Genomic DNA, 112,392 nt, shown 5'->3' on the forward strand with positions numbered 1-112,392 from the left:
GGCCAGCAGCCAGCGCTGCGCTTTCTCGTCGGGGCGCAGCGTGACGCGGGGTGCCACCGGAAAACTCTTGACCCGCCGCGAGACCCGCTTGCGTGCGGGTTCTGGCAACGGACCACCGGCCTCGATCACACGGACCAGATCGCTTTCGACCATGTGCGTCAGCTCCCGGTAGTGCCCGGGCTGGGAGGACGCCACCACCTGGAAAGTGTCGAGCGCGTAGCCGTTGTTCGCGGTGTGCACGCGCGCGTCCAGGATGGAGAAGCCCGCACGGTCGAAATAGCCGCAGATGCGTGCGAACAGGTCGGCCTGGTCGGCCGCATACACCATGACCTGCAAGCCGTCGCCCGCGAGCGACTGGCGCGCACGCACCACAGGTTTTGTCGTGCCGACATGGCGCGAAAGGTGGCGCGTGTGCCAGGCGATGTCGGCCGCTTCATGGCGCATGAAGTAGCTCACATCCAGCGTGGCCCACAGCGCCTTGTGCGCCTCGAAGGGCAGGGCGCTCAGGGCCAGCAGCACCAGCGCCTCGCGCTTGCGCGCCTCGATCTCGGCGGCAGCGTCGGGCGCGCGGCCGCCCAGGGTGCGTAAGGTGGCACGGTACAGGTCTTCGAGCAGCTTGCCCTTCCAGGCGTTCCAGACCTTGGGGCTGGTGCCGCGGATGTCGGCCACCGTGAGCAGGTACAACGCGGTGAGGTAACGCTCGTTGCCCACGCGCTGTGCAAAGGCGGCAATCACATCGGGGTCGCTCAGGTCTTCCTTCTGGGCGATGCGGCTCATCGAGAGGTGTTCGCTGACCAGGAACTCAATGAGCTTGGCGTCCTCGCGGTCCACGCCGTGCTGGCGGCAGAAGTGCCGCACCTCCACGGCGCCGATCTGCGAGTGGTCGCCTCCACGGCCTTTGCCGATGTCATGAAAGAGTGCGGCGATGTACAGAATCCACGGCTTGTCCCACCCGGCGGCCAGCTGTGAGCAGAAGGGGTATTCGTGCGCATGCTCGGCCATGAAGAACCGCCGCACGTTGCGCAGCACCATCAGGATGTGCTGGTCCACCGTGTAGACGTGGAACAGGTCGTGCTGCATCTGCCCCACGATGCCGCGAAACGCCCACAGGTAGCGCCCCAGCACCGAGGTCTGGTTCATCAACCGCATGGCATGCGTGATGCCCGACGGTTGCTGGAGGATGCGCATGAAGGCCGCACGGTTGGCCGGGTCGCGGCGAAAGGCCCCGTCCATCACGCCACGCGCGTTGTACAGCGCGCGCAGGGTGCGGGCCGACAGGTCCTTGAGGCCCACCGTGGTCTGGTAGAGCAAAAAGGTTTCGAGGATGGCGTGTGGGTCACGCGTGTAGAGGTCGTCGCTGGCCACCTCGATGAGCCCGGCCTTTTCGAAAAACCGCTCGTTGATGGGGCGTGGCTCGTGCGTGGAGGGGTTCAGCCGCTCCTCGATGTTGAGCAACAGGATCTGGCTGAGCTGCGACACGGCCTTGGCCGCCCAGTAGTAGCGCCGCATCAGGCTCTCGCTCGCCCGCATGGGCAGGCGTGATCCGTCGGGCGCCTGCGAGCGGTAGCCGAACGACTCGGCCACGGCGGTCTGCAGGTCGAACACCAGACGATCCTCGTGCCGCCCAGCGGCTGCATGCAGGCGCGCGCGGATGAGGCACAGCACCGCCTCGTTGCGTTCGATCTGGCGCACTTCGAAGGCCGTGGCCATGCCGCTGGCGGCCAGTTCCTTCCAGTTGCGGCCCAGGCCCGCAGCCTGGGACACCCACAGGATCATCTGCAGGTCGCGCAGCCCGCCGGGCGACTCCTTGCAGTTGGGCTCCAGCGAGTAGGGTGTGTTCTCGTACTTGTTGTGGCGCTGGCGCATCTCCAGCGTCTTGGCCACCAGGAAGGCCTGCGGGTCCATCTGCGCGCGGTACTGCCGCTGGAACTCCTCGAACAACGCTGCATTGCCGCACACCAGGCGCGATTCGAGCAAGGAGGTCTGCACGGTGACATCGCCTGCACTTTCGGCCAGGCATTCGGCCACCGTGCGCACGCTGGAGCCAATCTCCAGCCCCGCATCCCAGCAACTGCCGATGAAGCCTTCGAGCTGGGTGCGCAGGGCGCTGCCCGCGTCGGGCGCTGCACCGTCGGGCATCAGCAGCAGCACATCGACATCCGAATAGGGAAAGAGCTGGTCGCGCCCGAACCCCCCCACCGCCACCAGCGCCATGTCGGCTGGCAGCTCGGCGCGCTGCCACAGGGTTTGCAGCAGGTGGCCGGCCAGTGTGGAGAGCTTGCGCAGCAATACACGGATGCCGCGCGTGGAGGCTCCCGTGGCCTTCATGGCAGCCAGCAGGGCGGCTTTGTCGTTGCGGTAGGCGTCCCGCAGGGCATGCACTTCAGGCAGGGCATGGATTTTGGTCATGGTCGTTGAGGGTCGCGCTGAAAAAGGGCCATGCAAAAAACCATGCAAGAGTTGTACGCGCCGGCTGGCGATGGGCCATCCGGCGCGCGGGTCAGGTCTTGGTCGCGGTCACAAACGCCGGCAGCGGGGGGGAGCCTGCCGACAGCGTCATCACTTCATAGCCCGTCTCGGTGACCAGCACCGTGTGCTCCCACTGGGCCGACAGGCTGTGGTCCTTGGTCACGATGGTCCAGCCATCGTTGCTGAATTCCTTGACCTCGCGGCGGCCGGCGTTGATCATGGGCTCAATGGTGAAGACCATGCCGGGCACCAGCTCTTCGAGTGTGCCGGGGCGGCCGTAGTGCAGCACCTGGGGTTCTTCGTGGAATTTCTTGCCAATGCCGTGGCCGCAGAACTCGCGCACGATGGAAAAGCCCTGCCCTTCGGAAAACTTCTGGATCGCGTGGCCGATGTCGCCCAGGTGGGCACCTGGCTTGACCTGCACGATGCCATGCCACATGGCATCGAACGTGATGGCCGACAGCCGCTTGGCGGCGATCGAGCATTCGCCAATCAGGTACATGCGGCTGTTGTCGCCATACCAGCCGTCCTTGGTGATGACCGTCACATCCACGTTGACGATGTCGCCCTTCTTGAGCGGCTTGTCGTTGGGGATGCCGTGGCACACCACATGGTTGACCGAGGTGCACAGCGAGGCCGGATAGGGCGGATAACCCGGCGGTTGGTAGCCCACGGTGGCCGAGATGGTTCCCTGCTGGGCCATGCATTCGGCGCCCAAGCGGTCGATTTCCTTGGTGGTGATACCGGGCTTGATGTGGGGGGCGATGTAGTCCAGCACTTCGGAGGCCAGGCGGCACGCAATGCGCATGCCGGCGATGTCCTCTGCGCTTTTGATGGTGATGCTCATGCCTTGATTATCCCATTGGCCCCCGCGCCGTGCAGGCGGCACGGCCTGGGCCGGTAAAATGGCGGGCTCCGGTCCTGGCTGCAAGCTGCTGGGCCGGGTCTCTGTCTACCCCTCACACCCCCAACAGGCCGCTACCGTGACCTTGCACATGACCACGCTGGCGGGCGGCAACGCCCTCAGCACCTTCCGCGCCCAGCAACTTCAACCTGCCCTGGAGGCGATTCACCCCAAGATCAGTGGCATTGCGGCACGTTTTGTGCACTTGGTGGTGACCGACGCAGCCCCCACGGCGGCGGAACAAGAACGCCTGGCCGCGCTGCTGACCTATGGCGACTCGTACGCAGGCCCCGAGGACGGCGCCGTCCTCATCGTCACGCCCCGCCTGGGCACGCTGTCGCCCTGGGCCTCCAAGGCCACCGACATTGCGCGCAACTGTGGCATCGCCATCCGCCGCGTGGAGCGCATCACTGAATACCGCGTCAGCCTCAAATCGGGCCTGCTGGGCAAGACGCCCGAGCTGACCGCCGAGCAACTGGGCCAGGTCGCCGCCTTGCTGCACGACCGCATGACCGAATCGGTGGTGGCTGACCGCAGCGCTGCTGCCGCCCTGTTCACCGAACTGCAGCCCGCGCCCATGGAGCATGTGGACGTGCTGGCCGGTGGCCGCGCTGCCCTGGAGGCCGCCAACACCCGCTTTGGCCTGGCCTTGGCCGATGACGAAATCGACTACCTCGTGACCGCTTTCACGGGCCTCAAGCGCAACCCCACCGATGTGGAACTGATGATGTTCGCGCAGGCCAACAGCGAACACTGCCGCCACAAAATCTTCAACGCCGAGTTCACCATCGACGGCGTGGCGCAGGACAAGAGCCTGTTCGGCATGATCCGCAACACCCACCAGCTGGCGCCCCAGCACACGGTGATCGCGTATTCGGACAACGCCTCGGTCATGGAGGGGCATCAGGTCGAGCGATTTGTGGCAAAAATGGCATCTAGCGCTTATCCATCAAGCGCCAATAGCTATCAAAAAAGTAGCGTCACCCAGCATGTGCTGATGAAGGTGGAAACGCACAACCACCCCACGGCCATCTCGCCCTTCCCGGGTGCGTCCACCGGTGCAGGCGGCGAGATCCGCGACGAAGGCGCCACCGGCCGGGGCTCCAAGCCCAAGGCGGGCCTCACGGGCTTTACGGTGTCCAAGCTCTGGGGTAGCACGGTCGGCAAGCCCGAGCACATCGCCAGCCCGCTGCAGATCATGGTCGAGGGTCCCTTGGGCGGCGCGGCGTTCAACAACGAATTTGGCCGCCCCAACCTGAATGGCTACTTCCGCGAATACGAGCAGGAAGTCGCTGGTGTGCAGCGCGGCTACCACAAGCCCATCATGATCGCGGGCGGCGTGGGCGTGATCGATGCCGAGCTGACGAAGAAGATCGAATTTCCTGCGGGCTCGTTGCTGATCCAGTTGGGCGGCCCGGGCATGCGCATCGGCATGGGCGGCAGCGCCGCCAGTTCCATGGCCACGGGTACCAACGCGGCCGAGCTGGACTTTGACTCGGTGCAGCGTGGCAACCCCGAGATCGAGCGCCGTGCGCAAGAGGTCATCAACCATTGCTGGGCGCAGGGTACCGACAACCCCATCCTGGCCATCCACGACGTGGGCGCGGGCGGCCTCTCGAACGCCTTCCCAGAGCTGACCAACGATGCAGGCCGTGGCGCACGCTTCGATCTGCGTGCCGTGCAGCTCGAAGAATCGGGCATGGCGCCCAAGGAAATCTGGAGCAACGAGTCGCAAGAGCGTTACGTGCTGGCCATCGCGCCCGAGTCGTTGCCCCTGTTCCAGGCCTTCTGCGAGCGCGAACGCTGCCCGTTTGCCGTGATCGGCACGGCCACGGAAGAGCGCCAGCTGGTGCTGCACGACCCGGCCGCGACGGCCGACGACCAGAAGCTGCCCGTGGACATGCCGATGAACGTGCTGCTGGGCAAGCCGCCCAAGATGCACCGCGACGTGAAGACCGTGGTGCGCGAATTCGCACCGATGGACCTGACCGGCGTGCCGCTGCAAAAGGCCGTGATCGACGTGCTGGCCCACCCCACGGTGGCGTCCAAGCGCTTTCTCATCACCATTGGCGACCGCACGGTGGGCGGCCTGAGCCACCGCGACCAGATGGTGGGCCCCTGGCAAGTGCCCGTGGCCGATTGCGCCGTGACTTTGGCCGATTACAAAGGCTTTGCCGGTGAGGCGATGAGCATGGGCGAGCGCACCCCGCTGGCCGCCATCAACGCCCCCGCCTCGGGCCGCATGGCCGTGGCCGAGGCGCTGACCAACTTGTTGGCCGCCCCGATTGAACTGCCCCGCGTGAAGCTCAGCGCCAACTGGATGGCCGCCTGTGGCGAGCCCGGCGAAGACGCCGCGCTGTACGAAACCGTGAAGGCCGTGGGCATGGAGCTGTGCCCGGCCCTTGGCATCAGCATCCCCGTGGGCAAGGACAGCCTGTCCATGCGCACGCAGTGGAACGAAGGTTCGGACAAGAAAAAGGTCACATCACCCGTCAGCCTGATCGTGAGCGCGTTTGCCTCGCTGTCCGACGTGCGTGGCACGCTCACCCCCCAGCTCAATGCCACCGAGGCAGACACCACGCTGGTGTTGATCGACCTGGGCAAGGGCCAGAACCGCATGGGTGGCAGCATCCTGGGCCAGACGCTGGAGCAAAGCGGCGACGTGGTGCCCGATGTGGACGACCCGAAAGATCTGGTCAATCTCGTCAACGCCGTGAACGCGCTGCGCGCCAAGGGCCAGATCCTGGCTTACCACGACCGCAGCGATGGCGGCCTGTTGGCTGCAGCGGCAGAAATGGCGTTTGCAGGCCACGTGGGCGTGGCGCTCAACGTGGACATGCTGGTGACCGAGGGCGACGGCATCAGCGACAGCCGCATGGAAACCGGCGACGCCAAGAACTGGGCGCAGCAGGTCAGCGCGCGCCGTGAAGAACTGACGCTCAAGGCACTGTTCAACGAAGAGCTGGGCGTGGTGCTGCAGGTGCGTACGGCCGAGCGCAACGATGTGATGCAGACTCTGCGCGAGCACGGCCTGTCCAAGTTCAGCCACTTTGTGGGCAAGACGCGCCCTGCGTCGTCCGAGATCGATGCTGGCAAGGGCGAGCTGCAGGTCTGGCGCGATGCCAAGTCCGTGTTCAGCGCCCCGTTGGCCGATCTGCACCAGGTGTGGGATGCGGTGAGCTGGAAGATCTGCCGGCAGCGCGACAACCCCGCCAATGCCGATGCCGAGCACGCCGCAGCGGGCGAGCCCACCGACCCCGGCCTGCATGTGCACCTCACGTTCGACGCCACCGACAACGTGGCAGCGCCGTACTTGAATCTGTCCCGTCCCAAGGTTGCCATCCTGCGCGAGCAGGGCGTGAACTCGCACATTGAGATGGCCTACACGTTCACGGAAGCAGGCTTTGAGGCCTACGACGTGCACATGACCGACCTGCAGACTGGCCGCGTGAAGCTTGAAGACTTCAAGGGCGTGGTCGCCTGTGGTGGCTTCAGCTATGGCGACACGCTGGGTGCGGGCATTGGCTGGGCGCGTTCCATCACCTTCAACCCGGTGCTGGCCGCTCAGTTCCAGGGCTTCTTCGGCCGTTCCGACACCTTCGGCCTGGGCGTGTGCAACGGCTGCCAGATGTTTGCCGAGCTGGCTGACATCATCCCCGGCGCGCAAGACTGGCCACGTTTCACCACCAACCAGAGCGAGCGCTTTGAGGCCCGCCTGTCGCTGGTGGAAGTGCTCGAATCACCCAGCCTGTTCCTGCAAGGCATGGCCGGCAGCCGCCTGCCGATTGCCGTGGCGCACGGCGAGGGGTATGCCAACTTCAAGTACCGGGGCAATGCCGATAAGGCGATTGCCGCCATGCGCTATGTGGACAACCACGGCCGCGCCACCGAGCAGTACCCGTTCAACCCCAACGGCAGCACGGGTGGCCTCACGGCCGTGACCACGGCCGACGGCCGCTTTACCGCCATGATGCCGCACCCCGAGCGCGTTTTCCGCAATGTGCAGATGAGCTGGACCAGCGAAGACGCATCGCAATACAGCGCCTGGATGCGCATCTGGCGCAATGCGCGCAAGTGGGTGGGGTGATGTGGCCTGAGGCACCCTGCGGCGCAGGTTGCCCACTGCCAGCCTACCTGCGATGAATGCTTCTTTCAGGTGGATGAAATGCCCACCTGAAGGAACACACGGCCCCCATCAATGCGCACAGGGTAGCACGTCAGCGGGGCCGTGACCGGAGCACAGGTGGGCTGGCCATCGCGGACATCAAACTTCCCCTGGTGCAGGGGGCACTCGATTTCATGGCCGTCCAGAAAGCCATCGCAAAGACGCGCATGCCCGTGCGTGCAGATGTTGTCGGTCGCAAAAACACTTCCGGCAACCTTGTACAGGGCAATGCTGCGCTCACCCACCTGCAATCCGATGACATCGTCTTCGGGTACTTCGGCCTCGCTGGCGGCGTCAATCCAGGATGATTCGTTCATGGCGGTTCAGATGGGATAGATGATGGAGTTCGGGATCATTTCGCTGTCGTACACGCAAATGCGCGTTGCAAACTTGAGCCCTGCAGGGGTGCGTTCGATCACGTCGAGATACCGCCCCACGTTGAACACTGTCGATTCGCGCGAGAGCTTGGTGCGAAACACTGCGTAGTTCGCCTCTGCCTCGAAGCGGTTTTCACTGGCTACGAGGACCACAGGCGCGCCCACCACATGGCGTTGGTAGTAGGGGTCATGGAACAGGGTTTCCCGGATGCCGTACACACGGTCCTTGAGCATCCCCTTGCTTTCAAACAGGAGCGTTGCCAATGGAAATCCGCGCTCGTGGTTCTCGCGGGGCACCAGCTTGTAGATGCAGTCGTCCGTGAAAAACTCGGGCCACAAATCCCAGTCGCCAGAGTCCACAGCCAGTGCGTACTCTGCATACAGGCGCGATATGGCCAGGTAGTCATCAAAGTGAATGTGGGGGGCGGCGCTCATGGTCAGGCCTCCATCACTTCACGCCAGTACGCATACATTCCGCGAATCAGCGTTTCGGTCACCATGTGGTCGGTGTTTTCCACGGTCTTTCCCCCCAACTCCGCCAAGGTGCGGTGGTACGGCTTGCTTTCAAAGCCTTGCTGGGAAAATTCGATCACTTCCCCGTCGTCTGCGGAGACGAACCCGGCAGGGCCGAACAAGTTGGCCTGTCGCAGACGGCGCTGCGTCATCTCGTCGGTGTCATCCTCAAAGCCGAAGTGCGTCCACACAAAGTCGAAGGCGCCGTGGCCATCCGGCTGGATGTGCCGGGTGGAGACGCTGTTGACCTGCTGCTGAAGGATGACGCTGGGAAACACCGTCATCATGACGGCGGTGGGGCCACCCCACCAGGGCTCTGGCACGATGTCGAGAAACCGGGGATCGTGCAGCTGCATGCTTTCCTTGAAGCTGGACACCTGAGTGACCTGGTCGGCTTTTCCGGCCTGCCCCCGCGTCGAGATCATGGCGGCATGCCGATGGCGCGCATCCATCTTCAGCTCACTTTTGTTGTCCGCCCGCCAGAGGCCAAAGGTCACAAACCAGGTGTGCAGCAAACCAGGGTGGTAGGGGTCCTTGATGTTCTCCTGCATGAGCTTCCAGTTGCCTGGAATGCGCTGGCGGTTGTAGCCGAGAATTTTCAATTGCCGGCCGTTGAAGAGCCGGTCGAAGTACGAGAGGATCTCCGGCCCCAGGAAGTCTTCGAGCGACTCGATGTTGTGGTCGAAGCTGGCAAACACGACGCCACCACGGGTTGCCACTTTCAGCTTGTTCAGGCCGTGGTCCGCTGTCTGGAAATCAGCGGGCATGCCGCCGTTGACCTTTCCATCCTGCTTGACACCACGGCGAAACGGGACCCCCTGAAGATCCCCTTGCAGGGTATAGCTCCACTGGTGGTACGGGCACACAAAATCTTTCTTGTTGCCATGGCGCTCGCGGCAAAACTGCATTCCGCGATGGGCGCATACGTTCTCGACGACGTGGATGCCATCCGCGTCGCGCACCATGAGGACCGAACGTTCACCCACCACCGTGCGCTTGAAGTCACCAACCTTCGGAACCTCGGCTTCCAAACCGACGTAGTTCCAATGCCGCTGGTAGAAAAAGCGTTCAAGCTCCTTCTTGTGCAGGTCGTCGTCGGTGTAGGCCATGAAGGGAATTCGGCTGCTTCCCTCGGTTTCCCATCGCATCTGGGCGGGGAAGACTTCATTTTCCGGTGTGCTCATCGCTATCTCCTTCGCTGCTTTTTCTCAGGCTTCGACAGTGACGGTGATGGCCGACAGGCCATCGATTTCGCCATGCATCACGTCTCCCCGCACCACGGCGTTCACGCCCTCGGGAGTGCCCGTCATGATCAAGTCCCCGGGCTCCAGGGCTTCGTACTGGGACAGATAGGCGATGCACTCCTCGACAGACCAGATCAAGAGACCGACATCCGAGGACTGCCGTACCGCACCATTGACGCTGACGCGGATGGCACCGTGAGGGACCTGTCCGTGGGATGTGGCTGGAGTGATAGCGCCGATCGGTGCAGACTGGGAAAACGACTTGCCAAACTCCCATGGACGCCCTTTGTCACGGGCTTCCAGTTGGAGGTCGCGGCGCGTCATGTCCAGACCCACGGCGTACCCAAAGACGTGTTCGTATGCCCGGTCTTGTGCAATGTCACGCCCGCCCTTGCCGATCGCCACGACGAGTTCAATCTCATGGTGAAAGTTAGTCGTCTTGGGTGGATAGGGGATGGTTGCAGGCATCGAGGCATCGACCGCGGCATTGGCAGGCTTCATGAAGAAGAACGGGGGGTCGCGGTCAGGGTCCTTGCCCATCTCACGGGCATGCGCTGCGTAGTTGCGGCCCACGCAGAAAATCCGGTGGACCGGAAATCGCTCAGGCTGCCCTTGAATGGACAACGAAGGAACAGCGGCGGGAGCTATGGCGAAGGACATGGGGTGAGTCTTTCAAGGCAAAGTGGGAAATGGCAGGACTTCAGGATCGCTGCTCGCGCCACAGGCCAAGTGCCTGTTGCACGGGACGGTCGGAGTAGCTGAACAGCACCGCCTCAGTGAGTGCGCGGAACTGCTGGGAGTGCCACGAGGGGACCACCAGCACGTCGTTTTCCTCCAGACGAAAGGTCTGTCCCTCGATGTGGGCTTCTGCCGAACCGGAGAGGCAGACGTACACCGTTCCATCCGTGCAGCGATACGGCTGGGTCTCGAAGCCTGCGGGAATCAGCTGTGCGAACGCGGCCATCGTTGGCATGGGCGAACGTCCTGTAGCCGGGTTCACGTAGCGCTGCTTGTGGCCGAAATGAGGGTCTGGACGGCCAGCCTTCAGGGCATGCAGCGTGGACAGGGTGCGCTCCCAGGGGTACACAAAGACCTTGGTCGGGTCGGATGGTTGCTGCTGGAAGTCCACCGGGAGCATGTTGGAGCCATACCGGGCCAATGCGTCCCCCTCCGGCCGGGTGACCGCTTGGTACTCGCTATCGCTTTTCTCTGCAAAACCTGCGTCCAGAAATCGGACGATCGGGATATCCAGCCCGTCAAGCCACACCACGGGTTCGTTGCCCGGATTGCCGTGGTCATGCCATGTCCAGGCAGGCGTGATGATGAAGTCACCGCGCCTCATGGTTGTGCGCTCTCCATCCACAGCGGTGTAGGCGCCAGCACCGTCCAGCACCAGGCGCAGGGCGGACTGGGTGTGGCGATGGGCCGGTGCAACCTCGCCAGGCAGGATGAGTTGAAGACCTGCATACAGTGCCTGCGTGATGCTGGACTGGCCTCGCAATGCGGGGTTCTCCAGAATCAGCACGCGGCGTTCCGCCTCTGCTGCGCTGATCAACGAACCAGCCTCCAGCACCTTGGCGCGGACCTGGGCATAGGACCAGGCGTGCGCCACCGCAGGAGATCGGGGCTGTTGCGGCACCAGTGCTCCCAGCACTTCCCACAAAGGGGTCATGCTTTCTTCGGCGATGCGGTCGTAATAGCTTTTGCGCTGCTGGCTTGTTGCAACATCGGCAGACAGGGTGGTGTTCATGGGTTGCTCCTGAAATCAGTGCGAGGAACCTGGTTTACGTGCCGCTGGCATAGAAAGCATCCGCGTAGACCTGTCCGGGCAAAACACCCATTTGCCGCACCAGCAGGGACGTGGCTTCGACCATGGGCGGTGCGCCGCAGAGATACGCGCGAAAGCCCGCCAGGCTGGGCCAGTCCTTGGCGATGGCGTCGGTCACCAAGCCTGTGCGGCAACCCTGTGCCTGGCCAGACGCGACCACAATCTGCACCTTGAGATTCGGGTGCTGACGTTGCAGCGCTTCCAGCCATTCACGGCCATAGATGTCGCGCTCAGATCGGACCCCGAAGTACAGATGGATGGGATTGCCCATGCCTGCGGCAACGGCACCGCGAACAACGGACAGGATCGGTGCCAGCCCCGTGCCGCCCGCTACACACAACATCGGCCCGGTGTGTTTGCGCCGAAGGTACGCAGAGCCCAGTGGGCCGCTCACTCGAACCGAGTCCCCCACGCGAAGTTCGTTCGCGACATAGGCGGTGACACGGCCTTGCGGAATCAGCCTCAGATGGAACTCCAGCGTTTCGTCGCTGGTCGTGCCGGCCATGGAATAGGGTCGCGCGTGGGTCGGTGTGAATTGCAATTGCGCATACTGGCCCGGCGAAAAATCCAAGGCCTTCGCTGGCTTGAGAATCAGTCGCTTGATGTCATGGGTGGTGTCTTCAATGGCCACAACGGTGGCCTTGATGATCCGCGCCGCATGCACGACCACTTCATCAGGCTCGGCAATCTCCACGGTGCAGGCCTCCGTCAAGAAGGTCTGGCACGCCAGGACGTACGAATCTTGCGCGGCCAGAGGTTGCTGCACCTCGCGCTCCGACTCCAGCACGTTCCCCGTGACGATCTTGCAACGGCAAGTTCCGCACCTTCCCGCCATGCAGCTGTACGAAACCGGCACGTCGTTTTCGCGCAAGGCGTCCAGCAGATTGGCGCCGGCTGCGACATTGAAAGTGCGCTCTAGTGGGCGTACGTGGATTTCCATCGTGCGTTGTCTCTGATGTTTTTTTCGGCATCGTTTCCTGTAGCAGGAATCGCAGGGGCCGATGATCAGACTCGCGAGAAAATCAGTCAACGCGATGGTGTGAATGTTTAATATCATTGAAATCAATATTCAAGGAGGCCCCGATGGAGCTCAAAGACATTGACCTGAATCTGTTGGTGGTCTTCAACCAGCTCCTCACCGAACGCAAGGTCTCCAAGGTGGCGGAGAACCTGGGTCTTGGGCAGCCAGCCGTGAGCAATGCCCTTTCGCGGCTGCGCAAGCTGTTTGACGACGAGCTGTTCACCCGCACCGCGAGCGGGATGCAGCCCACCCCGTTTGCGGACCAGCTGGCGGAATCGGTGGGGTATGCACTTGGCATGATTCACGGGGCTGTGAACGCCAGAAATTCATTTGATCCAGGCACCAGCAAACGCAGTTTCACTGTGGGGATGACGGATATCGGGGAGATCTACTTTCTGCCGCAACTGATGCAGCGAATTCAGGAGGTCGCGCCGTTCGTAGCCATCAGCACCGTGCGCAATGCCGCCACCAACCTGAAGGACGCCATGGAGGCCGGCCATGTGGATCTGGCGATGGGCCTGCTGCCGCAGTTGAAGGCGGGGTTTTTTCAACGCCGGCTTTTCGAGCAGAACTACGTCTGCATGTTTCGCAAAGGCCACCGGCTGGATCAGAAAAAAATCCGGTTGCAGGACTTCTTCAGCGCGGACCATGTGGCCATCGTGTCTGCGGGCACCGGCCATGGGCAGGTGGACGAGATACTGGACAACCATGCACCCCAGAGGCAGGTGAAACTCAAAGTACCCCACTTTGTCGCAGTGGGGCATATCTTGCAGTCCACCGATCTCATCGCCACCGTACCGGAAAGGCTGGCCGAGCGCATGGCGGGACCTTTCCAGCTCCAGTACCTTCCTCACCCGGTCAAGCTGCCAAAAATAGCCATCAACATGTTCTGGCACGGGAAATTTCACAAGGACCCTGCGAACCAATGGCTGCGCGCGCTGGTCTTTGATCTCCACGCGGATGCTTCGAGCCTCAGGGCGTAGATGCCGCCGTGGGGCAGCGGTGCCCTGCAAGAAAATACCGCTTGAATCTTGATGGCGGGAGCTCTTCCCTGTGTCTCCATCGCTCAGGCCAGCACGGGTCTTTCGTACACCAGCAGACGCCCCTTGTAGGCCGGAACGCTGCCGAGCGCAGGGTGATCCAGGCGCTCTTCCACCACCTCAAAACGGTGCGCCGCCATCTGCTTGTGAAAGGTGGAGCGGTTGCCCCGGTTCGGGTCCACGATCCAGATCTGTGCGCCTTGGCTGGCGTGGCGGTCCAGAAAACTGGCCAGCGAGGCGCGGGCGTCGCGTTCATACAGCACATCGCTGCCCATGATGAGGTCGAACTCGCCGTGCACGGCACCGGCAGGTGCCGAGGTGTCTGCCCCCCAGTGGCCGGTGCGGTACTTGAGGGGCGGCAGACTGTTGAGTCGGGTGTTTTCCTGCAGGAACTGCTGCGCCAACGGATGGCAGTCGCTGGCAGTGACATTGATGCCGCGCCGGTGGCACACCAGACTGGCCAGGCCCAGTCCACAGCCGATCTCCAGTACACGCTCGCCAGTCTGCAAAGGGCGGCTGGCCATGCGTTGCGCCAACTGCGCGCCTGAAGGCCAGAGCAGGCCGAACAGGGGCCATGCGGCGGACGAAATGCCAAGGGCCTCGGCGGTGCCCAGCGGGTCGGAGAACTGTTGCTTGTCGAGCAGTGATCGAATGATCAGGTCGGCGGCGCCGACGATGGAGATGTCTTCTTGCTTGGTGAGATAGCCGGGCATGGCTCGGGCGTGAAGCCCGGATATGAGCACGTGCTCGAGGACCCCAGAGGTGGTGGGTGAGGGCGCGAGTATGCGCTTCTCGCTTGGAAGGGCCGTGCAGGCTGTCGTTGGCAAAGGAAAACGGCGGCCCGCCGGGGGGTGAATACGGAGGAATGGCCGCCCACGCCGAGGGGACTTTGGTGGGTGATGCAGCAGCCTTGCGCGTTGCTATAGTGCAGCGCACACAGGCGGCATGCCCGCCGCTTTTCACAGACCCATTTCAAGGACTCCCCATGGCCGCTGGCAGCCTGCTTGCCCTGTTGGACGATATCGCCACCATCCTCGACGATGTGGCCCTCATGACCAAGGTGGCGGCCAAGAAGAGTGCCGCCATGGCCGATGACGTATCGGTCATGACCAAGGTCGCAGCCCAGAAGACAGCGGGTGTGCTGGGGGACGACCTGGCGCTCAATGCCCAGCAAGTCACCGGTGTGCGCGCTGAGCGCGAAATACCCGTGGTGTGGGCCGTGGCCAAAGGGTCGTTCATCAACAAGGTCATCCTCGTGCCGACGGCGCTGCTGATCAGTGCCTTTGCGCCTTGGGCCGTGACGCCCTTGTTGATGGTGGGCGGCGCCTTCTTGTGTTTTGAGGGTTTCGAAAAGGTGGCGCACAAATTGCTGCATGCGCAGCATGAGGATGACGCCGAGCACGAAAGCCACGCCAAGGCCAATGCCAACCCGGCGGTGGATCTGGTGGCCTTCGAGAAAGACAAGATCAAGGGCGCTGTACGCACCGACTTCATCCTGTCGGCGGAAATCATCGCAATCACCCTCGGCACCGTGGCAGCGGCACCTTTCACGCAACAAGTGGCCGTGCTGTCGGGCATTGCGGTGATCATGACCATTGGTGTGTATGGTCTGGTGGCGGGCATCGTCAAGCTTGATGACCTGGGCCTGTGGCTGAATGGCAAGGCCAGCAGCGCGGCCCGGGCCGTGGGTTCGGGCATCCTGCGCGCTGCGCCCTGGCTCATGAAGGGCCTGTCCATCGCGGGCACGGCGGCGATGTTCCTGGTGGGTGGTGGCATCCTGGTGCACGGGGTTCCGATGCTGCACCACGCGGTGGACGCCTCCGGTGCGGTGGCCGCGCAATGGCCCGTGGGCGGGCTGTGGGCGGTGCTGGTGCCCAATTTGCTCAACGCCGTGGTGGGGATTGTTGCCGGTGGGCTGGTGCTGGTCGGCGTGAAGCTGGTGCAGCGCCTGCGCGGCAAGTCCACTGTGTGAGAGTGGGTATGTCTTGATGTAGGTCTAAGGGTTAGTACGGAGGTCTTGAGATAGGGCAAGGCCGGTGGGTGGGTGCAGCGGTTCAATAGATGCACGGGGGTCGTCCCCGTCCAACCGATGCGAAATCACCATGAAAAAAAACCTGCTGGCTGTCGCCGTTCTTTGTGCCCTGTCTTCTGGCGCCGCCTTGGCGCAACAGGCTGAAGGCCCCTGGATGGTCCGTGCACGCGTGGTGCACCTGGACAGCGCCAACAAGGACAGCACGCCCCTGGGCCTGTCGATCAACGACAAGACGATTCCCGAAGTGGACGTCACCTACTTCTTCAACAAGAACGTTGCGGCCGAGCTGATCCTGACCGTTCCCCAAAAGCACACACTCAGCGCTGGCGGCGCTGCCATCGGCACGCTCAAGCACCTGCCACCCACGCTGTTGGTGCAGTACCACTTTGATGCCGCTGGCTTCAAGCCCTATGTGGGCGCAGGCCTGAACTACACGCGGTTTTCCAGTGTGAACCTGCCCGCAGGCGTGGACATTGACCGCAACAGCTTCGGCCCCGCGCTGCAAGTGGGTGTGGACATCCCCCTTGCCAAGAATCTGTACCTCAACTTCGATGTGAAGAAGGTTTTCATCAAGACCGACGTGAGCGCCGGCGGTGTCAAGCTGGGCACCTTCAAGGTGGACCCCGTTCTGGTGGGGGTGGGTCTGGGCTGGCGGTTTTGATTACCCCTCTGAGCTGTCTTTGGCCCCTCAGCCCCTGAAGGGGCGTCGCCGGTGGCCCGGCGAAGTCGGTTGCGCGGTGGCGCTGGCTGGGGTTGCGCCAGTTTCATAGTGCTGCGATGGCAAGACGTCGTGGGCTGACTACGTCCGCTTGTAAATGGCCAGTGAGCCCGCCAAGGCCAGCAGTGCGCCGCCGCAGCAGCGGTCCAGCCACAGCACCGCGCGACGGCGCAGCAGCTTGACGGCGCGCGCGCCGATCAGCGCGTAGGCCAGCATCACGGCAAAGTCGAGGCTGGCGAAAACGGCTGCAATGGCGGCGTACTGCGGCCATTGCGGTGCACCGGAGTCGATGAATTGCGGCAGCAGTGCCGAACAGAAAAGATAGCCCTTGGGGTTGGTGACCGCCACCAGGAACGAACGCGCGAAGATGCTGCGCGGCGTGGCCAATGGGCCGGAGGCTGCTCCGCCCGCGGCCGCAATGTCCAGCCCGCCTTGCGAGCGCAGCAGTCGCAATCCCAGCCAGGCTAGGTAGGCCGCGCCCAGCCACTTCACCACCGAAAACCAGAACTCGGACGCTGCCAGCAGCGCCCCCAGGCCCAGCGCCACTGCACCGACCAGCACAAGGTCCGACGCCACGGCGCCCAGCATGCCCGGCAGCGAGCGGCGCATGCCGTAGCGCGAACCATTGGCCAGCGCCAGCAGCACCGTGGGCCCCGGCGTGGCGATAGCCACCAGGGCCACCAGCGCGAAGACAAGCAGTGTGGCGATGGTCATGCCAGCATCCCACAGCCCTGGGGCTTGAGCACGCGTTCGGTGGAGGCCGGGTACTGGGACAGCTTGGAGGCTGGCCTGCGGGGGCGCTGCACCAGGTCGCCTCCGCAGTTGGGGCAAACGTGGCCCAGCCGCTTGCCGGTGCAGTCACTGCAAAAGGTGCATTCGAAGGTGCAGATGCGTGCGTCGGTGGAGTTGGGCGGCAGGTCCTTGTTGCAGCATTCGCAGTTGGGTCGCATCTGGAGCATGGGGTGTCCTTTGGGAGAGAAGTGGGGGCCGGTTGCGGCAAGCGTATGGCAGGCGGTGCGGCGGGGCAAGGTACAGATGCCGCGATTCCAGGCAGTACACCCGCGCTGCGTATCTGCCCTGCTGGGGCTGGCGAAGGGTTGGGTGGTGGCACTCTGCGCGGGGCCGTCTTTCGGACCGCAGCAGCAGGGGAAGCTTCGCAGCGTCAGGCCTGCACCACGAGCGCGAACTGGGCACGCACGCCATCGGGCGACGGCGCAAAGGGCACGGTGAGCGCTGCGCGCTCGGCATCACCCAGGCGGCTCCAGAGGTAGTCGCGTGTGTTGCCGGGATCTCCTGCCACGTACATCTGCGTGGTCAGCAGCTCGCGCCCCGGCAGCCGCACCTTGAAGTGGATGTGCGGCGTGCGCCCGGTGTACGGCGCTGGCCGGATGGTGCGAAAGCGGTAGTGTCCGTCGCGCCCCAGCACCACACGGCCGAAGCCCTGGAACGCCGGGGCCGCCTTGCCGCCGTCGCCCGGGTGGTGGTAGTGGCCGTCGGCATCGCACTGCCAGATCTCGACCGTGCCGCCTGACAGCGGCACGCCCTGTGTGTCTGTGACCCGGCCTTCCACCCAGACAGCCTCGCCCTGGGTGTAGCGCCGCATGCCGTTGCGCAGCAGGTCGCTGTCGCTGTCCGCCGGGATGTCCACGGGGTAGTAGGGCCCCTCGGTCTGGCGTGGTGTGGGCATGGCGCGGGCCTGGGCTGCTGCGGGCTGCACCAGCGCCGGTGCGGCCACCAGGGCAGCACCCCGCAGGCCCTGCTGCAGCCACTGGCGGCGTGTGGGGGCGGTGGGGGCAGGGTGCAGTGGCGAAAAACTCGGGGTGGCAATGTCGGGCATGGTGGGCTCCTGCCTGGGGCGGCTGCGGGTGGTGATCGGCTCCGTGCGGGTCGCACGGCGGTAGGAGCCACCCGACGCGCAAAAAGTGCCGCAGTGTCGTGCCGGGCGGCGAGGGCGGCCTTTGCGCCGCAGGTAACGGGGAAATGACCTACACGCAGCATCATCCCGCCGTCGCAGAATGTCCCGATGGCCGTGGGGTTATATTGCCTTTCACGGTCCAGCCTGCGGGCGGGATGGTCGTCTCGGAGCCTGTGGGCTCCACGGCGGTTCCGCTCTTTCACCAGCAGTGGCAAGCCATGCCGCGCGAGACGCTTCAAGATCCATGCCTTTGTCCAGCCCCACCGATGACATCACGCGCGGCCTGAACCAGCGCCCCGCCAGCATCTCCCCCAAATACTTCTACGACCAGCACGGCTCACAGCTGTTCGAAGAGATCACCCGCCTGCCAGAGTACTACCCCACCCGCACCGAGACCGCGCTCATGCAGCAGCACGCAGACGGCATCGCCCGGGCTGTGGGCCCGGGCCGTACGCTGATCGAGCTGGGTGCGGGCAACTGCCAGAAGGCGCGCACGCTGTGCCGCCTGGTGCAGCCCGCCTGCTTCGTGGGGGTCGATATTTCGGCCGACTTTCTGCAGGCTGCGGTGCAGGGCTTGCGTGATGACTTTCCGGGGCTGGATGCGCGCGCGGTAGGTGGCGACATGACCCAGGGCGTGGTGCTGCCCACAGACATTCCGCGCAAGGGGCGGCTGGTGTTCTATCCGGGCTCGTCCATCGGCAACTTCGACCCGCCGCATGCGCTGCAGCTGCTGGCCCACATGCGCGAGCTCATCGACGACGACGGGGGCCTCCTGATCGGCATCGACCTGCCCAAGGACGTGCAGGTGCTGGAAGCCGCGTACGACGACGCGGCAGGCGTCACGGCCGCGTTCAACCGCAACGTGCTCACGCATGTGAACCGGTTGATCGGCAGCGACTTCGACGTGCAGCAGTGGCAGCACCGCGCGTTCTTCAACCAGGACGAGTCGCGCATCGAGATGCACCTGGAGGCCCTGGCCGACGCCGAAGTGCGCTGGCCTGGTGGCGCCCGCCGGTTTGACCAGGGCGAGCGCATCCACACCGAAAACAGCTACAAATACCCCCTGCCCGTGTTCACCGACATGCTGGCGCGCGCTGGGTTCTCGCAGGCCCAGGCGTGGACGGATGACCGCAGCTGGTTTGCCGTGCTGCATGCGCGCCCCTGAGAATGGATTGACTATGACCAACATGGATGTGTGCCCCCCGCTGACCGCGCTGCTCTCGTGCTATGCCGCTGTGCGGGACCACAGCGTGGCACTGGTTTCGCCCCTGTCGGCCGAAGACTGCGGCGCGCAGTCCATGCCCGACGCCAGCCCCGCCAAGTGGCACCTGGCGCACACCACCTGGTTCTTCGAAACCTTCGTGCTGGAGCCGAACGAGCCGGGCTTTGCACCGTTCAATCCCGTGTTTCGCGTGCTGTTCAACTCCTACTACAACGGCGTGGGTGCCAAACACCCGCGGCCGCAGCGGGGGCTGCTGACCCGGCCGCCGCTGGATGAAGTACGCGCCTACCGCGCCAATGTGGACCAACGCATGGCGCGCCTGTTGCCCACCGTGTTGAACGACGCTGCGCTGTGCGCGCTCATCGAGCTGGGGCTGCAGCACGAGCAGCAGCACCAGGAGCTGCTGGTGACGGACGTCAAGCACCTGCTGTCGTGCAATTCCACGCATCCTGCGTATAGGGCGGCCGACGATGGTGCGGCCACCAGTGCGGCGGGCGACCTGGCTCTGGTGCCGGCCACCGAACCCTTCGGGTGGTTGACGCTGGACGGCGGGCTGGTGGACATGGGCCACCGGGGCGATGGTTTTGCCTTCGACAACGAAAGCCCACGCCACCACACCTACCTTGCGCCGTATGCGCTGGCCTCGCGGCTGGTGACCAACGCGGAATGGCTGGCCTTTGTGGAAGGCGGCGGCTACGACAACCCCGCCCACTGGCTGGCCGAAGGCTGGGACTGGCGCGTGGCCCAGGGGCTTGACCACCCCCTGTATTGGCAGCGGATGGACAGCGGTGTCTGGCATGCGTTCACCCTGGCTGGCCTGCAGCCGCTGCGTGGCGATCTGCCCGTGGTGCACCTGTCGTACTACGAGGCCGATGCCTACGCCCGCTGGGTGGGTGCACGCCTGCCCACCGAGGCCGAGTGGGAGCATGCTGCGCAAGCCGTAGCGGCTGACGGGCACGATGATGGAGGCCACGATGGCCAAGCCCTGGAACAACTGTTCGGCAGCGCCTGGCAATGGACGCAATCGAGCTACGCCGCGTACCCGGGCTTTCGCACCGCCGAAGGCGCGGTGGGCGAATACAACGGCAAGTTCATGGTCAACCAGTACGTGCTGCGCGGCAGCTCGTGCGCCACGCCTGCGGGGCATGCACGCAGCACCTACCGCAACTTCTTCCCGGCGACGGCGCGCTGGCAGTACACGGGGCTGCGGTTGGCGCGGGATGCATGAGGCGACTTACAGCGGTATCTGGCGCGCTCAGGGCTCCATGCGGAAGGTGTGCTGCAGCACCAGGCGGGCGGGCTCGCCATTGCGCAGCAGCGGCGCAAACTTCCAGCGGCGCACCGCGTCAGTCGCGGGTTTGTGCAGGGCATCTTCGCCCGTTCCAGACACTACGCGCGTGGTGCCGACCAGCCCGCTGGGCATGACCTCGAACGACACCGTCACATCGCCGCGCGCCTTGGGCGACGGGTCATTCAGCAGAAACGACGGGTAGCGCGGCAGCGGTGCCTCCAGCAGCGTCAAGGGCGTGTCGAGCGGTGGCGACACCTGCTGCCGCAGCAATTGTTCGTCCTCGCGCTGGCGGAAACTGGTGACTTGGGATTCGGTCACATCCACGCCGCGTGGCGGCGTGAACAGTGAGGAACTGCAGCCGGCCAGGGTCAGCAGGCCGAGGGTAAGCGGTGCAAGAGTAGATAGGCGGAACATGGCGATGGAGGGTCAGGGCGCCCCGCGACTGCGGGGCAATCCCACCAGTATCCCGCAACTGGCGTCGGCTGCGGGCGAATGGTCAGACGGCGTCGAGCGCCTGCACCAGGTCTGCCTGCAGGTCGTCAATGTGCTCGATGCCCACCGACAGCCGCACCATGCTCTCGCTCACGCCCGCCTTGGCCAGCTCTTCGGGGTTGAGCTGGCGGTGCGTGGTCGATGCGGGGTGCGTGGCCAGCGATTTCGCGTCGCCGATGTTCACCAGGCGGGTGAAGAGCTGCAGCGCGTCCAGGAAGCGCGCACCGGCCGCCCGCGGGTCGGCGTCGGTGCTCTTGAGCCCGAAACTCAGGATGCCGGACGCCTTGCCGCCCGACTGCCGCTGCACCAGCGCGTGGTCCGGGTGGTCGGGCAGGCCGGCGTAGCGCACCCATTCCACCTTGGGGTGGCTTTGCAGGTACTTTGCCAGCGCCAGCGTGTTGTCGCAGATGCGGTCCATGCGCAGGGCCAGGGTCTCGATGCCTTGCAGAATCAAGAAGGCATTGAGCGGTGCCAGCGCCGCGCCGGTATTGCGCAGCGGCACCACGCGCGCGCGGCCGATGAAGGCGGCGGGGCCCAGAGCTTCGGTGTAGACCACGCCGTGGTAGCTCACGTCGGGCTCGTTCAGGCGCGGAAAGCGGGCCTTGTGCTCGGCCCATGGGAACTTGCCGCTGTCCACGATGGCGCCGCCCACACTGTTGCCGTGGCCGCCCAGGTACTTGGTGAGCGAGTGCACCACGATGTCGGCGCCGTGCTCGATGGGGCGCAGCAGGTAGGGGCTGGGCACCGTGTTGTCCACGATCAGCGGAATGCCGTGCGCATGGGCCACATCGGCCAGTGCGCGGATGTCGGTCACGTTGCCCAGCGGGTTGCCGATGGACTCGATGAAGATCGCCTTGGTGCGTGCGTCGATGTGCTGCGCAAAGCTGGCCGGGTCGCGCGGGTCGGCAAAGCGCGTGGTGATGCCCTGCTGGGGCAGCGTGTGCGCAAACAGGTTGTAGGTGCCGCCATACAGCGTGCTCGCCGACACGATGTTGTCGCCCGCCTCGGCAATCGTCTGGATGGCGTAGGTGATGGCCGCCATGCCCGAGGCCACGGCCAGCGCCGCGATGCCGCCTTCGAGCGCCGCGACGCGCTTTTCCAGCACGTCGGTCGTCGGGTTCATGATGCGGGTGTAGATGTTGCCCGGCACCTTCAAATCGAACAGGTCCGCGCCGTGCTGCGCGCTGTCGAAGGCGTAGGCCACCGTCTGGTAGATGGGCACGGCCACGGCCTTGGTGGTGGGGTCGGGGCTGTAGCCAGCGTGCACGGCCAGGGTTTCGATCTTCATGGTACGAGGTCCTTGTCAGCGGTTGAATGGGGCGAGGCGGCAGTGCCGCCGCAGGGCCATTCTTGCATCGCCGCGCGCCGCTTCGTTCGAATCGTTGGTGATGAGCTTATGGGGCGCCCGGCCTGTTTCAGGCGGGCAGGGCCACGGCGGCCTGGGCTGACATGCACCGGCGTGAGCAGGGCTCGGGCCAATTGTGCGCGGCCAGGCGCGCTGCGTCGGGGATGTGAATGTCGCGCCTGGCCATGCGGATGAGGCCTGCGTCTTCCAGTTCGTGCAGCACGCGGGAGAAATACTCGGGCGTGAGGGACAGGCGCGAGGCGATGGTGGCCTTGCTCACCGGAAGGGTCACGTTCAAGCCACCAGGCCCCTGCGGCTGGCCATGGCCGGCACAGGCCAGCGCGAGGCCGGCGGCGTCGTTCGAATCTTCGGGCAGTTCGCGCAGCAAGTAGCTGATCACGCGCTGCATGCCGCTGTGCAGCGTATAGGTCTGCACGTCATGCACCAGTCCATGCAGCCGCCGCGAAATGCCGGCAAGCATGCGCATGGCAAAGCGCGGGTCCGCTTCGATTTCGCGCTCGACCGTGCTTTTGTCGACGCTCAGCAACAGCGTGTCGCTCAGCGCCTGGGCGTTGATGATGTAGGGCTTGCCCGTGAACATGAGCGCCTCGGCAAAGGTGCTTCCGGGGCCCACCAGTTCAATGACTTTTTCCTGCCCTGAGGGCGAGAGCGCAAAGAGTTTGACCTGACCGAGCACCGTCACGTGAAACTCCTCGCACGGTGTGCCCACCCGGAAGATGGTGTCGCCGCGTGCAAAGCGGCGCAGCCGGCAGCCGGTCGCCAGGCGCGCCAGATCGGACGGAGTGGCTTCCTGAAACAGCGGCAGCGCCGACAGGTAGCGTGGGATATCAAATTGCCGGATGTCCATGGCGGGGCACTGGAGAGCGGGGATGCGCCCATTACACCGGCGTCTGCGGGATTCGTTCATGTCCGATGTCAAGGAAATGCTGCGGCGCGTCAAATTCCGTGGTAGGTGATCTGGCTGTACACAGCGGCCAGGCGCAGGGCCAGGTCGCGCGGACGGTGTACGAGCGCATAGCCCTGCTGGCCAAAAAGAAAGGGCAGGTAGTCGTGACCTGCGTTGTCGATGGTGATGGCAAAGGGCGTGAGGCCCTGCGCGCGCGCCTCGTGCACCGCGTGGCGCGTGTCCTCCAGCCCGTAGCGGCCCTCGTACACGTCCAGGTCATTGGGTTTTCCGTCGGTGAGCAGCAGCAGCAAGCGCTGGCGCTCGGGCCGTGCCGCCAGGCGCGCCGTGGCGTGGCGGATGGCAGCGCCCATGCGCGTGTAGTAGCCCGGCTTGATGGCGCCTACCCGCGAACGGGCCGCGCCTGTCCAGGCTTCGTCAAACCCCTTGAGGTGCTGGATGCGCACGTTCTGGCGCCGCACCGAGCTGAAGCCCAGCATCTCGAAAGTGTCTCCTCCGGCCGACAGGGCCTCGCCAAAGACATAGAGCGCGTCGCGGATTACGTCCACCACGCGCATAGGCCGACCGGCACCGGCCACGTGCGCGTCGGTGGAGAGTGACAGGTCGGCCAGCAGCAGTGTGGCCAGGCTGCGCTCGGCGCGCACGCGCCGCTGCCAGACGGCCGGGGACTCGCTGCGCCAGGCGGCTGCGTTTGCGGCGTGGCGTACCCAGGCATCCACGTCCAGCTCATCGCCGTCGGCCTGGGCGTGCGCGCGCGCGGGTGCCGCGCGCAGTACCTCCAGGCGCCTGCGCACTTGCCGCACGGTGGTGCGCAGCTGTGCATCGGGCGTGAACGGGGCGGTATCGCGGGCCACCCTGCATTGCACAGCGCAGTGCGCGGGGCGCAGTGCACCGGCCTTCCAGTCCCACTCGGGCAGGTGCTCGCCGGGGCCCAGGGCCATATCGTCTGCCGCGGCGCTGGGCAGGTCCAGGTCGAAGCGCACACGCGCAGCCAGGCGGCTGGCATTGCCCGGGTCTTCGGCGATGGAGAGCACGTCCATGTCGCGCGCGGCTTCCAGCGCGTTGCCGTCGTCGCTATCGTCATCGGCCCGCTGCACCTTGGTGAATTCGCCCCACGAGAAGATGGATTCGGCGCGAAAGAACAGCATCAGCGGGGCGGCATGGCGCTCGTCGCGCACCCGCTCGGCCTTGCGACGCGTGCTGTCTTCTGGCGCGGGTGTGGCGGTACTCCCGGTTGATTGGGGGCCAGGGGGCTGCGCCGGGCGGCGCGGCGCGTCGGCGTCGCTGGTGCCGCAGCTCTCCAGCCAGAGCCAGACTGGGGCCACCTCGGTGGGCGTGAGGCTGGGTGGCAACAGGGCGCCGGGCGCAAGGCCCTGGTCAAATTCGCCCCGCAGGGCGCGCTGCACCCACGCCTCGGCCTCGGCGGCCGGGCCGCGCAAGCGGCCGGGCGCCGGGCGCAGCGCCAGCTGGGCCTGCCGCAGTTGCGCGTACACGGATGCCAGGCCCGGGAAGGTTGCCAGCGTGGCTCGCACTGCGGCGAGGTTGTGGCCCATCCAGCCGCAGCCGTGCAGGGGGGCTGCGCTGTTCCATTGCGAGGCCAGGGCCGCCAGCCAGAGATAGAGAGATCGATTCAGCGCTTTATCTGGAAATACCGCCACGCTGGGCGGCAGGGCCAGCAGGTCGTGGTGGAACTCCGGCAGGGCGGCGCGCGTGCCGCTGCCGGCCACGCGTTGCACCCATCCACGCGGCCCGCCGTGGCCGCGCACGGCGGCGGGGCCAATGCGCATGCCGGCCGGCCCGCCGCCGCAGCGTAGCAGCAAGCCCAGCGGCTTGCGCATCTCGTCCAGAGACACGGCAACCGTGGCGTGGCCAGGCTCGGCCCAGCGGGTGATGAGGCGGTGCCATTGCTGGCCGATCCACTCTTCCATGTCAGTGCTCCGCGGCGTGTGCCGCATGGGATGCCGCGGGGGCGGCGTTGGGCAGCACGGCGGTGTGCTTTTCGCCCCCGGGGGCGGGATGTTTGGGGTGTGCGGGATACGGCGCCGCAGCCGGTGCGTCCACGGCCTCGGTGCGCCGCGGCCGCAGCGACTCGCGCAGCGCATCGACGCCAATGCTCCACTGCAGCAAGGGCTCGCGCTGCTGCGCGGCCTGTGACGCCTCACAGGATTGCACGCACAGCCCGCACTGCACGCACGAGAACTTGCGCCGCTTGAACTGGCGCGGCGGCAGGTGCATGGGGCAGGCGCGGTCGCAGGCATTGCCGTGCGGTGCGTCGCAACTGCGGCAGTGGGCGGGGGTGGCGGGCGCGAGGCCACTGGGCGCGCTGGGATGGGCGAGCACGCCCTGGCGCCCCACATCCCGGGCAAAACCGACCACCCGGCCGCGCGGATTGGCCATCCACACCAGGCTCTGGAACAGGCCCACGGCGCAGCCAAAGCGGCAAAACAGGTGACGGGCCAGCAGAAATTCGGCGCTGAAGACCGCGGTACCGGCAATCAGGAAGCGCAATTGTCCCGGGGTCGAGGTGCCGCTGACCAGCCGGCCCCAGACATCGGCGGGCGGCAGCAGGTAGGTGAGCAAAGTGATGGCCCACACAAAACCCATCAGCACGGACAGCAGCACGAACACCGGCCACCAGCGGCGGTGGGGCGTGAGGCCCTGGCGCGGCGTGGCTTTGCGGTCCCACAGCGACAGGCGCCCGCAGGCCTTTTGCAGCACATGGTTGAGCAGCTCCACCAGAGAGAAATGCGGGCACAGCCAGCCGCAGTACAGACGCCCGTAGCGCCACGCCATGGCCAGAAAGCCGCCCACCAGCATGATGGCCGGGAGCAGCGCACGCACAAAGAGCCGCCAGGTCATTTCGCCCGGCCCGATCAGCCCTTGGCGGAAGTCGTCGATCCCCAGGCTCCAACGCTGGCCCAGCGCCCACAGCTGGACCTCGGTGATATCAAGGCGCAGCAGGTTCAGCGCGGGTGCGAGCAGAAACAGCGCGAAGAAGGCGATCTGGAACGTGCGTCGCTGGCGTTGCATGGGGCGCAGACATGGACCGGCGGCCCTAGCCCAGCAGGGCCTGGACGACCTCGCCCAGGGCCGCAGCCGTGTCGGCATCGTCCGTGAGGGCATCCACGATGGCCGCGCGGCACGCGGCCGCCAGCGGCACGCCCGAGACGGCCAGGCGTGCAGCCATCACCAGCAGCCGGGTGCTGGCGGTTTCTTCCAGGTCCTGGTCGGTCAACTGGCGCAGGGCGGTGCCCAGGCGCACCAGCGTGGCCGCCAGGTGGGGGCTTGCGCCCGCCTCGGTGCGCAGGATGGCTTCTTCGACCGCTGGAGCGGGGTAGCCCAGGTTGAGCGCCACGAAGCGCTGGCGGGTGCTGGGCTTGAGGCTCTTGAGCAGGCTCTGGTAGCCGGGGTTGTACGAGATCACCAGCATGAACTCGGGCGGCGCGGCCAGCTGTTCGCCGGTGCGCTCGATGGGCAGCACGCGCCGGTCGTCTGCCAGCGGGTGCAGCACCACGGTGGTGTCCTTGCGCGCTTCCACCACCTCGTCCAGGTAGCAGATCGCGCCCTGGCGCACCGCGCGTGCCAGGGGGCCGTCGGCCCAGACTGTGCCCTCTGCGCTCAGCAGGTGGCGGCCTACCAGGTCGGCGGCGGCCAGGTCGTCGTGGCAGCTCACCGTGATGAGGGGCCGCCCCAGGCGGGCGGCCATGTGCTTCACAAAGCGCGTCTTGCCACAGCCCGTGGGGCCCTTGATGAGCAGCGGAAGGCGCTGCCGCCAGGCATGTTCGAACAGTGCGGCCTCATTGCCCTGCTCTGCGTAGAAGGGCAGGGCCGCGGAGGCGATGCGGTGCAGTTCGCTGTGGTCCATGGGGTTTTCCTTGCGCGGCTCAGGCGGTGCCCAGGGCCGTGCGGCCGGGGGTGCCCGCGCGGCCTTCCTCGGTGACGGGATCGCCGCCGATGAAGAAGCTGTAGAAGAACAGCAGCTGGCCCAGCAGGAAGACCACGCCGCCCCCCACGCGCACCCAGTAGAAGATGGACAGCTGCTCCTGCGTAGCCATGAATCCCATGGCGTTGGTCTCGGGGATGCGCTGCAGCCACACTTGCAGGATGCCTGCGCCCGTGAGTGCCAGCACCATCACGGCCATGCCGATGCTCATGATCCAGAAGCTCCACATCTCCGCCGCCTGGGCCCGCGGGCTGTTGGCAATGCGCCCGCGCAGCGTGGGCATGGCGTAGCTGATGAGCGTGATGACCACGAGCACATACGCGCCATAGAAGGCCAGGTGGCCGTGGGCCGCGGTGATCTGCGAGCCATGGGTGTAGTAGTTGACGGCCGACAGCGTGTGGATAAAGCCCCACAGGCCGGCGCCCAGGAAGCCCAGCACGGCGGTGCCCACGGCCCACAGCACGGCGGCTTGATTGGGGTGGTCGCGGCGGCGGCGTTGCACCATGTTGAAGGCGAACACCGTCATCATGAAGAAAGGCACGGGTTCCAGGGCGCTGAAGATGCTGCCGATCCAGTGCCAGTAGCCGGGCAGGCCGATGAAGTAGAAGTGGTGGCCCGTGCCCAGTATGCCGGTCATCAGCGCGAAGGCGATGATCACGTACAGCCACTTATCGATCACCTCACGGTCCACGCCCGTGGTTTTGACGAGCACGTAGGCCAGCAGCGAGCCCAGGATCAGCTCCCACACGCCCTCCACCCACAGGTGGACCACAAACCACCAGTACATCTTGTCGCGCACCAGGTTGTGCGGGTTCACGAAGCTGAACAGGAACATCAGCGCCAGGCCCCACAGGCCCATCAGCAGCACCAGCGAGATGGCGGTCTTGCGGCCCTTGAGCACCGTCATGCTGATGTTGTAGAGAAAGCCCAGCGCCACGACCACGATGCCCACCTTGGTGGGCAGCGGCTGCTCCAGGAACTCGCGGCCCATGGTCTGCAGCAGGTCGTTGCCCGTCAGTTCGGCGAGCTTGGCGTAGGGCACCGTGAGGTAGCCCACGATGGTGAGCGCGCCCGCTGTGAGAAAGACCCAGAACAGCACCTTGGCCAGCAGGACGGAGTGCAGCTCGGTCTCCGACTCCTCGGGCACCATGTAGTAGGCCGCGCCCATGAAGCCAAACAGCAGCCACACGATGAGCAGGTTGGTGTGCACCATCCGCGCCACATTGAACGGGACGTAGGGGAAGAACAGATCACCCACCACGTATTGCAGGCCCAGCGTGATGCCGAAGATGATCTGCCCGGCGAAGAGCGCCATGGCTGCGATGAAGTAGAGCTTCGAGACCGATTGGCTCTGGTATTTGAGTGTTGGAATGTGCATGGTGTCGGTCCCTCTTCAGCCTTCGATGTTGGGTGGCCACTTCTCGGTGTTGATCTCGCCCGTCCACTTGAGGAACTCGACGAGCTCATCGAGCTGCTGGTCAGTGAGGTTGAATTGCGGCATCTGGCGGCGGTGTGCCACGCCGGTGGGCTGGACCTTCATCCACACCTTGATGAAGTCGCCGCCCCGGCGCTTGTAGACGTTGCCTAGCTCGGGTGCGAAGTACGCGCCCTCGCCCAGCAGGGTGTGGCAGCCGATGCAATTGCGGGTCTCCCAGATCTTCTTGCCTGCCACCACAGCCGGGGTGATGGCCTGGGCGTTGGAGCGCTCGGGGATGCGGCGCTCGCTGTCGAACACAATGGCGGCAAACAGCAGGGCGAAGAACACAGTGCCCCCGTAGAACATGTTGCGGGCCATCTGTTTGGTGAACCCGCTGTGTGATTGGCTCATTCGAAGCCCTCCTTGAAATGGACGGCTATATCCTCCCAATTTGCTCGGCTTTTTTCCTTGAACCGGTTCAAGGAATGCGCAGCTGCCCCCGGGTTTTTTGCGCGGAGTTTTTGAGCAAAAATGGCCCCGCACGCTTGTGCGGAAAGCGCAAGCAGCTATTGATTTGATAGTGGATGGCGAAGGCGGTGGCAGGCTACCGCGGCCAGAGCGTCACCACTAGCACCAGCAGCACCACGGCGGCCAGCCAGCCCAGCAGCAGGCGGCGCCACAGCGCCGGGGCACGGCGCAGTTCCATGTAGTCCAGGATGATGAGGCAGCCCTTGGCAGCGGCCAGGGCCAGCACCAGCACGGCCGCGCCGGTGCCCAGGCCTTGCGCACCCGCGTGCTCGCCCAGCCAGGCGGTGATGGCCGTGGCGGCCAGCAGGGCGATCCAGATGGCGTTGATGCGGTGGTGCGGGTGTTTCATGCAGACCTTTATCGCAGCACGTAGACCAGCGGGAACAGCACCATCCACAGCAGGTCCACCATGTGCCAGAAAACCGCACCCGTCTCCAGCGCATGGCAACCGTGCGGCCCGTAGGCGCCGCGCCGCGTGGGCCCCCACAGCACCGCAAAGATGATGCAGCCCACGGCCGCGTGCAGAAAGTGAAAGCCCGTGAGCATCACGTACAGCAGGTAGAACGTGTTCTCGGCCACGTCGATGCCCTCGCGCCACTTGTGCGCGTACTCCAGACTCTTGAGCAGCAGAAAGCCGCAGCCGCAGGCCAGCGCGCCCAGCAGCCAGCGCGCGCCCTGGGCAGAGCAGCCGTTGCGCGCGGTGTGCACGCTGCGCGCCGCACACCAGCTGGCGGACACCAGCAGCACGGTGTTGGCCGCGCCGGTGGAAAGGTCCAGCGTGGCCTGGCCGGCCGCGAACAGACCCGGTTCGCGCAGCCGCGCAAAGGCAAACGCGGCGAAAAGGATACCGAAGGTGAGCAGCTCGGCCAGCACCAGCAGCCACACCACCAGGTCGCCCACCAGGCGAGGCGATGTCGGCGGGTGGGCCGCCTGGGCCGGGGGCATCGCAGTGCTGCTCAATGCGAAGTCCCTTCCGATCGCGTGATCTTGTTCCACACGTTGTACTTGCCCACGGGCTTGCTCATGGGCAGGCGCTTGACCTCCCTGAACGTGGCGGCGTCGTACACGATGAGGGCGCCCTGCATCTCCCACAGGCTGGCCAGCGCCAGGCGGCCGTCGCGGGTGAACTCGATGTGCGCCAGGGTCTTGCCGGGCTCGCGCACCGTGGCCACGGGCTGCAGCGTGGCCTTGTCGATGATGGTGAGGGTGTCCCTGGCGGTGGCGCTCATCATCGAGTCCGTCCAGGCATAGGGCGTGTTCTCGTGGCTGCGCATGAAGAAGCCCGGCCCCGGTGTGGGGATGCTGGCCACGGGCTTCCAGGTCTTCATGTCGATCACGTCGATGCTGCCGCCCTGCAGGTTGGGCGAGGCCAGCACCGTGGTGCCCTGCCAGGCGAAGGTGATGCCCGAGCCCAGGTGCGGCATGCCTGCAATCGGCAGGTCGGCGATCTTGCGGCGCACGTCCAGGTTCACCACCTGGGCGGTGGCGGGGTCGGTGCCGGCCTTGCCGTCCGGGGCAGCCGTCTTGGGGCGCGTGGCGCCCAGCACGTGGCGGTAGCTCTGGTCGAAGAAGAAGTCGTCCAGCGGTTCATCCAGCGGCGTGCGGCGTACGCCCAGGTAGCCGGGCTTCGCAATGGCCTCGCCCATCTTGTAGTCGTGCACCAGGCCGTCGTGGATGGGCGGTGCCTCTGGGTCGTACGAAATCTCCCAGATCTCCGGGATGTCCTTGAGCGCCACGACAAAGCTCTTGCGCGGCGCGGCGTCGTACACGGCCGAGACGCGCGAGCTGCTTTTACCGTCCAGCGTGCGCGCGTCGTAGGTGCGCACCAACTGCAGGTCGCTGTCGAACAGGGCCAGCGTGTGCGGCAGGTAGTTGGCGGCCATCACCCAGCGGCCGTCGCCGCTCACCGCCACGTTGCGCATGTTCAGCCCGGCACGCACTTCGTCCACCACGCGCAGGCGGTACAGGTCGTACTTGGTGATCCAGCCGTCGCGCGAGCCGAAGTACACGTAGCGGCCGTCCGGCGAGAATTTGGGGCCGCCGTGCAGCGCAAAGCGGCTGGCAAAGCGGGTGATGACTTCCAGGCGGTCGCCGTCGAGCAGGCTCACATGGTGGTCGCCACCTTCCACCACCACGAAGAGGTTCATCGGGTCCGCCTGCCACGTTGGCGTAGCGGGCTCGCCCGCTGGCGCGGGATGGAATTCGCGCGATGCGCGGATGTTGTCCTCCGTCCAGCGCGGTGCGGGCACCACGGGGGTACGGATGAACGCGCTCAGCGCCTGGATTTCGGCAGGCGAGAGCGTGCCGGCAAAACCGGGCATCTGCGTGGCCGTGCGACCGCTGGTGATGACCCGCAGGGCTTCTGCGGTCGGCAGGCGGGCCAGGCTCTCGGGCAGCAGGGCTGGGCCCATGGCGCCAGTGCGCTGGGTTCCGTGGCAGCTAGCGCAGTGGGTGGCGAAGAGGCTGGCGGCGCTGGGGCTCGTGCTGGCGGTGGCGCTCGTGCTGGTGCTGTTTTGCTGGGCCATAGCCAGGTCCCAGCCCATCCAGAAAAGGCCAGCTACCAGGGTGGCACGGGCGGCATCGGCCAGCCACGCGCGCCAACGGTGCGGTGTAAGGACAGGGATGTCAGGCATGGGCTTGCTCCCGGATGGGAATGGTGATGCGTTGGCGCGGGCCGTGCGGCGCGCTGCCTGCTGCGGCCACTGCACCGATCTCTTCGTCTTCCAGATAGCAGCCCGGGTCCTCGGCCCAGGCGTTGCCGGTGAGCTGTTGGGCGCGCACCCGGGTGTTGCCGCCGCACAGTAGCAGGTAGTGGCACTGCGCGCAGCGGCCCTGCACGGGGCGCGGTTGCTGCTTGAGCCCGGCCATCAGCGGGTCGGAGGTATCGCTCCAGATGGCCGAAAAGGGCCGCTCGCGCACATTGCCCAGCGTGTGGTGCCACCACATGGTGTCGGGGTGCACCTGGCCCAGGTTGTCGATGTTGGCCACGTTCAGGCCGCTGGCGTTGCCGCCCCAGGCGGCCAGGCGCTGCGCGAGCAGCGGTGCCCAGCGCGGCAGGTGCATTTGCGCCCATTGCAGCAGGAAGGGGCCATCGGCATCGTTGTTGCCGGTCACGTACTCCTCGGCCAGGCCTGTTTGTGCTGCGTGCCAGGCTCGGTCGAACAGCAGCGTGAGCGCATCGCGTGTGGCCTGGAACTGGGCGTCCTTGCCCCGGTGGATGTTGCCGCGCCCGGCGTAGTTCAGGTGCGAGAAATAGAACTTGTCGACCTGCTCTGCGCGCATCAGGGCCAGCAGCGCGGGCAGATCATGTGCGTTCATCGCGGTCATGGTGAAGCGCATGCCTACCTTCACACCCCGCTCGCGCAGCAGCTTCAGCGCGTTCAGGCTCAGGTCGAACGCGCCCTGCATGCGCCGGAAGCGGTCATGGGTGTCGCGCAGTCCGTCGAGGCTGATGCCCACATAGTCAAAGCCCTGGGCGGCGATGCGGTCGGCCATGGGTGCGTCGATCAGCGTGCCGTTGGTGGACAGGCCGGTGTAGAACCCCAGGTCCCGCGCGCGGGCGGCAATGTCGAACAGGTCCGGGCGCATCAGCGGCTCGCCACCGGAGAGGATGAGCACGGGCACGCCATAGGCGCGCAGGTCGTCCATCACACCGAACACCTCGTCGCGCGAGAGTTCACCCGCGTAGTCGTGGTCGGCCGACAGCGCGTAGCAGTGCTTGCAGGTGAGGTTGCAGCGGCGAATCAGGTTCCAGATCACGACGGGCCCCTGCGGGCCTTTCTGCGGGCGGCTGCGCACGGCCGGGTAGGCGCCCGCCGCCTCGGCGGCGGCGAGCTCACGCATGTATTGGCTAATCCTGAACATCGTTGGTGCCTTTCAAGCGCAGGCCGGCTTTTTTGAGAATGGCCGTGGAGTACAGGATGTCGTGTGCACGGCACGCTGGGCCCAGCAGCGCGGCCACCACATCGGCCTGGCGCTCGACCTCATCGCGCGTGCGGCCGTGCAGCATGGCGAACAGGTTGTAGGGCCAGTCGGGCAGGTGGCGGGTGCGGCGGTAGCAGTGGCTCACGCCATTGAGCCGGGCGATCTGGGTGGCCAGTGCATCCACCTGGCGGTCGTCCACGTCCCACACGCTCATGCCGTTGGCGGTAAAGCCCAGGCGGTAGTGGTTGGGCACGGCGCCGATGCGGCGCACCAGGCCCTCGTCCAGCATGGAGGCAAGGCGCTCTCGCACCTGTTCGCCGCTCACGCCCAGCAGGGCACCCACGGCCTCGTAGGGGCGGGCCACCAGCGGCAGGCCACCCTGCACAGCGGCGATGAGGGTGCGGTCGAAGGCATCAAGGGCCATGGCGGGCTCCTTTCGGCGGGATGAGGGGCAGGCGCAGCTCGACGCGGTATTCGTGCTCCTTGGGGAACTGGAACACCGGCAGGCCGGTCATGTGCTCGATGCGGCGGGCAGCATCGGCCACGGCGCCTGCAGACTCCCCGGCCAGCACGAACCACATGTTGAGCGACGGGTGGTCGCGCCGGTAGTTGTGGGCCACTTCGGGCAGCGCGTTCACCAGCGCCGTGACTTCGTCAAAGCGCTCTTCGGGCACGGCCAGCGCTGCCAGCATGAACTGCCCGCCCGCGCGCTCGATCTGGAACAGGGGGCCAAAGCGCGTGAGCACGCCGCTGGCCAGCAACTTGCGCAGGCATTCGATGACATGGTCCTCGCTCCAGCCCAGGGCTGCGCCTACGTCGGCGAAGGGGCGGTCCACCACAGGAAAGCCGCCGTGCAGGTAGTCCACGAGGCGAAGTTGGTCCGGCCTAAGCATGGGGTGCCTCCTGGAGGGCCGCAAACCGGCGCGGGCCGCGCTGGGTGAAGCGCCGCAGGGAGAAAAGGGTTTCGCGCCGCAGGTGGGCAATGCCGGCCTGCTGCGCGGCCTGCTCTATCAATGCCAGCACCTCGGTGCGCTCTTGCCCGTGAACCATGCAATACAGGTTGTAGGGCCAGTGTTCCGAGCGCTCGCGCTGGTAGGCAAGGGTGATGCCGGGCTGCCGGGCGAGCAGGGCACCACAGGCATCCACCTGCTGGTCGGCCACATCAAACACCGTCATCGCGTTGGCGGTGTAGCCCACCTCATGGTGGCGCACGACCATGCCAAAGCGGCTCAAGATGCCTTGTGCCAGCCAGCGGTGCAGGGTCTCCAGCACGGTGGCGGGGCTCCATCCCAGGTGCTCCGCCCAGGCGTCGTAGGGCCGCTCGACCAGCGGCAGGCCCTGCTCGGCCAATGCCGCCAGTCCTGCTTCATGGGCGGGCACGGGCGTGGAGGCTGCATGCGTAGCGCCCCCCGCTGCGACGGTGGTGGCGCAGAGGTCGAAGCCCAGGTCGATGCGGTAGGGGCGCACCATGGGCAGCCGCAGCACGCGAAGCCCGGTGTCCTGTTCAATGCGGCAGAGCACCTGCTCCAGGGCTGCCGGGTCTGTGGCGGTAGCAACAAACCACAGGTTGAGCGGGTTTTCGCGTTCGTAGTTGTGGTTGACGCCCGGGTGGCTGGATACCAGGGCCGCGACGGCCTCCAGCCGCGCATGGGGCACGGCCATGGCGGCCAGCAGGCCCGCGCCGCCTGCGCCCGGCGCAAACACGGCGCCTATGCGGCCCAGAACCCCCGCGTCCTGCAGGCGCCGGCAATGGGCGATCACGGCGTTGGCGGGGCGGCCCAGGGCGTGCCCCAGCACATCGAACGGTGCCAGGCAGAGCGGGAAATCGCGTTGCCAGGTGTTGAGCAGCGGCAGGTCGCTGGTGTGTGCACACATGCTAAAAACCCATGCGCTGGGCGCGCGCCGTGAAAAATATGCCGCTGGGCGCCTGGGCGGCCAGCGATGCCTGGGTGGCCAGCGTGGCGGTGTCCACCACCTGCATCTTGTCGTCGTCGCGGCAGCTGATCCACACCGACTCGCCGCGTGGCGTGAACTCCATGTGCATCACGGCCTTGCCGGGCTGCAGCGTGGCGGCCACGCGCTGGACCAGGGTGTCGATGACCTGCACACGGTGGTAGTCGGGCACGGCGAAGTTCACCCATACCTGGCGGCCATCGGGCCGCGCCATCACGAACACGGGCTGGCCCGCTACCGGGATGCGGCAGACTTCTTCCCACGTGGTGGTATCCACCACCAGCACCTCGTGGCGACCGATGGCGGGCAGATAGGCATGGCGCCCGGCTACGGCCCAGCCGCGCAGGTGGGGCATCTTGAACACGGGCAGGGGCTGCTGGCCGCGGCCATAGCCGCCCAGGATGCGCCGGGCGACGGGCTGATCGGCCCAGGTGTCCACCAGGGCCAGGCCGTCTTCGCCAAACAGGCCTGCAATGTAGTGGCGGCCGTTGGGCGTGACCAGCGCGTCATACGGCTGGCGGCCAATGCCGTCGATGCGCGTCATGCGCGGCCGCGCGGTGTCGGTGCAGTCGGCAATGCAGATCGCGTCGGCGTCGAACAGGCTGTAGATGAAGCGCTGGCCGGGCAGGTCGGCCAGGCCCACCACGCGCGAGCGCTGGCCGTTGGCAGTGAGCGCGGGGATGTCCGCCCGCAATGCCAGCGTCTCGGCGTCGAACACCTTCACGCCGCCGGGCGTGTAGTTCTGCGCGGCTACCAGCGTGCCGTCGGCGCTGATGGCGCCGCCGATGGAGTTGCCGGCCTGCTGCTCGCGCGCGGTGATGCGCCGGGTCAGCAGGTCGATGCGCGTGAGTGCGCCGTCGCGGCCAAACACATAGGCGTGGCGGCCATCGCGCGAGAACACGAGCGAGGCATGGGAAAGGTCCCCCAGACCGGTGATGCGGGCCAGGACGGAGCGGTGTGTGGTGTTCACCAGCAACACCGAGCCGGTGGCGCGCTCGATGACCAGGCCCAGGTCGCCGGTGCCCATGAGCGGGGGCGCGGGCTGCTGCAGCGTTGCGCAGCCGCTGGTCAGCAGCGGGAGGGCCGCCAGGCCCAGGAGGAGGGGGCGTCGTTTCATGGCTGGGGGCGCGGGGGCCAAGGAGGGAAGCCACTCGCCAATTGCTCGGCGATCCACAGGGCTTCGGCTTCGGTGACAAAAGTACGCCAGGGCGGCATGGGGGTGCCCGGGCGGCCGTGAAAAATGGTGGCGGCCATGGACGGGACAGGCTTTTCCGCCAGGGCCGCGGTGGTGAGCGGCGGGCCTAGCCCGCCGGTAAGGTGCATGCCGTGACACGAGCCGCAGTCCTGCCGCACCATGCGCACTAGCTCGCGCTGGCGCTCTGGTGGTGTGCCAGTGGCCTGTGCCATGGCCCCGGCACAGGCCAGGACGCACAGCACTGCCAGGGCGGCACGCAGTGGCATGGCGTTGCGCTCAGGACCCGAGGATGAACTCGACGGCCGCCTTGAGGTCGGCGTCACCGATCTTGTCCGGCCCGTTCGGGGACATAGGGACCGGCCCGAATGCGCCTGAGCCGCCCTTGCGCACCTTGTCGACCAGCTGCGCGGTCGCGTCCTTGCCCTTGTACTTGGCCGCAATGTCCTTGAACGACGGCCCGACGAGCTTCTTGTCCTTGGAATGGCAGGCCATGCAGCCGGCCTTGTTCATGGTTTCCTCGGGCGAGGCTGCGCTGGCCGCACCGGCGCAAAGTGCCAGGGCTGCAGCAATGGCCAGAGGCCCGGTCAGATGGTGTCTCATCGTTTGCTCCTGTTATGTGGATGAATTGCCTCGACGCTTGGCATCGCCCCCGGCATGCGCATCCGCGCGGCCTGGGGCCCGCAGCCGCCGGGGAACTGGCTTCGCCAGGCCCCTGGCGGCGTCCCCCTGGGGGGAAGGCGCCGCAGGCGACTCAGGGGGGTCAATAAATGTCGTGCTGAGTGTTGTAGACGTTGAAGTGGCCCGTGGGCGTGATCAGGCGCGGGTCCTTGATCACGGCCTTGAGCTTGAGCGTCTTGTCGTCCACGATCACGAGCGCGCTTTCCTTGTTCTTGGCGCTCCACACCGCAAACCACACCTCATTGCCGGCCTTGTTGAACTCGGGCTGCACAACACGTTTGGCGCCGTCATCCTTCAGGTCCGCCCACTCCGCGACCGGCAAGGTCACAAAACCCTTGTCGAGGTTCTTGATGTCGTAGACCACGATGGACTGCGAGATCTTGGGATCAGGGTTCAGTGGTGCGTCCGAGTACAGGTGCGTGCTCTTGGGGTGGCTCTTGATGAACAGCGCGCCGCCGCCCGGGCCGGTGAGCTTGGCCACTTCCTTGAAGGCGTATTGCTTGTGCTTTTTGGGGTCTGTGCCGATGAGCGAGATCGTTTCGTCGCCCAGATGGCCGGTGGCCCAGACGGGGCCGAACTTCGGATGCAGCAGGTTGGCGCCTCGGCCGGGGTGGGGAATCTTGCCCACGTCCGTGATGGCGGCCAGCTTGCCTTCCTTGGCATCGATGGCCGCGATCTTGTTGCTGTTGTTGGCCGCCACCATGAAGTAGCGTTTGCTTGAATCCCAGCCGCCATCGTGCAGGAAGGGCGCGGAGCCGATCTCGGTGACCTTGAGCGCGTCGATGTTGGAATAGTCCACCATCAGCGTCTTGCCGGTCTCCTTCACGTTGACCACAAACTCGGGCTTGAAGTGCGAGGCCACGATGGAGGCGACGCGTGGCTCAGGGTGGTATTCCTGCGTGCCCACCACCATGCCCCGGGTGCTCACGATCTTCTTGGGCTCCAGCGTGTCGCCGTCCATGATGGTGAACTGCGGCGGCCAGTAGCTGCCCGCGATGGCGAGCTTGTCCTCATAGCCCTTGAACTTGGAGGTATCCACCGAGCGGGCTTCCAGGCCCACGCGCACTTCGGCGACGTTGTCGGGCTTTTCCATCCATAGGTCGATCATGTTGATCTTGCCATCGCGGCCGATCACGAACAGGTAGCGGCCCGAGGCCGACGTGCGCGAGATGTGCACGGCGTAGCCGGTCTTGACGATGTTGATGATCTGCTTGGTGTCGCCGTCGATCAGCGCCACTTCGCCGGTGTCGCGCAGCGTGGTCGAGAAGATGTTCTCGATGTTGTAGTTGTTGAGCTTTTTCTTCGGCCGGTCCTTGGGCTCGACGATGACCCTCCAGGTCTTTTTCATGTCGGCCATGCCGTACTCGGGTGGGGTTGGCGGCTCGTGCTGAATGTAGCGGGCCATCAGGTCCACTTCCTTCTCGTTCATCTCGCCGGAAGTCAGCCAGTTGGGCATGCCCGCTGGCGAGCCATACGAGATGAACACCTTTAGGTAGTCCGTGCCCTTGGCCGTGGTGAGGTCCGGGGTCAGTGGCTTGCCGGTGGCTCCCTTGCGCAGCACGCCGTGGCAGCCCGCGCAGCGCTCAAAGTAGGTCTGGCGGGCCTTCTCGAACTCTGCGGCCGTCATCGGCGGCGCCTTGGGATTGGTGCTCTGGTGCATGGGCTCGTTCACCAGGGGGGAGCCGCCAGCCTGGTAATTCATTTCGGGTTGCGAGACTCCCTTGCCTGCCTGTGCCATCGCCGTGGCCGCAGCCATAGCGAGGGCTGCCAGGGCCAGGTGCTGGACGGTCTTGATTGCTTTCATCATCGGTCCTCTGCGTCATGGGCAGCGAATGGTTGGCGGGGGATGCGGCTGCTGCGCCCTCCGACCCGCACCACGGCTGCCCTACGTTGCTTGCGGGTGAGGCAATGGTCCTGCGGTCAGCGTGCGTTGTCCTTGAACTGGTTCAAGGACGCGGCATCCGGCCTGTTCCACCATGGCCGCACCCACAAAACACCAGCGAGCCGTACACATGAGCTTCATGGATGACCCCCAATGGCTGAAGAAACCCGCACGCGGCGGGGCAGAGAACAACAACCCAGTGCCTACAGGCCATGTGACGCTGGTGGGTGCGGGCCCGGGCGACCCCGACCTGCTCACGGTGAAGGCCGCACGCGTGCTGCGCGCGGCGAGCCTGGTGCTGTACGACCACCTGGTGGGTGAGGACGTGCTCGCCCTGGTGCCCGCTGGCGCGGAGTGCATCTACGTGGGCAAAGAGTCGTCGCGCCACGCGCTGCCGCAGGAGGACATCATCGAACTGATGTGCCGCCTGGCGCGCAGCGGCCGGGCCCTGGTGCGTCTCAAGGGTGGCGACTGCTACATCTTTGGCCGCGGTGGCGAAGAAGCGCTGGGCCTGGCCCGCGCGGGCATTTCCTTCGATGTGGTGCCGGGCATTACGGCCGCGCAGGCCGCGGGAGCTTGCGCAGGCATCCCGCTCACGCACCGTGACCATGCGGGTACCCTGGTGCTGGCCACCGGGCACCTGCGCGGCGACAACGACACAGCGCTGGACTGGCCCCTGCTGGCGCGCCCACGTCAGACCGTGGTGTTCTATATGGGAGTGGCCACGCTGCCCACCATCTGCGCGCAACTCGCCGCGCACGGTTTGCCGCCGACCACGCCCGCAGCCATCGTCGAGCGTGCGTCCCTGCCGGATCAACGCTGCCTCACCGGCACCCTTGCTTCGTTGCCAAGCCTTGCGGCCAGCCAGGGCGTAAAGGCACCTGCACTGATCATCGTGGGCGAGGTGGTAGCGCTGCAGCCTGCGCTGGTTCAGGGCCTGGCGCAGGCTTCAGCGCATCATTGAGCCAAGGCGCCGTGGTGAACGGGCATCGGTGCAAGGCCTACTGAACAGGTTCTCAGGCGTCCAGCGCGGCGTCAGAGGCCGCTGACTGCGGGCGCTGGCGTCGCCAGGCCTTTTCAATCTCCACGACCACCAGCACCACCAGCGCGGCGCCAACGCACAGCGCCAGCTCGCCCAGGCTCAGCGGCTCGGTGCGGAAGATGGGGTTGAGCCAGGGCACATAGATGGTGGCCATCTGCAGCGCGAAGGTGAGCAGCACGGCACCCAGCAGCGGGCGGTTGCTGAGCAGGCCCAGGCGCCAGATGGGTTCGGATTCGGAGCGGATGGCGATGACATGCGCCATCTGCGCCAGCGTGAGCACCGTAAACACCATGGTCTGCCAGTGCGCGTGGCCGGTGTGCAGGGCCCAGGCCTGCACCGCCAGGCACAGTCCTCCAATGAGCAGGCCCACGCCCAGGATGTGCTGCCACATGCCGTGGGCAAACAGGCTCTCGCGCGGCGCGCGGGGCGGGCGCTGCATGATGCCGCGCTCGGCCGGTTCGGCCGCCAGCGCCAGGCCCGGCAGGCCGTCGGTCACCAGGTTGACCCACAGGATGTGGATGGGCAGCAGCGGAATGGGCAGCAGCAAAAGCGGTGCGAGGAAGATGGTCCAGATCTCGCCCGAGTTGCCCGTCATCGCGTAGCGCACAAACTTGCGGATGTTGTCGTAGATGCGGCGGCCTTCGCGCACGGCGGCGACGATGGTGGCGAAGTTGTCGTCCAGCAGCACCAAGCTGGATGCCTCGCGCGCCACGTCGGTGCCGCCCTGGCCCATGGCCACGCCGATGTCGGCGCGCTTGAGCGCCGGGGCATCGTTCACGCCGTCGCCCGTCATGGCCACGAAGTGGCCCTGGGCCTGCAGCGCTTCGACGATGCGGATCTTCTGCGCCGGGTCCACGCGGGCGTAGACCTGCACCTGTTCCACGCGGGCGCGCAGGGCGGCATCGTCCAGTGTTGCGAGGTCTGCGCCGGTGAGCACAGGGGCATCCGCACTGCGCACAATGCCCAGCCGGTGCGCGATGGCGCGCGCGGTGGCGGGGTGGTCGCCCGTGATCATCACCGGGGTGATGCCCGCGCTGAGGCAGTCGCGCACTGCGGCCTGAGCCTCGGCGCGGGGTGGGTCGATGAGGGCGATCAGGCCCAGCAGCTCCAGCTGGCTTTCTACCGCGTCGATGTCGTTGGTGTCCGGCAGGCGGGCGTGGCTGCGGCGGGCGAGGGCCAGCACCCGCAGGCCCTGGGCGGCGAGTTGCTGGGCAGTGGCGAGGACCTTGGCGGTGTCGAGTGCGGCAGTGCCATCGGGCGTCCAGTGGGCGGTGCAGCGGGGCAAGAGCGATTCCGGCGCGCCCTTGGTATAGGCCACAAAGCCATCGGCAGCGCGGTGGAAGGTGGTCATGCGCTTGCGGTCGGAGTCAAACGGCTGCTCCTGCACGCGCGGCCAGGTGGTGTCGAGCTGGGCCTTGTCCAGCCCGCCTGCGTGGGCGGCCAGCACCAACGCGGTTTCGGTGGGGTCGCCCTGCCAGTGGGTGGCGGACTGGCCCTCTTCGTTCTGTGCCTGGAGCGTGGCGTCGTTGCACAGCGCGGCGGCGCGCAGGGCCTCCGCGTGCGTCGGGTCGGGCAGGGGGTCGCCGGGCACCCAGCGCACACCGTGGGCCAGCAGCAGCTCGGCATGCATGCGGTTTTGCGTCAGGGTCCCGGTCTTGTCCGAGCAGATGGTGGTGACTGAGCCCAGGGTTTCGACCGACGGCAGGCGCCGCACCAGCGCATGCACGGCCACCATGCGGCGTGCGCCCAGGGCCAGCAGCACGGTGACCACGGCGGGCAGGGCCTCGGGGATGGCGGCCACGGCCAGGCTGATGGCGGTGAGCGCCATGAGCAGCGGTGCCTCGCCGCGCAGCACGCCCACCCCAAAGATCACGAGGCAGATGCCCAGCACCGCCAGCGCCAGCCGCTTGCCAAAGGCTGCCAGGCGCAATTGCAGCGGCGTGCTGCGGTCGCCGGTGTCGAGCAGCGTGGCCACCTTGCCCAGCTCGGTGTGCATGCCGGTGGCCACCACCAGGCCCCGCGCCCGGCCGTGGGTGGCGGTGGTGCCCTTGAACGCCATGTTGGTGCGGTCGCCCAGTGCGCCCACATCCTCGGCGGCCAGGGCTTCGGTCTGCTTGGCCACCGTGACGGATTCGCCCGTGAGGGCCGATTCATCCACCTGCAGCTGCGCAATCTCGATCAGCCGCAGGTCGGCCGGGATCTGGTTGCCGGCCTCCAGCAGCACGATGTCGCCGGGCACCAGTGCGGTGGCAGGCACCACCTGCACGGCTCCGCTGCGCAGCACGGTGGCATGGGCTGCTGCCAGCTGGCGCAGGGCCGCCATGGCCTGGTCGGCGCGCCAGGCCTGCACAAAGCCGATGACCGCGTTGAGCACCACGATGACGAGGATGACCAGGGTGTCGGTGACCTCGCCCACCAGCCCCGAGATGACGGCGGCGCCCAGCAGCACCAGCACCATGAAGTCCTTGAACTGGTCGGCCAGCAGGTGCCACCAGGGACGGTTTTGTCCGGTTGCCAGCTCATTGGCGCCGTGCGTGGCGCTGCGGCGCTGGGCCTCGTCGGCATGCAGGCCCGCATCGGGGTTGACGCCATGTGCCTGGGCGACGGCCTCGGCGGTGTGCAGGTGAGGGGCTTGAGAAGGGGGCATGCGGCAATCTGGAAAGAGGCCGCACGCCAGTGCGTCAGTGCGCGTTCTGCGGCCGGGCTTTGTAGAAGGTCAGGGGGATCTCATTGGCCTGGTTCAGCACCTGGCGCTTGATTTTGCCCACCACGTGCATTTCACAGGGCTTGCAGTCAAAGCGCAAGGTCAGCTTCTCCTTGCCATTGATCAACATCAAGGGTTCGGCCTTGATCGTGCCCTGCACACCCGTGACGCCCTTGGCCTGCTTGGGGCACAGGCTCATCGAGAAGCGCACGCAGTGTTTGGTGATCATGAGGCTGACTTCGCCTTCTTCCTCGTGCGCCTCGTAGGCTGCGTCGATCACTTTGACGCCGTGGCGCACATAGAAGTCGTGTGCCTTGTGGTTGAACACATTGCCCAGGAAGGAGAGCGTGTCCTCGGGGTAGGGCGCGGGCGGCTCGATGGGCGTGGCGCGCTGCAGGCGCTCGAAGTTGCGCGCGCGGTTTGCTTCCAGGTCGGCCAGCGCGTCGCGGCGCAGCGCGTTGAGCACCGAGGCGGGCACGAACCAGGGCTCAGTCAGTTGCAGGGCAATGTCGTGCACCGCAAAGATGGTGGCGCCGAAGCGGCCGAGCTGCTCGCGCAGGCTGGCTTCGGCCTTGGCGGCGTCGGTGGCGCTCTGGTGGGCGTGCAACACGTCGGCGCAGCCCACGTTGCCGTCTTCATCGGTCAGCATCAGGCTAAAGCCGGTGGGCGTTTCGCTCAGGTGCGCCCACAGGCCGATGCGGCGGTCGCTGGACTTTTTCTCCAGCGTGCGCACCCAGTCCATGTCGCGGTTGCGGTTGACCTCGGTGCCCTTGCGCAGGTCCTTGAAGCCGTCCATCGGGTCTTTGGGGTACACCCGCCACTGGCCCACGCTGCGGGCCAACACGGGCTCGGCCACGTTGATGGCCATGCCCACCAGCTCCTTGTGCAGGTCGTAGTAGCACAAGCCGTCGCCGTTGTGCAGCACGGTGGCGGGGTCGCTCACCTCCAGCTCGACAAAGTCGGGCCCCACCTTGGTCACCCAGCCGATGGCCTGGCCGGGGTTCTTGGGGGTGTCGAATGCGCCGATGTCTTCCTTGCGGCCGGTCACGAAGTAGTCGGTGAACTCGCGGTTGAAGTTCTGCAGCGGGTCGGGCGTGAAGGTGAAGGTGGTGGCGCCGCTGGACGAGCGCGACAGCGGCCGGCCCGCACTCTCACGCTCTTGCAGGATCTCGTCGATGAGCGTGCGGTAGTGGGCGGTGATGTTCTTCACGTAGCCCATGTCCTTGTAGCGGCCTTCGATCTTGAAGCTGCGCACGCCCGCATCGATGAGGGCGCGCAGGTTGTCGCTCTGGTTGTTGTCCTTCATGGAGAGCACATGCTTGTCGTGCGCGATGAAGCGGCCCTTCGCGTCCGTCACCTGGTAGGGCAGCCGGCAGGCCTGGCTGCAGTCGCCCCGGTTGGCGCTGCGGCCGGTCTGCGCATGGCTGATGTTGCACTGGCCGCTGTAGGCCACGCACAGCGCGCCGTGGATGAAGAACTCGATGTTGGCGCGCCCTGGCGCATCCACGGGCCCCAGCGCCTTGTGCACGGCGGCGATCTGCTGCACCGTCAGTTCGCGCGCCAGCACGATCTGCGAAAGGCCGGCGTCCTGCAAGAAGCGTGCTTTTTCGGGCGTGCGGATGTCGGTCTGGGTGCTGGCGTGCAGCTGGATGGGCGGCAGGTCGATCTCCAAGAGGCCCATGTCCTGGATGATGAGGGCGTCGGCACCGGCTTCGTACACCTGCCAGGCCATCTGGCGCGCGGCCTCCAGCTCGTCGTCACGCAGGATGGTGTTGAGCGTGATGAAGATGCGGCTGTTGAAGCGGTGCGCGTGTTTCACCAGGCGCTCGATGTCCCGGATGTCGTTGCCCGCGCTGGCGCGTGCGCCGAAGGCGGGGCCGCCGATGTAGACGGCGTCGGCGCCGTGGTTGATGGCTTCGATGCCAATGTCGGCATCGCGCGCGGGGGAGAGCAGTTCGAGCTGGTGGGGCAGGAGGGACATGGGGCGTGATTATTTCAGTTTCACCATGCCGTGGGGCGCCCCTCGGGTATCGGGCGCTGCAGCTTTTGGTAACCATGTGGCGAGGCTTTGTGCTGCGTGGGTCTGGTACAACGGGCGCAGCGCGCCAGCCTCGGCGCCATGCCATGGCCTCTGTGAAACATGTTTTGCTAGACCACCGGCGTCGTCGGCCACTCCGTCAAACCCAGTGAAAGGACTCTGATGAGCACCTCCCGCGTGAAGAAGCCCACCCAGCTCAGCCTGGCGATCAACGACCTTGACTTCTGTTACCTGCCACCCCGGCTCAGCTTGTCTCCCACCCGGCACAACGATCTGGTCTGCACGGTGGACTGCTCGTGGTTCTTCTCCGAAGGTGCCAACCACATGGTGTTCGCGCTGGACTGCACGGGCGGGCAGGGCAGCTACAACCCCCATTGCGGGCCTATCTACCGCCACGGCCAGAACCTGTGGTCCGAGGCCCGGGGTTTCATCATCTTTGCAGATGGCACTGTGATGGCCGAACGATGGAACGGCACGGCCATGCCGGGGCTGGTGACAGTCACCAACACGGCGGGGGTGATCTTCAACCCGGCGGTGCACCCCGTCTTCACGCTCCGTATCCAGGCCGGCTACCGGGTAGGTGGGTTTGCCGACCGGATGTGCATCGCCATCCACCAGGGTATTGCTGCCGATGGCCCCATCCTGTTTGAAGGCGAGGTGACCGGGGCTGGGTGGGGCTGGGGCTGGACGGGGTCGCACAAGGTGGCCATTGCAGGTATTGGCCCGCATTTCGTGACCCCCAATGACACGGGCTGTGTGGAAGAACGTGTGCCCCGCGACGCGCCGAACGCCATCCTGCCGTTTGCCAACTTCAAGCTGCGGCTGATAAATGGCTGAGCGCGTGACAGAGATTGCGGTGCTTGCCAAGCAGTAAATCCGGCGAATCAACCCACGCCATTAGCCGTTTTAATGGCCTACCAAATTGCTAAGTCTGCATATCAATTTTCGGTGAATGGGGCCGATGCTGGCTAGGATGCGGGGCTTTGCGCCCCAAAATGGTGCGCAAAAGTTCTGCCCCTACCTTTTTGGAGACTCTCACCGTGTTTCGTGCTTTCACCCGCCAGCCTTTGCGTTCTTTCCCTGTGTCCTTCGTGCAGCTGGCTGCACTGGGTGTGTGTGCGGCCGCCGCTACCGCTGCTAACGCCCAGGACGTGCAGACTGTCAAGATCGCCCACGCCGGCCCCGTGTCGGGCGGTATTGCCCACATCGGCAAGGACACCGAAAACGGCGTGCGCTTGGCGATTGACGACCTCAATGCCCAGAACCTCGTGATCGGCGGCAAGAAGATCAAGTTTGAAATTGCGGCCGAAGACGACGCCGGAGACCCGCGCCAGGCCACCGCCGTGGCGCAAAAGCTGTGCGACCAGAAGGTGGCGGGTGTGGTGGGGCACCTGCAGTCGGGCACGTCCATCCCGGCGTCCAGCATCTATGCCAAATGTGACCTGCCGCACATCACAGCATCGGCCTCCAACCCCGACCTGACCAAGCCCGGCCACAAGACCACCTTCCGCCTGATCGCCAACGACAACGCTCTGGGTGCGGCGCTGGCGCTGTTTGGTGCCGACCATCAGAAGCTCAAGAGTGTGGCCATCATTGATGACCGCACGGCCTATGGCCAGGGCGTGGCCTCGGTCTTCAAGGCCACGGCGCTGCAAAAGGGGCTCAAGGTGGTGGGCGAGGAGTTCACCAACGACAAGGCCACCGACTTCATGGCCATCCTCACGGCCATTAAAAACAAGAAGCCTGACGCGATCTTCTACGGCGGCCTGGATGCGCAAGCCGGCCCCATGCTGCGCCAGATGGAGCAGCTCGGCCTGGGCAACGTGAAGTTCTTTGGCGGCGACGCGCTGTGCACCGAGAAGCTGCCCGAGCTGTCGGGCAAGACCCCCGCGCTGAAGAATGTGACCTGTGCCACGGGCGGTGCTTCGGTCGACAAGATGCAGGGCGGCGCCGACTGGAAGAAGCGCTACGACGCCAAGTTCCCCGGCCAGTTCCAGATCTACAGCCCCTATGCCTACGACGCTGCCATGGTGCTGGCCGATGCCATGAAGCGCGCCAACTCGGTGGACCCCAAGGTCTTTGCGCCCTTCATCGCCAAGACCGAATACAAGGGCGTGACGGCGAACATCGCGTTCACCGCCAAGGGTGAGCTGACCACGCCAGCCGTGACGCTCTACACCTTCAAGGACGGCAGCCGCGTGGCGCTGAACTGAAGCTGAAATCAGACCGGCAGCGTTCGCGCTGTGCTGGACGGCCGCTGTGTGCGGCCGTTTTTGCGTCTTGGATTTGCCTTTACAGTCAGGCGCGTAGCAAACGGGCAGGCCGTGCCCGGCAAAGGAGTGAAAACATGCGCGCAGTGTTTGGGTTGGTGGGGTTGGTGGTGGCGCTGGCCGTGGTGGGCGTGGTGGTCAAAAAGCAGATGTCTGCGATGCGTACGCCCGTGCCCACACTGCAGACGACCGCCACGGGGGCGCCCGCGCCCACCACCAGTGCGGGTTCGGGCACGGTGCGCGACCAGAGCCAGCAGATCCAGCAGCAGGTCAAGCAACAAGTAGAAGGCCTGATGCAGCAGGCCCGGCCCATGCCAGACGAAGAAAAATGAGAAAAATTGACCGCCAGCGCTTATCTACCAAGCGCTAGTAGCTATTATTTGAGTAGCAATGACCCTTGACCAAGATTCGCACTGGATGCGCCTGGCCCTGGCCGAGGCGCAAGACGCCGCAAGCGCCGGTGAGGTGCCCGTGGGCGCCATCGTGGTCAAGGACGGCCAGGTCATTGCGACGGGCCGCAACGCCCCCGTGGAAGGCCACGACCCCACGGCCCATGCCGAGATCGTGGCCCTGCGCGCGGCGGCGCAGCGGTTGGGTAACTACCGGCTCGACGGCTGCAGCCTCTACGTCACGCTGGAACCCTGTGCCATGTGCAGCGGCGCCATGCTGCATGCGCGGCTGGCACGGGTGGTGTATGGCGCAGCAGACCCCAAGACGGGCGCGGCGGGCTCGGTGCTCAACCTGTTTGGCCACGCCGAGCTGAACCACCAGACCCAGGTGCAGGGCGGGGTGCTGGCGCAGGAGTGCGGCCACCTGCTCAGCGGCTTTTTCCGCCAGCGCCGCCATCAACAACGTACCGATGCCCTGGCTCGCCATCCGTTGCGCGACGATGCGCTGCGCACGCCCGATGCGGCGTTTTCCGGCTTGCCCGGCTACCCCTGGGCCGCCCACTACGTCAGCAACCTGCCCAGCCTGGCGGGCCTGCGTTTGCACACCCTGGACGAAGGCCCTGCCGATGCCCCCCGCACCTGGCTGTGCCTGCATGGCAACCCGGCCTGGAGCTACCTGTACCGGCGCATGCTGCCCACCTTTCTGGCTGCGGGCGACCGCGTGGTGGCGCCCGACCTGATCGGCTTTGGCAAAAGCGACAAGCCCAAGAAGGAGGGCTTGCACCAATTCGGGTGGCACCGGCAGATCCTGCTGGAACTGATCGAGCGGCTGGACCTGCGCAATGTGGTACTGGTGGTGCAAGACTGGGGCGGCATCCTGGGGCTGACGCTGCCCATGGCCATGCCAGATCGTTTTGACGGCCTGCTGGTCATGAACACCCTGCTGGCCACGGGCGACGCGCCACTGCCAGCCGGGTTTGTCGACTGGCGTGCGATGTGCCGCGACAAGCCGCTGTATGGGGTAGGGCGCCTGCTGGCGCGTGGCAACCCGCATCTGACGCCCGAGGAGTGCGCGGCCTACGATGCGCCGTTCCCGGACAAAGGCTACCGCGCTGCGCTGCGGGCCTTTCCCGAACGCGTGCCCGCCGCCGTCGATGACCCTGGCGCCGCCCTATCGCGCGCGGCCCGCGATTTCTGGCAGCACCACTGGCAGGGCCGCAGCCTGATGGTGGTGGGCGCGCAAGACCCGGTGCTAGGCCCGCCGACCATGCGCGCGCTGCAGCAGTGCATCCACGGCTGCCCCGAGCCTGTCGTACTGCCCCGCGCCGGCCACTTTGTGCAGGAGCATGGCGAGGCGATCGCTGCGCAGGCTGTGGAATACTTCGCGCACTGACATCCGGCCTGGTGCTTGCGCATCCAGCGTCGGTCATCCCCCTGTTTACGGAGCAGGCCCCCGGTGGGCCTGAGCGCTTTGCACGACCACCATCACGACCATTCCCAGTGCGACCACGACCACGGTCCCAAACACATCTATATCTATTCGCCTTCCAGCGCCGTGCGCGACAAGGCGGCCTTCAAGCGCGGCATTGCCCGGCTCAAGGCCCTGGGCCACGAGGTGGAGGTGGATGAGGATGCACTGGCCACCCACACCCGCTTTGCGGGCGACGACGCCACCCGCCTTGCCGCCATTCACCGTGCTGCGGCCAGCGGCGCCGATGTGGCGCTGATCTCGCGGGGAGGCTACGGCCTGTCGCGCATCCTGCCGGGCATCCGCTACAAGGTGGTGGCCAAGGCCATCGAAAAGGGCATGCACTTTGTGGGCGTGAGCGACTTCACCGCCTTTCAGCTGGCCGTGCTGGCCAAGACGGGTGCCACCACCTGGGCGGGGCCATCGCTGGGGGCCGATTTTGGGGTGGAGGGTGAGCCTGATGACATCATGGAGGCTTGCTTTGACGACCTGTTGACTGGCCACGGCGAAGGCACGGGCTGGCGCATGAACAAGGAGCAGCCCAACGCCGCCACGGGTAAGCCGGCCGTGCCCAATGTGTATGTGAAAAGCGCCACGCTCTGGGGCGGCAACCTGGCGGTGCTGGCATCGCTGGTGGGCACGCCGTACCTGCCGCAGATCAAGGGCGGCGTGCTGTTCATGGAAGACGTGCACGAGCACCCTTACCGCATCGAGCGCATGCTGACCCAGCTGCTGCATGCGGGCGTTCTGGCCCAGCAGAAAGCCATCGTGCTGGGGCAATTCACCAACTTCAAGCTGGCACCGCATGACAAGGGCTACAAGCTGCAGTCGGTGGTGGACTGGCTGCGTACCCAGATCAAGGCGCCGGTGCTGACCAACCTGCCGTTCGGGCATGTTGAAACGAAGGTGCTGTTGCCCGTGGGCGCCACGGTGTCGCTGTCGGTGGAAGAGCGCGATGCGCTGATCTACTGGGGGCACCAGCACTGACGCGGTGAGGCCTTCACCCACTGACACCGCCACGACGGCGGTTCGCCACGCGCGCGTGGTGCGCGTCAGGAGGGGGTGTGAGGGGCGGCCTGCGCCGGGCGCAGTGCGCGTGGGAGCTGGCCCTGGAACAGCTGGGTGACCTGATCGATCACGCCCCGGGCACCGTGCTCACCCTGCAGCGGCACCAGTGTGCTGAAAAGGTCGGTGCGCAGGTACCACAGCGCCTCGATGTCGCCGGCATAACGCAGCCGCATATTCATGCGCGCCACCTCGCAACCGGTCAGGCCGGCCAGGCTTTGCAGCATGGCCCGCCGAACATCCTCCAAACCCTGATCGCGCACCCATGCCGTGGACGACGGCTTGTCACGGCCCAGCAGGTCGTGAAGGTTGTTGCGAAGATTGGGCTTGTTCCAGCGCATGGAGGAAGGCAATGTGTTTTTTGTAACAGGGTCGGCCAAAGTAAGCGGGAGCGATGCGCAGCGCAAGGGCCGTGCTCCTGTTTTTGCATAAAGACAACAGGTCGCCTCTGTTTGTTGCGAAATTTTACGTGTTGGTGGGTTTTTCGAGAGCGTGGGCGGACCCGCCCGGGAGGGACGCTGACAGGCCCTTGGTCGGGTAGTGAGGGGGGCGCGCATCGCACTATTGAAGCCTCGCCGGGCGGTGGCAACGATTCTTGACGCTTTGAAGAGTGCGCAGCCAAGGCGCTTGCACTAAACTGATTCACATGATGTTACCAACGGGCCCGCGTTCATGAGTGTGTTGTCGACGATGGTCTTTGCGGACATTTCGGGCAGCACGGCCTTGTATGAAGCGCTGGGCAACGAGCGTGCCACCGAGGCGGTGACGCAGGTCACGCAGTGGATTGGCGAGACCGTCGAGGCACATGGCGGCCGGGTGGTCAAGAAGCTCGGGGACGGGGTGCTGGGCGTTTTTGGCGATGCCTCCAGCGCGGTGTCTGCCATGGCGGCCATGCTGCGCCAGCACAAGGCTCGGCAGGACCGCTGGCCCCAGCCCTTGCGCATGGACGTGCGCGTGGGCGTGGCCAGCGGCGAAGTGGTGGATGTGGACGGCGATTGTTATGGCGATGCGGTCAACGTCGCCTCCCGTTTGTGCGAACGGGCCGGGCCCGCCGAAATCTGGGCCACCGAAACCACCGTGCTGCTCGCTGGCACGGCGGCGGACGTCTGGTACCGCAAGCTCGGCATGATGGACATTCGTGGCAAGGCCGAACTGCTGATGCTCTACCACGTCGAATGGCGTGAGGACGAAGCGCCCGATTCCCTCACCATGCAGGCGGCACTGGTCAGCAGCTTTGCACCGGCAGACTCCATCCTGGGGCAGATCCAGTTCTCCTGGCATGGGGTGGACCGCACCTTCACCTCATCGGACGCACCGGTCATGGTGGGGCGGGCCCAGCACGCCCAACTGTGCATCAACGACCCGCGCGTATCGCGCCTGCATGCGCGCATCGACTGGCGCAACAGCGGGTTCGTACTGACCGACATGAGCAGCTTTGGAACCTGGGTGCGGTTCGAGGGCAGCGACTCGCCCGTGCGCCTGCGGCGCGATGCCTGCATCCTGCATGGCACAGGGCACATTGCGCTGGGCGTATCGTTCAACGAGCCCAGTGCGCCGGTCATGAGCTTCCATGTGGCGGGCGGCAGTGTGCACCTGAGCTGAAAAGCCCGGAGCCGGCCACTCCTTCTGCACAGCAGTGTGACCGCAGCACGGGCCCCAAGCCTCCATGGCCCCGTGTGCACAACATCAACAACAAGGCCAACGGCAGGAGACAAGAAACATGGCATGGATGAAGCGGACAGCCCTCGGGCTGGTGGCAGTGGCGCTGCTGGCGGGGGCGGGCGCGGCGGTGTATGTGCAGCGCAGCTTTGCGCAACTCGATGGTTCCCTGGCGGTTGTGGGGCTGGGTGGTCCGGTGCAGGTGCGGCGCGACGGTTCCGATGTGACCCACATCCAGGCGCAGACGCCGCAGGATGCCTGGTTTGCAATGGGCTACGTGCATGCGCAGGAGCGCACCTGGCAACTGGAATTCAACCGCCGGGTCATGCACGGCCAGCTTTCCGAGGTGTTTGGCCCCGCCACGGTCGAGACCGACAAGCTCATGCGCAGCCTGGACATCATGGGTGTGGCCCGGCGGCAATACGCCGGTCTGCCGCTGTATGCCCAAGAGGCCTTGCAGGCCTACAGCAAGGGCATCCATGCCTTCCACCAGAAACGGCCCCAGGCCCTGCCGCCGGAGTTTCTGGTGCTGGGCGCCCAGCCCGGTGGCGCCGCCGGAGCGGTGTGGGAGCCCGAGGACAGCGTGGGCTGGGCACTGATGATGGCGTTGGACCTGGGGGGCAATTGGGGTACCGAGTTCGCGCGCCTGTCGGTGGCACGCACGCTGGACACCGACCGGCTGTGGCAACTGATGCCACCCTATCCGGGGGAGCCGCCCGTTGCGTCTGCAGACCTGGCGGCGCTGTATCGCCAGCTGGGGGTTTATCGCGCACCTGCCGCCGGTGCTGCTGCGGCGGCTGTTGCGCCAGCCACCCGCGAAGGTCCGCTGTCCCGGCAGATCAGCGCGGGCATGCTGGCCTGGGCCGACGAGCTCACCCGCAACGCAGGCACCAATGAAGGCAAGGGCAGCAACAACTGGGTCATTGCCGGCACCCGCACCGTGAGCGGCAAGCCGCTGCTGGCCAACGACCCGCACCTGGGCCTGTCGGCCCCCGCCATCTGGTACTTTGCGAGCCTGCAGGCCCCTGCGGGCAAGGCGTCTGACGGTACGCCGATGGGCCCCATCGATGCTGTGGGCGCTACCTTGCCCGGCATGCCCTTTGTGGTACTGGGCCGCACCGACAAGGTCGCCTGGGGCTTTACCAACACCGGCCCTGATGTGCAGGACTTGTACCTGGAGCAGATCAACCCCGCCGATGCCACGCAATACCGCACGCCGGACGGCTGGGCCCCGTTCAACGTACGCAAGGAAACCATCCGCGTCAAGGGCGAAGCCGACGTGCAGCTGCAGCTGCGCAGCACGCGCCATGGCCCCGTGCTGAGCGACGTGCAGAAGTCGCACGCCGAGGTGCTGGATTTGGGCAAATACGTGCTGGCGCTGCGCTGGAGCGCGCTGGACGACGATAACCAGACTGTGCTGGCAGGCTTCAAGACCAATCAGTCCAAGAGTGTGGATGAGCTCTTTGCGGGGCTGGCGCACTACCACTCGCCCATGCAGAGCGTGGTGGCTGCGGACGACCAGGGCAACATCCGCTTCAAGGCCGCAGGCCGTGTGCCGCTGCGCGATGCGGCCAACGACATCCGGGGCGTGGCGCCTTCGCCGGGCTGGGATGCGCGCTACGACTGGAAGGGCTGGGTACCGTACGACCAGACCCCGCAGGACGACGGAAGGAAGGGATGGATCGCCACCGCCAACCAGCGCGTGACGGCCCCCGATTACCCGTACTTCCTCACGCAGGACTGGGCCTTGCCCTACCGCTATGAGCGTATTGCGCGCCTCATCGAAGCCACGCCGAAGCACGACGCCGCCAGCATGCAGGCCATCCACCGCGATGTGACCTCGCTCGCCACACGTCGCCTGCTGCCGCACCTTCAGCAAGCCCAGTCTTCCCACACGCTGGCCGCTGCTGCACAAAAGCAGCTGCAAGGCTTTGACGGCCTGATGGACGCTGGCCAAGCCGCACCGCTGATCTTTGTGGCCTGGACGGACGAGCTGGCACGCGGCCTCATCATTCCGCGCATTGGCGAAGACCGGTTCACCGCCACGTATGGCAAGCGCGACTACCGCGCGGCCATCGAAGGCATCCTGGAGCGTAACGACACCTGGTGGTGCCAGCCCACAACGTGTGCCGAGCAATCGGCCGCCGCCCTGGGCCGTGCGCTCGACCGCCTGCAGACTGCCTATGGCGCGGACCCGGCCCAGTGGCGCTGGGGTGCGGCGCACCCAGCGCTCAGCGCGCACCGGCCCTTTGGCAACGTGCCGATGCTGGCGCCTTTCTTTGACGTCAGCGTGCCCTCACACGGCGATGCGTACACCGTGAATGTGGGCCAGTACAACGCGGGCGAAGCCTCTGGCCCGTACGTGAACCGCCACGCCGCTTCACTGCGCGCGGTGTACGACCTGGCCGATCTGGAGCAGTCACGCTTCATTTACCAAACCGGCCAGAGCGGCCTGGTGTTCTCGCCGCGCTACCGCGACATGAGCACCACCTGGGCCGAGACCGGCTATCGCGTGCTGCAGCGCCAACCTGCGCGCTGGGTGCACGCGCTGACGCTGACACCAGCCACCGCCAATCCCGCGAAGTGACGCGGCGGGGCTCACACCCGATCAGCTGGTCACGGGCATCGACGGCTGCTCGGCGCCCGAATACGCCATGTCGCTGGCCCCCCCTGGCGCGCGGCTATGCGCGGCTGGAAGGTGGCGCACCTGATACGGACCTGCACGAGAGAGCCTGACCGCGCTGGCCGGCGCCGACGGCGTGCAGGTGGTGGGCAGCCGCAGCCGGGGCGAGGCCTTTGCGCTCAAGGTCATGGACGGCAGCATGGTGGCGCAGGTGGCCGCTGCCGTGGAGGTGATGGACCAGCTCGGCTGGCTTGACGCCGGGCAGCGCGAGGCGCTGGCGCCGCGCCGGTTGGGCCGTATCTCCAATGCCCGGGGCCTGGAGGTGGGGGGGCGCAGGGCGGTGTTCCGGCTGCAGCCCGCCTGAATCTGGCAGCCTGCCACCGCACCGCGGCAGGCTGGATTCGGAAAAATCAGGTAAAAAACGCATCTGGCGCTTTAAGGATAAGCGCTGGCAGCTATAAAAATGGTAGCAAACGGCTCCGTGTCGGGCAACACGTAGATCACGCCGCGCGCCTGGCCGAACAAAGGTGCGATGAACTGGTTGTAGAACGCCTCGGGTGCGTTCACGCAGCCGTAGCTGATGCGCTTGTCCTGCGCGCCTTTGCTGGCCAAGCGCTGCTGGCGACGCTCGGCCGCGTTGACGCTGCGCACCCGGTGCAGCGATACGGCTGCTTCGTAATCGATCCAGATGATGTCATCGCCTTTCAGATTGCGCCCAGGCTCGGTGACGAACCGGCCGGCGGGTGTGGTGCGCTCCTCCGGGCGGATCTGTGACAGCGGCCGCTGACCAATGTCGGGCGCAGACCGGTCGCCCAGTGCTGCGCCCAGCAGCACTGGCGCGCTGCCCAGCCATTGCCCCCGGGCCGAGAACACATGGATGCGGGCAGCGGGCTTGTCGATCACGGCAAAAGGCAGGCCTTGGTGGTCGCCCGTTTCGGTGGCCCAGCGCACCAGCTGGCGGGCCGTGGCCGAGGTGTCCTGGGGCAACACCACAGCTGCCAAAGGCATGGTCGCCAGTACGCAAACAGCAGCCATGGCGGTAAAGGCATAACGGCGGTTCATGACCAAAAAAACATGCTATTCATCCAAAACGCTTTACACCGCGCACAGCCGTTGAAACTGGCGCGGCCCCAGGCCAGAGCACCCGTGGATCTGGCTTCGCCAGTCCACCAGGTGCGTCCCCCTCGGGGGAAGGCGCCGTCAGGCGACTCAGGGGGGCTTTCTATACAAGCCAATGCCCCCAATAATGCCTGCACCCGCGACTTTTGCGAAGCCTTGCGCTTCGGCCTCCCATGTTTGACCGACTCCGCAGAGCATTCAGCACATCCGGCAATTCGGGGTCGGCCCCTGGCCGGCCCGTGACCAACCGGGACGTGGCCCGCTGGGCTGCGAACCAGCAGCTGGCCATCGTGACCCACGCCACCGAGGGGCATTTTGACCTGGGGGGCGACATCCATGGCCACCCGTGGCGGCTGGAGTGTGCGGCCCCCACCCGCGACTATGTGCAGGGTCTGGAGCTGCGCGGGCGTGCCGATGTGGGTGCCGACCCCGATGCCGCCGTGATGGTGATCAACCGTCCTTTGCAGGAAATTCTTGAAGGTACGGCCTACACCGCCATCACCGACACGCTGCAGACCGCCGTGAGCAGCAGCCTGCCCGAGGAAATGCGCTGGCTTTCCATGTACGAGGAAATGGCCTGGCCGGGCCTGCCAGCGTCCTTCCGCGAGCATTTCACGGTGGTGGCAGAGCGCATTGAGCTGGCCCAGCGCTGGATCCATGCGCCCGTGGTTTCGCAGCTGCTCAATGCCGTGGAGGGCGAAGGGGGTACCGAACGGGCGCGGTCGCCTCTGGTGTTGATGCTGGCGCGTGGCAAGGTTTACCTGCGCATGGAGCACACGCAGCGCAGCCTGGCCGAGATTGCGCATGCCAAGCAGCTGCTGCTGGTGGCAGGGCAGGCCGCCCTGCAGAACCTGCCGCCCATGTCGGTGGCTGGGCCGGACGACGTGCCGAACATTACCCGGTAGCGTTGCAGCCAGCGCTTGCCCCAGAGAAAACGCACAACGGGGCCTGGGGCCCCGTTGTGCGTGCTGCAGCATGTTCCCGCAGGTTATGAAACTGGCACGCCCAAGGCCAGTGCACCTGTGGAACTGGCTTGGCCAGGCCACCGGGTGCGTCCTCCTCCCGCGCGTAGTGCGAGAGAGCAGGAGGGGAAAGGTCCAAAGGGCCTCAGGGGGAGCCTGAGGTCACCCACCGCGCGTCACGGGCACGCTTGCATCGCGGCCATAGGTGCCGTACTTGCCCAGCTCCCACTTGGCGATCGCGTTGCGGTGCACCTCGTCCGGGCCGTCTGCAAAGCGCAGCGTGCGTGCACCAGCGTAGGCATAGGCGAGCGGGAAGTCGTCGCTCATGCCACCGCCGCCGTGCACCTGCATGGCCCAGTCGATCACCTGGCAGGCCATGCTCGGGGCCACGACCTTGATCATCGCAATCTCTGTCTTGGCGACCTTGTTGCCAGCCACGTCCATCAGCCAGGCGGCCTTGAGCGTGAGCAGGCGCGCCATGTCGATCTTGCAGCGGGCCTCGGCAATGCGCTCCTGTGTCACGGTCTGCTGGGCCACGGTCTTGCCAAAGGCGGTGCGCGAGGATGCGCGCTTGCACATCAGCTCCAACGCGCGTTCGGCCAGGCCGATCAGGCGCATGCAGTGGTGGATGCGCCCAGGGCCAAGGCGCCCTTGCGCGATCTCGAAGCCGCGGCCTTCGCCCAGCAGGATGTTGGAGACGGGCACGCGCACGTTCTCGAAAGTCATCTCGACGTGGCCGTGGGGGGCGTCGTCATAACCAAACACGTTCAGCGGGCGGATGATGGTGATGCCCTTGGCGTCGGCGGGCACCAGCACCATGCTTTGCTGCGAGTGGCGGGGTGCGTCGGGGTCGGTCTTGCCCATGGTGATGAACACGGCGCAGCGTGGGTCGGCCGCGCCGGAAATCCACCACTTGCGGCCGTTGATCACGTACTCGTCGCCATCGCGCTCGATGCGCGTCTCGATGTTGGTGGCATCGCTCGACGCCACGTCGGGTTCGGTCATGGCGAATGCGGAGCGGATCTTGCCTTCGAGCAGCGGCTTGAGCCAGCGGGCCTTGTTGGCATCGTCGCCGTAGCGCGCGATGGTCTCCATGTTGCCGGTGTCGGGCGCCGAGCAGTTGAACACCTCACTGGCCCATGGCACGCGGCCCATGATCTCGGCCAGGGGCGCGTATTCCTGGTTGGTCAGGCCCGCACCGTCGTAGCCCGACGCTGCGGCGCTGTCCACCGGCAGGAACAGGTTCCACAAGCCCGCAGCCTGGGCCTTGGGCTTGAGGTTTTCAATGGTGTCCAGGGCTGTCCAGCGCTTGCCAGCCGCCGTGTGGGCTGCCAGTTCGGCCTTGTAGTCAGCCTCGGCCGGGTAGATGTGGTCGTCCATGAACTGGAGCAGCTTGGCCTGCAGTTCCTTGGTCTTGGGGGAGTAATCAAAGTCCATGGGGGTCTCCGTCTAAAAATCAGTGGGTCGGGGCGCCGCGCGCGGTACCGGTTCAGCCGCGCTGCGCAAACGACCAGGCAAGCTGGGCCATGGGCCGTGCGGTGTCGCCCGATGCCTTGGCCTGGGCGCTGGATGCCGTGCCAGCCTCCACCCGCTTGGCAATGCCTTGCAGGATGGCCGCGATGCGGAACATGTTGTAGGCCAGGTAGAAGTTCCAGTCGGCGCGCAACGCCTCGGGTGTGGTGATGCCCGTGCGCTCGCAGTAGCGGCGGATGTAGCTGTCTTCGTCGGGGATACCGAGGGCGGCAAGGTCCTGTCCCGCAATGCCACGGCCCATGGCGGCCGGGATGTGCCAGCTCATGCAGTGGTAGCTGAAGTCCGCCAGCGGATGGCCCAGGGTGGACAGTTCCCAGTCGAGCACAGCGATCACGCGGGGCTCGGTGGGGTGGAACATGAGGTTGTCGAGCCGGTAGTCGCCATGCACGATGGAGACGTGGCCCTCGTCGCGCGCGCTGGCGGGCATGTTGGCGGGCAACCACTCCATGAGGCGGTCCATCTCTTCGATGGGCTGCGTGATCGAGGCCACGTATTGCTTGCTCCAGCGGCCGATCTGGCGGTCAAAGTAGTTGCCGGGTTTGCCATAGCTGGCCAGGCCCCGGTCTGCAAACTTCACGGTGTGCAGCGCGGCAATCACGCGGTTCATCTCGTTGTAGATGTCGCCGCGCTCGGCTGGCGTCATGCCAGGCAATGATTGGTCCCACAGCACGCGGCCCTGCATGCACTCCATCACGTAGAAGGCGCGGCCGATCACCGACTCGTCTTCGCACAGGACAAACATGCGGGGCACGGGCACGTCGGTGCCATACAGGCCGCTCATCACCGCGAACTCACGCTCGATGGCGTGGGCCGATGGCAGCAGCTTGGCCACGGGGCCGGGCTTGGCCCGCATCACATAGCTGGCGCCGGGGGTGATGAGCTTGTAGGTGGGGTTGGACTGCCCACCTTTGAACATTTCCACGGTCAGAGGGCCTGCAAAGCCTTCCATGTTCCGTGCAAGCCATGCGGTCAACGCTTCGATGTCAAAGGCGTGCTGATCCGAAACAGGACGGGTGCCGACGAAATGGTCAAAGTTGCTCATGGAGGAATGGGGTGGGTTCGGTCAGTCAGTTGTCGGTTTCAGCAATGCGCATCAGGGCTTCGCGGTCACGCACCACCAAGCCGCCCGGCTCGATGCGGATGGCGTCCTCGCGCTCCATGGCCTTGAGTTCCTGGTTCACGCGTTGGCGCGATGCGCCCAGCAGTTGCGCCAGTTCTTCCTGCGCCAGTTGCAGTCCGATGCGCATCTCGCTGCCGTCCGACAAGCTGGGCACGCCGTAGCTGCGCACCAAGTGCACCAACTGCTTGGCCAAGCGCGAGCGCAAGGGCAGGGTGTTGAGGTCTTCCACCAGCCCGAACAGCTGGCGAATGCGCCGCGCATGCAGTCGCAGCATGGCTTCGTACAGCTCGGTGTGCACCGCCAGGATCTTGCGGAAATCGGCCTTGGCCACACACAGGATCGTGGTGTCGCCATGCGCGTAGGCATCGTGCGTGCGCCGGTCCCCGTCGAAGATCGCCACGTCGCCAAACCAGATGCCCGGCTCCACGTACGTCAGCGTGATCTGCTTGCCCGAGATGGAGGTCGAGCTCACCCGCACCGCACCACGCGCGCACGCAATCCACTCTTCGGGCGGATCTCCGCGTGCGGCGATGAGGCCGCCGTCCTTGAAGCGTTTGACGTATGCACATCGGAGGATGTCGTGGCGTAGAGAAGGTGAAAGAGATGAAAACCAGCGACCTGAGTTGATCGCTTCACGTTCTTCGATAGTAAGAATCGGGTCGTCCATGGCCTGTCTTTTGGGTGACTAGAAACAGACCCATTGTCGCGTCAGGGACCTTCGTGCTGCGTCAGGGTTGTCACCTGCGTGTCTGCCTGTTGGCCCCAAAGAAAACCCCCGGGCGCTGGGGGCAGCGGACCGGGGGTGAGGGTGTTTGGCGGTGGGTGCTCTCTCTGGGCACCCCGGTGCAGTGCTACTCGTAGCGGGGCACGCGTTTTTCGAGGAAGGCCGATATGCCTGCGCCGCCGTTCGCATGGTGCAGGTTCTTCACGAAGTGGTCGCGCTCATGGGCCAGGTGGTGTGTGAGCTGGGCATGGGGTGCCTCGTTCAGCAGCTCCTTGATGCTCGCGAGGGCATTGGGCGCGCGCGCATTGAGCTGCTCGGCCAGCGCAAGGGCTGTCTCCAGTGCGCTGCCGGTTTCCGCAATGCGGTTGACCACACCGAGAGCGTGCAGGCGTTCTGCGCCGATGCGGTCACCACACATGAGGATCTCCGTCGCCACCTGGCGGGGCAGGGCTTGCGACAGGCTCCAGCTGGCGCCACCATCGGGTGACAGGGCCACGTTGCTGTAGGCCATCACAAACACGGCATTGCGCGCCGCCACGATCAAATCGCAGGCCAGCGCCAGCGAAAAGCCCGCGCCGGCCGCCGCCCCTTCCACAGCCGCAATCACGGGCTTGGGGTAGGTGCGGATGGTCTCGATCCAGTTGTGCAGGCCTTCGATGCTCTGTGCCTGCACCTCCGGGGCTTCCTGGCGGTTAGCCAGCAGACGCTGCAGATTGCCGCCCGAGCAGAACATGCCATCGGCGCCCGTGATGACCACGCTGCGGATGTCGGGACTGCTTTCGGCCACACCCAGCGCCTCCACGCCCGCTGCGTACATCACAGGGTCGATGGCGTTGCGCCGCTCGGGGTTGCGAAGGGTCAGGATCAGGGTCTGGCCCTGGCTGGTGCTCTGGAGTTCTGCGGGCATGGTGGCCTTGGGTAAGGTGGCTGTTCTGCGAAGCGATCAGTCTTCTTCTACGTGGCTCAGGCTCAGGCCGATTGCACCCCGCCTGCGCAGCCAGGGGCTGGGGCGGTAGCGGGTGTCGCCATAGACCGTTTGCATGTTGAACAGCACTTCCAGAATGTTGGTGGGGCCCCAGCGGTCGCCCATGGCCAGGGGACCGAGGGGGTAGCCCAGGCCCAGTGTGACAGCGGTTTCCAGGTCCTTGGGGGAGCAGATGCCTTGCTGGCAGATGTCGCTGGCGATGTTCACGATGGTGGCCACCACGCGCTGCGTGACAAAACCACCGCTGTCGCGGATCACGCTCACGGCCTTGCCGTCGCGGGCGAACAGCGCATGCACCGCATTGCGGATGTCCACGCGGGTGGCCGGGTTGGTGGCCAGTACGCGGCGCTTGGTGGCGGCATCGTCGATCAGCATGTCGATGCCGATGGTGCGGGCGGGGTCCAGGCGCTCGACCACGGCGACGGTGGTCACGTCAAAGCCCAGCGGCGCGACCAGCGTGATGGCCTGGGGCGAGGGCGATTGGCCGGTTTCGATGGTGGCGCCCAGCTCCTTGAGCAGCTGGTACAGCTCGGCGCGACGGGCCGCGCGGGGCGAAACCCACACGGGGGGAATCTCGGTCACCACGGGCGGCGGGGCCTCTGCGGGTATTTGCGCCACGCCGTCCACGTAGCGGTAAAAGCCTTCCCCCACCTTCTTGCCCACCACGCCACCCGCCAGGCGCTGCGCGGTGATCACGCTGGGGCGAAAACGCGGCTCGTCGTAGTACTGGCGGTAGATGGATTCCATCACCGGGTGGGAGACATCCAGCGCAGTGAGGTCCATCAACTCGAAAGGCCCGAGCTTGAAGCCGACCTGGTCGCGCAGGATGCGGTCGATGGTGGCGAAGTCGGCCACGCCTTCGCCCACGATGCGCAGGGCCTCTGTGCCGAAACCGCGCCCCGCGTGGTTCACGATGAAGCCGGGGGTGTCTTGTGCCTGAACGGGGGTGTGGCCCATCTCTTTGGCGTAGGCCGCCAGGGCGGTGCAAATCGCGGGGTCGGTCTTGAGGCCTGCAATGACTTCCACCACCTTCATCAAAGGCACCGGATTGAAGAAGTGAAAACCCGCCAGGCGCTGCGGGCGCTGGAGCGCCGCCCCAATCGAGGTCACGGACAGGGACGAGGTGTTGGTGGCCAGCACGGCATCGCTGCGCACCACGGATTCCAGTTCGGAAAACAGCTTCTGCTTCACATCCAGCCGTTCGACGATGGCTTCGATCACCAGGTCACACGTGGCCAGATCGGTCACTGCCTGCACCGGGTGCAGCCGCGCAGCGAGTGCCGTGGCTTGATCCGCATCAATGCGCCCTTTGGCGACCAGCTTGGTCCATTGGTCTTGCAGCGCCGCCTGGGCGGCCTGGGCGGCGCCTGGGGTTGCATCGAGCAGAAAAACCTGGCTGCCGGCCTGCGCGGCGATCTGTGCAATGCCCCGACCCATGGCGCCGGTGCCCACGATTGCGATGTTGGGAAACTGAATTTTCATAGCGCCATTATGGCTCTGGCGTTGCGCGGGACTTATGTGCAAGAATGGACCGCACCAAAACAGAACTTATTGTGAAAATCCGTAACGCCATTTTTGGGACCGGTCTGTGGATGGTCGCTGCGGGCGCCTCGGCATTGTCTTTGGGCAGCAGCAGAGGTGCGGTGGTGTTGGGTGCGCCGGTGGATCTGTCGTTCGATATCCAGCCAGACCCGGGCACCGATCTGGCCTCTGCCTGCGTGACCGCCAAGCTGGTGGCAGGGGACACGGCGATTGGCGATGCGAAAGTGCGGGTGGTTCCCTTGCCCGATATGCGGGGGCGTCCACCGGCGGTGCGGGTGCAGGCCGCCGTTGCGGTGGACGAGCCGGTATTGATGGTCACCTTGTCGGCGGGATGTACGGGCAAGATCACACGCACCTACACATTTTTTTGCCGAGCTTCCGTCCACGGTGGCTCGGTCGGCATCACCGGTCGATGTCTCGCGGCTTCCTTCTGTGGCCGGAATGGGTGTTGAAACACCCCGTCCGGCCCAGGGTTCAACCGGCCCGCGCCCCAGCGTGGCTGCGGCATCTCCTGCCGCACCTTCTCCTTCGGCATTGCCGCCCTCGCGGCCCGAAAACCGGCCTGATTCTGTGCCAGCCCCACCGGCGGCCAAGCCTGCGGCGCGCCTTGCACCCCCACGGCCCGCAGAGTCGGCCACCACACGCTCCCAGACCCCCGCCGTTGCAGCGCCGCCTGCCAAGAACAAGGCGCCAGCAGTGCCCAAGCCTGCCGACCGGGCCCGCCTTGTGATCGAGCCGCTCGATGTCTGGGTGGACCGCCCGCTGGCGCTGCGCACCTCTCCCGAACTGCTGGTCCTGCCGGCAGACCAGCCCTCGGCCCAGCGAGCCCAGGCTGCAGCGCTCTGGAAAGCACTGAACGCCCAGCCCGAGGATGCCAATCAGGACAGTGATCGGCTCAAGGCCTTGGAGGCCGATGTCGCCAACCTGCGGGCGCAGGCCGCCCGGGACCGGGCCGCCGCCGCGCAACTGCAGCAACAGCTGGAGCAGGCCGAGAGCGAACGATTTCCCGCCACCGTGGTGTACGCGCTGGGCGGGTTGCTGCTGCTGGCGCTGTTGCTGGTGGCGTGGGCTTGGGTGCGGATGCGCAGCGCCTCCGAAAAGGCGGTGCGGGCATGGCGCGACTCCGTAGCGGCGCTGGGGGGGCATGACGCCCTGGCCGAACATGGAGCTGCGCTGGGCCTGGCCCCACACCCCAGTGACGACTGGATGCCGTCTGACGAGCTTGCTGAAGTCCGGGCTCCCTCCGCTGATTCAGCCGCAGCCCCGCTGGTGACACCGTTTGTGGCCACGGCCCCGTTGCCCAGTGCGCCGGCCCCCCTGAAGGCCATGCCCCCGGCAGCACCCCCTGCCGCTGCACCCCGGCCTGCACTGCACATCGTCAGCCCGGAAGAGCTTTTCGACATCCAGCAACAGGCCGAGTTTTTCATTTCGGTGGGTGAACACCAGCAGGCCATCGAAGTGCTGAAGAAGCACATCGCTGAACGCGGCGCGACTTCGCCACTGGCCTATCTGGAGCTTTTGCGGCTCTACCACACGCTGAGCAGGGTGGAGGAGTTCACGCAACTGCGCACGCAGTTCATGCAATCGTTCAACGCGCAAGTGCCGGAATTTGCCAGTTTCCACCGCACGGGCCGCATGCTCTACCACTACACCGATGCGTTGGCCGACATCGAGGCCGAATGGACTTCTCCGTCGGTGCTGCAACTGCTCGAAAAGCTGCTGTTCCGGCACGACGGTGCCGGTTCGGTCGAGCCCTTTGACCTTGCGGCCTACGACGACCTGCTGTTGTTGCTCTCCATTGCACAAACCACGCCCGCCAGTGCCAGAGGGGAACCGGCACCCCGCAAGCGCACCACACCGCTGGCGGCGCCCCGGGTCGAAACGCAGGTGCAGCAAGAACCGCTTCAGAAAGTGCTGGCCAAAACAGACGCATTGCCGCAGGACTCGCGCGCGGCCAGCCTGGAGTTCGACTTTGACGGAATGCCTCCCGTTGCGGGACGTCCGCCCCAGGCCGCAGTGGTCGCAGCGCCCTCGGTGCTGGATGGCGACACGCGTGGTGCGGCGCTGGATCTGGACCTTGACCTGTCAGAGCCGCCCCATCTCACGCTCAGCGATTTGCCAGCCGTGCCGGTGACCGCCCCCCCGCCCACGGGTCAGGCCGTGGGTTTTGGCATGGACAACGACCTGGTCGAACTGCGGCTGGAGCTGGAGCAGAAGAAGACTGGCCGCAAATAGGGCGCCAGGGAGCAGCGCCTTTTCAGGGCTGGCCGTTTGTTTACGTTTCCATCTGGCGCATCAGCTGCGCAACGGTGGCCTCGGGGTCAGTCGCATTGACGATGGCGCGAACCACCGCAATCGATCCCACGCCCGTGGCCTGTACCTGGGCAAACTGCTCGGCGCCGATGCCGCCAATGGCCACCTGGGGATAGCTGCGCAGCAGGCACGCGTAGACGCCCAGCCGGCCCACGCCCTGTGGGGCCGTGGCCATTTTCTTGAGGGTGGTAGGGAACACGGCGCCCATGGCGATGTAGCTGGGGCCTACGGCATCTGCTCGCACCATTTCCGCGTAGCCATGGGTGCTGACACCCAGGCGCAGGCCTGAAGCGCGCAGCGCTTGGAGTTCATCGGGGGCCAGGGCATCCAGATCTTCCTGGCCGAGGTGAATCCCATAGGCACCTGCCTGGATGGCCATGCGCCAATGGTCATTGATGAACAGCAGGGCGTTCGTGCCCTTGACGGCCTGGACCGCCGCGTGCACCTGCTGCGCAATCGCATGAGGATTGGCCGACTTGAAGCGAAGCTGCACCGTGGGTACACCTGCACGTGCCATGCGGCCCACCCAGTCGGCGTCGGGCAACACGGCGTACAGGCCCAACTGGTCAGGACACGGGGCGAACGCCTGGGCACGTGGCACGGGTTGCAGGCCAAAATCCTCCGGTGTGTCGGGCCATTGCTCTGGCTGGAAGGCGCCGGTGCGCAGGCTTTGGGCCAGCCAGGCCTGGGCGAGGCATTCCGCGTCGTGGGCAATGAAGCCCAGCGTGCTGCAAGCCTGCAGGGCTGCCAGGTAGGCGGGTTCCTGTCGCGTGGGCTCCGGGGCAGGCTCTGCGCCAAAGCCTGCGAAGGTGGCGGCGTGGTGCGCAAGAATGGCCTGCACCATGGCGCTGGTGTCGTCACGCATGTTGTTCATGGTGCCAAAAGGGGGTGCCGAGCACGGGCGTGCTGGGCTGGGCGGCCTCCTGCGCAGCCATGGCACCGGCCTTGCGCGCGGCACGCCCGGCATTCACGGCGTCGGCGAAGGCGCCTGCCATGGCCACCGGGTCTTGCGCGAGTGCGACTGCGGTGTTCAGCAGCACGCCGTCGTAACCCCATTCCATCACCTGGCAGGCGTGTGATGGCAGGCCCAGCCCGGCGTCCACCAGCAGCGGCACGTTCAGGCGCTCGCGCAGCGTTTGCAGTGCATAGGGGTTGACGGGGCCACGGCCTGTGCCGATGGGCGCGGCCCAGGGCATCACGGCCTGGCAGCCCACATCCACCAGGCGCTGGCACACCACCAGGTCTTCGGTGCAGTACGGCAGCACCTGAAAACCTTCCTTGATGAGGTGTGCCGCCACGCCCACCAGATTCAGCGTGTCGGGCTGCAACGTGTAGTCGTCGCCGATCAGTTCCAGCTTGATCCATGGGGTGTTGAACACCTCGCGCGCCATCTGTGCCGTGGTAATGGCCTCTTGCGCGCTGTGGCAGCCGGCGGTGTTGGGCAGCACGGGTACGTTGAGCTTGCGCAGAAGCTCCCAGAAGCTGCTGCCGCTTTCGGCCGGGTTGCTGCCCTGGCGGCGCAACGACGCGGTGACCATGGCGGGTTGCGCGCGCAACACGGCGGCTTCGAGCACCGCAGGGGATGGGTAGCGCGAGGTGCCCAGCAGCAGGCGGCTCGCGAACTGCTGGCCGTACAGCACCAGAGGGTCTTGGGGCGTCGAAGTGGTCATATTTTTACTATCTTTTTAATAGCTATTCGCGCTTGATGGAAAAGCGCTAGGGGCCAATTTTTCTCAAAATTGCAAGCCAGGGGTCATCCCCCCGTCACGGGCGAGATGATTTCCACGCGGTCACCGGGCTGCAGGGCCTGCGCGGCGTAGCGGGTGTTGGGCACAAAGTGGGTGTTCACGGCCACGGCAAACGGGGGGCGGGCCGCGATGGCGGCCACGGCATCGGCCACGGTGGCACCCTCGGGCAGTTCGTGCAGGATCTGGTTGATGGAGATGTTCATGCGAAGGCGGCGGCCGCGCTGGGTGGGGGCAGGGGGGCGGGCTCCAGTTCCAGCGCGAGGTCAAAACGTTGCGAAAGCTGCGATTGTCCCGCGTTCAGCACTTCCAGCGTCACGTCCAGCAGGGCGGGCGCGATCATGAAGCCGTGGCGGTACAGGCCGTTGATCTCCAGCACGCCCCGGCGCGGCTGCCGAATGGCGGGCAGGTTGTCGGGCAGCGTGGGGCGGCACTGCGTGGCCAGTTCCAGAATGCGGCCCTCTGCAAAGCCGGGGTGCACGGCGTAGGCGGCGGAGAGCAGCTCCAGCGTCGATCGCACGCTTGCGGGCGAGAGGTCGTCCGATTCGATCTCGGTCGCACCGATCACGAACAGGTGGTCCGGCTTGGGGGCGATATAGATGGGGTAGCGCGGGTGCACCAGCCGGGTGGGGCGTTGCAGCGTGACATCCGGTGCGTGGATTCGCACCACCTCGCCCCGCACACCGCGCAAAGCCGGCCATTGGGCCTTGGCGCCGAGGCCACGGCAGTCCAGCACCCAGTCGGGCTGGCCTGGGGCGCCGGGCGCAAAGGCCTCGGGCGACTGGGGGGTGTGCCAGTGCATGCGCACGGACAGCCGCTGCATTTCCACCACCAGCGCCGCCAGCAGCTGCCGGTTGTCGAGCTGGCCCTCGCCGGGCAGGTACAGGCCCTGCGCAAAGCGCTGCGCCAGCGTGGGCTCCGCCTGGGCCAGCGCGGCGCCGTCGAGCTTTTGCAGGGCTGGCAACTCGGGCACCGTCTGCTGATTGGCCTCCAGCTGGCGAGTCAGCCGCTGGGCCTCGGCCGCGTCCTGCCGGTGCCACACGATGAGCGTGCCGGCCTGCTGGAAGAACACGGGCTCGGCCAGCGCTGCCAGCAGCTGTGGCCAGCGGGTGAGGGCATGGTGGCCCATGCGCACCACACCAGGCTCGGTGATGGCCGATTCGGCCAGCGGCGCCAGCATGGCAGCGGCCACGGTCGCGGCCGAATGTTCAGCGGCCGGACTGCCTGCGTCGTAGATGTCGACCCGGTGCCCCTGGCGGGCCAGCTCCACCGCAAGCAGGCGGCCCATGAGGCCCGCGCCCAGAATGGCAAAAGAAGAGGGTTGAAGTGGCATAGGTCCGTCGGTGTGTCCGTGTGTTGGCTGGCAACCATGGACAAAACGGGGCGGTGCCGCTCTTGGAAACTCCCCACGCCAGCATGACCTGGATCGGGTAGCGGGGCCACGGTGTGGTGCAGGCAGTGCCGTGCAGCGCTGCGTGCGGGCCCCAGGGTATTTCTCAGTCGCACACCAAAAACGGTGGGACACCCCTGTTTCGTCCGGAAAAATCAATTACAGCACAACCAAAGGCAGCCCTTTTTGCGCTAGCGCATAGGCCATAATTTTTGCCATGACTTCTTTGACCCCGCCGTCCTCCACGCCGTCTATGCCTTCCACACACCGCTATGTGCGTGTGCTCTCCATCGCCGGTTCCGACAGCGGCGGCGGCGCAGGCATCCAGGCCGACCTCAAGACCTTCAGCGCGCTGGGCTGCTACGGCATGACGGCCATCACCGCCATCACGGCGCAGAACACCTGTGGCGTGACGGGCATCCACGGCATTCCGCCCGAGATGCTCAAGGCCCAGATCGATGCCGTGGTGCAGGACATTGGCGTGGATGCGGTCAAGATCGGCATGCTGCATTCGCCCGAAGTGGTGCGCGTGGTGGCCGATGCCATCCGCACCTACCAGCTGCCGCATGTGGTGCTCGACCCCGTGATGGTGGCCACCAGCGGCGACCGGCTCATTGCCGCAGAAACCGTGAGCGTGCTGGTGCAGGAACTGTTTCCGCTGGCCGAGGTGATCACCCCCAACCTCGATGAGGCCGGCTGGCTGCTGGGGCGCAGCATCAAGGGCGTGGAAACGCTGGATGAAGCCGCGCAGGCGCTGTGCGCGCTGGGTGCACGCGCAGCGCTGCTCAAGGGCGGCCATCTGCCCGGAGACTGGGTGGTGGACGTTCTGGCCACCCGCAACGGCGCGCGGCAGCGGCTGGAGTCAGCACGCATTGCCACGCCCAACGGGCACGGCACCGGCTGCACCTTGTCTTCGGCCGTTGCGGCCCACCTGGCGCAGGGCCTGCCCTTGCAGCAGGCGGTGGAGCGCGCACGCGCCTACATTCTGGGCGCCATCGCCGCAGGGGCCAATGTGACCACCGGCCGTGGCCACGGTCCGCTCAACCACGGCTATGCGCCTGTGGCGCAGTTGGTGCTGTAGAAATTTGATTGTTTTTGGCCTCTAGCGCTTATCAGGTAAGCGCTAGTAGCTCACAATTCGATAGCTATTCAATGGCCCCGTGGCCGTGTGGCCCAGGCCAGCAAAAAGCTGAACGCCAGCGCCGGCAGCGCTGAACCCGCGCCCGGTACCACCTGCGGAGCCAGGTGGTAGACGGCAATCCCCACCAACCAGATCGCCACCGGGGCCGCATTCACCCGGCGTGCCGCAGCCAGCAGCGCGGGTGCGTTGGTGCCAAACGCCAGTCGGCCCAAGATCACCCCAAACAGTGGCACAAACACCGAGCTGAGCAGCAACAAAAACGGCTCCAGGCTGTGCATGGGCAGCACCAGTGCGAGGCCTGTGCATACGGCTGCCATGGCCAGGCCCCACTTGCGCACGCCCCAGCGTGGCAGCAGGCTGTGGGCCGACACCGCACCCGAATAGGTGTCGCCATAGGCGTTGTCCACCTCGTCGATCAGGATCAGCGACAGCGCGATCAGCCCGCCCTGGGCCAGCAGCAGCGCCTGCACCAGGTCCTTGCTCGGCAGGGTCAACGCCACCAGCACGCCGAGCGAATAGCACCACATGTTGGCCAGCGCATAGCCCAGCCAGGTGCCACGCAATGCCGAGCCACCGTTCTTGCCGTGGCGCGCATAGTCGGCCACCAGCGGCAGCCACGAGATGGGCATGGCGATCACCAGGTCCAGCGCGGGCAGCACGCCCATGCCGCCTTCGCCCTTGCGCGTCCACAGCGCTTCAAAACCCTGGGTCTGCGCCAGCGACAGGAACTGCCACGACAGCCACAGAAGCGACAGCACCACCAGCGGCAGCGCCACGCGTGCGATCACCTTGCGCACCAGCTGCACCATCGAGCCGCTGATGAGCAGCATCACCACGCCGCCCCACAGCAGCGTAACCAGCACGGGCCAATGCGCGCCGGCCATGGTGCCGGACTGCTGGCCGATGGCCACGGTGGCGTCGCGCATCACCACCAGCTCGAACGTGCCCCAGCCCACCAGCTGCACGATGTTCAGGATGATCGGCAGGCTGGCAAACGTGCGGCCATACACCGCGTGCATCAGCCCGGCACTGGCCAGGCCGCTGTCGCAACCGATCTTGGCCACCCAGCCCAGCAGGCCCGCGCCCACGATGGAGCCGCAGACGATGGCAATCAGCGCCTCTTGTGTGCCCAGTGCAGGCATCAGGTACGCGCCCACCTGCATGACCAGCAAACCCACGCCCAGGCTGAACCAGAGCGAGGCGTGGTCATGCCACTGGAAGACCCGGCGGTCGGGGGATACGGGGGCCAGCGCTTCGTTGGCGGCGGGCGCAGCGGGGGATGAGGACATGGAGGGCTCCGTGGCAGTACAGAGCAGGGCGGCGGCCTGCAGGCATGGCCCGAGGTCACTCGGAGTCGGCCAGAACAGACATGCTTCCCTGCGCGAGGATGATCTCAAGCCCGCTAGGTAAACCGTTGCAGGCGACAGGTTCGAAGGGTTTGATCTCAGCCCTGCAGCGGATTTCTTGCAGGACACCCCCAGCGATTGAACGGATTCTAGTGAAGGTCAGGGGAGCCCACGAGCTGTTTCGCAAATGGCGCAGGTCGGCGGGTTCAGGATTTCCCAATGGGGGCTTGCAGGAACCGTGACCATCTGCGACGGGCCCAATACGGCCTTGGAGTGAAGTCCGCCACTGACTGATCACAGACCGATTACAGCCCTTTCGGTTAAGCAGGCTTTATCGTGTTTGCGATAGCTGAAAGCAGCCGATTGCGCATCCAGCGATGCCATGCCAGGTGCATATGGCGCCGCTGGTAGTAGACCGTAGGTATGTAGTGCGGTGTCGGAAACGGCGCTTCATGCACCACCACCTGGGCGGATGCAGCAAGTTGATGCGCCGCTTGACGGGGCAAGGTGATCAGGTGGTCCGTGCCTGTGACGATGAATGGTGCCGCCATGACGCTGGGCAGTTCAATAGCCACCATGCGCGTGTGGCCCTGCGCAGCCAGCGCGGTGTCAATCACACTGGCCTCGTTTCGCCAGGGCCGAACAACTACATGGTGTTCCGCCAGGTAGCGTTTGATAGTGAGCCGCTTGCCAAGCCGGGGATGGCCACGGCGGGCCACCACCACATAGTCGTCGGATGGCGCTTCTAGTCGCTCGATGTCAGCGGGCACCGGCGAGACTTCATCCGAAAAGCCCAGCACGAAGTGGGCTCCCTGCACAAGGTCCATCAGCACGTCACGGCTCTGCGAAGGGATCACCCGCATGCGCACGCCCGGTGCTTCATGCTCCACAGCTGTCACCACAGAGGGCAGCAGGGCGTACGTCGTGAAGTCCGTGGCGGCAAACACAAAGGTGTGCTCACTGGCTACCGGGTCGAATTCATGGGCATCGCCGATGCGGTCCGCGAGCAGTTGCAGGGCCTGCGAAATGCCATCGGCCAGCTCCTGCGCGCGGGGCGTAGGCTGCATGGAACCGCCCACGCGCAAAAACAGCTCGTCGTGCAAGGCTGTGCGCAGCCGGGACAGCGCGTGGCTGAGGGCCGATGTACTCAGAGCGAGTTCTTCCGCGGCAGCGGTCACGCTGCGCCACCGGTGCAGTGCGTCAAATACCAGCAGCAGATTCAGGTCAAGGCGTCGAAGTGCAAAGTGCATGGTGTGCAGGTATGGATGAAGGGTTTGCATGACGTGCAATGCAGCCATTTTTATCATGGAGCTTTTCATTGCCCACGCACTCCAGTACCCATGTCAGCCCTAACCTTTCGCCAAGCCGTTCCTGCGGATGCCGAGCGCTGTTTCGAGATTGAGAGCACCGCCTACGAGGGCGACGAAGCCGCCACCTTGGCCAAGATCCATACCCGTATTTCCAATTACCCGCAGGGCTTTCTGGTCATGCAAACCGAAGGCAAGACCATCGGTTTCGTCAACAGTGGCTGTGCCCACGCAGTCGTCATGTCGGACGAGGCTTTCAAGGAGCTGGTGGGGCATGACCTGGTCGCGCCCAACGTGGTCATCATGTCGGTGGTGATAGATCCCGCGTACCAGGGGCACGGGTACGCCACGGCAATGATGCAGACTTTTGTGAAACAGATGCGGCAGGCGGGCAAGCAGAGCATTCACCTGATGTGCAAGGAGCGTCATGTGGCGCTCTACGCCAAGCAGGGCTACCGCTACGTGAAGCCCTCTGCATCCGACCACGGCGGCATGGCCTGGCATGAGATGGTGATGGACCTTTGACGCGACCCTCGCCTCAAAAAAATACCGTCGTCCTCGCTGAACGGAACTGGCATTTCATCTCCTAAACGTCGGCCTTCCAGCAACCAACGGACCTTGGAAAATTTCAGGTCCTGGCCTGCTCATGGCTGGCTCCTCGCCGATGGCGAACTTTTGGTTGAGTGGAGAACCGCTCGCGATGGAGGAGAGAGGGCGGAGTTCGGATCTGATGGGGTGCAGTGTCTTGTCGCGGGCTGATCTCGATCTGGCTCAAAAAGGACTCTCCCCGTCGGCTCCGGACGCCCCCGGCGCGGGCATTCCACAAGGAACTCGGGCCCCTTTTTGGGCGACCGTGCTCAGGGCGCCGAGCGGACGATGGGAATGGCGTAGTGCATCACCGAGTCACCGGATGTCGGGTGGTATTGCGAGCCGTAGATTTCCAGGTCCGGCCCCAGGGAGTGCGACGCGCCGGCCGACAGCAGCCAGCTGGAGTAGATGTAGTTCACTGTCGCATCGACATTCTGCGCAGGGCCCCGGTGGGTGAAGCGTGCATAGGTCGATCCGGGTATTTCCAGGGCCACCATGCCCGGTGGCAACGCACCGGGGCCGCGCACTTCGATGCAGGCCAGGTAGCGCAGCTCTTCCGTGTGGGGTCCTGCTGGCGCCACGGCGCCATAGCAGACCCCGGGCACGGTGTTCGCAATCTCGCCCAGCCGGGGCAGGAACTTCGCCCACAGGGGCGGTAGTTTCTGACCCAGGTTGTTCTTTTCGGAGTCGATGCCGTAGTAGTCCGTGGGCAGCCCGACCAGCTGCATGGCGGGCTGCTCCTTTATGTCGGGTTCCAGAGAAATGTTGTGGTGAATGTGCGCGAGGTAGCTTTGGTCAAACCGGATCTTGCGCACGAACAGCGAGCGGTTGCCCATCTTGCGGTACTGCGACGGCGTGAGCCGAAAGCAATCGCGGAACGCGCGCGTGAAACTCTCCTGCGTCTCGTACCCCGACGCCAGCGCAATGTCGAGCACGCTCAACCGTGTGTTGGTCAACTGCTCCAGCGCCCGCGAGAACCGGCGCGACCGGATATAGGTCTTGAGGGTTTCGTTGGTCAGCGCCTTGAAGATCCGCTGGAAGTGCCACTGGCTCATCCCCGCAGCCCGTGCCACCTCGGAAAGCTGGATATCGGATTCGAGATGGGCCTCGATGAAATCGATGCCCTCCTGGATTTGCCGGAGATAAAGCACAGTGGTGTCCGTTCAAGGGGTTTCAAAGAAACCGGTCATCGCAACCAGCCGGTTCTGGTCGTTGTACCGGCCGTAGCTCACGCCTTCCCCGATCACCTGCCCGCTGCCATCCACCATGTTCCACTTGGCGATGCTCTGCTGGTTGTGGCTGGCGAAATAGTGGGTCACAAAATGCCCACCGGGCACTTGGCTGTGAAAGTTGTCCATGTAGGCCGTCAATTGGTCCCAGCCCTGGGCGGTGGCCAGCGGGTCGTTGTAGGTGCAGGCGGGGTCGAGGGACTGGGTAAAAAGGGCTGTGCGGTCCGCGGCCGAGTCGGTCTTCCACGACGCGGTGTAGGTGTCCCAGATGGATTGAAGGGGTTGTTGGCTCATGGTGTGCTCCTGATGGGTGAATGGAGACGCCATCGTGCCGGGCGCTTGTGCGCCTTTTGGACATTTTGTGCTTATTTGTGGGCGCGTCGTTTGGGCACGAAGTGACGAACCCTGGCCCGCCGGGACTACGCGCTGACGGACGGCGCCGATACCTGTGCCACACCCAGCAGTTGGTGCAGCCGTGGGCTGGTGGTGGTGTATTGCAGCGCCACCTTGTCGCCCTTGAGCGCCTCGGCGGCGCCAAAGGCGGCCAGAGTGGCCTCGTGGAAGCCGCACAGGATGAGCTTGCGTTTGCCGGGGTAGGTATTGATGTCGCCCACGGCGTAGATGCCGGGCACACTGGTGCGGAAGGCTTCGGTGTCCACCACCAGCTGTTTGCGGTCCATGGCCAAACCCCAGTCGGCGATGGGGCCGAGGCGGGGCGAGATGCCGAGTACGGCCACCAGCAGGTCGATTGCCAGGGCGCGGGTGCTGCCATCGGCGTCCACCACCTGCAAGGCGGTCAGCTGGTCACCAGAGGTTTCGATACCGGTGATCTGCGCGGCCTCGACGTGGATGCGGCCCGCATCGCGCAGTTGCTGCAGGCGCTGCAGCAGGGCGTCGGGCGCCTGGAACACATCGCGGCGGTGCAGCAGGCTGACGCGGGCGGCCTGGCCTTGTTCGGCCAGTTCCACGGCGCGGGCCACCGCGGGCTCGTCGCCGCCGTGCACCACCACATGGCGCCCGGCCACGTTGGCCGTGGAGGGCAGGTTCTGGTAGTGGATCTGTGTGCCCACAAAGCGCTCGATGCCTTCCACCTTGAGCGTGCGCGGCACAAAGGCGCCCACGCCTGCGGCAATGAACACCGTGCGGGCCAGCAGCTGTGCACCTTGCGAGGTTTCGATCAGCAGGCGCCCATCGGTGTGCACGGCGAGCGCCGACACCAGCGTGTTCAGGTGCCACTGCGTCTTGAACGGCGCAATCTGCTGAAGCAGCAGGCCAGCCAGCTCGCTCCCGGTGCACACCGGGATGCCCGGGATGTCGTAGATGGGTTTGTCGCCGTACAGCTCGACGCACTGGCCGCCCGCATGGGGCAGGGCGTCGATCAGGTGGGCGGTGATGCCTTGCAGGCCCAGCTGGAAGACCTGGAACAGGCCCACGGGACCCGCGCCGATGACGACGGCGTCGGTTTCTTGAATCATGCTCAAGCCACGCGCGCAGCGCCCGAAACTGGCTTTGCCAGGCCACTGGTGGCGTCCCCCTTGGGGGATGGCACGAAACGACTCAGAGGGGTCACTTGACTAGTTCGTTGACCTTGCCCGGTTTGCCGTTCCACTCGTCGGCGTCTGGCAGCGCGGGCTTGCGCTTGGTGATGCTCTTCCAGCCGTCGGCAAAGGACAGATCGGCGTTGAGCTTGATGAAGGCGATCTGGTCGGGCGGCAGGTCTTCTTCGGCAAAAATGGCGTTGGCCGGGCACTCGGGGATGCACACGGCGCAGTCGATGCATTCGTCAGGATCGATGACGAGCATGTTCGGGCCTTCGCGGAAGCAGTCCACGGGGCACACGTCCACACAATCGGTGTACTTGCACTTGATGCAGTTTTCGGAGACGACGTGGGTCATGACAGGAGTTGTGTGGGTCGGTGAAAACCCTCAATTTTAGAAGCTTTCACCGACCATTGGTTACAAGGTCCCTCACCCGGATGGGGTGACTGGGGTTTGGGGCACTGATCTAGATCAGTTGACCAGCACGGCACCGGCCGTTTTGTGGCTGGCGGTGTCCACCAGGATCAGCGATCCGAGCACCCGGGCTTTGCCGAAGGCCGCTGCGGGAATCGCCTCTTGCAGCAGCAGGTCCACATGGCCGATGGCATTGGGGTCGAGCTGGGTGGCGGCTTCTTCGGCCAGCGTGTTGATGTTGAGCTTGTGCACCACGGCTTTCACCTTGGCCTTGACCCAGCGGTGGCCGTGCAGCGCCCAGTACACGCGGCCTGCGACCAGGGGTTCGTCGTCCATCCAGGCAATGGTGGTGCGCAGCTCGCGGCTGGCGGGCCAGGCGGGCACGCTGGCCGGCGTGTCAAAGTCGTCTTCGGCGGGGGCGGCGACAGCAGGCGCCGCCAGAATCCAGTCGCCGCGCGAGACATCCACCTCGCGGTCCAGGATGAATCCCGCGCTGGTGCCTGCGGGCACATCCGTGGGGCGGCGTGCATGGTCCAGCACCTGGGCCACGGTGGCCAGCTGGCCGCTGGGGAAGATCTGCACGGGCGTGCCAGGCGCTACATTGCCCGAAGCCACACGACCCCAGAACACGCGGCGGCCTTGGGATGTGTCCGACGACGAGGACGAGGACTTTTCGACCCACTGCACGGGGAAGGCCAGGGGCAGGCCCGTATCGGCCGGGGTGTTGGGCAACTGCTCCAGCACCTGCAGCAGCGTGGGGCCTTCGTAGCCGCACCAGCCCGCGTGGGCGTCCACCACATTCCAGCCCTTGAGGGCGGAGACCGGCACCGTGGCGCGCACGGTGATGCCAGCCGCCTGGGCGAAGGACTGCAGTGCGCCCTGGATGTGTTTCCAGGCCAGCACGGGGTCTTCCACCGCGTCGAGCTTGTTCACGGCAAACACCAGCGAGTGCACGCGCAGCAAATGGGCCAGCAGGCTGTGGCGGCGGGTCTGCGGCAACAAGGCCAGGTCGGCATTCTTCCAGTCGAGCTTGGTGGCATCGACCAGCACCACGGCGGCATCGGCGCTGCTGGCGGCGGTGACCATGTTGCGCGTGTACTGCTCGTGGCCGGGGGCGTCGCCGATGATGAACTTGCGCTCTTCGGTGGCGAAGTAGCGGTAGGCCACGTCGATGGTGATGCCTTGCTCGCGCTCTGCGCTGAGGCCGTCGGTCAGCAGGGCCAGGTCGGTTTCGCCCTGGCGCTGCACGCCAGCAAGGTGGTCCTGCAGCACGGCCTTGCTGTCCACCAGCAGGCGGCCGATCAATGTGCTCTTGCCATCGTCCACCGAGCCACAGGTAATGAACTTGAGGGCGGAAATATGGTTATTTTGGCCGCTGGCGCTTGTCTGGATTGCGCTGGAAGCTATCGAATTCATAGTGGTCATCAGAAGTACCCGTCTTTCTTGCGCTTTTCCATCGAGGCATCGCTGGTCTTGTCGTCCATGCGCGTCGCCCCGCGTTCGCTCACGTCGGCGGCCAGGGTCTCGATCACGATCTCGGCCGGGGTGGCCGCCGTGCTCTCCACCGGCGCGGTGCAGGTGATGTCGCCCACGGTGCGAAAGCGCACGTCGCGCGTCTCCACCACGTCGCCGTCGCGCGGCGGTGTCAGTTCGGTCACGGGCATCAGCAGGCCCTTGCGGTCCACCACCTGGCGCTTGTGCGTGTAGTAAATGCTGGGCAGGCCGATCTGTTCTCGGTCGATGTACTGCCACACGTCCAGTTCGGTCCAGTTGCTGATCGGGAACACGCGGAAGTGTTCGTTCGGCTGCAGGCGGGTGTTGAACAGGGTCCACAGTTCAGGCCGCTGGGCCTTGGGCTGCCATTGGCCAAAGCTGTCACGGTGCGAGAAGATGCGCTCCTTGGCGCGGGCCTTCTCTTCGTCGCGGCGCGCGCCGCCGATCAGGGCGTCAAAGCGGAATTCCTCGATCGCTTCGAGCAGCGTGACCGACTGGTGCACGTTGCGGCTCTCGCCCGGGTGGGCCAGGCGCACCGTGCCGCGTGCCATCGAGTCTTCAACGCTGCGCACGATGAGCTCGGCGCCCAGTTCCTGCGCACGGAAGTCGCGGAAGTCCGTCACTTCCTTGAAGTTGTGGCCCGTGTCGATCATGAGCAGCGGGTAGGGAATGCCACCGCCGCTGGCCTTGGTGCCAAAGGCCTTTTCCGCGCATTTGAGCATGACGAGCGAATCCTTGCCGCCCGAAAACAGCAAGGCGGGGCGCTCAAAGGCGGCGGCCACTTCGCGCAGGATGAAGATGGTTTCTTCTTCCAGAGCATCCAGGTGCGAGTTGTTGAGGTGATAGCTCATGTTGTTGTTCTGCAGCTGTGCTGCATCGGTGCGGGCGTTCATGGTCGGATCTGCGGCGGAGTCAGTGGGCAAGATGCAGCCCACACTCGCGGTTGTCTTCGCCCTTGGTGGGGTCCACGTAGTCGAAGTTGTTGGGCAGGCCGTGCTTGACGCAGTATTCGTGCAGGTCCTTGGACGACCAGTGCAGCAGCGGTGCCACCTTGATCAGGCCATCGGGGTTGATGCTGACCGGGTCCATCTGTGCGCGCACGGCGGTGTCGGTGGCACGCAGTGCGGTGAACCACACCTTGGGGGCTGTCTCGCGCAGGGCACGGGCAAAGGGCTCCAGCTTCACTTCCTCGGTGAAGAAGGCGTGGCGTGGGTCGTCCAGGGCTGGTGTTGCGCCTTCTACCGCTTCGCGGTGTGCGCGTGAGCGGCGTGGCAGGTAAATCTGCAGCTTCAGGCCCAGTTGCTTCGTCACTTCGTCGGCAAAGCGGTAGGTGGCCTCGGTGTTGTAGCCATTGTCCATCCAGACCACCGGCACATCAGGGTTCACCTGCGTGACCATGTGCAGGATCACCGCTTCGAAGGGGCGGAAATTGGTGGTGACGATGGATCGTTCGCCCAGGCCCAGCGCCCAGGCTACCAGGCCGGGGGCGTTGCGGCCGAGTTCGGCGTTGACGAGTGTGAGGTCGAATTGGCTCATGGTGTGGGGTTCTAAGGTATACGTGGGCTCAGGGCTGCACTCAAGCAGCAGCCCGGCTGACAAACAGCGGCTGGGGGTTCACGGCATCGCCCTGGTAAAAGCCCGGGAACAGCGCAAACTGGCGCTGCGCATCGGCAGCGTCCACGCCCTCGGCCAGCACGGCGCTGCTGAAACCCGTGCGCTGCATCTGCACCAACTGGTCGATCAGCACGTCGCCCGTGGCGCGGATTTCGCCCTGAAAGCCACGGCGGCGGCGCAGCAGGAAGGCCTGGCTGAAGGCGCGGCCATCGGTGAAGTTGGGGAAGTGCAGGTCCACACGTTCCACACCATCGAGCGGCAGGGCCATGGCGTCGGCATCGTTGGGCAGGGCCACGGTGCGGGCGTCACCCTCTGCGGGCGGCTGGTGGTCTTGGGCGGCGAGTAGTTTCAACATCATGTCTGTGGGGCTGTGCGGTACGGCGCTGTGCGGGCTCAGGCGGCAGCGGTTTCTGGTTCTTTGTGGCGCGCTTGCTTGGCGGCTTCCTTGAACGGGTCCAGGCCTGTGCGGCGCACGGCCGACTGGAAGGTCTCGCCTGGTTCGCGCAGGTCTCGGTACGTGCCGAGCACGGCCTCGATCACGTCGGGCACTTCGGCGGCAGAGAACGAGGGGCCAATCACCTTGCCGGCCACGGCCGCGCCCGACAGGTCAGAACCGTCGGAGCCGCCCAGCGTGACCTGGTACCACTCCTTGCCGTCCTTGTCGACGCCCAGGATGCCGATGTGGCCGCTGTGGTGGTGGCCGCAGCTGTTGATGCAGCCGCTGATGTGCAGGTCGATCTCCCCGATGTCATCGAGCTCGTCCAGGTCCTGGTAGCGCTGGGTGATGGCCTCTGCGATGGGCAGCGAGCGGGCGTTGGCCAGCGCGCAGAAGTCGCCGCCGGGGCAGGCGATCATGTCGGTGAGCAGCTGCACGTTGGCGCTGGCCAGACCCAGGGCCTTGGCTTCTTGCCACAGGGCAAACAATTGGCTGCCGTGCACCCAGGGCAGCAGCACGTTCTGGTCGTGCGTCACGCGGGCTTCGCCGGCGGAGTATTTGTCCACCAGGTCGGCCAGGGCGATCAGCTGCTCGCTGGTGGCATCGCCGGGCGACTGGCCCGGGCGCTTGAACGACAGCGTGACGGCGCGCAGCTGCGGATTTTGGTGGGCGTGCACGTTGCGTTTGAGCCAGCGGCCAAACATCACATGCTCGGCAGCCTGGGCGTCCAGTGAGGCCTGCAGGGCAGCGGGGGGCACGTCGGCAATGTCGGCCAGCTTGGGGGTGACAAAGCAGGCGGCCACGCGGTCGAACTCGGCCTGGGGAATGGTGTGTGGGCCACCGTCGATCTCCACGATCTGGCGGTACTCTTCTTCCACGTCGTCGATGTACTGCTGGCCCTCGGCCTTGACCAGGATCTTGATGCGTGCCTTGTATTTGTTGTCGCGGCGGCCATGCTCGTTGTACACGCGCACGATGGCCTCGATGTAGTTCATGACCTGGTTCCAGGGCAGGAACTCGCGGATCACTGTGCCGATCACGGGTGTGCGGCCCATGCCGCCGCCCACGAACACCTTGAAGCCGATCTCGCCAGCGTCGTTCTTGAGCACGTGCAGGCCCACGTCGTGCCAGCCCGTGGCAGCGCGGTCATCCTTGGCGCCGCTGATGGCGATCTTGAACTTGCGCGGCAGAAAGGCGAACTCGGGGTGCAGCGTGGTCCACTGGCGGATGATTTCCGCATAGGGGCGCGGGTCCACGATCTCGTCCACGGCGATGCCGGCCAGCGCGTCGGTGGTGGTGTTGCGGATGCAGTTGCCGCTGGTCTGGATGCCGTGCAGCTGAACGCTGGCCAGCAGGTCCATTACGTCCGCGCTTTTGGACAGCGGAATCCAGTTGAACTGCACATTGGTGCGGGTGGTGAAGTGGGCGCAGTTCTTGGGCAGGAAGGTGGTACCCAGCTTGCCCTGGCCTTCCATGGCGGCCTTGAAGACGGCCGCTTCGGGTTCGTCGTATTCGCGGGCAATTTGCGCCAGCACGCGCAGCTGGCGGCTGGCGATTTCGCCATAGGGCACGGCCACGCGCAGCATGGGCGCATAGCGCTGCACATACCAGCCGTTTTGCAGGCGCAGCGGGCGGAAGTTGTCTTCCGACAGCTTGCCGGTCTGCCAGCGCGTGAGCTGGTCACGGAACTGCCGTGCGCGCTGCTGCACAAATTGTTGGTCGAATTCGGTGTATTGGTACATCGTGGAGCCACTCAGATCAGAATCAGTTTGAAGCCTGCCCAGGCCAGCAGGATGGACAAGGCGGAGCGAATCAGGCGCTCGGGCGTGCGGGTCACCAGGCGCGAGCCCAGCCAGATGCCCGGCAGTGAGCCAGCCAGTAATTGTGCAAGCAAAGGCCAATCGACCGAGCCCAGCGAAGCGTGTCCCAGACCAGCCACGAGGGTCAATGGCACGGCGTAGGCGATGTCGGCGCCAATGATGCGCGGCAGGGGCAGCATGGGGTAGACCAGCAGCAGCACGGTGACGCCAATGGCGCCCGCACCCACCGAGGTAAAGGTGACCAGCGTGCCGATCACGGCGCCCATCAGGATGGGCAGACTCCAGTGGCGGGGGCGTGTGGGGTCGCCAGCGTGGTTTTTGCGGGCTGCGGCTTCGGCCGCCTGGCGCTGTGCAGAAAACGCAACCACCTTGTAGAGCGTGGCCGCCGCCGTCAGCAGCAGGGCAAAGCCCAGGGTGGTGGTCATGACACGCTGGGCGATGCCGCTCGCGGGGCCCATCACCTTGAGGGCCCACAACGCCAGCAGCGCGGCCGGAATGCTGCCCGCGCAAAGCTGGCCCACCACTTTCCAGGGCACCAGGCGCTGGCGGGCCAGGCTCACGGTGCCGCCCATCTTGGTGAAGGCCGCAAACAGCAGGTCGGTGCCCACGGCCATGTGGGGCTTGACGCCAAAGAAGAAAATCAGGATCGGCGTCATCAGCGAGCCGCCGCCCACACCCGTCAGGCCTACGATCAGCCCGACAGCAAAGCCCGCAAAAACAAACGCCAATTCATGCATGGGTGCGAATGTAGGGGACGGGCTTATGGATGCAAACTATTGTTTTGCTCTGCCAATATGCTCAATTTCTTATAAGCAAGTGTTGGCGTGGGTTTTTAAAGGGTTTTGGTACGGGCTACAGGCGCTCGGTGCCCAGCGCCCTGGCCAGCCTTGCGTCCAGCGGCAAGGGTTCGCTTTGCAGGCGGGCGGCCAGCAGTTCGCCGCACAACAGGGCCAGGGTCAGCCCCCGCGCACCCATGGCGGTGTTGACCCAAAGCCCCCGAAGGTCCGTGGCGTCCACGGGGCCGACGATGGGCAGGCGATCCGGCGCGGTACAACGCACGGCGGCCCAGGACTGCACGGCAGGGGCTGCCGCAGGCCCCTCTTCAGGGTCTGATGCCGCGAGGGGGGTGGAGAGCGCCCGGGCAAATGCGGGTTCCAGCTCCGGGGCTATCCCGGGCAGCAGGCCCTGCAGCTTGGCCCAGTTGGTGGCGTGGGCCGCCTGGACATCGGCGGCGGTGGGGGGCAGGGCCTCGACGTCGCGTTCAAAAGTGGAGCCCATTACCCAGCCGTGGTGGCCTATGAGGTTGTCTTCCAGCGGAAATCGAGGGACCAGGTTGCCGTTGCCATTGGCCGGAAACGGCAGCAGTGGCGCCGCAGGGTCCGTATGCACGCCCCAGGACACCTGCCCCCGCACCGGCTGCAAAAGCCAGCGGTGGTTGAGCAGCGGGAGGCTGCCCGCGCCCGCCGCGATGACCACGGTGGGCGCCTCGGCCAGCACCTTGCCCTGGGCGTCCAGCGCCTGCCAGATGGAGGTCGCTGGGCTGCCGTCGGCGGCAGGGCGCTCGGTGCGCCGCAACTGCGCCACCTGGCAGCCGCCTTGCCAGCGTATGCCGGGCTGCGCCAGCAAGGCCCTGGCCAAACGCGCAGGGCGAACCCAGCCCGCCTGGTGGTGCCAGCAGGCCGTGGCATCGGTGGGCAATTGGGCCTTCGCCAGCGTGGCAGGTGATGCAGGCTCGCTCCAGGCCGCGCCCGGCCCGTCTGCCCAGCCGGGGGGCAGGCCGGGTGTGCCATCGGTGCGGTGCTCCAGCACACCGCAATGCGCCCAGTCCACGCCCTCGCTCAGCAGCCAGCGGGCCTGCTCCAGCGTGGTGCGGATGCCGCTGCGCGACAGGCGCGAGAGCACGCTGTCATCCGGCGACACATGCGGCGCAAACACCCCAGCGGGCAGGGCCGATGCGCCTGCGGCGGGCTCGGGGGCCTGGTCCAGCACCATGACCTGCCAGCCGCGCCGCGCCAGGCTGGCGGCGGTGGCCGCGCCCGCAATGCCGCCGCCGATCACGATGCAGGGGCCGGGCAGGGCGGGGTCGGCCGTGGCCACAGGCTGGCGCGTGGTCCGCGGTTCCCAGCGCGGGTTGTAGGTGGCGTGCAGGTTGTCGCGCTTGGGCGGCACGCCGGGCACACGGGTCACTTCAAAGCCACATTGCGCTAGGGCATCGCGCACAGCGCGTGCGATGGTCCAGGTGGCGAGCTGTGTACCGCGACGGCAACAGCGCGCTACGGCCTTCAGGGTGTGCAGGTCCCAGTTTTCGGGGTTCCGTTGGGGGCTGAAGCCGTCGAGGTAGATGGAATCCACCGTCAGGTTCTGCTGGCGCAGCATGGCCTGGGTGTCGCCCACATACAGGGTGAGCAGCACCCGGCCGTCATCAAAACGCAGGCGGTGCACGCCCGGCAGCAGGCCCCACCATTGCTGGTGCAGTGCTTCTGCCAACTGGGCCAGCTCAGGGTGGACCGAGGTGGCACGCAGCAGATCGGCTGCACTCACGGGCCAGGCTTCTGTCGATACGAAGTGCAGCAGCGTGGGCCGCGCGGGGTCGGCCCGCCAGGCGGCCCAGGTCACCAGGAAGTTCAGGCCAAAGCCAAACCCTGTCTCCAGAATGCGCCATTGCGGCTGCCCCGCCCAGGCCTCGGGCAGGCCACAGCCGTTCAGAAACACCCGGCGGGCCTGGTCCAGGCCGCCGTTTTCGCTGTGGTAGCGGTCGCCGAAGCGGGGGCTGTAGGGGGTGCCGTCCGGCAGCCACTCGATGGGTTCAGTCATGAGAACGGCAAAAGGCCGGCGTGGCGCCGGCCTGTTGGAAAGAGAAGGCGGTTTTTACCGCGAACCGCTCCGGGGTGTGTTGCGCTGCGTCACGCACTGGGCGGGACGTATCCCGCTGCAGCGTCTGCGCCGCTGCCAAAGAAGTGGTTTTGGCGAAACCATTTTTCGCAGTGCTTCACTACGTTACGCACTGGGCGGGACGTATCCCGCCGCGGCGTCTGCGCCGCCGCCGAAGAAATGGTTTTCCATCTGCCGGGCCAGGTACTGGCGGGCGCGGGCGTCGGCCAGGTTCAGGCGGTTTTCATTGACCAGCATGGTCTGGTGCTTGAGCCAGCCGGCCCAGGCTTCCTTGCTCACGCTCTCCCAGATGCGCTTGCCCAGTTCGCCAGGGTAGGGGGGGAAGTCGAGGCCTTCGGCTTCCTTGCCGAGCTTGATGCATTGAACGGTGCGTGCCATGGGGTGTTTCCTTGTATGGAGCGAGCAAACAGGGGTTGCTCAGATGTTTTGGATATAAAGAACTGAAATCTCAGTAGTTCCAGTTTTGAAGAGGGCCTTCCAGAATGCGTTTCATCGGTGTTTTGCACCGAAATACATTCCCAAAAAAGAGGCCTCCAATGAACTTTCGCCGCGACTTTATCAAGTTTCCCTTCGCTGCCGCCCTGGTGGGCAGTTTGGCCCTGACGGCATTGCCGTCGTTTGCACAGTCTGTGACGCTGCTCAATGTGTCGTACGACCCCACCCGCGAGTTGTATGTGGAGTTCAACCAGGCTTTCTCCAAGCACTGGAAGGCCAAGACCGGCCAGGACGTGACCATCAAGCAAAGCCATGGCGGCTCGGGCAAGCAGGCGCGCTCCATCATTGACGGGCTGGATGCCGACGTGGCCACCCTGGCGCTGGCTGGCGACACCGACGCGCTGCATGCCAACGGCGGCTGGATCCCGAAGGACTGGCAAAAGCGCCTGCCGCACAACAGCTCGCCCTACACCTCCACCATCGTGCTGGTGGTGCGCCAGGGCAACCCCAAGGGCATCAAGGACTGGGACGACCTCATCAAGCCCGGCATCAGCGTGATCACGCCCAACCCCAAGACCTCGGGCGGTGCCCGCTGGAACTACCTGGCCGCCTGGGAATTCGCCAAGCGCAAGCTGGGCAGCGATGCCAAGGCCAAGGACTTCGTGGCCAAGCTGTACGGCAATGTGCCGGTCCTCGACACGGGCGCGCGTGGCTCCACCATCACCTTTGCCCAGCGCAACCAGGGTGATGTGCTCATCGCCTGGGAAAACGAGGCCTACCTGCTCGAAAAGGAATTCGGCGCCAAGTTCGACGTGATCGCCCCCTCAATCTCCATCCTGGCCGAGCCCGCCGTGACCGTGGTGGACAAGAACGTGGACAAGAAGGGCACGCGCGCCGTGGCCGAGGCCTACCTGCAGTACCTCTACACCGAAGAGGGCCAGGACATCGCTGGCAAACACTTCTACCGCCCGGCCGTGTCTGACAAAGCCAAGGCCAAGTACGCCAAGCAGTTCCCCAAGCTGAACCTGTTCACCATCAACGATGCGTTTGGTGGCTGGGACAAGGCGGCCAAGGACCACTTTGCGGACAACGCCAGCTTCGACCAGATCTACACGCGGAAATAAGTTCACCCCGCCTGAGCGGGTGGGGTGGTGCCCCAGCCTCGGCGAACCCCGCCCGAACGGGCGGGGAGGGGCACTGCTCGTCCATTTTTTATAAGAAATCAGCCTCTGGCGCTTGTCTGTAAAGCGCTGATAGCTATCAAAACAGTAGTATAGGAACGATATGTCCGCCTTGCTCATCGCCGGCAGCCCTTCAGAGCGCTCACGTTCTGCCGCCTTGCTCGATGCCGTGGCCCAGCGCCTGTCGGTGCGGGGTGCGCTGGTGGACCGCGTCCACATCCGCGACCTCTCGCCCCAGGCGCTGCTGCTGGCCGATTTTGGCCACCCCACGGTGGTGGGGGCTATCGACCAGGTGGCCCAGGCCCGCGTGCTGGTGGTGGCCACGCCGGTCTACAAGGCGGCTTACAGCGGCGTGCTCAAGGTGTTTCTGGACCTGTTGCCCCAAACGGCACTCAAGGGCAAGGTCGTGCTGCCCCTGGCCACGGGCGGCAGCCCGCACCACATGCTGGCACTGGACTATGCCCTGCGCCCGGTGCTGCAGTCGCTCGGCGCCAAAAGCATCTTGCCGGGCATCTATGCCACCGATGCCCAGGTCACGCTGACGCCCGAAGGCTCCTACCATCTGAACGACGACATTGCCACCCGGCTGGACGAGGCCGTCAATGTGCTCGTGACCGAAACCCTGCGGCCATCGCCCGCCCAGGCCACACGGTTTGCGCCCGTGCATTTCTCCCAGGTGCGATGTAGCGTCTGACGCCAGCTCGGCGCTGCGGCAGGCCCGCAGTGCCAGCGCCACCTTCCTTCCCCTTCTTTCACCTTCTTTGATTTTTGCTGCGCCGGGTGCGCGGGCAGGGCGGCGTGCCGCCTGCTGCAAGCCCGGCTCCGGCGCCCACCCTTTGTTGTGCATCGCACTCGGAATTCGCACCATGAATGAACTGACCCGTTTTTCCCTTCAGCGCCGCCACCTGCTCGCCACGGTCGCAGCCACCGCCGCAGTAGCTACGGCCCCCCAGGCCTGGGCCCAGGCCCCCGCCGCTTCTCGCGTGCTGCGTGTGGGCCACCAAAAGGGTTGGCTCTCCATCCTCAAAGGGCGTGGCACGCTCGAAAAGCGCCTGGCCCCGCTGGGGGTGAAGGTCACCTGGACCGAGTTCAACGCAGGCCCGGTGCAGCTCGAAGCGCTCAACGTGGGCTCCATCGACTTTGGCGATGTGGGCGAGGCGCCCCCCATCTTTGCCCAGGCCGCCGGTGCGCCGCTGGTCTATGCCGGTGCCACAGTGCCGCGCCCCGCGCTGGAGGCGGTGATCGTGCCAAACGGTTCGCCCATCCGCAGCGTGGCCGACCTCAAGGGCAAGCGCGTGGCCTACAACAAGGGCTCCAACGTGCAGTACTTCCTGGTCAAGCTGCTCGAGAAGAATGGCCTGAAGTACGGCGACGTGCAGTCCGTCTTCCTGGCGCCGGCCGATGCGCGGGCCGCCTTTGAAAAGGGCGCAATCGATGCCTGGATCATCTGGGACCCTTTCCTGGCCGCCGCCCAGAAAACCCTGGACGCCCGCCTGCTGGCCGACGCCACGGGGGTGGTCAACAACCGCGCGTACTACTTCACCTCGCGCGACTTCGCGACCAAGAACACCGACGTGCTGCGCATAGCGATCGAAGAGGTCAATGCGATTGACACCTGGGCCTCCAAGAACAAGACGGCCGCCGCCGCCGAATTGTCTGCCGTGCTGGGGCTGGACAAGTCCATCACCGAGCTCTACCTCAACCGCGCGAAGTTTGGCACCGCCCCGGTTACCCGCGAGATCCTGGCCGAGCAGCAACAGATCGCAGACACCTTCTTCGACCTGAAGCTGATCCCCAAAAAGCTCAACCTGCTGCACGCCGCGCCCGTCGATCTGCTGTAACCCCCACCGTTCAAGGAGCCTGCCATGCCCGCGCCCATGCCCTTTCCGTTGCATGCACAGCTGCAGCGCGTTCTGTGTGTGACGGCCGCCGCCTGGGGACTGAACACGCAGCAACGCCGCGTGGTGCACCGTGCCCCGCAGTTCGGCTTTGCCATTTCGTATTGAACGCACTGAACGTACCGAACGCACTGAAAAGACCTGCTCCATGCAAATCTTCTGGTTCATCCCCACCCACGGCGACAGCCGTTACCTCGGCACCGCCAAGGGCGCACGCCAGCTCGGCCACGACTACCTCCAGCAGGTGGCCGTGGCGGCCGACAGCCTGGGCTACGAAGGCGTGCTGATCCCCACCGGCCGCTCCTGCGAAGACCCCTGGGTCGTTGCATCCAGCCTGATCGCGGTCACGAAGAAGCTCAAGTTCCTGGTCGCCGTGCGCCCCGGCCTGCACCAGCCCGCGCTGGCCGCGCGCATGGCGGCCACGTTCGACCGGCTGTCGGGCGGGCGCCTGCTGATCAACCTGGTGACGGGCGGCGACCAGACGGAGCTGGAGGGTGACGGCGTTTTTCTGGACCATGCCACCCGCTACGAGCAGTCGGCCGAGTTCATCCGCATCTGGCGCGAGATCCTGGCGCACAGCCACGAGGGACAGACCTTTGACTACGAAGGCAAGCACCTGTCCGTGAAGGGCGCCAAGCTGCTGTTCCCGCCGCTGCAGCACCCGCATCCGCCCGTGTATTTCGGCGGGTCATCCGATGCTGCCCATGACCTGGCCGCCGAGCAGGTCGAGACCTACCTCACCTGGGGCGAGCCCCCCGCCGAAGTGGCCAAGAAGGTGGCCGACGTGCGCGCAAGGGCTGCGAAAAAAGGCCGCACCGTGAAGTTCGGCATCCGCCTGCACGTCATCGTGCGCGAAACCGAAGACCAAGCCTGGGCCGCCGCCGAAGAACTCATCAGCCATGTCGATGACGACACCGTGGTGCGTGCGCAGGCCGTGTTCTCGCGCATGGATTCCGAAGGCCAGCGCCGCATGGCCGCATTGCACAGCAAGGCAAGAAACAAGGCCCCCACGCTCGGCACTGACGTGTCCTCGCTGCCCCCCGAGGGGGGCCAATCGCCTAGGGGCGGCCCGTCGGCGATTGGGCGCAGCCGCAAGGACCTCGAAATCAGCCCCAACCTGTGGGCGGGCGTGGGCCTGGTGCGCGGTGGCGCGGGCACAGCGCTGGTGGGCGACCCGCAGACGGTGGCCGCACGCATCGAGGAGTACGCGGCCCTGGGCCTGGACACCTTCGTGCTCTCGGGCTACCCGCACCTCGAAGAGGCCTATCGCTTCGCCGAGCTGGTGTTTCCGCTGCTGCCGCTGAAGCTGCGCGACCAGCTCGCTGGCGGCAATCCGCTGGGCCCGTTTGGCGAGACCGTGGCCAACGACTTTGTGCCGCGCGCGTCGCAAAGCTGAAACCGCCCCCAAAGGAGCCTGCCATGAGCATCCAGTCCATCAACCACGTGCAGCTGGCCTTTCCGGCCGGGGCCGAGGCTCCGATCCGGCGCTTCTACGCCAGCCTGCTGGGCCTGCCCGAAGTGCGTCTGAAGGCCGGCAACACCCTGCGTTTTGCCGCCGGCACGCAGCGCATCGACCTGGTGCCCACCGAGCACTGGCAGCCCGCCCCTGCGGTGTCGCACCTGGCCTTTGAGGTGCAGGACCTGCCCGCCCTGCGCCACCGCCTGCTGCAGGCCGAGCTGGCGCTGGTGGAAAACCGCGCGCTGCCCGGGTACCTGCGCTTTTACGTCAAGGACCCGGCGGGCAACCAGCTGGAGTTCCTAGAACCCGACCACGAACAGGAAGGTACCCCATGACACAGACCACCCGAGAGCTGCAGATTTCGCCCGTGGCGGACTCCGTAGACCTGCCGATCGAGGGGCCGTTGCTGCCCGCTCCCTTGGCCCGCTTTCTGGCCAACGTCGCGCAGCGCCTGCTGCCCTGGGCCGTGCCCGTGGGCCTCATCGTGCTGTGGCAGATCGCATCGTCGCAAGGCTGGCTGTCCAGCCGCGTGCTGCCGGCCCCGCTCGAAGTGGTCAAGGCCGCCTGGACCCTGACCGAATCCGGCGAGCTATGGACCCACGTCAAGGTCAGCGCGGGCCGCGCGCTGGCCGGGCTGGCCATCGGGGGTGGCCTGGGGCTGCTGCTGGGCTTGCTCACCGGCTCGGTCAAGCTGTTTGAAACGCTGCTCGACTCCACCATCCAGATGGTGCGCAACATCCCTGCGCTGGCGCTGATCCCGCTGGTGATCCTGTGGTTCGGCATCGACGAATCGGCCAAGCTGTTCCTCATCAGCGTGTCGGTGTTCTTCCCGATCTATCTCAACACCTTCCACGGCATCCGCAATGTGGACCCGGGCCTCATCGAGATGGGCCGCACCTACGGTCTGGGCCGCTGGCAGCTTTACCGGCAGATCATCCTGCCCGGTGCGCTCTCCAGCATCCTGGTGGGGCTGCGCTTCTCGCTGGGCCTAATGTGGGTGATCCTGATCGTGGCCGAAACCATCTCGGCGCAGGCCGGCATTGGCTACCTCACCATGAACGCCCGCGAGTTCCTGCAGACCGACATCGTGCTCGTGGGCATCCTGCTGTACGCGCTGCTGGGCAAGCTGGCCGACGTGTTTGCCAAGGGGCTGGAGCGGTACTGGCTGCGGTGGCACCCCGGGTATCAGGCATGAACATCCCCCTGAGCGGCTGTGCCGCTTCCCCCTTCTCTCTACGCGCTGCGCGCTACGGGAAGGGGGACGACGCCAGCGCGGCGGGGCGGCCCTTGCGCGGCGTCCCTGGCATTGGGCCTCGCCGAGCGCAGCCATTGCGCCCAGGTACTCACTTTTTATAGCTGCTAGCGCTTTTTAGACATGCGCAGGAGGCCATTTTGACTAGAAATATTACCCCGCCATCGCAGCCACAAGGCGTCCGCCTGGAAGTGCGTGGCGTGGACAAACGCTACGGCACGCGCGACGTGCTCAAGAAGACCGAGCTGGTCATCGAGCCCGGCCAGTTCGTCGCCATCGTGGGCCGCAGCGGCTGCGGCAAGAGCACGCTGCTGCGCCTGGTGGCGGGGCTCGAATCCGTCTCGGGCGGTGCGATCCGCCTCGACGGCCAGGACGTTGCGGGCCTGAGCAGCGACACCCGCATCATGTTCCAGGACTCGCGCCTGCTGCCCTGGAAACGTGTGGTGGACAACGTGGCCCTGGGCCTGCCACCCGGGCAACGCGGCGCTGCCGCCGACGTGCTGGCCCGCGTGGGCCTGGGCGACCGGCTGGGCGAATGGCCCGCACGCCTGTCCGGCGGCCAGCGCCAGCGTGTGGCCCTGGCCCGCGCCCTGGTGCACAACCCGCGCCTGCTGCTGCTCGACGAACCGCTGGGCGCGCTGGATGCGTTGACCCGCATCGAGATGCACCGCCTCATCGAAGGCCTGTGGCGCAGCAGCGGCTTCACCGCGCTGCTGGTCACCCACGACGTGCAAGAGGCCGTGGCCCTGGCCGATCGTGTGATCCTGATCGAAGACGGCCAGATCGCGCTGGACCAGCGCATCGACCTGCCTCGCCCGCGCTCACACGGCGACGCCGCGTTTGCCGCCATCGAAAAACGCATCCTCGACCGCGTGCTGCAAAAGCCCGATGGGGAACCTGCGCACGAGGTGCCCTGGCCCGGTGTGCCCGCGCATGGTTTGCGCTGGGCGGTGTGATGGATTACGCCCTGAGCCGCTTCGCGCCTTCCCCCAAAGGGGGGGGCGCCACCGGTGGCCTGGCAAAGCCAGTTCCACGGTGGCGCTGGCCTGGAGCACGCCAGTGTCGGGCGCCGTGTTAGTGGTGTAGCACCGAGGTGTAGCGCCTTTTTTGTTTCTTTTTTCAACGGACTTATCAAGGAGAACCCCATGTCCATTCAAGCCATCAACGTACGCAACCAGTTCAAGGGCAAAGTGCGCGAAATCATTCGCGGCGATGTTGTCTCCGAGGTCGATGTCGAAACGCCCTGGGGCGTTGTCACCTCGGTCATCACCACCCGCTCGGTGGACGACCTGGGCCTGGTCGTGGGCTCCGACGTGGTCGCGCTGGTCAAGTCCACGGAGGTGTCGATTGCCAAGCTGTGAGGCAGCCGTGGAACAGAAAATTTGAATGAAATAGGGCTCCAGCGCTTGGTGGGTAAGCGCTGGTAGCTATAAAAACGAGAGTTTTCCTGTGGGGTTATCTTAAAGGCGGCGTGAACGCACGCCACAGAGCTCTTAGCGCTCCGATTTAGCCGAACTGTTTTTCGACAGCCAAGCCTTTTCCGCGCAAAATTTACTGTGCAGATACGAACAAACATGTCGGTATGTTGATACCTCAATATTTGCGCAAACAGACTTAGAAAAATCGCCTTTTCGATTGGTTAACTCTGCGTCAGGCGTCATGCGCATCATTTCCTGGAATTGCAATCTCACCCTCCAGCGCAAACTTGCGGCGTTGATAGCGCTTAATGCCGACGTTGCCATCGTTCAGGAATGCGAGCGAGATCTCGAAGCCCCAGAGGGCTACACGTACCATTGGTGTGGCGTAAATCCGAGAAAAGGCCTTGGAGTACTCGCGCGCGATGTAGCGGCCTATGTCGCGCCAGAAGCAAGTGATCAATGGGCATTTTTCTTGCCGGTTGCCTTACCCGCGTTCAATCTTAGGCTGTTAGCAGTTTGGGCGTTCAACCACCGCGCCACCAAATTCCTTCCCCCGAGAACTGGAATGGCGCTTCCGGTCATTAACTCGCTGTCCTCTTGGTTACGCGAGGGCCGTAGTGTCGTGGCAGGAGATTTCAACAACAACGCCGCCTGGGACACCCCTCGGGGAAAGAACAATTTCTCAGAAATCCACGATCGGCTCGCATCATTGGGACTTGGAAGTTCGTATCACTCTGCTCGCGGCGAGGGGATCAGAATGGAGTCTTCCATGACCTATTTTTTTCAGAAAAATGCGACTCGCGGCTTTCACATCGACTATTGCTTCGTTCATCGGTCGTTGGAAATTGAGTCCGTCACCCTTCCCGCGTTTCAAGCATGGCAGGGCATGAGTGACCATGTCCCTTTGATCGTAACTTTGATCGACGCCTAGCCGATGCTGCAAGCTGCGATCGCCTGCGACATGGAGCACTGATTGCTGAAATTTGAAGAGCGTCTCGAATCGTGGAGCGAATCGGCCTCAAATGATTGATAGGTAATCGCTAGCGGCTATCAAAAAATGAGTGTTCTGCGCCTGCTATCTGGCAAGAACCCCGGGGCCATTCAGCCAAAAACCGCCTGCGCGGCTTAGACTCAGCCGCATGACGACCCTCCTTCTTTGCACTTTTGCCGCCTTGGCTGCGCTGCTCCACGCAGCGGCTGTCGCGCGAGCGGTGGCAAAGAAAAATGCGCGTCGTCAGCTGACGCCAGCACATTCCTAAGCCCGGCGGCACCCTCTCTCCCCATCCTCTTTCAGCGCAACCATCCACCGCCGGGCACCAGCCTCGCGCGGTAGCGGCCGTTTGTCCCCACGGGGCGGCAGCCGCATTTGATGGAGTGCTTTCATGCATGAAGTTGTTGTTGTCGTTCATGGCGAGCGCACGCTCACAGAACTTGATTTTTCCCGTCTGACGAGGCTTGCGGGCCAGCGGCAGCCGCCCATTCTTGCGGACCTCCTTGCGAACGCCGAAGTGACCAGTTCCCGCGCTGTGCGGTCTGACGTGGTCACCATGTATTCCCGTGTGGAACTGGTGGACGTGCACACCCACCGGCGCCAGGTGCTCACGGTTTGCTATCCGCAGGATGCAGAACCCGCAGCGGGCTTTATCTCGGTGCTGTCGCCGGTGGGCATCAGCCTGCTGGGCCTGAGGGTGGGGGATGTCGCCAAGTGGCACACGCCGCATGGCGAAGAGTGCGCGGCCGTGGTTGAGAGCATCCAGTTCCAGCCCGAGGCCACGGGCGACTACGTCACCTAGTCCTTTTCGCAAGCCTGCGGCCCGCCCCTGGCCGCGCCCCACCCATCACAGCCATCCAGCCCGGCGCCGACTCGCAGCGGCGTTGCGGGACAGGTGCGCGCTGTTCAATCAGAAAGACGTTCAACCATGACCCCTCGCTCCATCCTCGCCGTCACCGATTTTTCCCAGCAGGGAGGCCACGCGCTTGCGCGCGCCGCACTGCTCTGCGCCGAGCACCGTGCTCCATTGAAGCTGGTCTATCTGGCCCACCCCGGTGAAGTCCCCTTGCCGGACGCTGCCGTGCGGCTGTCGCACCACGCGCTGCAGCTTCGGCAGCGCCACGACATTCACGTCCATGCGGCAGCGCGCATCGACTCCACGGTTGCGGATGTCGCCCGCGAGGCAGCGGGTGCTGACCTGGTGGTGTGGGGCACGGCACCAGTGCGTGGGCTGCGCGCCTGGTTCGGCACACATCCGGCCATCCAGATGCTGCGCACTTGCCAGCGCCCCGTGATCGTCGTGCGCAATCCCGCAGACCAGCCCTGTCGAAGCTTGATGGTGGCGGTGGACTTCTCTCAGGTGTCGCACCGTCTGGTGGAGCTGGGCTTGGCGTTGCATCCGTCCGCACGGGTGGAGCTGTTCCACGCCATCAGCACTGCCAACGAAGGCAAGCTGCGGTATGCCGAAGTGTCTGAACGCGCCATCCAGATCTACCGGGAGCAGTGCCGGCGCCACGCGCAAGACAGGATGTTCACGCTGACCGATTCTTACGACGCACGGCGCAATCGGCTCTCGTCTTCCATCGGGCGGGGCGACCCTGCGCGGCAGGTTCTGGTGGCGCAGCAGAACACGGCAGCTGACCTGATCGTGGTGGGCAAGCACCCGGCTTCCGCGTTGTCAGACCTGATGTTCGAGAGCGTTGCGCAACGCATCCTGCGCGATGCACGCACGGATGTGCTGGTGGTGCCGCACGGTTTTCAGCCCGCGTCCCGTGGTTCTGCCGTGAAGCGCCTTGCCACCGATCTGCCCGTGCGCCGCGTGAAGGCGGGCGCGCTGCGCCTGCCGAGCCATCCCAACCCGGCCGCGCACCGGGAACCTCTGCACCTGTTCACGAACAGTCCTGCGCCACCACTTCCTTGACCACGGCCAGTGCCCGGGGCAGGTCTTCGAGGGTCACCGATCCCAGCGCGATGCGCAGCGCGTGGGGCACATGGGTGGTGGTGGCAAACCCCTCGGCGGTAGACACCGACACCCCGCGTTCTGCCAGGGTGGCGGCGATGCGGTCGGCCCGTTGGTCGTCGCCCAGCAGCAGCCAGACAAAGTACGAGTGCGGGTGCCGCACCAGCCGCAGCCCCGCCAGCGCCCGGGTGGCAATGGCCTGGCGCTGCGCGGTGTCTGTGCGCTTGTCGGCCTCCAGCCGGGCCACGGTGCCGTCTTCGATCCAGCTGCAGGCGATGGCGGTGATGACCCCGGCCGTGTTCCAGGCGGTGGCGCGCACGGCGCGCTCGATGGGGGCGATCAGCTCCCGCGATGTGGCCACAAAGCCAAACCGCAAGCCCGTGGCCACGTTCTTGGACAGGCTGGAGATGTACACCGTGCGCTCGGGCGCCAGCGCCGCGATGGGGGGCGGCGCCTCGGGCGCGAGGTAGGCGTAGGGTGCGTCTTCGATCACCAGCAGGTCATGCGTCCGGGCCATGGCCACCAGGCGCTTGCGTGCGCGGGCACCCATCACGCAGCCCAGCGGGTTGTGCAGGGTGGGCATGGTGTAGATGGCGCGCACGGGCCGGGTTTCGCACAGGCGCTGCAGGGCGTCCAGGTCGGTGCCGGCAGGGCCGACCGGCACCGGGGCCAGGTCCAGCCGCAGGCGTTCTGCCAAAACCCGAAAGCCGGGGTAGGTGAGGGCATCCACCGCCACCACGTCGCCGGGGTTGAGCAGGCCCATGGCCGCCACGGCCATGCCGTGCTGCGCGCCGTTGACGATGAGCACCTGCTCGCCCGTCACCTGCAATTGGCGTGCCTTCAGGTGCCCGGCCACGATGGCGCGTTCGTGCGGCCGGCCGCCATAGGGGTGGTAGTGCAGCAGCGATTCCAGGTCGCCCGATGCGGCCAGCTTGCGCAGCGCGTCCCGCAGCAGGTCTGCCTGGCCCGGCACGCTGGGGTTGTTGAAGGACAGGTCGGTGGCGCTGGGCGCGGGTGTGGTGAGGTCGGCGTCGGCACCGCGCGGGGAGGCCGGGTCGCGCACAAAGGTGCCGCGCCCGGTTTCTCCCACCACCAGGCCGATGGCCTCCAGCTCGGCATACACGCGGCTTGCCGTGGCCAGCGCAAGGCCGTGCCGCTGGGCCAGCGCGCGGTGGGTGGGCAGGCGGGTGCCCGGCCGCAGCTGCCCTGCGTGGATGTCTGACGCCAATGCGTCCACCACCTGTTTGTACCGAACCTGGCCCATGGCGTTGTGCCCCGCGTTGAAACGTATCTATGACAATTTTTTGATTGTATTGAATGCCACCGGTAGGATGCATTTCGCCATTCCGTGCTTCATTCACTCTTCTTTCCTCTACTGAACAGGAACACCACCGCCATGCGCATCGCCATCCTGACCTTCGACGGTTTCAACGAACTCGACTCCCTGATTGCCCTCGGTCTGCTCAACCGGGTGAAGAAACCGGGGTGGGAGGTGTCGCTGTGCTGCCCCACAGCCCGGGTGTGTTCCATGAACGGTGTGACGGTGGAGGCCCAGTCGCTGCTGCCGTATGCGCGTTCGGCCGATGCCGTGCTGGTGGGCAGCGGTATGAAGACCCGCGAGGTGGTGCAGGACGCCGCGCTGATGGCGCAGCTCGACTTCGATCCGGCGCGCCAGCTGCTGGGCGCCCAGTGTTCGGGGGCTTTGATCCTGGCCAGGCTGGGCTTGCTCGACGGCCTGCCGGCCTGCACCGACCTGACGACCAAGCCCTGGGTCCAGGAGGCCGGCATCACTGTGCTGAATCAGCCCTTTGTGGCCGGGGGCAATGTGGCCACGGCGGGCGGTTGCCTGTCGGCGCAGTACCTGGCAGCCTGGCTGATTGCGAGGCTGGAAGGGCCCGAGGCTGCCCGCGAAGTCATCCACTACTTTGCCCCGGTGGGCGAGAAGGAGGAGTACGTCGCCCGCGCCATGGGTCACATCGAAAACCAAGTCCCCATCGCCAGCCTGGCGTAGGCTGGCTGCAGGCGGCGCCGGTCACGGGCCGCAGGTCTGCCCACACCGCAGGAAAAGTGCAGGGCGGCAACGGGCTGCTGGTGGGGCGCTGCCGGTAGACGTTATCGGTACGCGGAGCTCAGGGCCAAGGCCGGGGTGTGACCGCGAAGGCCACCGCCACCCCCATGGCCCGGCAGTGTGAATACCGCCACGGCGTTCACCAGATCCTGTGCCTGGGTGCGCATGTTGTTGGCGGCGGCGGCCATCTCTTCGACCAGCGCCGCGTTTTGCTGGGTGGCCTGGTCGATCTGGCTGACCGCCTCGCCGATCTGGGTGACGCCGGTGCTTTGTTCGCTGCTGGCGGCGGTGATCTCGCCCACGATGCCGGTGACGCTGCGGATGGCATTGACCACCTCGGTCATGGTGGCGCCGGCTTTGTCCACCTGCGCGGTGCCACGCGCCACACGCTCCACGCTGGTGGAGATCAAGAGCTTTATTTCCTTGGCCGCGTCGGCCGAACGGCCGGCCAGGTTGCGCACCTCGCTGGCCACCACGGCAAAGCCCCGGCCTTGCTCGCCTGCGCGGGCGGCTTCCACGGCCGCGTTCAGCGCCAGGATGTTCGTCTGGAAGGCAATGCCATCGATCACGCCAATGATGTCGGCGATTTTCTGGGAGCTTTCGTTGATGCCCTTCATCGTCTCCACCACCTCGGCCACCATGGCGCCGCCTTCGGCCGCCACCGTGCTGGCGCTCAAGGCCAGCCGGTTGGCCTGAACGGCATGGTCTGCGTTTTGCCGCACCGTGCTGCTCAATTGTTCGGTGGATGCGGCGGTCTCCTGCAGCGCGCTGGCCTGGTGTTCGGTGCGGCTGCTCAGGTCCAGATTGCCCTGGGCGATCTCGGTGCTGGCGTTGGCCACGCTGTCGGAGGTCTGGCGCACGCTGGCCACCACGGTGGACAGGCTGGCTTGCATCGCCGCCAGGGCCTGCATCACGGCCGCCACCTCGTCCTTGCCGCTGGTGTCGATGGGCTGGCTCAGGTCGCCACGGGCTACCGCATCGGCCACCTGTCCGGCCCGCTGCAGCGGCCGGGTGATGCCACGCACCAGGGCCGCGCCAAAGAGTGCAGCAAACAGCACCCCGAGGGCGATCGAGCCGATGACGATCCAGCGGATGGTGCCAAACCGCTGGGCGGCATCGTCGTATTCGTCCCGGGCTTCCTTTTGGGTCAGGGCCAGCAGCGCGCCGATATCGGTGCTGATGGGGTCGTACAGGTCGTCGAACTTGCGCACCACCAGCACCCGCGCCGTGGCCACGTCTGCGTCCTTCAGCGCTGCCAGTGCAGGGGCCAGCCCCTCCTTCATGATCTTCTGGCGTTGCTCGCCGATGGCCTTGATGTACTTCTGGCGCTCGGGGCTCATAGCGGTTGCCAGCAAAGCCTCCCAGGCCTGTTCGCTCTTGCCGATGTTGGCCTCTGCCTCCTCAATGGCCTTGGCCACTTTCTCTGGCGCAGGCGACAGCAGCGCGTTGGATACCAACTGCCGATTGCGTGTGGTCAGGTAGCGAAAGTCGGCCACCGCCCGCTGGGCCTGCATGCGGTTCTGGTACATCGACTCCATGGCGGCGTTGGCCCTGGCGATGCCGAACAGACCGATGGCCCCCAATGCCACGAGCAAGGCAGAGAGCACGCCCACCAGCACCAGCAACCGCGTAAATATCTTGAAATTTCTCATGCACGGTCCCTCTTGCCGTTCGTGTAAGTGAATGTTCAGAATACCGTGCGAGGCGCCCTCGATTTGCCCGAAACAGGGCAAAAACCGGTGGAATTCAGGGTAAATCGGGGTACGTTTTTTGGGTGTGCGCGATTGCCATTTCGGCATCCCTGCGCTGCCCCGTAGCCGTGGCGCGGGGGCTTCGCACCCAGAAAAAAACCCGCACGTGGCGGGTCTTTTTCTTGCGGACTCGGGCTCCTGCAATGGGCGCCTGCGGCCTACGCCGCCTTGGCCAGCGGCGTTGCGTACCGGCTCGCGGGCCGTGCCAGCCCCAGGTTTTCGCGCAGCGTTTTGCCTTCGTACTCCGTGCGGAACAGGCCGCGCCGCTGCAGCTCGGGCACCACCAGCTCGACAAACTCGTTGAGCGACTGGGGCAGCACGGGCGGCATCACGTTGAAGCCGTCGGCGGCACCGTTTTCAAACCATTCCTGCATGCGGTCGGCAATGGTCTCGGGCGTGCCCACCACCACCCAGTGGCCGCGCGCACCGGCCAGGTATTCATAGAGCTGGCGCACGGTGTATTTCTCGCGCCGGGCCAGTTCCAGCACCACGTGGGCGCGGCTGTTGATGCCCTTGGGCGGCTCGGGGATGTACGGCGGCGGGGCATCCAGGTTCCACTTCGACAGGTCTTCGCCAGGCCAGAAGGGCGTCAGCGTGGCCAGGCCCACGCTGGGGTGGATCAGCGCCTGCAGCTCGGCCCACTTGGCCTGGGCTTCTTCGTCGGTGCGGCCAATCACGGGGGAGATGCCGGGTAGCACCAGCAGCTCTTCGGGCTGTCGGCCGTATTTGGCCATGCGGCCTTTCACGTCCTTGTAGAAGGCCTGCGCTTCGGCAAGGCTGGTCCAGGCGGTAAAGATGGCTTCGGCCGTGGCGGCGGCCAGTTCCTTGCCGTCCTCGGACGAGCCAGCCTGCACGATGACGGGATGGCCCTGCGCCGAGCGTTCGATGTTCAACGGCCCCTGCACCTTGAGGTGCTTGCCCACATGGTTCAGTGCGTGCAACTTGTCCGGGTCGAAGTAGATGCCCGAGGCCTGGTCGCGCACCAGGGCGTCGTCGTCAAAGCTGTCCCACAGGCCCTTGACCACGTCCACAAACTCGTGGGCGCGCTCGTAGCGCGTGGCGGGGTCGGGGTGGGTGTCGAGGCCAAAGTTGCCGTAGACATTTTCGGCGCTGGTCGTCACCACGTTCCAGGCGGCGCGGCCCTTGCTGATGTGGTCGAGCGATGCAAACTTGCGCGCCAGCAGGTACGGGTCTTCGTAGGTGGTGGACGCGGTAGCCACAAAGCCGATGTGCTTGGTGACGGCCGACAGTGCGGCCCACAGCGTGACGGGCTCGAAGTGCGAAATGCGGCCCTGGCGGCTGAAGGACTCGCGGTCGCCCTTGTGCCACACGCCCGGGCTGTCGGCCACAAACACCTGGTCGAACAGGCCACGCTCAGCGGTTTGCGCCACCTCGATGTAGTGGTCGATGTTCACGCCCGAATCGGCCTGCGAGCCGGGGTGGCGCCAGGCGGCGACGTGGTGGCCCGTGGCCATGATGAAGGCGCCGAGGCGCAGTTTTCTGGAGGGTTGGTGTTGGGTCATGGAGCTGTCCAAATGTGTGTGAAGCGTATGCGAGCGTTGAAACCGGCGCGGCCCAGGCCAGTGCACCCGTGGAACCGGCTTCGCCGGGCCTCTGGGTGCGTCCCCCCTTGGGGGGATGGCGCCGAAGGCGACTCAGGGGGGCTATCTCTTGGGGTTACTCCGTGATAGTGATGCGATGCAGCTTGCGGTGCTGCGGGAAGAAGTCGCCCACGGCGTAGTGCTGGGTGGACCGGTTGTCCCACACGGCCAGCGTGCCCTCTTGCCAGCGCAGGCGGGCCTGGAACTCGGGCACCTGGGGCAGTGCAAACAGCTGGGTCAGCAGGGTGTCGCTCTGCACGCGCGACAGGCCCTTGATGTGGCTGGTGAAGGTGGAGTTCACATACAGGATCTTCTTTCCCGTGATGGGGTGCACGCGCACCACCGGGTGCTCCACCGGCGGGTATTTGGCACGTGCTTCGCGCAGTTGGTCGCCGGTGGCGTCCTTGGCCAGCAGGTATTCCGTCCAGCCGCTGATCTCCCAGGTGTGCACGGCCGTCAGGGTCTCCAGGTAGGCCTGGAACGCGGGCGGCAGGCTGGCGTAGGCGGCGGTGAGGCTGGCCCACAGCGTGTCGCCGCCGCTGGCAGGGATCACCTGCGCGTAGAGGCTGGTGCCCAGCGGTGGCTGCTCGCGCCAGGTGATGTCGGCATGCCAGTTGCTCGATGCCTTGGGGCGCTCGGCCGTGCTCTCCACGATCTCGATCTCGGGGTGGTTCTCCAGCCGGGGGAAGAACGCCTTGACCTCGGCCACGTTGCCAAAGCTGCGGGTGAAGTCCACCTGCTGCTGCGGCGTGATGTGCTGGTTGCGGAAGAACAGCACCTCGTGCAGGGCCAGGGCCTGGCGCAGCTCGGCCTGCGTGGCCGCGTCCAGCGGCTGGCGCAGGTCCAGGTCGTGGACCACGGCGCCGATGGTGGGGGTGTAGGGCTCGACCGCGAAGCGGGTGAAGGTGGGGTGCAAGTCGTTGAGGTTGGACATGGTGCTGCTTTCTGAAACGAGGGTGGATGAAAGAGAACGCCCATGGGATTGGGACAGTGCACGCGCAGCGCATCAACGAAGCAGTTCGTATATGCATAGTCGGAAATCCGCGCGCTGCAGCGGTGCACCGCGCCTGGCAATGCGCAAATTTGCATATCTGTTTTTGGTCGTTGGTGGCGGTGGCTGGCCTGCCTAGAGTGGCTGTCGATTCATGACAACAGGCACGAAAGGTCAACACATGAGAAAACCGCGATGGAATGCAGTGCTGCGCAGGGCCGCAGCGGCAGCGGTCGCCGCCACGACACTGGGGCTTTGGCTGGGCAGTGCCGCCGCGCAGGCACCCGAGCCACTGAAGGTGATCCGCATCGGCGTTGCCACTGGTGGCGTGGGCAGCGACCCGGTGCGGCACGGCGGTACCTCGGCCGCGCTGGCCTATACCGATAGTGGGCTGGAGGAGGAGTTCAGGAAAGACGGGGTGAAGGTGCAGTGGACCTTCTTCAAGGGCGCGGGCCCCGCCGTGAACGAAGCCCTGGTCAACAAGCAGCTTGACTTTGCCTGGCAGGGCGACTTGCCCTCCATCGTGCACCGCGCCAGCGACGTGAAGACCAAGATCATCCTGGGCAGCGGGGTGCGCGGGGGGCTGTACCTGGCCGTGCCGCCGGATTCGACCATCCGGCGCCTGGAAGACCTCAAGGGGCGCAAGGTGGCGGTATTCAAAGGCACCAACCTGCACCTCGCGGCCGTGCGCGCCCTGGCCGACAAGGGCCTGAGCGAGCGCGATGTGAAATTGGTCAACCTGGACTTCCCCAGCGCGGATGCCGCGCTCATCGCCAAGGACGTGGACGCGGCCTTTGGCTACGTGGGCCTGTTCCGGCTGCGTGACCAGGGCCTGGCCAAGGTGGTCTGGTCGGCGTCGGAAGACTCCTTCAAGTACACGCGCCAGACCGCCCTGCTGGTGAGCGATGACTTTGCCGTCCGCCACCCCCAGGTGGTCGCACGGGTGGTTAAGACCGTGGTGCAGTACGCACACAAATATTCCGACGAGAACCGCCGCGCCGAGCTGTTTGCGCTGTGGGGCAAGGCCGAATACCCCGAGAAGGTCTGGCGCGAGGATTTCATCGGCCAGCCCTTGCGGGTGCGCTTGTCGCCCTTGCTCGACCCGTTCCTGGTGGCGCGCTACAAGGATGCGGCAGACGAGGCCCACAAGCTCAAGCTCATCCGCAAGAAGCCCGAGATCGACAGCTGGTTTGACCGCCGCTACCTGGATGCCGCGCTCAAAGAATTGAAGCTTGAAGGTTACTGGCCCGTGTACGGCAGCAACGGAGAGCTGGCCGCACTTTGATCGATTTTCTTGGAGTGGGATGGGCGTGAGAGAGGCCCTTTGACAACCCGCCCGCACGGTGTGCGCGGCGGGTTCTTTTTTCCCGGCGCGCCAGGCCCTGGACGCTGGCTACATAACGCCCGGGCCGCAGCTCATGCCGCAAACATCTTTGTCATTGCATATAAGCATTAACTATTTATTTTTATAACAAACTTCTTTTACATTCATTTTTGTTGTTAAGGCGTGTGTGTCTTTGTCTGCACCCCAGAGTGGAAGTGCAAGGGGCGCACGGGCAAGAAAGGACATGTTCGCAATGACGATCCAGGCGTTGAATGCCGCCCCACAGGGCGGTGGGGCAGGGGGGGCGCCGCAGCTGGCTGCCGGCAAGCGCCCGGCGCAGCCTCAGGCGCTGGCCGAGGCACGGCAGAGCGCCAACGGGCGATGGCGCTGGTTGTGGGCCTGGCCCTTCCCGCTGGCGCTGCTGGCCTTGTGGCAGTTGTCGGCCGTGTGGGGCTGGGTGCCCGAGCAGGTGCTGCCGCCACAGGCCGCCGTGTTCAAGGTATTTGGCGAACTGCTGGCCAGCGGCGAGCTGTGGGACCACCTCACCATCAGCATGGTCCGCGTGTTTGCGGGCTTTGGCATTGGCCTGGCCCTGGGCCTGGTGCTGGGCAGTGCCATGGGCCTCTCGCCCACGTTCCGCGACTACGTCTTCCCGCTTTTCAAGGCTTTCAGCCAGGTGCCAGTGATCGGCTGGCTGCCGCTGCTGATCCTGGTGGTGGGCATTGACGAGGGGCTGAAGTTTTTGTTGATTGCCAAGGCGGCCCTGGTGCCGGTGGCCATCAACACCTGCCAGGGCATTCAGAACGTGCCCAACCGGCTGGTGGAGGTGGCGCGTGTGTATGGTTTCACGCGCTGGCAGATGCTGCGCAAGGTGGTGTTCCCTGCGGCCACGGCGCCCATCTGGAACGGCGTGCGCTACGGCCTCACCCATGCATGGCTGGCGCTGGTGGTGGTGGAACTGCTCGCGTCCTCCGAGGGCATTGGTTTCCTCATCGTCTATGGCCGCCAGCTTTTTCAGCTCGACGTGGTGCTGGCCGCCGTGCTGGCCGTGGGCATCGTGGGTTTTGTGATCGACAAGCTGCTGGCGACCTCCGAGGCGTGGCTGCTGCGCTGGCGCAAGCCGGGGCTGTGAGCGGGGTATGCACATGTCTTCTCTGAACGTGCCGTTGAACGTGTTTCAAAGGGTGCCCCGGCGCCTGCGAGGCTGGGTGTTGCCCACGCTGATCCTGGCGGTGTGGTGGGTAGCGGTGGAGTGGGGTGGTTCGACCTCGCCCTTGCTGGTGTCGCCGCTGGCCGTGTGGCAGCGCGGCGTGGGCCAGGTGGCCAGTGGCGAGCTGTGGGTTGCGCTGTCGGCCAGCCTTTGGCGCATGGCCTGGGGGTTTGTGATCGGCTCCAGCATCGGGCTGGCGGTGGGGGCGTTGCTGGGCTGGTCGCGCTGGGCCGAGCAGCTGGTGGGCCCAACTTTTCACACGCTCAAGCAGATCTCGCTGTTTGCGTGGATTCCGATGCTGTCGATGTGGTTCGGCCTGGGCGACGCGGCCAAGATCGCCTTTGTCGCGATGGCCGCGTTTTTCCCGGTAGTGCTCAACACCTTCGAGGGCCTGCGCAGCGTGCCGCGCGAATACCTGGAGGTGGCCCGCGTGTACGAGTTCAGCGTGTGGCAGACGCTGCGCCGTGTGGTGGCGCCAGCGGCCGCGCCCTCGCTGTTCACGGGCATCCAGCTGTCGCTCATCTACACCTGGCTGGCCACGCTGGGGGCGGAATACCTGCTGGCCTCGGGCAAGGGCATCGGCAACACGCTGATCGACGGGCGCGAGCACTTCTGGATGGACCTGGTGCTGTTTGGCGTGGTGGTGGTGGGCCTGGTGGGGTTTGCGCTGAACTGGCTGCTGGCCGCGCTGGAGAAGCGCCTGCTGGCGTGGCGCGACCGCACCGTGGCGCAGTACTAGTGCCCCCTGAGGCGCTGCGCGCCATCCCCCTCAGGGGGACGCCCCCAGGGGCCTGGCAAAGCCAGTTCCCCGGCGGCACTGGCCTCGGCCGCGCCAGTCTCGACCAATAGCTAAGAACAACGTCATTCGAATAGGAAATACACCATGGCACACGCCGGCACCCTGGCCATCCGCGGCCTGAACAAGCAGTACGAGGTCAAGGGCGAAGCCCTGCCCGTGCTGCAGGACATTCACCTCACCATCGAACCCGGCGAGTTCGTGAGCATCGTGGGCTCCAGCGGCTGCGGCAAGTCCACGCTGCTGCGCCTGGTCATCGGCCTGGAGGGCGACTACCAGGGCGAGATCCTGCTGGGCGGCCAGCGCATTGTGGGCACCAGCCTCAACCGGGGCATCGTGTTCCAGGAGCACCGGCTGTTCCCCTGGCTCACGGTCGAGAAGAACGTGGCGCTGGGCCTGCTCAACTCCAGCCTGACCGAAGGCCAGCAGCGCGCCACGGTGCGCGAGCACATCGAACTGGTGGGCCTGCAAGGCTTTGAAACGGCCTACCCGCACCAGTTGTCCGGCGGCATGTCCCAGCGCGTGGCCATTGCGCGGGCGCTGGTCAACCGGCCCGACATCCTGCTGCTGGACGAGCCCTTTGGTGCGCTCGACGCGATGACCCGCGCCCACCTGCAGCAAGAGCTGCACCGCATCTGGCAACAAGAAGGCATCACCATGATCCTGGTGACCCACGACGTGGAAGAGGCCGTGTACCTGGGCAACAAGGTGGTGGTCATGGAGCCGCGCCCCGGCCGCATCCGCCGCATCGTGCCGGTGGACTTGCCACATCCGCGTGAGCGCACGTCGTTTGCCTTCACCACCGCCAAGGATGGCGTGCTCAAAGAGTTTTCAGCCCATCCCGCCGCCGACCTGGCAGAGCCACCGCTCAAGCGCGGCGAGCAGATTGCTCCCGCCTCGCAGTGGCAGTTTGCCGTCTGAGCGCTTCTTTTCTAACCCCTTTTGTTCCAGAGTTTTTCATGACGCAACAACCCACAGGATTTTTCTCCACCCGCCGATCCCTCCTTCTCACTGGCGCAGCCGCGCTCGCAGCGCCCATGGTGCTGCGTGCACAGACGCCGACCAAAGTCGTCCGTATCGGTTCGCCCGACCTGGGGACGGCCAACAAGCCTTCGCCTGGCAGCAGCGCGCTGGCGGTGGCGCATGCCAACCGGTGGCTCGAAGAAGAGTTCGCCAAGGACGGCATCACGGTGGACTGGAAGTTCTTCCGGGGGGCGGGCCCGGCTGTGGCCGAGGCCCTGTCGGCCAAGCAGCTGGACGTGGTGTTCCTGGGCGATCTGGCCTCGGTCATTGGCCGCTCGCGCGGCCTGCCCACACGCTACCTGCTGCCCACGGGGCGCGGCTCCAACAGCTATCTGGCCACCGCGCCGGGCGTGAAGATCAGCTCAGTGGCCGAGCTCAAGGGGCGCAAGGTGTCGGTGCTCAAGGGCACGGCTTACCAGCGGCCCTTTGACAACCTGCTGGCCACGGCCGGGCTCACTGAAAAAGACGTCAAGCTCATCAACCTGGACTGGCCCAGTTCCAAGGCCGCCGTGGTGGCGGGCGAGATCGACGCGACCTTTGGCGGCTCCGACCTGTTCTTGCTGCGCGACAAGGGCGTGAACATCCCGCTGAGCACCAAGGGGCGCGGGCCTGCGTTCACCATCAACGCGGGTGTGCTGGCCACGCAGGACTTCATCACCGGCAGCCCACAGCTGGCGCAGCGCCTGGTGCACCAGGTGGTGCGCAGTGCCCATTGGGCCTCCCAGGAGTCCCACCGCGAGGCCTACATCAAGCTGGTGGTGGACCACAGCGGCGCCCCTGAGATCGGCGTGCGTGCCGAGTTCGAGGGCGAGCAGCTGGCCAGCCGGTTCTCGCCGCTTATCGACGAGGCGCTGGTGGCAGGCTACCAGGGTGTGGTGGACGATGGCCTCAAGCTCAACCTCATCCGCCAGGGCTTTGACGTGAACGCCTGGTTCGAGCCGCGTTTTGCGCAACAGGCGCTGCGCGACCTGAAGCTGGAGCGCCATTGGTCTGCGCAGGACGCGCAAGGCAAAGCCAAGGGCGCGGCATGACCAACAAGCCCTTGCAACCGCCCAACATCGTCTTCATTCTGGCCGACGACCTGGGCTGGGCGGACCTGAGCGTGTATGGCCAGGCCGACTTCAGCACGCCGCACCTGGATGCGCTGGCGGGCGAGGGCGTGCGCTTCACGCAGGCCTATGCCAACTCGGCCGTGTGCTCGGCCACGCGCTTTGCGCTCATCACTGGGCGCTACCAGTACCGGCTGCGCGGCGGGCTGGAGGAACCCCTGGTGCGCAAGGCCCATGTGCATGGCTTGCCGCCCGAGCACCCCACGCTGCCCTCGCTGCTGCGCAATGCGGGCTACGACACCGCGCTGATCGGCAAATGGCACCTGGGCAGCCTGCCCACGTTCGGCCCGCTCAAGAGCGGCTACAACCGATTTTTTGGCAACTACGGCGGCGCGATCGACTACTTCACGCACAAGCCTGGCGTGGGCGAAGCCGTGCCGCGCGATTTGTACGAAGGCGAGGTGCCGGTGGAGCGTGTCGGCTACTACACGCAGCTGCTGGCCGACGAGGCATCGGGCTGGCTGCGCGGGCGCAGCGCCGGCAGCAAGCCATTTTTCTTGTCGCTGCACTTCACCGCGCCGCACTGGCCCTGGGTGGGGCCCGAGGACGAAGAGGTCTCTCTGGGCCTCAAGGACCTCTTTCACTATGACGGCGGCAACCTGCATACCTACGGCAAGATGGTGCGGTCGCTCGATGGCGCCGTGGGCCAGGTGCTGCACGCGCTGCAGGAGCAGGGCCTGGCGGACAACACCATCGTGGTGTTCACCAGCGACAACGGCGGCGAGCGTTTTTCCAAGACCTGGCCTTTTACTGGCCAGAAGACCGAGCTGCTCGAAGGCGGCATCCGTGTGCCCACGCTGCTGCGCTGGCCCGCACGCATTGCGCCGCAGGTGAGCGACCAGGTCACCGCCACCATGGACTGGTTGCCCACACTGCTGGCGGCGGCTGGCGTGGCGCCCGACGCCGACTACCCATCCGACGGCGAGAACATCCTGCCCGTGCTGGAGGGCCATGCCCGTGTGCACCCGCGCACCTTGTTCTGGCGCTACAAGTCGCAACGCCAGCGCGCCGTGCGCGAGGGCCGTTTCAAGTACCTCAAGATCAACGACAACGAGTTCCTGTTCGACGTGGAGGACGACACGCTGGAGCGCGCCAACCTGCGCCACAAGCACCCCGAGGTGTTCGAGCGCCTGCGCGCGGCGTGGGAACAGTGGAACGCGCAGTTCCTGTCGATCACCGACGAGGTCGTCACCCACGGCCTGTCGCCCGACATCCAGGCCGATCGCTATGCCCCCGACCTGAGCCAGCGGGGGATGTGAACATTCCTACCTGCAAAAAATCAATAAAAATTGGCCCTGGCGCTTGATGGGTAAGCGCTAGTAGCTATCAAAAATATAGTGTTTGACGTGCTGCAAATGACCGGTGTGCCCTCTGGCCGCCATCCGCACCCACCCTCACCGGGCGCTGCAGTGGCGGTCACCTTCTTTCTCTCTGACGGGCTTCTATGAACTTTCAGCAACTGCGCTCCGTGCGCGAAGCCGTGCGGCGCGGCTTTAACCTGACCGAAGTGGCCCACATGCTGCACACCTCGCAACCTGGCGTCAGCCGCCAGATCCGCGAACTGGAAGAAGAACTGGGCGTGGAGATTTTTGTGCGTGCGGGCAAGCGCCTGACGGGCCTCACGCCACCCGGCGAGGCGCTGCTGCCCACGGTGGAGCGCCTGTTGCTGGAGGCCGACAACCTCAAGCGCGCGGGCCAGGATTTCAGCGACAGCGCCACAGGCCGGCTGTCGGTGGCGGCCACACACTCGCAGGCGCGTTATGCGCTGCCCCAGGTGGTGCGCGACTTCCGGGCGCTGTTTCCGCAGGTGTCGCTGCACCTGCACCAGGGCTCCCCGCGCCAGGTGGCCGAGATGCTGCTCAGCGGCGAGGCTGACATCGGCGTGGCCACCGAGGCACTGGCGGGTTATGACGCACTGGTCACGCTGCCATGCTACCGCTGGACCCACAGCATCGTCGTGCCCCCGGGCCACCCTCTGCTGGAGCTGGAGGGACCGGTGACGCTGGAGCAGTTGGCGCAGTACCCCATCATCACCTACGAGCTGGGCTACACGGGCCGCGCGCACATCGACGAGGCCTTTGCCCGCGAGGGCATCGCCCCCGACATCGTGCTCACCGCCATGGATGCCGACGTGATCAAGACCTATGTGGAGCTGGACATGGGCGTGGGCATCGTCGCTTCGATTGCCGTGGACGCCGAGCGCGACCGCCACCTGCGTCTGATCGACGCGGGCCACCTGTTCGAGGTCAACCTGACCCGCCTGGGCCTGCGCCGTGGCGCCTGGCTGCGTGGCTACGCTTACCACTTCATCGAAAGTTTTGTGCCCACGTTGACGCGGGAGGCGGTGGAGAAAGCGGTGCAGCAGGGCGGCTATCGCTCTGCAGATGCGGAGGAGGGCAGGGGGTATTTAGGGGAGCTGTTCCCCGGCCGCTACGGTACACCTAGGGCCTGCCCGGCCCGAGAGGATGTGGCACAGACGGGGACCGGTCTCCCCGCAGGCCCTATTCAGGGGAACGGGTCCCGGGGGCTATTTCTTGGCGGGCGTGCTTGCGCCCTGGTTTGCATCAATCTCTCGCAGCATCTCGTTGGATTTGTCCAGTGCCTGTGCCGTCTCACTGAGCTGTTGTTCGATCTCCGCCGTCCGTTCGACTGCGGCCTGCAGATCGCCCTCAGCAGCCTTGGGCTGCACTTTGGTGGACAGCACGGCATGAACCACTTCCAATTCGCTTGCAGCAGCTTTGATCTGCTCGGCCGCTTCGACGTTCTGATTCAGGACATCGGAGATGGCAGCGTCCTTTGATTGCATGGTTTTGGTCGCCATAGGTAGGATTTAGAGTAAGACAAACTGGGCTCGAACATCCCCCGGGAGAAACACTTCACCGGGTGACTGCCTACATGCTGGTCAATGGCGTTGGACGGAATGAGGAAACGCGTTCTTCAACGGGTGCGCCCGGCATGTTTTGCGGTGCACCCTGTTGCCATTCTCGTCGAAGACCGCCAGACCCCACAAGGCGCCCTTGCGGCTGACGCTGGTGCACAGCCTTTGGGACGCTGGGTTGACCATGCGCTGGGTGTTGGAAACGGTCGCGCAGTGGGCGCATACGCTCATAGTCTTGAGCGGCCAAGTTTGATGCGTGAAATCCATGGCAGCGTGTTACAAACGTGCGCAAAAGGGATGGAAATGAAAATCTTCAAGGCTTTGGCCGCTGCTTTGCTGCTGGCTTGCTGCAACGCGCATGCTGTCTACACGACCTACATCTATGAGAGCGGCGGTAACGTCGTGGCAAGTGGAGCAGGGACACTCGATACGACGTCGCTGGGAGCGCTGGGGGCTTTGTCCGTGACCCCATTGGTCATTCCCGTCAGCGCGATATTGCGCGTGGGAACGCCCGGGGCATCCATCCAGGCATTTGGTCCGCTGAACGGGCCCGCATCTTTTGGCCCGGGCGGTCTGACAAATGCAGATGGGGGTAGCGGCGACATGGTGGGGCTTTTTGGCGCGCTGGCATTGTTTGTGCCCCAGGCCTATGTTGCAGGTGATCCACTCAGTTCGTCAGCCAGCTGGTCTGCCGCCACCCTTGCAACCCTGGGCTTGACCCCTGGCGACTACACCTGGACGTGGGGCAGCGGGCCGTCCTCCGACTCGTACACCCTGCGGGTCGGGGTTGCGCCGCCAGGGGTGATCGTCGCATCCATTCCCACCCTGTCTGAATGGGCTTCGGTGGTGATGTCTGCACTCTTGGCGATTGGCGGTATCTGTGCCCTTCGGCGGCGACGGCCCTAGACGCGACGCACCGGCTTGCCGCCATGCCCACGCTGGCGCAAAGGGCCACGATGCAGGTGTTGGGGCTGCCGGCAATCTCAGGCTCCAGCACGCCCTACCGCGTTGCATATTTCGCGCCACCAGCAACTTGCCGATGTAGGACCACGCCCATATCCACGGCCATGAAATAAGCGCATGCTGGGCAAAGCATCGATGACCACTGGAGCTGGGTCTCTTCGCCCCCGGTTTTAGCAACTCCAGAACCAAGGTCAGCTATGTGTATCAAGATCACCGTTGCGCAAACGGTGCCGGATGACGCATTCACGCGCATCGTAGCATTGACGCAGTTCCTTCAGAAAACCGACCCCAACTTCGAAGACCAGCAGTTTGGAATTGTTCGTGGTGAGGCGGCAGATGTGGTCGTCATCGACCCGGAGGACAAGATTCGTGAAAAGCTTCTGCATCTATTGGTGGTAGAGGCGATAACGGCCGACACGGATTCGGTCATGGGCTCGCTAAGCTAACAAGGCGGCAATGCCCGAGGACTACAGAAAACGCTGAGTCGCCCCGCGCCCTGGCGGGCGCAAGCTTGCAGCTATTGACCACAAAAAAGTCCTCCGTGCTCCATCGAGCGCTTTGTTTGTTGAGGACCCCATGAGCATCACCATCACTGTCGATCACACCGTTTCTGAGGACGATTTCGAAGAAGTCGAGACTCTGGCGAGGCACTTGCAAGGCAGCGACTACAACTTCAATGGCCGGGCAATTTGGGTCATCCATGGCTCCCTGACAGACGTCACAGATAGCCAGGATCCATTGCGGGGGGCGCTGCTGATGCTGATGGTGGACGGCTTGTTGAAACGCTTGCGCATCCCGTCCAAATAGATGAGAGGGGCGCTTGTCCTCAACGTGTTCACTCCGCAGCCTTCGCCCCTGGCCACGTGCCGCCAGGGATGGCCACAACTTCGTCACACAGCTGGTTGTGGGCGGTGGCGCATGTGCCAGAACACTGCGGCCCCGACCACTGTGGCAGCAAACAAGCCAATGGCTACGGCGTTGAGCAGGGCACCGGTGCCCCGCCACGCAGGGTCGTACAGACCGATGCCCAACCGCACGATCAGTGAAAGATGCAGGGCCGCCAGCGGCACATAGAACAGTGAGCCGAATTGAAGCTTGATGCGGGCAATGGCGGGGAGGATGACCGGAGCGTGCCCCATCATCATGCTCACGATAAACCCCAGCCCCAGCGCGTGCAGTGCGGCATCCCGCAGCGGAAGGCCCAGCGCTGTGCCCGTCCAGGCCAACCCGGCAACCGCCAGCCAAACGTAGCCGCCCAGCAAGCACACGGCCATGAAACGCGCCAAGCCCTGGGCCAGCACGGTGCGGCGTGCGATGTCAAAAATGCCAAGCCACAGGGCCAGGAAAAACAACGAAAAACCGTAGAGCACCCCGCCCGCCCGCGGTGAGAACGCTGACAGCGCTGCACCCACAGCCATCGCACCCAGGAGCAGCCCCAGCGAAAGCTGTGCACCCGGGCGCCGGCGCATTAACCGCGTCATTTCCAGTCGCTCGGCGGCAATCGTCATCACCAGAAATGCAAACCACCACGGCACGCTGGACGCGTCCCCCGGCCGGCGCAGGAACAACAAGCTACCCGTGAGCCAGGCGAGTGCGCCAGCGAGCAGCAAGATGGTATGGGCCGCACGCTGACGATGAACCACCACCACATTGACCCCCACGAAAACCACTGCGGCCACGGCGAGCAGCCAGGCCCCCGCAGTCGTCTGGCCGGCCAGCAGGCACAGCCCTCCCAAACCAGAGGCTACCGGCGCCAGCCAGGCAGAGTGCCGCTTGACCGCAACGGCCCGCTCGATACCGATGACGGTGCCCATGAACCCGCAAATCATCAGTGCACCGTGGCTCACCGCTGCGTTGCCCAACCAATGGCCCGTCGGAAAGGGCAAAGAGAGCACCCTACCTGCTCGCAGCAGGCCTCCAGCGATGCCGCTCAGCAGCGCCAGTGCCACCAGTATCAAGAGGATGGGGACCAAGGTGGTGGCACGGGTGGATGCAGCGCGTTGCCTGGCAGGAGGTGAGCCCGCCGGAGGAGTCACCATCCCATGAAGCGCTTGGCGCCCTCGCTCAAGCGGTCGGTGGTCCATGGTGGCTCCCAGACCAGCTCGACCTGGATCAGCAACTCCGGTGGCATGTCGCGGTCGAGCTCGGTTTCGATTTCTTCCAGGATCACGTCGGTCACGGGGCACGCTGCAGAGGTCATGGTGACCAGGGCATGCAGCTTTCCTTGCGCTACGGTGACGCCGTAGATCAGCCCCACATCCACCACGTTCATGGCTACCTCGGGATCGACCACACGGCGCAGCGCTGCAAGGATCGGTGCGCGCAACTCCTCTGGGCCGTCGTACGGAAAAGGTGATGGGCTCATGGCAATGTCTGCACTGCTTGGCGCTTACTCTTCACCGTGAGCGCGAGCAGGAGAATGGCTGTGGCGCCTGCTTGTGTAGGCGCTGAATGAGCGCCTGCAGAGGCCATTGGTGGGGAGGCGGTGGGCTGGAACATTGTGGCTCCTGAAAGGAAGTCAGCTTGGACGCACTATTGATTCGAATCGAACA

Annotated in this window: 106 protein-coding genes and 1 pseudogene (1 of these 107 cut by a window edge); 43 read left to right on the top strand and 64 right to left on the bottom strand. The window is 65.6% G+C overall.

Features of this window, described 5'->3' with window-relative positions; translation table 11 throughout:
• Positions 1–2,409, bottom strand: the 5' portion of a protein-coding gene (locus tag ARADN35_RS0108745) for a [protein-PII] uridylyltransferase (RefSeq protein ID WP_010461124.1). Its footprint begins 201 nt before the window's first position; 2,409 of the gene's 2,610 nt are visible here — the first part of the coding sequence; its start codon is at positions 2,407–2,409; its stop codon lies off the left edge, out of view.
• Positions 2,410–2,500: 91 nt separating this feature from the next.
• The gene (gene map, locus ARADN35_RS0108750; RefSeq protein ID WP_010461125.1) at positions 2,501–3,316 is read right to left on the bottom strand and encodes a type I methionyl aminopeptidase; all 816 of its coding nucleotides are present in this window, start codon (positions 3,314–3,316) and stop codon (positions 2,501–2,503) included.
• A gap of 136 nt (positions 3,317–3,452) precedes the next feature.
• Here map and purL point away from each other — a divergent pair, with 136 nt between their 5' ends.
• The gene (purL, locus tag ARADN35_RS0108755) at positions 3,453–7,460 is read left to right on the top strand and encodes a phosphoribosylformylglycinamidine synthase (RefSeq protein WP_010461126.1); all 4,008 of its coding nucleotides are present in this window, start codon (positions 3,453–3,455) and stop codon (positions 7,458–7,460) included.
• A gap of 65 nt (positions 7,461–7,525) precedes the next feature.
• Here purL and ARADN35_RS0108760 read toward each other — a convergent pair whose 3' ends face one another.
• The 6 genes from ARADN35_RS0108760 to ARADN35_RS0108785 are packed head-to-tail and all read right to left on the bottom strand — an operon-like array spanning position 7,526 to position 12,440.
• Complete coding sequence (locus tag ARADN35_RS0108760) at positions 7,526–7,855, bottom strand: non-heme iron oxygenase ferredoxin subunit (RefSeq protein ID WP_010461129.1); 330 nt, start codon at positions 7,853–7,855, stop codon at positions 7,526–7,528.
• A 6-nt stretch (positions 7,856–7,861) separates the two neighbouring features.
• A complete protein-coding gene (locus ARADN35_RS0108765; RefSeq protein WP_010461131.1) occupies positions 7,862–8,350 on the bottom strand; it encodes an aromatic-ring-hydroxylating dioxygenase subunit beta in 489 nt (162 codons plus the stop codon).
• A gap of 2 nt (positions 8,351–8,352) precedes the next feature.
• Positions 8,353–9,612 (bottom strand): aromatic ring-hydroxylating dioxygenase subunit alpha, encoded by a 1,260-nt coding sequence (locus tag ARADN35_RS0108770; RefSeq protein ID WP_010461133.1) that lies wholly within the window; start codon positions 9,610–9,612, stop codon positions 8,353–8,355.
• A gap of 24 nt (positions 9,613–9,636) precedes the next feature.
• Positions 9,637–10,332: a fumarylacetoacetate hydrolase family protein gene (locus tag ARADN35_RS0108775; RefSeq protein ID WP_010461135.1), complete on the bottom strand. Its 696-nt coding sequence runs from the start codon at positions 10,330–10,332 to the stop codon at positions 9,637–9,639.
• Between the two features lie 40 nt (positions 10,333–10,372).
• Positions 10,373–11,422 carry a gentisate 1,2-dioxygenase gene (gene gtdA / locus ARADN35_RS0108780; protein WP_010461137.1) on the bottom strand — a complete coding sequence of 350 codons (1,050 nt, stop codon included), beginning with the start codon at positions 11,420–11,422 and terminating at the stop codon, positions 10,373–10,375.
• Between the two features lie 34 nt (positions 11,423–11,456).
• Positions 11,457–12,440, bottom strand: coding sequence for a 2Fe-2S iron-sulfur cluster-binding protein (locus ARADN35_RS0108785; protein ID WP_010461139.1), 984 nt, complete (start codon positions 12,438–12,440; stop codon positions 11,457–11,459).
• Positions 12,441–12,583: 143 nt separating this feature from the next.
• Here ARADN35_RS0108785 and ARADN35_RS0108790 point away from each other — a divergent pair, with 143 nt between their 5' ends.
• On the top strand, positions 12,584–13,504 hold the full coding sequence (locus tag ARADN35_RS0108790; RefSeq protein WP_010461141.1) for a LysR family transcriptional regulator: 921 nt from the start codon (positions 12,584–12,586) through the stop codon (positions 13,502–13,504).
• An 83-nt stretch (positions 13,505–13,587) separates the two neighbouring features.
• Here the strand turns inward: ARADN35_RS0108790 and ARADN35_RS0108795 are convergent, their stop codons facing one another.
• A complete protein-coding gene (locus ARADN35_RS0108795) occupies positions 13,588–14,274 on the bottom strand; it encodes a class I SAM-dependent methyltransferase (RefSeq protein WP_010461143.1) in 687 nt (228 codons plus the stop codon).
• 272 nt (positions 14,275–14,546) lie between these two features.
• Here ARADN35_RS0108795 and ARADN35_RS0108800 point away from each other — a divergent pair, with 272 nt between their 5' ends.
• Positions 14,547–15,533: a DUF808 domain-containing protein gene (locus tag ARADN35_RS0108800; RefSeq protein ID WP_010461144.1), complete on the top strand. Its 987-nt coding sequence runs from the start codon at positions 14,547–14,549 to the stop codon at positions 15,531–15,533.
• Positions 15,534–15,663: 130 nt separating this feature from the next.
• Positions 15,664–16,254 carry an OmpW/AlkL family protein gene (locus tag ARADN35_RS0108805; RefSeq protein WP_010461146.1) on the top strand — a complete coding sequence of 197 codons (591 nt, stop codon included), beginning with the start codon at positions 15,664–15,666 and terminating at the stop codon, positions 16,252–16,254.
• Between the two features lie 138 nt (positions 16,255–16,392).
• Here the strand turns inward: ARADN35_RS0108805 and ARADN35_RS0108810 are convergent, their stop codons facing one another.
• From ARADN35_RS0108810 to ARADN35_RS0108820, 3 genes are all read right to left on the bottom strand, one after another.
• The gene (locus ARADN35_RS0108810; RefSeq protein ID WP_010461148.1) at positions 16,393–17,025 is read right to left on the bottom strand and encodes a LysE family translocator; all 633 of its coding nucleotides are present in this window, start codon (positions 17,023–17,025) and stop codon (positions 16,393–16,395) included.
• Complete coding sequence (locus ARADN35_RS0108815; protein ID WP_010461150.1) at positions 17,022–17,270, bottom strand: DUF1272 domain-containing protein; 249 nt, start codon at positions 17,268–17,270, stop codon at positions 17,022–17,024. Before ARADN35_RS0108815 ends, ARADN35_RS0108810 begins: the two co-directional genes overlap by 4 nt.
• Before the next feature lie 203 nt (positions 17,271–17,473).
• A complete protein-coding gene (locus ARADN35_RS0108820; protein ID WP_010461152.1) occupies positions 17,474–18,148 on the bottom strand; it encodes a dioxygenase family protein in 675 nt (224 codons plus the stop codon).
• A 322-nt stretch (positions 18,149–18,470) separates the two neighbouring features.
• On the opposite strand from ARADN35_RS0108820, the gene egtD reads away from it, so the two are divergent.
• Positions 18,471–19,391: an L-histidine N(alpha)-methyltransferase gene (gene egtD, locus ARADN35_RS0108825; protein WP_029413734.1), complete on the top strand. Its 921-nt coding sequence runs from the start codon at positions 18,471–18,473 to the stop codon at positions 19,389–19,391.
• A gap of 13 nt (positions 19,392–19,404) precedes the next feature.
• Positions 19,405–20,676: an ergothioneine biosynthesis protein EgtB gene (gene egtB, locus ARADN35_RS0108830; RefSeq protein WP_010461156.1), complete on the top strand. Its 1,272-nt coding sequence runs from the start codon at positions 19,405–19,407 to the stop codon at positions 20,674–20,676.
• 27 nt (positions 20,677–20,703) lie between these two features.
• Here egtB and ARADN35_RS0108835 read toward each other — a convergent pair whose 3' ends face one another.
• From ARADN35_RS0108835 to ARADN35_RS0108925, 19 genes are all read right to left on the bottom strand, one after another.
• Positions 20,704–21,153 carry an energy transducer TonB gene (locus tag ARADN35_RS0108835; protein ID WP_010461158.1) on the bottom strand — a complete coding sequence of 150 codons (450 nt, stop codon included), beginning with the start codon at positions 21,151–21,153 and terminating at the stop codon, positions 20,704–20,706.
• Between the two features lie 82 nt (positions 21,154–21,235).
• The gene (locus ARADN35_RS0108840) at positions 21,236–22,519 is read right to left on the bottom strand and encodes an O-acetylhomoserine aminocarboxypropyltransferase/cysteine synthase family protein (protein WP_010461160.1); all 1,284 of its coding nucleotides are present in this window, start codon (positions 22,517–22,519) and stop codon (positions 21,236–21,238) included.
• 127 nt (positions 22,520–22,646) lie between these two features.
• Positions 22,647–23,444 (bottom strand): Crp/Fnr family transcriptional regulator, encoded by a 798-nt coding sequence (locus ARADN35_RS0108845; protein WP_010461162.1) that lies wholly within the window; start codon positions 23,442–23,444, stop codon positions 22,647–22,649.
• A gap of 89 nt (positions 23,445–23,533) precedes the next feature.
• Entirely contained in the window at positions 23,534–25,429 is a 1,896-nt protein-coding gene (locus ARADN35_RS0108850; RefSeq protein WP_010461164.1) for a nitric oxide reductase activation protein NorD, read from the bottom strand.
• Position 25,430: 1 nt separating this feature from the next.
• Positions 25,431–26,531, bottom strand: coding sequence for a 4Fe-4S binding protein (locus tag ARADN35_RS0108855; RefSeq protein WP_010461166.1), 1,101 nt, complete (start codon positions 26,529–26,531; stop codon positions 25,431–25,433).
• Positions 26,532–26,556: 25 nt separating this feature from the next.
• On the bottom strand, positions 26,557–27,366 hold the full coding sequence (locus ARADN35_RS0108860) for a CbbQ/NirQ/NorQ/GpvN family protein (protein WP_010461168.1): 810 nt from the start codon (positions 27,364–27,366) through the stop codon (positions 26,557–26,559).
• 19 nt (positions 27,367–27,385) lie between these two features.
• On the bottom strand, positions 27,386–28,822 hold the full coding sequence (locus tag ARADN35_RS0108865) for a cbb3-type cytochrome c oxidase subunit I (RefSeq protein ID WP_010461171.1): 1,437 nt from the start codon (positions 28,820–28,822) through the stop codon (positions 27,386–27,388).
• A gap of 15 nt (positions 28,823–28,837) precedes the next feature.
• Positions 28,838–29,272, bottom strand: coding sequence for a c-type cytochrome (locus tag ARADN35_RS0108870; RefSeq protein ID WP_010461173.1), 435 nt, complete (start codon positions 29,270–29,272; stop codon positions 28,838–28,840).
• A 193-nt stretch (positions 29,273–29,465) separates the two neighbouring features.
• Positions 29,466–29,738, bottom strand: coding sequence for a cytochrome C oxidase subunit IV family protein (locus tag ARADN35_RS0108875; RefSeq protein ID WP_010461175.1), 273 nt, complete (start codon positions 29,736–29,738; stop codon positions 29,466–29,468).
• 8 nt (positions 29,739–29,746) lie between these two features.
• Positions 29,747–30,349: a cytochrome c oxidase subunit 3 family protein gene (locus tag ARADN35_RS0108880; protein ID WP_242421551.1), complete on the bottom strand. Its 603-nt coding sequence runs from the start codon at positions 30,347–30,349 to the stop codon at positions 29,747–29,749.
• Positions 30,346–32,022 (bottom strand): cytochrome D1 domain-containing protein, encoded by a 1,677-nt coding sequence (locus ARADN35_RS0108885; RefSeq protein WP_010461178.1) that lies wholly within the window; start codon positions 32,020–32,022, stop codon positions 30,346–30,348. Before ARADN35_RS0108885 ends, ARADN35_RS0108880 begins: the two co-directional genes overlap by 4 nt.
• The gene (gene nirJ / locus ARADN35_RS0108890; protein WP_029413736.1) at positions 32,015–33,253 is read right to left on the bottom strand and encodes a heme d1 biosynthesis radical SAM protein NirJ; all 1,239 of its coding nucleotides are present in this window, start codon (positions 33,251–33,253) and stop codon (positions 32,015–32,017) included. Before nirJ ends, ARADN35_RS0108885 begins: the two co-directional genes overlap by 8 nt.
• Entirely contained in the window at positions 33,240–33,737 is a 498-nt protein-coding gene (gene ahbB, locus ARADN35_RS0108895) for a siroheme decarboxylase subunit beta (RefSeq protein WP_010461183.1), read from the bottom strand. Before ahbB (ARADN35_RS0108895) ends, nirJ begins: the two co-directional genes overlap by 14 nt.
• Complete coding sequence (locus ARADN35_RS0108900) at positions 33,727–34,206, bottom strand: Lrp/AsnC family transcriptional regulator (RefSeq protein WP_029413738.1); 480 nt, start codon at positions 34,204–34,206, stop codon at positions 33,727–33,729. The genes ahbB (ARADN35_RS0108895) and ARADN35_RS0108900 overlap by 11 nt, the downstream gene beginning before the upstream one ends.
• Entirely contained in the window at positions 34,199–35,188 is a 990-nt protein-coding gene (ahbB, locus tag ARADN35_RS0108905; RefSeq protein ID WP_010461186.1) for a siroheme decarboxylase subunit beta, read from the bottom strand. The genes ARADN35_RS0108900 and ahbB (ARADN35_RS0108905) overlap by 8 nt, the downstream gene beginning before the upstream one ends.
• A gap of 1 nt (position 35,189) precedes the next feature.
• Positions 35,190–36,383: a cytochrome D1 domain-containing protein gene (locus tag ARADN35_RS0108910; protein WP_029413740.1), complete on the bottom strand. Its 1,194-nt coding sequence runs from the start codon at positions 36,381–36,383 to the stop codon at positions 35,190–35,192.
• A complete protein-coding gene (locus tag ARADN35_RS0108915) occupies positions 36,380–36,727 on the bottom strand; it encodes a c-type cytochrome (RefSeq protein WP_010461190.1) in 348 nt (115 codons plus the stop codon). Before ARADN35_RS0108915 ends, ARADN35_RS0108910 begins: the two co-directional genes overlap by 4 nt.
• A gap of 10 nt (positions 36,728–36,737) precedes the next feature.
• Positions 36,738–37,061: a c-type cytochrome gene (locus tag ARADN35_RS0108920; protein WP_010461193.1), complete on the bottom strand. Its 324-nt coding sequence runs from the start codon at positions 37,059–37,061 to the stop codon at positions 36,738–36,740.
• A 160-nt stretch (positions 37,062–37,221) separates the two neighbouring features.
• Entirely contained in the window at positions 37,222–38,943 is a 1,722-nt protein-coding gene (locus ARADN35_RS0108925) for a nitrite reductase (RefSeq protein ID WP_029413744.1), read from the bottom strand.
• Positions 38,944–39,151: 208 nt separating this feature from the next.
• On the opposite strand from ARADN35_RS0108925, the gene cobA reads away from it, so the two are divergent.
• Positions 39,152–39,985 (top strand): uroporphyrinogen-III C-methyltransferase, encoded by an 834-nt coding sequence (gene cobA / locus ARADN35_RS0108930; RefSeq protein WP_010461197.1) that lies wholly within the window; start codon positions 39,152–39,154, stop codon positions 39,983–39,985.
• 52 nt (positions 39,986–40,037) lie between these two features.
• On the opposite strand, the gene ARADN35_RS0108935 is transcribed toward cobA, so the two are convergent.
• Both ARADN35_RS0108935 and ARADN35_RS0108940 read right to left on the bottom strand, forming a co-directional pair.
• On the bottom strand, positions 40,038–42,710 hold the full coding sequence (locus ARADN35_RS0108935) for a cation-translocating P-type ATPase (protein WP_010461198.1): 2,673 nt from the start codon (positions 42,708–42,710) through the stop codon (positions 40,038–40,040).
• A gap of 34 nt (positions 42,711–42,744) precedes the next feature.
• Positions 42,745–44,748 (bottom strand): peptidase U32 family protein, encoded by a 2,004-nt coding sequence (locus ARADN35_RS0108940; RefSeq protein WP_010461200.1) that lies wholly within the window; start codon positions 44,746–44,748, stop codon positions 42,745–42,747.
• Between the two features lie 219 nt (positions 44,749–44,967).
• Between ARADN35_RS0108940 and ARADN35_RS0108945 the strand changes: the two genes are divergently transcribed.
• The 5 genes from ARADN35_RS0108945 to ARADN35_RS0108965 all read left to right on the top strand — a co-directional run bounded on the left by ARADN35_RS0108945 (position 44,968) and on the right by ARADN35_RS0108965 (position 49,919).
• The gene (locus tag ARADN35_RS0108945) at positions 44,968–45,642 is read left to right on the top strand and encodes a hypothetical protein (protein WP_010461202.1); all 675 of its coding nucleotides are present in this window, start codon (positions 44,968–44,970) and stop codon (positions 45,640–45,642) included.
• Positions 45,643–45,788: 146 nt separating this feature from the next.
• A complete protein-coding gene (locus ARADN35_RS0108950; protein WP_010461204.1) occupies positions 45,789–47,018 on the top strand; it encodes a branched-chain amino acid ABC transporter substrate-binding protein in 1,230 nt (409 codons plus the stop codon).
• Between the two features lie 134 nt (positions 47,019–47,152).
• Entirely contained in the window at positions 47,153–47,407 is a 255-nt protein-coding gene (locus ARADN35_RS0108955) for a hypothetical protein (protein ID WP_010461206.1), read from the top strand.
• A 58-nt stretch (positions 47,408–47,465) separates the two neighbouring features.
• On the top strand, positions 47,466–48,857 hold the full coding sequence (gene tadA / locus ARADN35_RS0108960; protein WP_010461209.1) for a tRNA adenosine(34) deaminase TadA: 1,392 nt from the start codon (positions 47,466–47,468) through the stop codon (positions 48,855–48,857).
• Between the two features lie 78 nt (positions 48,858–48,935).
• Entirely contained in the window at positions 48,936–49,919 is a 984-nt protein-coding gene (locus ARADN35_RS0108965; protein WP_029413747.1) for an LD-carboxypeptidase, read from the top strand.
• Between the two features lie 65 nt (positions 49,920–49,984).
• Here ARADN35_RS0108965 and ARADN35_RS0108970 read toward each other — a convergent pair whose 3' ends face one another.
• Positions 49,985–50,338: a hypothetical protein gene (locus ARADN35_RS0108970; RefSeq protein ID WP_010461212.1), complete on the bottom strand. Its 354-nt coding sequence runs from the start codon at positions 50,336–50,338 to the stop codon at positions 49,985–49,987.
• A gap of 331 nt (positions 50,339–50,669) precedes the next feature.
• Between ARADN35_RS0108970 and ARADN35_RS0108980 the strand changes: the two genes are divergently transcribed.
• From ARADN35_RS0108980 to ARADN35_RS28530, 3 genes are all read left to right on the top strand, one after another.
• Positions 50,670–51,599 (top strand): adenylate/guanylate cyclase domain-containing protein, encoded by a 930-nt coding sequence (locus tag ARADN35_RS0108980; protein WP_029413749.1) that lies wholly within the window; start codon positions 50,670–50,672, stop codon positions 51,597–51,599.
• A gap of 118 nt (positions 51,600–51,717) precedes the next feature.
• Positions 51,718–54,243, top strand: coding sequence for a penicillin acylase family protein (locus ARADN35_RS0108985; protein ID WP_029413751.1), 2,526 nt, complete (start codon positions 51,718–51,720; stop codon positions 54,241–54,243).
• Between the two features lie 154 nt (positions 54,244–54,397).
• On the top strand, positions 54,398–54,643 hold the full coding sequence (locus ARADN35_RS28530) for an asparaginase (RefSeq protein WP_373404700.1): 246 nt from the start codon (positions 54,398–54,400) through the stop codon (positions 54,641–54,643).
• A 71-nt stretch (positions 54,644–54,714) separates the two neighbouring features.
• Here the strand turns inward: ARADN35_RS28530 and ARADN35_RS0108995 are convergent, their stop codons facing one another.
• The gene (locus tag ARADN35_RS0108995) at positions 54,715–55,287 is read right to left on the bottom strand and encodes a hypothetical protein (protein ID WP_244265867.1); all 573 of its coding nucleotides are present in this window, start codon (positions 55,285–55,287) and stop codon (positions 54,715–54,717) included.
• A 284-nt stretch (positions 55,288–55,571) separates the two neighbouring features.
• Between ARADN35_RS0108995 and ARADN35_RS0109000 the strand changes: the two genes are divergently transcribed.
• Positions 55,572–56,303 (top strand): hypothetical protein, encoded by a 732-nt coding sequence (locus ARADN35_RS0109000; protein WP_029413754.1) that lies wholly within the window; start codon positions 55,572–55,574, stop codon positions 56,301–56,303.
• A gap of 219 nt (positions 56,304–56,522) precedes the next feature.
• On the opposite strand, the gene ARADN35_RS0109005 is transcribed toward ARADN35_RS0109000, so the two are convergent.
• The 5 genes from ARADN35_RS0109005 to ARADN35_RS0109025 all read right to left on the bottom strand — a co-directional run bounded on the left by ARADN35_RS0109005 (position 56,523) and on the right by ARADN35_RS0109025 (position 62,204).
• Positions 56,523–57,797, bottom strand: coding sequence for an acyl-CoA dehydrogenase family protein (locus tag ARADN35_RS0109005; RefSeq protein ID WP_010461224.1), 1,275 nt, complete (start codon positions 57,795–57,797; stop codon positions 56,523–56,525).
• A gap of 52 nt (positions 57,798–57,849) precedes the next feature.
• The gene (locus ARADN35_RS0109010; RefSeq protein WP_010461225.1) at positions 57,850–58,935 is read right to left on the bottom strand and encodes a phosphotransferase; all 1,086 of its coding nucleotides are present in this window, start codon (positions 58,933–58,935) and stop codon (positions 57,850–57,852) included.
• Positions 58,936–58,960: 25 nt separating this feature from the next.
• The gene (locus tag ARADN35_RS0109015) at positions 58,961–59,680 is read right to left on the bottom strand and encodes a Crp/Fnr family transcriptional regulator (protein WP_010461226.1); all 720 of its coding nucleotides are present in this window, start codon (positions 59,678–59,680) and stop codon (positions 58,961–58,963) included.
• 184 nt (positions 59,681–59,864) lie between these two features.
• Positions 59,865–60,644: an oxepin-CoA hydrolase, alternative type gene (locus ARADN35_RS0109020; protein WP_010461228.1), complete on the bottom strand. Its 780-nt coding sequence runs from the start codon at positions 60,642–60,644 to the stop codon at positions 59,865–59,867.
• 36 nt (positions 60,645–60,680) lie between these two features.
• On the bottom strand, positions 60,681–62,204 hold the full coding sequence (locus ARADN35_RS0109025) for a 3-hydroxyacyl-CoA dehydrogenase (protein ID WP_010461230.1): 1,524 nt from the start codon (positions 62,202–62,204) through the stop codon (positions 60,681–60,683).
• Between the two features lie 44 nt (positions 62,205–62,248).
• Here ARADN35_RS0109025 and ARADN35_RS28535 point away from each other — a divergent pair, with 44 nt between their 5' ends.
• Together ARADN35_RS28535 and ARADN35_RS26100 are read left to right on the top strand one after the other, a co-directional pair.
• Positions 62,249–62,716 (top strand): type IV pilus assembly protein FimV, encoded by a 468-nt coding sequence (locus ARADN35_RS28535; protein WP_244265868.1) that lies wholly within the window; start codon positions 62,249–62,251, stop codon positions 62,714–62,716.
• 118 nt (positions 62,717–62,834) lie between these two features.
• Positions 62,835–64,499, top strand: coding sequence for a hypothetical protein (locus tag ARADN35_RS26100; protein WP_244265869.1), 1,665 nt, complete (start codon positions 62,835–62,837; stop codon positions 64,497–64,499).
• 40 nt (positions 64,500–64,539) lie between these two features.
• Here the strand turns inward: ARADN35_RS26100 and ARADN35_RS0109035 are convergent, their stop codons facing one another.
• From ARADN35_RS0109035 to ARADN35_RS0109050, 4 genes are all read right to left on the bottom strand, one after another.
• Entirely contained in the window at positions 64,540–65,442 is a 903-nt protein-coding gene (locus tag ARADN35_RS0109035) for a thiamine phosphate synthase (RefSeq protein ID WP_010461232.1), read from the bottom strand.
• Entirely contained in the window at positions 65,435–66,247 is an 813-nt protein-coding gene (locus tag ARADN35_RS0109040) for a thiazole synthase (protein WP_010461235.1), read from the bottom strand. The genes ARADN35_RS0109035 and ARADN35_RS0109040 overlap by 8 nt, the downstream gene beginning before the upstream one ends.
• Positions 66,248–66,330: 83 nt before the next feature.
• Positions 66,331–66,528 (bottom strand): sulfur carrier protein ThiS, encoded by a 198-nt coding sequence (gene thiS, locus ARADN35_RS0109045; RefSeq protein ID WP_010461237.1) that lies wholly within the window; start codon positions 66,526–66,528, stop codon positions 66,331–66,333.
• The gene (locus tag ARADN35_RS0109050; RefSeq protein WP_010461239.1) at positions 66,525–67,655 is read right to left on the bottom strand and encodes an FAD-dependent oxidoreductase; all 1,131 of its coding nucleotides are present in this window, start codon (positions 67,653–67,655) and stop codon (positions 66,525–66,527) included. The genes thiS and ARADN35_RS0109050 overlap by 4 nt, the downstream gene beginning before the upstream one ends.
• Before the next feature lie 274 nt (positions 67,656–67,929).
• Between ARADN35_RS0109050 and thiD the strand changes: the two genes are divergently transcribed.
• On the top strand, positions 67,930–68,793 hold the full coding sequence (gene thiD, locus ARADN35_RS0109055; protein ID WP_029413757.1) for a bifunctional hydroxymethylpyrimidine kinase/phosphomethylpyrimidine kinase: 864 nt from the start codon (positions 67,930–67,932) through the stop codon (positions 68,791–68,793).
• A 68-nt stretch (positions 68,794–68,861) separates the two neighbouring features.
• Here the strand turns inward: thiD and ARADN35_RS0109060 are convergent, their stop codons facing one another.
• Together ARADN35_RS0109060 and ARADN35_RS0109065 are read right to left on the bottom strand one after the other, a co-directional pair.
• A complete protein-coding gene (locus tag ARADN35_RS0109060) occupies positions 68,862–70,142 on the bottom strand; it encodes a purine-cytosine permease family protein (protein WP_010461246.1) in 1,281 nt (426 codons plus the stop codon).
• Between the two features lie 377 nt (positions 70,143–70,519).
• Positions 70,520–71,449 (bottom strand): LysR family transcriptional regulator, encoded by a 930-nt coding sequence (locus ARADN35_RS0109065; RefSeq protein ID WP_100199413.1) that lies wholly within the window; start codon positions 71,447–71,449, stop codon positions 70,520–70,522.
• A gap of 90 nt (positions 71,450–71,539) precedes the next feature.
• Between ARADN35_RS0109065 and ARADN35_RS0109070 the strand changes: the two genes are divergently transcribed.
• Complete coding sequence (locus ARADN35_RS0109070; protein WP_010461252.1) at positions 71,540–72,031, top strand: GNAT family N-acetyltransferase; 492 nt, start codon at positions 71,540–71,542, stop codon at positions 72,029–72,031.
• 332 nt (positions 72,032–72,363) lie between these two features.
• On the opposite strand, the gene ARADN35_RS0109075 is transcribed toward ARADN35_RS0109070, so the two are convergent.
• The 12 genes from ARADN35_RS0109075 to ARADN35_RS0109130 form a co-directional block, all read right to left on the bottom strand.
• A complete protein-coding gene (locus ARADN35_RS0109075) occupies positions 72,364–73,245 on the bottom strand; it encodes a helix-turn-helix domain-containing protein (RefSeq protein WP_010461254.1) in 882 nt (293 codons plus the stop codon).
• 12 nt (positions 73,246–73,257) lie between these two features.
• On the bottom strand, positions 73,258–73,617 hold the full coding sequence (locus ARADN35_RS0109080) for a nuclear transport factor 2 family protein (RefSeq protein ID WP_010461256.1): 360 nt from the start codon (positions 73,615–73,617) through the stop codon (positions 73,258–73,260).
• A gap of 125 nt (positions 73,618–73,742) precedes the next feature.
• Positions 73,743–74,798 (bottom strand): NAD(P)/FAD-dependent oxidoreductase, encoded by a 1,056-nt coding sequence (locus ARADN35_RS0109085; RefSeq protein ID WP_010461258.1) that lies wholly within the window; start codon positions 74,796–74,798, stop codon positions 73,743–73,745.
• Between the two features lie 91 nt (positions 74,799–74,889).
• A complete protein-coding gene (fdxA, locus tag ARADN35_RS0109090) occupies positions 74,890–75,219 on the bottom strand; it encodes a ferredoxin FdxA (protein ID WP_010461259.1) in 330 nt (109 codons plus the stop codon).
• Between the two features lie 114 nt (positions 75,220–75,333).
• Entirely contained in the window at positions 75,334–76,701 is a 1,368-nt protein-coding gene (locus ARADN35_RS0109095; protein ID WP_010461261.1) for a sulfate adenylyltransferase subunit 1, read from the bottom strand.
• Positions 76,701–77,663 carry a sulfate adenylyltransferase subunit CysD gene (gene cysD, locus ARADN35_RS0109100; protein ID WP_010461263.1) on the bottom strand — a complete coding sequence of 321 codons (963 nt, stop codon included), beginning with the start codon at positions 77,661–77,663 and terminating at the stop codon, positions 76,701–76,703. The genes ARADN35_RS0109095 and cysD overlap by 1 nt, the downstream gene beginning before the upstream one ends.
• A gap of 19 nt (positions 77,664–77,682) precedes the next feature.
• Positions 77,683–78,306, bottom strand: coding sequence for a phosphoadenosine phosphosulfate reductase domain-containing protein (locus tag ARADN35_RS0109105; RefSeq protein WP_010461266.1), 624 nt, complete (start codon positions 78,304–78,306; stop codon positions 77,683–77,685).
• Positions 78,307–78,346: 40 nt separating this feature from the next.
• Positions 78,347–78,736, bottom strand: a complete 390-nt coding sequence (locus ARADN35_RS0109110) for a DUF934 domain-containing protein (protein ID WP_029413763.1) — start codon at positions 78,734–78,736, stop codon at positions 78,347–78,349.
• Between the two features lie 41 nt (positions 78,737–78,777).
• Positions 78,778–80,562 (bottom strand): nitrite/sulfite reductase, encoded by a 1,785-nt coding sequence (locus ARADN35_RS0109115; RefSeq protein WP_010461275.1) that lies wholly within the window; start codon positions 80,560–80,562, stop codon positions 78,778–78,780.
• Between the two features lie 11 nt (positions 80,563–80,573).
• Complete coding sequence (locus tag ARADN35_RS0109120) at positions 80,574–81,377, bottom strand: sulfite exporter TauE/SafE family protein (protein ID WP_010461277.1); 804 nt, start codon at positions 81,375–81,377, stop codon at positions 80,574–80,576.
• A 115-nt stretch (positions 81,378–81,492) separates the two neighbouring features.
• Entirely contained in the window at positions 81,493–83,454 is a 1,962-nt protein-coding gene (mnmC, locus tag ARADN35_RS0109125) for a bifunctional tRNA (5-methylaminomethyl-2-thiouridine)(34)-methyltransferase MnmC2/FAD-dependent 5-carboxymethylaminomethyl-2-thiouridine(34) oxidoreductase MnmC1 (protein WP_010461279.1), read from the bottom strand.
• 183 nt (positions 83,455–83,637) lie between these two features.
• Positions 83,638–83,910: an oxidative damage protection protein gene (locus ARADN35_RS0109130; RefSeq protein WP_010461281.1), complete on the bottom strand. Its 273-nt coding sequence runs from the start codon at positions 83,908–83,910 to the stop codon at positions 83,638–83,640.
• 158 nt (positions 83,911–84,068) lie between these two features.
• On the opposite strand from ARADN35_RS0109130, the gene ARADN35_RS0109135 reads away from it, so the two are divergent.
• The 12 genes from ARADN35_RS0109135 (at position 84,069) to ARADN35_RS0109195 (ending at position 94,087) form a co-directional block, all read left to right on the top strand.
• Positions 84,069–85,091 carry a sulfate ABC transporter substrate-binding protein gene (locus ARADN35_RS0109135; protein ID WP_010461283.1) on the top strand — a complete coding sequence of 341 codons (1,023 nt, stop codon included), beginning with the start codon at positions 84,069–84,071 and terminating at the stop codon, positions 85,089–85,091.
• A 160-nt stretch (positions 85,092–85,251) separates the two neighbouring features.
• On the top strand, positions 85,252–85,842 hold the full coding sequence (ssuE, locus tag ARADN35_RS0109140; RefSeq protein WP_010461285.1) for an NADPH-dependent FMN reductase: 591 nt from the start codon (positions 85,252–85,254) through the stop codon (positions 85,840–85,842).
• Positions 85,843–86,014: 172 nt separating this feature from the next.
• On the top strand, positions 86,015–86,989 hold the full coding sequence (locus ARADN35_RS0109145; protein ID WP_010461287.1) for a sulfonate ABC transporter substrate-binding protein: 975 nt from the start codon (positions 86,015–86,017) through the stop codon (positions 86,987–86,989).
• Between the two features lie 24 nt (positions 86,990–87,013).
• Positions 87,014–87,154 (top strand): hypothetical protein, encoded by a 141-nt coding sequence (locus tag ARADN35_RS28270; protein ID WP_010461289.1) that lies wholly within the window; start codon positions 87,014–87,016, stop codon positions 87,152–87,154.
• Positions 87,155–87,194: 40 nt separating this feature from the next.
• On the top strand, positions 87,195–88,442 hold the full coding sequence (locus ARADN35_RS0109155) for an FMNH2-dependent alkanesulfonate monooxygenase (protein WP_010461291.1): 1,248 nt from the start codon (positions 87,195–87,197) through the stop codon (positions 88,440–88,442).
• A 23-nt stretch (positions 88,443–88,465) separates the two neighbouring features.
• On the top strand, positions 88,466–88,840 hold the full coding sequence (locus ARADN35_RS0109160) for a VOC family protein (protein WP_010461292.1): 375 nt from the start codon (positions 88,466–88,468) through the stop codon (positions 88,838–88,840).
• Entirely contained in the window at positions 88,837–89,700 is an 864-nt protein-coding gene (ssuC, locus tag ARADN35_RS0109165) for an aliphatic sulfonate ABC transporter permease SsuC (protein WP_010461294.1), read from the top strand. Before ARADN35_RS0109160 ends, ssuC begins: the two co-directional genes overlap by 4 nt.
• Positions 89,701–89,897: 197 nt before the next feature.
• Complete coding sequence (locus ARADN35_RS0109170; protein WP_085940264.1) at positions 89,898–90,713, top strand: ATP-binding cassette domain-containing protein; 816 nt, start codon at positions 89,898–89,900, stop codon at positions 90,711–90,713.
• 189 nt (positions 90,714–90,902) lie between these two features.
• Positions 90,903–91,118 carry a TOBE domain-containing protein gene (locus ARADN35_RS0109175; RefSeq protein WP_010461298.1) on the top strand — a complete coding sequence of 72 codons (216 nt, stop codon included), beginning with the start codon at positions 90,903–90,905 and terminating at the stop codon, positions 91,116–91,118.
• Positions 91,119–91,416: 298 nt separating this feature from the next.
• Positions 91,417–92,106, top strand: a complete 690-nt coding sequence (locus ARADN35_RS27275; RefSeq protein WP_081474589.1) for an endonuclease/exonuclease/phosphatase family protein — start codon at positions 91,417–91,419, stop codon at positions 92,104–92,106.
• Between the two features lie 451 nt (positions 92,107–92,557).
• Entirely contained in the window at positions 92,558–92,968 is a 411-nt protein-coding gene (locus ARADN35_RS0109190; RefSeq protein ID WP_010461303.1) for a GreA/GreB family elongation factor, read from the top strand.
• A 126-nt stretch (positions 92,969–93,094) separates the two neighbouring features.
• Positions 93,095–94,087 (top strand): universal stress protein, encoded by a 993-nt coding sequence (locus ARADN35_RS0109195; RefSeq protein ID WP_010461305.1) that lies wholly within the window; start codon positions 93,095–93,097, stop codon positions 94,085–94,087.
• On the opposite strand, the gene ARADN35_RS0109200 is transcribed toward ARADN35_RS0109195, so the two are convergent.
• Positions 94,056–95,390: an aminotransferase-like domain-containing protein gene (locus ARADN35_RS0109200; protein ID WP_010461307.1), complete on the bottom strand. Its 1,335-nt coding sequence runs from the start codon at positions 95,388–95,390 to the stop codon at positions 94,056–94,058. The genes ARADN35_RS0109195 and ARADN35_RS0109200 overlap by 32 nt on opposite strands.
• Positions 95,391–95,522: 132 nt before the next feature.
• Here ARADN35_RS0109200 and ARADN35_RS0109205 point away from each other — a divergent pair, with 132 nt between their 5' ends.
• Positions 95,523–96,137 (top strand): DJ-1/PfpI family protein, encoded by a 615-nt coding sequence (locus tag ARADN35_RS0109205; protein WP_010461309.1) that lies wholly within the window; start codon positions 95,523–95,525, stop codon positions 96,135–96,137.
• 101 nt (positions 96,138–96,238) lie between these two features.
• On the opposite strand, the gene ARADN35_RS28685 is transcribed toward ARADN35_RS0109205, so the two are convergent.
• The 3 genes from ARADN35_RS28685 to ARADN35_RS0109220 form a co-directional block, all read right to left on the bottom strand.
• Positions 96,239–97,846 (bottom strand): methyl-accepting chemotaxis protein, encoded by a 1,608-nt coding sequence (locus tag ARADN35_RS28685; protein WP_010461311.1) that lies wholly within the window; start codon positions 97,844–97,846, stop codon positions 96,239–96,241.
• A 257-nt stretch (positions 97,847–98,103) separates the two neighbouring features.
• Entirely contained in the window at positions 98,104–99,468 is a 1,365-nt protein-coding gene (locus ARADN35_RS0109215; RefSeq protein ID WP_010461313.1) for an LLM class flavin-dependent oxidoreductase, read from the bottom strand.
• Positions 99,469–99,622: 154 nt separating this feature from the next.
• Positions 99,623–100,480, bottom strand: a complete 858-nt coding sequence (locus ARADN35_RS0109220; protein WP_010461314.1) for a TauD/TfdA dioxygenase family protein — start codon at positions 100,478–100,480, stop codon at positions 99,623–99,625.
• Between the two features lie 238 nt (positions 100,481–100,718).
• Here ARADN35_RS0109220 and ARADN35_RS0109225 point away from each other — a divergent pair, with 238 nt between their 5' ends.
• The 10 genes and pseudogenes from ARADN35_RS0109225 (at position 100,719) to ARADN35_RS0109275 (ending at position 110,647) form a co-directional block, all read left to right on the top strand.
• A complete protein-coding gene (locus tag ARADN35_RS0109225) occupies positions 100,719–101,822 on the top strand; it encodes an ABC transporter substrate-binding protein (protein ID WP_029413771.1) in 1,104 nt (367 codons plus the stop codon).
• A gap of 292 nt (positions 101,823–102,114) precedes the next feature.
• Entirely contained in the window at positions 102,115–102,993 is an 879-nt protein-coding gene (locus tag ARADN35_RS0109230; protein ID WP_010461317.1) for an ABC transporter permease, read from the top strand.
• Positions 102,994–103,006: 13 nt separating this feature from the next.
• A complete protein-coding gene (locus ARADN35_RS0109235) occupies positions 103,007–103,810 on the top strand; it encodes an ABC transporter permease (protein ID WP_035196913.1) in 804 nt (267 codons plus the stop codon).
• Positions 103,811–103,954: 144 nt separating this feature from the next.
• Positions 103,955–104,788: an ABC transporter ATP-binding protein gene (locus ARADN35_RS0109240; protein WP_010461319.1), complete on the top strand. Its 834-nt coding sequence runs from the start codon at positions 103,955–103,957 to the stop codon at positions 104,786–104,788.
• A gap of 38 nt (positions 104,789–104,826) precedes the next feature.
• Positions 104,827–105,921, top strand: coding sequence for an ABC transporter substrate-binding protein (locus ARADN35_RS0109245; RefSeq protein WP_029413774.1), 1,095 nt, complete (start codon positions 104,827–104,829; stop codon positions 105,919–105,921).
• Entirely contained in the window at positions 105,918–107,258 is a 1,341-nt protein-coding gene (locus ARADN35_RS0109250; RefSeq protein WP_010461322.1) for a sulfatase family protein, read from the top strand. The genes ARADN35_RS0109245 and ARADN35_RS0109250 overlap by 4 nt, the downstream gene beginning before the upstream one ends.
• 185 nt (positions 107,259–107,443) lie before the next feature.
• Positions 107,444–108,361: pseudogene (locus ARADN35_RS26110) on the top strand (CysB family HTH-type transcriptional regulator); the annotation flags it as partial.
• A 558-nt stretch (positions 108,362–108,919) separates the two neighbouring features.
• The gene (locus ARADN35_RS0109265; RefSeq protein WP_159103185.1) at positions 108,920–109,783 is read left to right on the top strand and encodes an IPTL-CTERM sorting domain-containing protein; all 864 of its coding nucleotides are present in this window, start codon (positions 108,920–108,922) and stop codon (positions 109,781–109,783) included.
• Between the two features lie 254 nt (positions 109,784–110,037).
• The gene (locus ARADN35_RS0109270) at positions 110,038–110,286 is read left to right on the top strand and encodes a hypothetical protein (protein ID WP_010461330.1); all 249 of its coding nucleotides are present in this window, start codon (positions 110,038–110,040) and stop codon (positions 110,284–110,286) included.
• Between the two features lie 130 nt (positions 110,287–110,416).
• Positions 110,417–110,647 (top strand): hypothetical protein, encoded by a 231-nt coding sequence (locus tag ARADN35_RS0109275; RefSeq protein ID WP_010461332.1) that lies wholly within the window; start codon positions 110,417–110,419, stop codon positions 110,645–110,647.
• 83 nt (positions 110,648–110,730) lie between these two features.
• Here the strand turns inward: ARADN35_RS0109275 and ARADN35_RS0109280 are convergent, their stop codons facing one another.
• Both ARADN35_RS0109280 and ARADN35_RS0109285 read right to left on the bottom strand, forming a co-directional pair.
• On the bottom strand, positions 110,731–111,813 hold the full coding sequence (locus ARADN35_RS0109280) for a hypothetical protein (protein ID WP_010461334.1): 1,083 nt from the start codon (positions 111,811–111,813) through the stop codon (positions 110,731–110,733).
• 59 nt (positions 111,814–111,872) lie between these two features.
• Positions 111,873–112,205: a metal-sulfur cluster assembly factor gene (locus tag ARADN35_RS0109285; protein ID WP_010461336.1), complete on the bottom strand. Its 333-nt coding sequence runs from the start codon at positions 112,203–112,205 to the stop codon at positions 111,873–111,875.
• Positions 112,206–112,392: the final 187 nt, after the last annotated feature.

Origin of the sequence: Acidovorax radicis N35 (assembly GCF_000204195.1) — a bacterium.
GTDB classification, from domain to species: Bacteria; Pseudomonadota; Gammaproteobacteria; order Burkholderiales; family Burkholderiaceae_C; genus Acidovorax; species Acidovorax radicis.

Coding starts and splice junctions, on each gene's coding strand:
- map (WP_010461125.1), bottom strand. CDS start 3,316: ATGAGCATCACCATCAAAAGCGCAGAGGACATCGCCGGCATGCGCATT.
- ARADN35_RS0108760 (WP_010461129.1), bottom strand. CDS start 7,855: ATGAACGAATCATCCTGGATTGACGCCGCCAGCGAGGCCGAAGTACCC.
- ARADN35_RS0108765 (WP_010461131.1), bottom strand. CDS start 8,350: ATGAGCGCCGCCCCCCACATTCACTTTGATGACTACCTGGCCATATCG.
- ARADN35_RS0108770 (WP_010461133.1), bottom strand. CDS start 9,612: ATGAGCACACCGGAAAATGAAGTCTTCCCCGCCCAGATGCGATGGGAA.
- ARADN35_RS0108775 (WP_010461135.1), bottom strand. CDS start 10,332: ATGTCCTTCGCCATAGCTCCCGCCGCTGTTCCTTCGTTGTCCATTCAA.
- gtdA (WP_010461137.1), bottom strand. CDS start 11,422: ATGAACACCACCCTGTCTGCCGATGTTGCAACAAGCCAGCAGCGCAAA.
- ARADN35_RS0108785 (WP_010461139.1), bottom strand. CDS start 12,440: ATGGAAATCCACGTACGCCCACTAGAGCGCACTTTCAATGTCGCAGCC.
- ARADN35_RS0108790 (WP_010461141.1), top strand. CDS start 12,584: ATGGAGCTCAAAGACATTGACCTGAATCTGTTGGTGGTCTTCAACCAG.
- ARADN35_RS0108795 (WP_010461143.1), bottom strand. CDS start 14,274: ATGCCCGGCTATCTCACCAAGCAAGAAGACATCTCCATCGTCGGCGCC.
- ARADN35_RS0108800 (WP_010461144.1), top strand. CDS start 14,547: ATGGCCGCTGGCAGCCTGCTTGCCCTGTTGGACGATATCGCCACCATC.
- ARADN35_RS0108805 (WP_010461146.1), top strand. CDS start 15,664: ATGAAAAAAAACCTGCTGGCTGTCGCCGTTCTTTGTGCCCTGTCTTCT.
- ARADN35_RS0108810 (WP_010461148.1), bottom strand. CDS start 17,025: ATGACCATCGCCACACTGCTTGTCTTCGCGCTGGTGGCCCTGGTGGCT.
- ARADN35_RS0108815 (WP_010461150.1), bottom strand. CDS start 17,270: ATGCTCCAGATGCGACCCAACTGCGAATGCTGCAACAAGGACCTGCCG.
- ARADN35_RS0108820 (WP_010461152.1), bottom strand. CDS start 18,148: ATGCCCGACATTGCCACCCCGAGTTTTTCGCCACTGCACCCTGCCCCC.
- egtD (WP_029413734.1), top strand. CDS start 18,471: ATGCCTTTGTCCAGCCCCACCGATGACATCACGCGCGGCCTGAACCAG.
- egtB (WP_010461156.1), top strand. CDS start 19,405: ATGACCAACATGGATGTGTGCCCCCCGCTGACCGCGCTGCTCTCGTGC.
- ARADN35_RS0108835 (WP_010461158.1), bottom strand. CDS start 21,153: ATGTTCCGCCTATCTACTCTTGCACCGCTTACCCTCGGCCTGCTGACC.
- ARADN35_RS0108840 (WP_010461160.1), bottom strand. CDS start 22,519: ATGAAGATCGAAACCCTGGCCGTGCACGCTGGCTACAGCCCCGACCCC.
- ARADN35_RS0108845 (WP_010461162.1), bottom strand. CDS start 23,444: ATGGACATCCGGCAATTTGATATCCCACGCTACCTGTCGGCGCTGCCG.
- ARADN35_RS0108850 (WP_010461164.1), bottom strand. CDS start 25,429: ATGGAAGAGTGGATCGGCCAGCAATGGCACCGCCTCATCACCCGCTGG.
- ARADN35_RS0108855 (WP_010461166.1), bottom strand. CDS start 26,531: ATGCAACGCCAGCGACGCACGTTCCAGATCGCCTTCTTCGCGCTGTTT.
- ARADN35_RS0108860 (WP_010461168.1), bottom strand. CDS start 27,366: ATGGACCACAGCGAACTGCACCGCATCGCCTCCGCGGCCCTGCCCTTC.
- ARADN35_RS0108865 (WP_010461171.1), bottom strand. CDS start 28,822: ATGCACATTCCAACACTCAAATACCAGAGCCAATCGGTCTCGAAGCTC.
- ARADN35_RS0108870 (WP_010461173.1), bottom strand. CDS start 29,272: ATGAGCCAATCACACAGCGGGTTCACCAAACAGATGGCCCGCAACATG.
- ARADN35_RS0108875 (WP_010461175.1), bottom strand. CDS start 29,738: ATGAAACACCCGCACCACCGCATCAACGCCATCTGGATCGCCCTGCTG.
- ARADN35_RS0108885 (WP_010461178.1), bottom strand. CDS start 32,022: ATGCCTGACATCCCTGTCCTTACACCGCACCGTTGGCGCGCGTGGCTG.
- nirJ (WP_029413736.1), bottom strand. CDS start 33,253: ATGTTCAGGATTAGCCAATACATGCGTGAGCTCGCCGCCGCCGAGGCG.
- ahbB (WP_010461183.1), bottom strand. CDS start 33,737: ATGGCCCTTGATGCCTTCGACCGCACCCTCATCGCCGCTGTGCAGGGT.
- ARADN35_RS0108900 (WP_029413738.1), bottom strand. CDS start 34,206: ATGCTTAGGCCGGACCAACTTCGCCTCGTGGACTACCTGCACGGCGGC.
- ahbB (WP_010461186.1), bottom strand. CDS start 35,188: ATGTGTGCACACACCAGCGACCTGCCGCTGCTCAACACCTGGCAACGC.
- ARADN35_RS0108910 (WP_029413740.1), bottom strand. CDS start 36,383: ATGAAACGACGCCCCCTCCTCCTGGGCCTGGCGGCCCTCCCGCTGCTG.
- ARADN35_RS0108915 (WP_010461190.1), bottom strand. CDS start 36,727: ATGCCACTGCGTGCCGCCCTGGCAGTGCTGTGCGTCCTGGCCTGTGCC.
- ARADN35_RS0108920 (WP_010461193.1), bottom strand. CDS start 37,061: ATGAGACACCATCTGACCGGGCCTCTGGCCATTGCTGCAGCCCTGGCA.
- ARADN35_RS0108925 (WP_029413744.1), bottom strand. CDS start 38,943: ATGAAAGCAATCAAGACCGTCCAGCACCTGGCCCTGGCAGCCCTCGCT.
- cobA (WP_010461197.1), top strand. CDS start 39,152: ATGAGCTTCATGGATGACCCCCAATGGCTGAAGAAACCCGCACGCGGC.
- ARADN35_RS0108935 (WP_010461198.1), bottom strand. CDS start 42,710: ATGCCCCCTTCTCAAGCCCCTCACCTGCACACCGCCGAGGCCGTCGCC.
- ARADN35_RS0108940 (WP_010461200.1), bottom strand. CDS start 44,748: ATGTCCCTCCTGCCCCACCAGCTCGAACTGCTCTCCCCCGCGCGCGAT.
- ARADN35_RS0108945 (WP_010461202.1), top strand. CDS start 44,968: ATGAGCACCTCCCGCGTGAAGAAGCCCACCCAGCTCAGCCTGGCGATC.
- ARADN35_RS0108955 (WP_010461206.1), top strand. CDS start 47,153: ATGCGCGCAGTGTTTGGGTTGGTGGGGTTGGTGGTGGCGCTGGCCGTG.
- tadA (WP_010461209.1), top strand. CDS start 47,466: ATGACCCTTGACCAAGATTCGCACTGGATGCGCCTGGCCCTGGCCGAG.
- ARADN35_RS0108970 (WP_010461212.1), bottom strand. CDS start 50,338: ATGCGCTGGAACAAGCCCAATCTTCGCAACAACCTTCACGACCTGCTG.
- ARADN35_RS0108980 (WP_029413749.1), top strand. CDS start 50,670: ATGAGTGTGTTGTCGACGATGGTCTTTGCGGACATTTCGGGCAGCACG.
- ARADN35_RS0108985 (WP_029413751.1), top strand. CDS start 51,718: ATGGCATGGATGAAGCGGACAGCCCTCGGGCTGGTGGCAGTGGCGCTG.
- ARADN35_RS0108995 (WP_244265867.1), bottom strand. CDS start 55,287: ATGCCTTTGGCAGCTGTGGTGTTGCCCCAGGACACCTCGGCCACGGCC.
- ARADN35_RS0109000 (WP_029413754.1), top strand. CDS start 55,572: ATGTTTGACCGACTCCGCAGAGCATTCAGCACATCCGGCAATTCGGGG.
- ARADN35_RS0109005 (WP_010461224.1), bottom strand. CDS start 57,797: ATGGACTTTGATTACTCCCCCAAGACCAAGGAACTGCAGGCCAAGCTG.
- ARADN35_RS0109010 (WP_010461225.1), bottom strand. CDS start 58,935: ATGAGCAACTTTGACCATTTCGTCGGCACCCGTCCTGTTTCGGATCAG.
- ARADN35_RS0109015 (WP_010461226.1), bottom strand. CDS start 59,680: ATGGACGACCCGATTCTTACTATCGAAGAACGTGAAGCGATCAACTCA.
- ARADN35_RS0109020 (WP_010461228.1), bottom strand. CDS start 60,644: ATGCCCGCAGAACTCCAGAGCACCAGCCAGGGCCAGACCCTGATCCTG.
- ARADN35_RS0109025 (WP_010461230.1), bottom strand. CDS start 62,204: ATGAAAATTCAGTTTCCCAACATCGCAATCGTGGGCACCGGCGCCATG.
- ARADN35_RS28535 (WP_244265868.1), top strand. CDS start 62,249: ATGGACCGCACCAAAACAGAACTTATTGTGAAAATCCGTAACGCCATT.
- ARADN35_RS0109035 (WP_010461232.1), bottom strand. CDS start 65,442: ATGCGTGACGACACCAGCGCCATGGTGCAGGCCATTCTTGCGCACCAC.
- ARADN35_RS0109040 (WP_010461235.1), bottom strand. CDS start 66,247: ATGACCACTTCGACGCCCCAAGACCCTCTGGTGCTGTACGGCCAGCAG.
- thiS (WP_010461237.1), bottom strand. CDS start 66,528: ATGAACATCTCCATCAACCAGATCCTGCACGAACTGCCCGAGGGTGCC.
- ARADN35_RS0109050 (WP_010461239.1), bottom strand. CDS start 67,655: ATGCCACTTCAACCCTCTTCTTTTGCCATTCTGGGCGCGGGCCTCATG.
- thiD (WP_029413757.1), top strand. CDS start 67,930: ATGACTTCTTTGACCCCGCCGTCCTCCACGCCGTCTATGCCTTCCACA.
- ARADN35_RS0109060 (WP_010461246.1), bottom strand. CDS start 70,142: ATGTCCTCATCCCCCGCTGCGCCCGCCGCCAACGAAGCGCTGGCCCCC.
- ARADN35_RS0109065 (WP_100199413.1), bottom strand. CDS start 71,449: ATGCACTTTGCACTTCGACGCCTTGACCTGAATCTGCTGCTGGTATTT.
- ARADN35_RS0109070 (WP_010461252.1), top strand. CDS start 71,540: ATGTCAGCCCTAACCTTTCGCCAAGCCGTTCCTGCGGATGCCGAGCGC.
- ARADN35_RS0109080 (WP_010461256.1), bottom strand. CDS start 73,617: ATGAGCCAACAACCCCTTCAATCCATCTGGGACACCTACACCGCGTCG.
- ARADN35_RS0109085 (WP_010461258.1), bottom strand. CDS start 74,798: ATGATTCAAGAAACCGACGCCGTCGTCATCGGCGCGGGTCCCGTGGGC.
- fdxA (WP_010461259.1), bottom strand. CDS start 75,219: ATGACCCACGTCGTCTCCGAAAACTGCATCAAGTGCAAGTACACCGAT.
- ARADN35_RS0109095 (WP_010461261.1), bottom strand. CDS start 76,701: ATGACCACTATGAATTCGATAGCTTCCAGCGCAATCCAGACAAGCGCC.
- cysD (WP_010461263.1), bottom strand. CDS start 77,663: ATGAACGCCCGCACCGATGCAGCACAGCTGCAGAACAACAACATGAGC.
- ARADN35_RS0109105 (WP_010461266.1), bottom strand. CDS start 78,306: ATGAGCCAATTCGACCTCACACTCGTCAACGCCGAACTCGGCCGCAAC.
- ARADN35_RS0109115 (WP_010461275.1), bottom strand. CDS start 80,562: ATGTACCAATACACCGAATTCGACCAACAATTTGTGCAGCAGCGCGCA.
- ARADN35_RS0109120 (WP_010461277.1), bottom strand. CDS start 81,377: ATGCATGAATTGGCGTTTGTTTTTGCGGGCTTTGCTGTCGGGCTGATC.
- mnmC (WP_010461279.1), bottom strand. CDS start 83,454: ATGACTGAACCCATCGAGTGGCTGCCGGACGGCACCCCCTACAGCCCC.
- ARADN35_RS0109130 (WP_010461281.1), bottom strand. CDS start 83,910: ATGGCACGCACCGTTCAATGCATCAAGCTCGGCAAGGAAGCCGAAGGC.
- ARADN35_RS0109135 (WP_010461283.1), top strand. CDS start 84,069: ATGAACTTTCGCCGCGACTTTATCAAGTTTCCCTTCGCTGCCGCCCTG.
- ssuE (WP_010461285.1), top strand. CDS start 85,252: ATGTCCGCCTTGCTCATCGCCGGCAGCCCTTCAGAGCGCTCACGTTCT.
- ARADN35_RS0109145 (WP_010461287.1), top strand. CDS start 86,015: ATGAATGAACTGACCCGTTTTTCCCTTCAGCGCCGCCACCTGCTCGCC.
- ARADN35_RS28270 (WP_010461289.1), top strand. CDS start 87,014: ATGCCCGCGCCCATGCCCTTTCCGTTGCATGCACAGCTGCAGCGCGTT.
- ARADN35_RS0109155 (WP_010461291.1), top strand. CDS start 87,195: ATGCAAATCTTCTGGTTCATCCCCACCCACGGCGACAGCCGTTACCTC.
- ARADN35_RS0109160 (WP_010461292.1), top strand. CDS start 88,466: ATGAGCATCCAGTCCATCAACCACGTGCAGCTGGCCTTTCCGGCCGGG.
- ssuC (WP_010461294.1), top strand. CDS start 88,837: ATGACACAGACCACCCGAGAGCTGCAGATTTCGCCCGTGGCGGACTCC.
- ARADN35_RS0109175 (WP_010461298.1), top strand. CDS start 90,903: ATGTCCATTCAAGCCATCAACGTACGCAACCAGTTCAAGGGCAAAGTG.
- ARADN35_RS27275 (WP_081474589.1), top strand. CDS start 91,417: ATGCGCATCATTTCCTGGAATTGCAATCTCACCCTCCAGCGCAAACTT.
- ARADN35_RS0109190 (WP_010461303.1), top strand. CDS start 92,558: ATGCATGAAGTTGTTGTTGTCGTTCATGGCGAGCGCACGCTCACAGAA.
- ARADN35_RS0109195 (WP_010461305.1), top strand. CDS start 93,095: ATGACCCCTCGCTCCATCCTCGCCGTCACCGATTTTTCCCAGCAGGGA.
- ARADN35_RS0109200 (WP_010461307.1), bottom strand. CDS start 95,390: ATGGGCCAGGTTCGGTACAAACAGGTGGTGGACGCATTGGCGTCAGAC.
- ARADN35_RS0109205 (WP_010461309.1), top strand. CDS start 95,523: ATGCGCATCGCCATCCTGACCTTCGACGGTTTCAACGAACTCGACTCC.
- ARADN35_RS28685 (WP_010461311.1), bottom strand. CDS start 97,846: ATGAGAAATTTCAAGATATTTACGCGGTTGCTGGTGCTGGTGGGCGTG.
- ARADN35_RS0109215 (WP_010461313.1), bottom strand. CDS start 99,468: ATGACCCAACACCAACCCTCCAGAAAACTGCGCCTCGGCGCCTTCATC.
- ARADN35_RS0109220 (WP_010461314.1), bottom strand. CDS start 100,480: ATGTCCAACCTCAACGACTTGCACCCCACCTTCACCCGCTTCGCGGTC.
- ARADN35_RS0109225 (WP_029413771.1), top strand. CDS start 100,719: ATGAGAAAACCGCGATGGAATGCAGTGCTGCGCAGGGCCGCAGCGGCA.
- ARADN35_RS0109230 (WP_010461317.1), top strand. CDS start 102,115: ATGACGATCCAGGCGTTGAATGCCGCCCCACAGGGCGGTGGGGCAGGG.
- ARADN35_RS0109235 (WP_035196913.1), top strand. CDS start 103,007: ATGTCTTCTCTGAACGTGCCGTTGAACGTGTTTCAAAGGGTGCCCCGG.
- ARADN35_RS0109240 (WP_010461319.1), top strand. CDS start 103,955: ATGGCACACGCCGGCACCCTGGCCATCCGCGGCCTGAACAAGCAGTAC.
- ARADN35_RS0109245 (WP_029413774.1), top strand. CDS start 104,827: ATGACGCAACAACCCACAGGATTTTTCTCCACCCGCCGATCCCTCCTT.
- ARADN35_RS0109250 (WP_010461322.1), top strand. CDS start 105,918: ATGACCAACAAGCCCTTGCAACCGCCCAACATCGTCTTCATTCTGGCC.
- ARADN35_RS0109265 (WP_159103185.1), top strand. CDS start 108,920: ATGAGGAAACGCGTTCTTCAACGGGTGCGCCCGGCATGTTTTGCGGTG.
- ARADN35_RS0109270 (WP_010461330.1), top strand. CDS start 110,038: ATGTGTATCAAGATCACCGTTGCGCAAACGGTGCCGGATGACGCATTC.
- ARADN35_RS0109275 (WP_010461332.1), top strand. CDS start 110,417: ATGAGCATCACCATCACTGTCGATCACACCGTTTCTGAGGACGATTTC.
- ARADN35_RS0109285 (WP_010461336.1), bottom strand. CDS start 112,205: ATGAGCCCATCACCTTTTCCGTACGACGGCCCAGAGGAGTTGCGCGCA.